Annotated in this window: 99 protein-coding genes, 1 tRNA gene and 13 pseudogenes (2 of these 113 cut by a window edge); 52 read left to right on the top strand and 61 right to left on the bottom strand. The window is 38.3% G+C overall.

What is annotated here, in order from left to right; genetic code table 11:
• The 6 genes and pseudogenes from ACLKL2_RS10270 to mutH form a co-directional block, all read right to left on the bottom strand.
• Positions 1 to 1,088 carry the 5' portion of a sugar transferase gene (locus tag ACLKL2_RS10270; RefSeq protein WP_413691534.1) on the bottom strand. Its footprint begins 142 nt before the window's first position, so the window shows 1,088 of its 1,230 coding nt (coding positions 1-1,088); it begins with the start codon at positions 1,086 to 1,088; its stop codon lies beyond the left edge, outside the window.
• Between the two features lie 75 nt (positions 1,089 to 1,163).
• A complete protein-coding gene (locus ACLKL2_RS10265; RefSeq protein WP_413691532.1) occupies positions 1,164 to 1,799 on the bottom strand; it encodes a lytic transglycosylase domain-containing protein in 636 nt (211 codons plus the stop codon).
• Position 1,800: 1 nt separating this feature from the next.
• On the bottom strand, positions 1,801 to 3,546 hold the full coding sequence (locus tag ACLKL2_RS10260; protein ID WP_413691531.1) for a PglL family O-oligosaccharyltransferase: 1,746 nt from the start codon (positions 3,544 to 3,546) through the stop codon (positions 1,801 to 1,803).
• A 51-nt stretch (positions 3,547 to 3,597) separates the two neighbouring features.
• Positions 3,598 to 6,431 (bottom strand): annotated as a pseudogene (gene uvrA, locus ACLKL2_RS10255) (excinuclease ABC subunit UvrA).
• A gap of 229 nt (positions 6,432 to 6,660) precedes the next feature.
• Positions 6,661 to 6,993, bottom strand: a complete 333-nt coding sequence (locus tag ACLKL2_RS10250; protein WP_113819279.1) for a hypothetical protein — start codon at positions 6,991 to 6,993, stop codon at positions 6,661 to 6,663.
• An 81-nt stretch (positions 6,994 to 7,074) separates the two neighbouring features.
• Positions 7,075 to 7,746: a DNA mismatch repair endonuclease MutH gene (mutH, locus tag ACLKL2_RS10245; RefSeq protein ID WP_413691530.1), complete on the bottom strand. Its 672-nt coding sequence runs from the start codon at positions 7,744 to 7,746 to the stop codon at positions 7,075 to 7,077.
• 651 nt (positions 7,747 to 8,397) lie between these two features.
• Here mutH and rppH point away from each other — a divergent pair.
• Positions 8,398 to 8,931 carry an RNA pyrophosphohydrolase gene (gene rppH, locus ACLKL2_RS10240; protein ID WP_113819281.1) on the top strand — a complete coding sequence of 178 codons (534 nt, stop codon included), beginning with the start codon at positions 8,398 to 8,400 and terminating at the stop codon, positions 8,929 to 8,931.
• A 32-nt stretch (positions 8,932 to 8,963) separates the two neighbouring features.
• Entirely contained in the window at positions 8,964 to 11,234 is a 2,271-nt protein-coding gene (gene ptsP, locus ACLKL2_RS10235; RefSeq protein ID WP_113819282.1) for a phosphoenolpyruvate--protein phosphotransferase, read from the top strand.
• 75 nt (positions 11,235 to 11,309) lie between these two features.
• Here the strand turns inward: ptsP and sstT are convergent, their stop codons facing one another.
• A complete protein-coding gene (sstT, locus tag ACLKL2_RS10230) occupies positions 11,310 to 12,542 on the bottom strand; it encodes a serine/threonine transporter SstT (RefSeq protein ID WP_113819283.1) in 1,233 nt (410 codons plus the stop codon).
• 353 nt (positions 12,543 to 12,895) lie between these two features.
• Here sstT and lgt point away from each other — a divergent pair, with 353 nt between their 5' ends.
• Together lgt and ACLKL2_RS10220 are read left to right on the top strand one after the other, a co-directional pair.
• Positions 12,896 to 13,735, top strand: a complete 840-nt coding sequence (gene lgt / locus ACLKL2_RS10225; RefSeq protein ID WP_413691529.1) for a prolipoprotein diacylglyceryl transferase — start codon at positions 12,896 to 12,898, stop codon at positions 13,733 to 13,735.
• Positions 13,732 to 14,583 (top strand): thymidylate synthase, encoded by an 852-nt coding sequence (locus ACLKL2_RS10220; protein ID WP_413691528.1) that lies wholly within the window; start codon positions 13,732 to 13,734, stop codon positions 14,581 to 14,583. The genes lgt and ACLKL2_RS10220 overlap by 4 nt, the downstream gene beginning before the upstream one ends.
• A gap of 81 nt (positions 14,584 to 14,664) precedes the next feature.
• Here the strand turns inward: ACLKL2_RS10220 and ACLKL2_RS10215 are convergent, their stop codons facing one another.
• The gene (locus ACLKL2_RS10215; RefSeq protein WP_413691527.1) at positions 14,665 to 14,901 is read right to left on the bottom strand and encodes a hypothetical protein; all 237 of its coding nucleotides are present in this window, start codon (positions 14,899 to 14,901) and stop codon (positions 14,665 to 14,667) included.
• Positions 14,902 to 15,186: 285 nt separating this feature from the next.
• Here ACLKL2_RS10215 and ACLKL2_RS10210 point away from each other — a divergent pair, with 285 nt between their 5' ends.
• From ACLKL2_RS10210 to ACLKL2_RS10195, 4 genes are all read left to right on the top strand, one after another.
• Positions 15,187 to 15,900, top strand: coding sequence for a FadR/GntR family transcriptional regulator (locus ACLKL2_RS10210; RefSeq protein WP_113819287.1), 714 nt, complete (start codon positions 15,187 to 15,189; stop codon positions 15,898 to 15,900).
• 87 nt (positions 15,901 to 15,987) lie between these two features.
• Positions 15,988 to 17,850 carry a putative nucleotidyltransferase substrate binding domain-containing protein gene (locus ACLKL2_RS10205; protein WP_413691526.1) on the top strand — a complete coding sequence of 621 codons (1,863 nt, stop codon included), beginning with the start codon at positions 15,988 to 15,990 and terminating at the stop codon, positions 17,848 to 17,850.
• 20 nt (positions 17,851 to 17,870) lie between these two features.
• Positions 17,871 to 18,308: an exonuclease domain-containing protein gene (locus ACLKL2_RS10200; protein ID WP_413691524.1), complete on the top strand. Its 438-nt coding sequence runs from the start codon at positions 17,871 to 17,873 to the stop codon at positions 18,306 to 18,308.
• A gap of 8 nt (positions 18,309 to 18,316) precedes the next feature.
• Complete coding sequence (locus tag ACLKL2_RS10195; RefSeq protein WP_413691522.1) at positions 18,317 to 18,595, top strand: hypothetical protein; 279 nt, start codon at positions 18,317 to 18,319, stop codon at positions 18,593 to 18,595.
• 221 nt (positions 18,596 to 18,816) lie between these two features.
• Here the strand turns inward: ACLKL2_RS10195 and ACLKL2_RS10190 are convergent, their stop codons facing one another.
• Positions 18,817 to 19,560, bottom strand: coding sequence for an oligogalacturonate-specific porin KdgM family protein (locus tag ACLKL2_RS10190; RefSeq protein ID WP_413691521.1), 744 nt, complete (start codon positions 19,558 to 19,560; stop codon positions 18,817 to 18,819).
• A 764-nt stretch (positions 19,561 to 20,324) separates the two neighbouring features.
• Between ACLKL2_RS10190 and ACLKL2_RS10185 the strand changes: the two genes are divergently transcribed.
• Positions 20,325 to 22,121: a sodium:solute symporter family transporter gene (locus tag ACLKL2_RS10185; RefSeq protein WP_113819291.1), complete on the top strand. Its 1,797-nt coding sequence runs from the start codon at positions 20,325 to 20,327 to the stop codon at positions 22,119 to 22,121.
• Between the two features lie 863 nt (positions 22,122 to 22,984).
• On the opposite strand, the pseudogene ACLKL2_RS10180 reads toward ACLKL2_RS10185, so the two are convergent.
• From ACLKL2_RS10180 to ACLKL2_RS10165, 4 genes and pseudogenes are all read right to left on the bottom strand, one after another.
• Positions 22,985 to 24,504: pseudogene (locus ACLKL2_RS10180) on the bottom strand (polysaccharide lyase family 7 protein).
• A 523-nt stretch (positions 24,505 to 25,027) separates the two neighbouring features.
• Positions 25,028 to 26,428: a hypothetical protein gene (locus tag ACLKL2_RS10175; protein ID WP_113817719.1), complete on the bottom strand. Its 1,401-nt coding sequence runs from the start codon at positions 26,426 to 26,428 to the stop codon at positions 25,028 to 25,030.
• A 710-nt stretch (positions 26,429 to 27,138) separates the two neighbouring features.
• Positions 27,139 to 28,503 carry a glutathione-disulfide reductase gene (gene gorA, locus ACLKL2_RS10170; RefSeq protein WP_413691519.1) on the bottom strand — a complete coding sequence of 455 codons (1,365 nt, stop codon included), beginning with the start codon at positions 28,501 to 28,503 and terminating at the stop codon, positions 27,139 to 27,141.
• Between the two features lie 346 nt (positions 28,504 to 28,849).
• Positions 28,850 to 29,974: a phosphoserine transaminase gene (locus ACLKL2_RS10165; protein WP_413691517.1), complete on the bottom strand. Its 1,125-nt coding sequence runs from the start codon at positions 29,972 to 29,974 to the stop codon at positions 28,850 to 28,852.
• A gap of 160 nt (positions 29,975 to 30,134) precedes the next feature.
• Here ACLKL2_RS10165 and ACLKL2_RS10160 point away from each other — a divergent pair, with 160 nt between their 5' ends.
• The 4 genes and pseudogenes from ACLKL2_RS10160 to ACLKL2_RS10145 all read left to right on the top strand — a co-directional run bounded on the left by ACLKL2_RS10160 (position 30,135) and on the right by ACLKL2_RS10145 (position 32,165).
• Entirely contained in the window at positions 30,135 to 30,665 is a 531-nt protein-coding gene (locus tag ACLKL2_RS10160) for a sigma-70 family RNA polymerase sigma factor (RefSeq protein WP_413691516.1), read from the top strand.
• A 73-nt stretch (positions 30,666 to 30,738) separates the two neighbouring features.
• Positions 30,739 to 31,717 (top strand): annotated as a pseudogene (locus tag ACLKL2_RS10155) (permease).
• Between the two features lie 11 nt (positions 31,718 to 31,728).
• Positions 31,729 to 31,962 carry a thioredoxin family protein gene (locus tag ACLKL2_RS10150; protein ID WP_413691515.1) on the top strand — a complete coding sequence of 78 codons (234 nt, stop codon included), beginning with the start codon at positions 31,729 to 31,731 and terminating at the stop codon, positions 31,960 to 31,962.
• A 127-nt stretch (positions 31,963 to 32,089) separates the two neighbouring features.
• A tRNA-Trp gene (locus tag ACLKL2_RS10145) sits at positions 32,090 to 32,165 on the top strand.
• Between the two features lie 516 nt (positions 32,166 to 32,681).
• On the opposite strand, the pseudogene ACLKL2_RS20260 reads toward ACLKL2_RS10145, so the two are convergent.
• A pseudogene (locus ACLKL2_RS20260) lies at positions 32,682 to 32,780 on the bottom strand (IS982 family transposase); the annotation flags it as partial.
• Between the two features lie 209 nt (positions 32,781 to 32,989).
• On the opposite strand from ACLKL2_RS20260, the pseudogene ACLKL2_RS10140 reads away from it, so the two are divergent.
• The 7 genes and pseudogenes from ACLKL2_RS10140 to ACLKL2_RS10110 all read left to right on the top strand — a co-directional run bounded on the left by ACLKL2_RS10140 (position 32,990) and on the right by ACLKL2_RS10110 (position 37,924).
• Positions 32,990 to 33,665 (top strand): annotated as a pseudogene (locus ACLKL2_RS10140) (response regulator transcription factor).
• A complete protein-coding gene (locus ACLKL2_RS10135; RefSeq protein ID WP_413691513.1) occupies positions 33,662 to 35,011 on the top strand; it encodes a sensor histidine kinase in 1,350 nt (449 codons plus the stop codon). The pseudogene ACLKL2_RS10140 and the gene ACLKL2_RS10135 overlap by 4 nt, the downstream one beginning before the upstream one ends.
• Positions 35,012 to 35,191: 180 nt before the next feature.
• A complete protein-coding gene (locus ACLKL2_RS10130) occupies positions 35,192 to 35,764 on the top strand; it encodes a glycosyltransferase family 2 protein (protein WP_413691511.1) in 573 nt (190 codons plus the stop codon).
• A 109-nt stretch (positions 35,765 to 35,873) separates the two neighbouring features.
• The gene (locus tag ACLKL2_RS10125) at positions 35,874 to 36,212 is read left to right on the top strand and encodes a hypothetical protein (RefSeq protein ID WP_413691510.1); all 339 of its coding nucleotides are present in this window, start codon (positions 35,874 to 35,876) and stop codon (positions 36,210 to 36,212) included.
• The gene (locus ACLKL2_RS10120) at positions 36,212 to 36,421 is read left to right on the top strand and encodes a hypothetical protein (RefSeq protein ID WP_413691509.1); all 210 of its coding nucleotides are present in this window, start codon (positions 36,212 to 36,214) and stop codon (positions 36,419 to 36,421) included. Before ACLKL2_RS10125 ends, ACLKL2_RS10120 begins: the two co-directional genes overlap by 1 nt.
• On the top strand, positions 36,406 to 37,605 hold the full coding sequence (locus ACLKL2_RS10115) for an ArnT family glycosyltransferase (RefSeq protein WP_413691508.1): 1,200 nt from the start codon (positions 36,406 to 36,408) through the stop codon (positions 37,603 to 37,605). The genes ACLKL2_RS10120 and ACLKL2_RS10115 overlap by 16 nt, the downstream gene beginning before the upstream one ends.
• Positions 37,598 to 37,924, top strand: coding sequence for a GtrA family protein (locus tag ACLKL2_RS10110; RefSeq protein ID WP_413691507.1), 327 nt, complete (start codon positions 37,598 to 37,600; stop codon positions 37,922 to 37,924). Before ACLKL2_RS10115 ends, ACLKL2_RS10110 begins: the two co-directional genes overlap by 8 nt.
• Before the next feature lie 236 nt (positions 37,925 to 38,160).
• Here ACLKL2_RS10110 and ACLKL2_RS10105 read toward each other — a convergent pair whose 3' ends face one another.
• The 3 genes from ACLKL2_RS10105 to ACLKL2_RS10095 all read right to left on the bottom strand — a co-directional run bounded on the left by ACLKL2_RS10105 (position 38,161) and on the right by ACLKL2_RS10095 (position 39,788).
• Positions 38,161 to 38,646, bottom strand: coding sequence for a hypothetical protein (locus tag ACLKL2_RS10105; protein WP_413691506.1), 486 nt, complete (start codon positions 38,644 to 38,646; stop codon positions 38,161 to 38,163).
• Positions 38,613 to 38,828, bottom strand: a complete 216-nt coding sequence (locus ACLKL2_RS10100; RefSeq protein ID WP_413691504.1) for a lipoprotein — start codon at positions 38,826 to 38,828, stop codon at positions 38,613 to 38,615. The genes ACLKL2_RS10105 and ACLKL2_RS10100 overlap by 34 nt, the downstream gene beginning before the upstream one ends.
• Positions 38,829 to 39,212: 384 nt before the next feature.
• Complete coding sequence (locus ACLKL2_RS10095) at positions 39,213 to 39,788, bottom strand: TetR/AcrR family transcriptional regulator (protein ID WP_413694298.1); 576 nt, start codon at positions 39,786 to 39,788, stop codon at positions 39,213 to 39,215.
• 512 nt (positions 39,789 to 40,300) lie between these two features.
• Between ACLKL2_RS10095 and xdhA the strand changes: the two genes are divergently transcribed.
• The 6 genes and pseudogenes from xdhA to ACLKL2_RS10065 all read left to right on the top strand — a co-directional run bounded on the left by xdhA (position 40,301) and on the right by ACLKL2_RS10065 (position 47,336).
• Positions 40,301 to 41,836, top strand: a complete 1,536-nt coding sequence (xdhA, locus tag ACLKL2_RS10090; protein ID WP_413691503.1) for a xanthine dehydrogenase small subunit — start codon at positions 40,301 to 40,303, stop codon at positions 41,834 to 41,836.
• Positions 41,823 to 44,189, top strand: a complete 2,367-nt coding sequence (gene xdhB / locus ACLKL2_RS10085; RefSeq protein ID WP_413691502.1) for a xanthine dehydrogenase molybdopterin binding subunit — start codon at positions 41,823 to 41,825, stop codon at positions 44,187 to 44,189. The genes xdhA and xdhB overlap by 14 nt, the downstream gene beginning before the upstream one ends.
• Positions 44,182 to 45,078, top strand: coding sequence for a xanthine dehydrogenase accessory protein XdhC (gene xdhC, locus ACLKL2_RS10080; RefSeq protein WP_413691501.1), 897 nt, complete (start codon positions 44,182 to 44,184; stop codon positions 45,076 to 45,078). The genes xdhB and xdhC overlap by 8 nt, the downstream gene beginning before the upstream one ends.
• A gap of 374 nt (positions 45,079 to 45,452) precedes the next feature.
• The gene (locus ACLKL2_RS10075) at positions 45,453 to 45,863 is read left to right on the top strand and encodes a 2-oxo-4-hydroxy-4-carboxy-5-ureidoimidazoline decarboxylase (RefSeq protein WP_413691499.1); all 411 of its coding nucleotides are present in this window, start codon (positions 45,453 to 45,455) and stop codon (positions 45,861 to 45,863) included.
• Entirely contained in the window at positions 45,860 to 46,222 is a 363-nt protein-coding gene (gene uraH, locus ACLKL2_RS10070) for a hydroxyisourate hydrolase (protein WP_113817733.1), read from the top strand. Before ACLKL2_RS10075 ends, uraH begins: the two co-directional genes overlap by 4 nt.
• A 206-nt stretch (positions 46,223 to 46,428) precedes the next feature.
• A pseudogene (locus ACLKL2_RS10065) lies at positions 46,429 to 47,336 on the top strand (homocysteine S-methyltransferase family protein).
• Between the two features lie 82 nt (positions 47,337 to 47,418).
• Here the strand turns inward: ACLKL2_RS10065 and ACLKL2_RS10060 are convergent.
• The 6 genes and pseudogenes from ACLKL2_RS10060 to ACLKL2_RS10035 all read right to left on the bottom strand — a co-directional run bounded on the left by ACLKL2_RS10060 (position 47,419) and on the right by ACLKL2_RS10035 (position 55,542).
• Complete coding sequence (locus ACLKL2_RS10060) at positions 47,419 to 48,384, bottom strand: ABC transporter permease (protein ID WP_113817735.1); 966 nt, start codon at positions 48,382 to 48,384, stop codon at positions 47,419 to 47,421.
• A gap of 3 nt (positions 48,385 to 48,387) precedes the next feature.
• Complete coding sequence (locus tag ACLKL2_RS10055) at positions 48,388 to 49,518, bottom strand: ABC transporter permease (protein ID WP_413691498.1); 1,131 nt, start codon at positions 49,516 to 49,518, stop codon at positions 48,388 to 48,390.
• Positions 49,515 to 51,098 (bottom strand): ABC transporter ATP-binding protein, encoded by a 1,584-nt coding sequence (locus ACLKL2_RS10050; protein WP_413691497.1) that lies wholly within the window; start codon positions 51,096 to 51,098, stop codon positions 49,515 to 49,517. The genes ACLKL2_RS10055 and ACLKL2_RS10050 overlap by 4 nt, the downstream gene beginning before the upstream one ends.
• A 97-nt stretch (positions 51,099 to 51,195) precedes the next feature.
• Positions 51,196 to 52,200: a BMP family lipoprotein gene (locus tag ACLKL2_RS10045; protein ID WP_113817738.1), complete on the bottom strand. Its 1,005-nt coding sequence runs from the start codon at positions 52,198 to 52,200 to the stop codon at positions 51,196 to 51,198.
• Between the two features lie 267 nt (positions 52,201 to 52,467).
• Positions 52,468 to 53,904 (bottom strand): uracil-xanthine permease family protein, encoded by a 1,437-nt coding sequence (locus ACLKL2_RS10040; protein ID WP_413691496.1) that lies wholly within the window; start codon positions 53,902 to 53,904, stop codon positions 52,468 to 52,470.
• 298 nt (positions 53,905 to 54,202) lie between these two features.
• A pseudogene (locus ACLKL2_RS10035) lies at positions 54,203 to 55,542 on the bottom strand (NCS1 family nucleobase:cation symporter-1).
• A gap of 377 nt (positions 55,543 to 55,919) precedes the next feature.
• On the opposite strand from ACLKL2_RS10035, the gene ACLKL2_RS10030 reads away from it, so the two are divergent.
• The 4 genes and pseudogenes from ACLKL2_RS10030 (at position 55,920) to puuE (ending at position 58,289) form a co-directional block, all read left to right on the top strand.
• Positions 55,920 to 56,081, top strand: coding sequence for a hypothetical protein (locus tag ACLKL2_RS10030; RefSeq protein ID WP_413691494.1), 162 nt, complete (start codon positions 55,920 to 55,922; stop codon positions 56,079 to 56,081).
• Positions 56,051 to 56,599, top strand: a complete 549-nt coding sequence (locus ACLKL2_RS10025; protein ID WP_413694297.1) for a GntR family transcriptional regulator — start codon at positions 56,051 to 56,053, stop codon at positions 56,597 to 56,599. The genes ACLKL2_RS10030 and ACLKL2_RS10025 overlap by 31 nt, the downstream gene beginning before the upstream one ends.
• 3 nt (positions 56,600 to 56,602) lie before the next feature.
• Positions 56,603 to 57,364, top strand: coding sequence for an aspartate/glutamate racemase family protein (locus ACLKL2_RS10020; RefSeq protein WP_413691493.1), 762 nt, complete (start codon positions 56,603 to 56,605; stop codon positions 57,362 to 57,364).
• Positions 57,361 to 58,289, top strand: a pseudogene (gene puuE / locus ACLKL2_RS10015) (allantoinase PuuE). Before ACLKL2_RS10020 ends, puuE begins: the two are co-directional and overlap by 4 nt.
• A 65-nt stretch (positions 58,290 to 58,354) precedes the next feature.
• On the opposite strand, the gene ACLKL2_RS10010 reads toward puuE, so the two are convergent.
• From ACLKL2_RS10010 to ACLKL2_RS09975, 8 genes and pseudogenes are all read right to left on the bottom strand, one after another.
• On the bottom strand, positions 58,355 to 59,587 hold the full coding sequence (locus ACLKL2_RS10010) for an allantoate amidohydrolase (protein WP_413691492.1): 1,233 nt from the start codon (positions 59,585 to 59,587) through the stop codon (positions 58,355 to 58,357).
• Between the two features lie 17 nt (positions 59,588 to 59,604).
• Complete coding sequence (locus ACLKL2_RS10005; RefSeq protein ID WP_413691491.1) at positions 59,605 to 60,837, bottom strand: pyridoxal-phosphate-dependent aminotransferase family protein; 1,233 nt, start codon at positions 60,835 to 60,837, stop codon at positions 59,605 to 59,607.
• The gene (locus ACLKL2_RS10000; protein WP_413691490.1) at positions 60,827 to 62,404 is read right to left on the bottom strand and encodes a gamma-glutamyltransferase family protein; all 1,578 of its coding nucleotides are present in this window, start codon (positions 62,402 to 62,404) and stop codon (positions 60,827 to 60,829) included. The genes ACLKL2_RS10005 and ACLKL2_RS10000 overlap by 11 nt, the downstream gene beginning before the upstream one ends.
• Positions 62,404 to 62,670: a hypothetical protein gene (locus tag ACLKL2_RS09995; protein WP_413691489.1), complete on the bottom strand. Its 267-nt coding sequence runs from the start codon at positions 62,668 to 62,670 to the stop codon at positions 62,404 to 62,406. Before ACLKL2_RS09995 ends, ACLKL2_RS10000 begins: the two co-directional genes overlap by 1 nt.
• 4 nt (positions 62,671 to 62,674) lie before the next feature.
• Positions 62,675 to 63,601, bottom strand: a complete 927-nt coding sequence (locus ACLKL2_RS09990) for an amidase family protein (protein WP_413691488.1) — start codon at positions 63,599 to 63,601, stop codon at positions 62,675 to 62,677.
• Positions 63,602 to 63,613: 12 nt separating this feature from the next.
• A pseudogene (locus tag ACLKL2_RS09985) lies at positions 63,614 to 64,565 on the bottom strand (bile acid:sodium symporter family protein).
• An 82-nt stretch (positions 64,566 to 64,647) separates the two neighbouring features.
• Positions 64,648 to 64,863 (bottom strand): hypothetical protein, encoded by a 216-nt coding sequence (locus tag ACLKL2_RS09980; RefSeq protein ID WP_413691487.1) that lies wholly within the window; start codon positions 64,861 to 64,863, stop codon positions 64,648 to 64,650.
• A complete protein-coding gene (locus ACLKL2_RS09975; RefSeq protein WP_413691486.1) occupies positions 64,860 to 65,465 on the bottom strand; it encodes a MurR/RpiR family transcriptional regulator in 606 nt (201 codons plus the stop codon). Before ACLKL2_RS09975 ends, ACLKL2_RS09980 begins: the two co-directional genes overlap by 4 nt.
• Before the next feature lie 460 nt (positions 65,466 to 65,925).
• Between ACLKL2_RS09975 and ACLKL2_RS09970 the strand changes: the two are divergent.
• A pseudogene (locus ACLKL2_RS09970) lies at positions 65,926 to 67,445 on the top strand (GNAT family N-acetyltransferase).
• Between the two features lie 656 nt (positions 67,446 to 68,101).
• On the top strand, positions 68,102 to 69,172 hold the full coding sequence (locus ACLKL2_RS09965) for an OmpA family protein (protein ID WP_413691485.1): 1,071 nt from the start codon (positions 68,102 to 68,104) through the stop codon (positions 69,170 to 69,172).
• A 57-nt stretch (positions 69,173 to 69,229) separates the two neighbouring features.
• On the opposite strand, the gene ACLKL2_RS09960 is transcribed toward ACLKL2_RS09965, so the two are convergent.
• The 3 genes from ACLKL2_RS09960 to hpxO all read right to left on the bottom strand — a co-directional run bounded on the left by ACLKL2_RS09960 (position 69,230) and on the right by hpxO (position 71,240).
• Complete coding sequence (locus tag ACLKL2_RS09960; protein ID WP_413691484.1) at positions 69,230 to 69,388, bottom strand: TetR family transcriptional regulator C-terminal domain-containing protein; 159 nt, start codon at positions 69,386 to 69,388, stop codon at positions 69,230 to 69,232.
• Entirely contained in the window at positions 69,327 to 69,863 is a 537-nt protein-coding gene (locus ACLKL2_RS09955) for a TetR family transcriptional regulator C-terminal domain-containing protein (protein ID WP_413691483.1), read from the bottom strand. Before ACLKL2_RS09955 ends, ACLKL2_RS09960 begins: the two co-directional genes overlap by 62 nt.
• Before the next feature lie 222 nt (positions 69,864 to 70,085).
• Complete coding sequence (gene hpxO / locus ACLKL2_RS09950) at positions 70,086 to 71,240, bottom strand: FAD-dependent urate hydroxylase HpxO (protein ID WP_413691482.1); 1,155 nt, start codon at positions 71,238 to 71,240, stop codon at positions 70,086 to 70,088.
• Positions 71,241 to 71,745: 505 nt separating this feature from the next.
• On the opposite strand from hpxO, the gene ACLKL2_RS09945 reads away from it, so the two are divergent.
• The 6 genes from ACLKL2_RS09945 to ACLKL2_RS09920 all read left to right on the top strand — a co-directional run bounded on the left by ACLKL2_RS09945 (position 71,746) and on the right by ACLKL2_RS09920 (position 79,869).
• The gene (locus tag ACLKL2_RS09945; protein WP_413694296.1) at positions 71,746 to 73,332 is read left to right on the top strand and encodes a CHASE domain-containing protein; all 1,587 of its coding nucleotides are present in this window, start codon (positions 71,746 to 71,748) and stop codon (positions 73,330 to 73,332) included.
• On the top strand, positions 73,329 to 73,637 hold the full coding sequence (locus ACLKL2_RS09940) for a sensor histidine kinase (protein WP_413691481.1): 309 nt from the start codon (positions 73,329 to 73,331) through the stop codon (positions 73,635 to 73,637). The genes ACLKL2_RS09945 and ACLKL2_RS09940 overlap by 4 nt, the downstream gene beginning before the upstream one ends.
• A gap of 28 nt (positions 73,638 to 73,665) precedes the next feature.
• On the top strand, positions 73,666 to 74,082 hold the full coding sequence (locus ACLKL2_RS09935) for a response regulator (RefSeq protein WP_413691479.1): 417 nt from the start codon (positions 73,666 to 73,668) through the stop codon (positions 74,080 to 74,082).
• Positions 74,083 to 74,207: 125 nt separating this feature from the next.
• On the top strand, positions 74,208 to 74,891 hold the full coding sequence (locus ACLKL2_RS09930; RefSeq protein ID WP_413691478.1) for a hypothetical protein: 684 nt from the start codon (positions 74,208 to 74,210) through the stop codon (positions 74,889 to 74,891).
• A 119-nt stretch (positions 74,892 to 75,010) separates the two neighbouring features.
• Positions 75,011 to 76,738 carry an EAL domain-containing protein gene (locus tag ACLKL2_RS09925; protein WP_413691476.1) on the top strand — a complete coding sequence of 576 codons (1,728 nt, stop codon included), beginning with the start codon at positions 75,011 to 75,013 and terminating at the stop codon, positions 76,736 to 76,738.
• A 71-nt stretch (positions 76,739 to 76,809) separates the two neighbouring features.
• Positions 76,810 to 79,869, top strand: a complete 3,060-nt coding sequence (locus ACLKL2_RS09920; RefSeq protein ID WP_413691474.1) for a chemotaxis protein CheB — start codon at positions 76,810 to 76,812, stop codon at positions 79,867 to 79,869.
• A gap of 75 nt (positions 79,870 to 79,944) precedes the next feature.
• Here the strand turns inward: ACLKL2_RS09920 and ACLKL2_RS09915 are convergent, their stop codons facing one another.
• The 4 genes from ACLKL2_RS09915 to ACLKL2_RS09900 form a co-directional block, all read right to left on the bottom strand.
• Positions 79,945 to 80,781: a putative bifunctional diguanylate cyclase/phosphodiesterase gene (locus ACLKL2_RS09915; RefSeq protein WP_413691472.1), complete on the bottom strand. Its 837-nt coding sequence runs from the start codon at positions 80,779 to 80,781 to the stop codon at positions 79,945 to 79,947.
• The gene (locus tag ACLKL2_RS09910; protein WP_413691471.1) at positions 80,742 to 81,116 is read right to left on the bottom strand and encodes a GGDEF domain-containing protein; all 375 of its coding nucleotides are present in this window, start codon (positions 81,114 to 81,116) and stop codon (positions 80,742 to 80,744) included. The genes ACLKL2_RS09915 and ACLKL2_RS09910 overlap by 40 nt, the downstream gene beginning before the upstream one ends.
• Positions 81,116 to 81,682 (bottom strand): GGDEF domain-containing protein, encoded by a 567-nt coding sequence (locus tag ACLKL2_RS09905; protein ID WP_413691470.1) that lies wholly within the window; start codon positions 81,680 to 81,682, stop codon positions 81,116 to 81,118. Before ACLKL2_RS09905 ends, ACLKL2_RS09910 begins: the two co-directional genes overlap by 1 nt.
• A gap of 92 nt (positions 81,683 to 81,774) precedes the next feature.
• Complete coding sequence (locus tag ACLKL2_RS09900) at positions 81,775 to 82,890, bottom strand: FIST signal transduction protein (RefSeq protein ID WP_413691469.1); 1,116 nt, start codon at positions 82,888 to 82,890, stop codon at positions 81,775 to 81,777.
• 407 nt (positions 82,891 to 83,297) lie between these two features.
• Here ACLKL2_RS09900 and ACLKL2_RS09895 point away from each other — a divergent pair, with 407 nt between their 5' ends.
• Positions 83,298 to 84,509: a potassium/proton antiporter gene (locus tag ACLKL2_RS09895; RefSeq protein ID WP_413691467.1), complete on the top strand. Its 1,212-nt coding sequence runs from the start codon at positions 83,298 to 83,300 to the stop codon at positions 84,507 to 84,509.
• A gap of 128 nt (positions 84,510 to 84,637) precedes the next feature.
• Here the strand turns inward: ACLKL2_RS09895 and ACLKL2_RS09890 are convergent.
• From ACLKL2_RS09890 to ACLKL2_RS09880, 3 genes and pseudogenes are all read right to left on the bottom strand, one after another.
• Positions 84,638 to 85,965, bottom strand: a pseudogene (locus tag ACLKL2_RS09890) (tripartite tricarboxylate transporter permease).
• A 167-nt stretch (positions 85,966 to 86,132) separates the two neighbouring features.
• Positions 86,133 to 86,579: a tripartite tricarboxylate transporter TctB family protein gene (locus ACLKL2_RS09885; protein WP_113817761.1), complete on the bottom strand. Its 447-nt coding sequence runs from the start codon at positions 86,577 to 86,579 to the stop codon at positions 86,133 to 86,135.
• A gap of 68 nt (positions 86,580 to 86,647) precedes the next feature.
• A complete protein-coding gene (locus tag ACLKL2_RS09880; protein ID WP_413691466.1) occupies positions 86,648 to 87,577 on the bottom strand; it encodes a tripartite tricarboxylate transporter substrate binding protein in 930 nt (309 codons plus the stop codon).
• 831 nt (positions 87,578 to 88,408) lie between these two features.
• Here ACLKL2_RS09880 and ACLKL2_RS09875 point away from each other — a divergent pair.
• A complete protein-coding gene (locus ACLKL2_RS09875) occupies positions 88,409 to 88,888 on the top strand; it encodes a cytochrome b562 (RefSeq protein WP_413691464.1) in 480 nt (159 codons plus the stop codon).
• Between the two features lie 42 nt (positions 88,889 to 88,930).
• Here the strand turns inward: ACLKL2_RS09875 and ACLKL2_RS09870 are convergent, their stop codons facing one another.
• The 3 genes from ACLKL2_RS09870 to rimK form a co-directional block, all read right to left on the bottom strand.
• Positions 88,931 to 89,365, bottom strand: coding sequence for an ATP-dependent zinc protease family protein (locus tag ACLKL2_RS09870; RefSeq protein WP_113817764.1), 435 nt, complete (start codon positions 89,363 to 89,365; stop codon positions 88,931 to 88,933).
• A gap of 1 nt (position 89,366) precedes the next feature.
• Positions 89,367 to 90,347: a succinylglutamate desuccinylase/aspartoacylase family protein gene (locus tag ACLKL2_RS09865; protein WP_413691462.1), complete on the bottom strand. Its 981-nt coding sequence runs from the start codon at positions 90,345 to 90,347 to the stop codon at positions 89,367 to 89,369.
• A 71-nt stretch (positions 90,348 to 90,418) separates the two neighbouring features.
• Complete coding sequence (gene rimK / locus ACLKL2_RS09860) at positions 90,419 to 91,324, bottom strand: 30S ribosomal protein S6--L-glutamate ligase (RefSeq protein WP_413691461.1); 906 nt, start codon at positions 91,322 to 91,324, stop codon at positions 90,419 to 90,421.
• Between the two features lie 203 nt (positions 91,325 to 91,527).
• On the opposite strand from rimK, the gene ACLKL2_RS09855 reads away from it, so the two are divergent.
• Positions 91,528 to 92,376, top strand: coding sequence for a LysR family transcriptional regulator (locus ACLKL2_RS09855; protein WP_113817767.1), 849 nt, complete (start codon positions 91,528 to 91,530; stop codon positions 92,374 to 92,376).
• Positions 92,377 to 92,429: 53 nt separating this feature from the next.
• On the opposite strand, the gene ACLKL2_RS09850 is transcribed toward ACLKL2_RS09855, so the two are convergent.
• The 3 genes from ACLKL2_RS09850 to ACLKL2_RS09840 all read right to left on the bottom strand — a co-directional run bounded on the left by ACLKL2_RS09850 (position 92,430) and on the right by ACLKL2_RS09840 (position 95,652).
• Positions 92,430 to 93,779, bottom strand: coding sequence for a magnesium transporter (locus tag ACLKL2_RS09850; protein WP_413691460.1), 1,350 nt, complete (start codon positions 93,777 to 93,779; stop codon positions 92,430 to 92,432).
• 46 nt (positions 93,780 to 93,825) lie between these two features.
• A complete protein-coding gene (locus tag ACLKL2_RS09845; protein ID WP_413691459.1) occupies positions 93,826 to 94,410 on the bottom strand; it encodes a mechanosensitive ion channel family protein in 585 nt (194 codons plus the stop codon).
• 381 nt (positions 94,411 to 94,791) lie between these two features.
• Complete coding sequence (locus tag ACLKL2_RS09840) at positions 94,792 to 95,652, bottom strand: mechanosensitive ion channel family protein (protein ID WP_413691458.1); 861 nt, start codon at positions 95,650 to 95,652, stop codon at positions 94,792 to 94,794.
• Between the two features lie 410 nt (positions 95,653 to 96,062).
• Between ACLKL2_RS09840 and ACLKL2_RS09835 the strand changes: the two genes are divergently transcribed.
• Entirely contained in the window at positions 96,063 to 96,893 is an 831-nt protein-coding gene (locus ACLKL2_RS09835; protein ID WP_413691457.1) for a magnesium transporter CorA family protein, read from the top strand.
• A 218-nt stretch (positions 96,894 to 97,111) separates the two neighbouring features.
• Here the strand turns inward: ACLKL2_RS09835 and ACLKL2_RS09830 are convergent, their stop codons facing one another.
• Positions 97,112 to 98,269: a cation:proton antiporter gene (locus ACLKL2_RS09830; RefSeq protein ID WP_413691456.1), complete on the bottom strand. Its 1,158-nt coding sequence runs from the start codon at positions 98,267 to 98,269 to the stop codon at positions 97,112 to 97,114.
• Between the two features lie 100 nt (positions 98,270 to 98,369).
• On the opposite strand from ACLKL2_RS09830, the gene ACLKL2_RS09825 reads away from it, so the two are divergent.
• Positions 98,370 to 99,278 (top strand): universal stress protein, encoded by a 909-nt coding sequence (locus tag ACLKL2_RS09825; protein WP_413691455.1) that lies wholly within the window; start codon positions 98,370 to 98,372, stop codon positions 99,276 to 99,278.
• A 55-nt stretch (positions 99,279 to 99,333) separates the two neighbouring features.
• Here the strand turns inward: ACLKL2_RS09825 and ACLKL2_RS09820 are convergent, their stop codons facing one another.
• On the bottom strand, positions 99,334 to 99,660 hold the full coding sequence (locus ACLKL2_RS09820) for a hypothetical protein (RefSeq protein ID WP_413691454.1): 327 nt from the start codon (positions 99,658 to 99,660) through the stop codon (positions 99,334 to 99,336).
• 207 nt (positions 99,661 to 99,867) lie between these two features.
• On the opposite strand from ACLKL2_RS09820, the pseudogene kduD reads away from it, so the two are divergent.
• Together kduD and ACLKL2_RS09810 are read left to right on the top strand one after the other, a co-directional pair.
• Positions 99,868 to 100,628: pseudogene (gene kduD / locus ACLKL2_RS09815) on the top strand (2-dehydro-3-deoxy-D-gluconate 5-dehydrogenase KduD).
• Between the two features lie 26 nt (positions 100,629 to 100,654).
• Complete coding sequence (locus ACLKL2_RS09810; protein ID WP_413691453.1) at positions 100,655 to 101,188, top strand: YgjV family protein; 534 nt, start codon at positions 100,655 to 100,657, stop codon at positions 101,186 to 101,188.
• A gap of 31 nt (positions 101,189 to 101,219) precedes the next feature.
• Here ACLKL2_RS09810 and ACLKL2_RS09805 read toward each other — a convergent pair whose 3' ends face one another.
• From ACLKL2_RS09805 to ACLKL2_RS09765, 9 genes are all read right to left on the bottom strand, one after another.
• Positions 101,220 to 102,143 carry an ABC transporter substrate-binding protein gene (locus tag ACLKL2_RS09805; RefSeq protein ID WP_413691451.1) on the bottom strand — a complete coding sequence of 308 codons (924 nt, stop codon included), beginning with the start codon at positions 102,141 to 102,143 and terminating at the stop codon, positions 101,220 to 101,222.
• A 14-nt stretch (positions 102,144 to 102,157) separates the two neighbouring features.
• Positions 102,158 to 102,280 (bottom strand): iron chelate uptake ABC transporter family permease subunit, encoded by a 123-nt coding sequence (locus ACLKL2_RS09800; RefSeq protein ID WP_413691450.1) that lies wholly within the window; start codon positions 102,278 to 102,280, stop codon positions 102,158 to 102,160.
• Positions 102,281 to 102,303: 23 nt separating this feature from the next.
• Positions 102,304 to 103,191, bottom strand: coding sequence for a FecCD family ABC transporter permease (locus ACLKL2_RS09795; RefSeq protein ID WP_413691449.1), 888 nt, complete (start codon positions 103,189 to 103,191; stop codon positions 102,304 to 102,306).
• Complete coding sequence (locus tag ACLKL2_RS09790; RefSeq protein WP_413694295.1) at positions 103,191 to 103,736, bottom strand: FecCD family ABC transporter permease; 546 nt, start codon at positions 103,734 to 103,736, stop codon at positions 103,191 to 103,193. Before ACLKL2_RS09790 ends, ACLKL2_RS09795 begins: the two co-directional genes overlap by 1 nt.
• Before the next feature lie 5 nt (positions 103,737 to 103,741).
• A complete protein-coding gene (locus tag ACLKL2_RS09785) occupies positions 103,742 to 104,188 on the bottom strand; it encodes an iron chelate uptake ABC transporter family permease subunit (protein ID WP_413691448.1) in 447 nt (148 codons plus the stop codon).
• Positions 104,185 to 105,012: an ABC transporter ATP-binding protein gene (locus tag ACLKL2_RS09780; RefSeq protein ID WP_413691446.1), complete on the bottom strand. Its 828-nt coding sequence runs from the start codon at positions 105,010 to 105,012 to the stop codon at positions 104,185 to 104,187. The genes ACLKL2_RS09785 and ACLKL2_RS09780 overlap by 4 nt, the downstream gene beginning before the upstream one ends.
• A gap of 10 nt (positions 105,013 to 105,022) precedes the next feature.
• On the bottom strand, positions 105,023 to 105,772 hold the full coding sequence (locus tag ACLKL2_RS09775; protein ID WP_413691445.1) for a siderophore ferric iron reductase: 750 nt from the start codon (positions 105,770 to 105,772) through the stop codon (positions 105,023 to 105,025).
• Positions 105,773 to 106,300: 528 nt separating this feature from the next.
• The gene (locus ACLKL2_RS09770) at positions 106,301 to 106,738 is read right to left on the bottom strand and encodes a hypothetical protein (RefSeq protein WP_413691444.1); all 438 of its coding nucleotides are present in this window, start codon (positions 106,736 to 106,738) and stop codon (positions 106,301 to 106,303) included.
• Positions 106,704 to 107,816, bottom strand: a complete 1,113-nt coding sequence (locus ACLKL2_RS09765) for a PLP-dependent aminotransferase family protein (RefSeq protein WP_413691443.1) — start codon at positions 107,814 to 107,816, stop codon at positions 106,704 to 106,706. The genes ACLKL2_RS09770 and ACLKL2_RS09765 overlap by 35 nt, the downstream gene beginning before the upstream one ends.
• A gap of 792 nt (positions 107,817 to 108,608) precedes the next feature.
• On the opposite strand from ACLKL2_RS09765, the gene ACLKL2_RS09760 reads away from it, so the two are divergent.
• The 7 genes from ACLKL2_RS09760 (at position 108,609) to ACLKL2_RS09730 (ending at position 112,969) form a co-directional block, all read left to right on the top strand.
• Entirely contained in the window at positions 108,609 to 109,610 is a 1,002-nt protein-coding gene (locus ACLKL2_RS09760) for a TRAP transporter substrate-binding protein (RefSeq protein WP_413691441.1), read from the top strand.
• A gap of 116 nt (positions 109,611 to 109,726) precedes the next feature.
• Positions 109,727 to 110,311 (top strand): TRAP transporter small permease, encoded by a 585-nt coding sequence (locus ACLKL2_RS09755; RefSeq protein ID WP_413691440.1) that lies wholly within the window; start codon positions 109,727 to 109,729, stop codon positions 110,309 to 110,311.
• Positions 110,312 to 110,314: 3 nt separating this feature from the next.
• Complete coding sequence (locus ACLKL2_RS09750; RefSeq protein ID WP_413691438.1) at positions 110,315 to 111,658, top strand: TRAP transporter large permease; 1,344 nt, start codon at positions 110,315 to 110,317, stop codon at positions 111,656 to 111,658.
• Between the two features lie 58 nt (positions 111,659 to 111,716).
• Positions 111,717 to 112,214 (top strand): universal stress protein, encoded by a 498-nt coding sequence (locus ACLKL2_RS09745; RefSeq protein ID WP_220149628.1) that lies wholly within the window; start codon positions 111,717 to 111,719, stop codon positions 112,212 to 112,214.
• 146 nt (positions 112,215 to 112,360) lie between these two features.
• Positions 112,361 to 112,690: a MarC family protein gene (locus ACLKL2_RS09740; RefSeq protein WP_413691437.1), complete on the top strand. Its 330-nt coding sequence runs from the start codon at positions 112,361 to 112,363 to the stop codon at positions 112,688 to 112,690.
• 20 nt (positions 112,691 to 112,710) lie between these two features.
• Positions 112,711 to 112,854, top strand: a complete 144-nt coding sequence (locus ACLKL2_RS09735) for a hypothetical protein (RefSeq protein ID WP_413694294.1) — start codon at positions 112,711 to 112,713, stop codon at positions 112,852 to 112,854.
• On the top strand, positions 112,826 to 112,969 hold the full coding sequence (locus tag ACLKL2_RS09730) for a MarC family protein (protein ID WP_413691436.1): 144 nt from the start codon (positions 112,826 to 112,828) through the stop codon (positions 112,967 to 112,969). The genes ACLKL2_RS09735 and ACLKL2_RS09730 overlap by 29 nt, the downstream gene beginning before the upstream one ends.
• 20 nt (positions 112,970 to 112,989) lie before the next feature.
• On the opposite strand, the gene ACLKL2_RS09725 is transcribed toward ACLKL2_RS09730, so the two are convergent.
• From ACLKL2_RS09725 to ACLKL2_RS09715, 3 genes and pseudogenes are all read right to left on the bottom strand, one after another.
• A complete protein-coding gene (locus ACLKL2_RS09725; protein ID WP_413691434.1) occupies positions 112,990 to 113,721 on the bottom strand; it encodes a DeoR/GlpR family DNA-binding transcription regulator in 732 nt (243 codons plus the stop codon).
• A gap of 11 nt (positions 113,722 to 113,732) precedes the next feature.
• The gene (locus ACLKL2_RS09720) at positions 113,733 to 114,440 is read right to left on the bottom strand and encodes a glycerophosphodiester phosphodiesterase family protein (RefSeq protein WP_113817788.1); all 708 of its coding nucleotides are present in this window, start codon (positions 114,438 to 114,440) and stop codon (positions 113,733 to 113,735) included.
• Between the two features lie 629 nt (positions 114,441 to 115,069).
• Positions 115,070 to 115,343, bottom strand: a pseudogene (locus ACLKL2_RS09715) (sulfite exporter TauE/SafE family protein) (its annotated part continues 347 nt past the right edge of the window); the annotation flags it as partial.

The raw sequence follows: 115,343 nt of genomic DNA, 5'->3' as shown, positions 1-115,343 counted from the left end.
TGTACGGTTTGCGCCCAGCCTGTGATACCTGGTTTTACCATGTGGCGATAGCCGTAAAACGGAATTTCCTGTTCGAAGGCTTTTACAAAGCTCTCTTGTTCCGGCCTTGGGCCGATCAGTGCCATGTCACCTTTTAGTACATTAACAAACTGTGGAATTTCATCGATGCGGGTTTTACGAATAAGGCGGCCAATATGGGTGACTCTGGCATACTCTTCCGTGGCGAATTTAGAATCTGCTTTAGGGCAACCCACTTCCATACTTCTTAACTTATAAATCTTGAAAGGCTTTCCACCTTGGCCGATACGCTTTTGTGTATAGAAAACCAGGCCTTTACTCTCTAGTTTTATCGCGATACTGACGAATAACATGATTGGGAGAAACACAGGTAAACTTAATAGAATTAAGACGGTTTCGATAACCCGCTTTATTAACCAATAGCTTGGGTTCGTGTTTAGGGCGTTGAGTGCATTTTCCGAGAGGTGAGTGGTTTGTACCTTACCTTCAATCATCTCTTTAATGGTTTCTGAGTGATACACCACTTTGTTGTTGATGCTGCAGTCGGCAATGAACTTTTCTTGCTCTGCAGTTAGTGGTTTGTGTAGGTTGACGACTAGTCCGTCTTTAATTTGCGCTAAATTATAAGGAGGGACAATGCTTTCTATGTCAATATGTTGATTATGATTGAAGGATGAAAGTGTAAAATTATCAATCGCTTGTAACTTTAAAATCGCTGCCTGGCGGTTAAATCGAGCACTAATAAGTAGCCAAATAAGGACGGTGCTGAACCCATAAATTAGGGTTGGACGAGAGTATTCGATACGACACAATACAATGGTGATGATAGCGAGACTATACAGTGACAACATCACCGGTAAAACATATAAGCTTTTATCAACCAGTAAAAACTTAGTGACTCTAGGTAAAATGATGACGCAGCTTGAATAAACGAGAAGCGTGATAATAAAGCTATTATAAACCGTGGTGTAGGAAAGTGGCATGAGCAGGTCAATAACGGCGTAAATTAGCCCTAAGCCAACTGCATAAGTGATGTATTTATTGGATAATAATGCTTGGGTTTTATACATGGTTAGTCATTACTTATATCAGGTGAAAATAGGTTATTGAAAACAGTGTATTAAGCTGAATTTAATCATATTAGGTTATAAATTGTGTTGATAATACTGGTAAAAAGTTAATACTTTTGACACATATTTTTGTGTTTCAGGGTAAGGTGGAATCTGACGTTTATAACGCCTTACTGCGCCTTCTCCTGCGTTATAAGCCGCTGCGGCTAATTCTCTGGTATTAAACTCTTTTAATAATATCTTTAAATATAAAGCACCGGCATTAATATTCTGGGTTGGGTCAAAGGGATCGGTCACTGAAAAGCGCTTTGCTGTTTCTGGCATTAATTGCATTAACCCTTGCGCTCCCGCTGAAGAGATTGCATTACTCTGGTAGGCTGACTCAGCGGTGATCACGGCATGCAGAAAGGCTGGATCTAGTTGATTCTTTTCTGCAGCTTTCAAAATAATGGGGTGATACTTTCTTTGTAAGGTTTTATCACGGGGAATAGAGATATTGGTGTAGCTTTTGGCTTTCCAGTTTCTAAAGCTGTGGGGCTTTTTATTGGTGTCACTACGCAATAACAGGGTGTAATTTTCATTTTCTTTGCGTTCAGAAAAATATTTATTGCCGTTTTTATCGGTATACATATAGATGTCAGCGTGACTACCAGCAAATAACCCACTTAGTATTAAAGCGACAAAGCCAAATAGCGAACGAAATACTCTCATACTAAGGCTGCGCCTCATTGCTATTTTGTGCCGATGAGACGCCTTGGCTGCTTGCCTGCGCAGCAGAAGTTGATTCTGAAGCACTCTCTTTTACTTTATCTGCATTACGTAAACCACTGTCTCCTTGGTATAGGTAACGTGCATAAGCAAGAGTGTCAGCCGCTTGCTCTGGTTGCTGGTGATGTTGGTAAGCAATATAAAGTAGGTGATAGAAAAACGGTTTAGGTGTGCTGACAACGGTTTTCTCTAAACCTAGAATGACCTTTTCAATTTCAGCTTGATTACCTGTGTTGATAGCATTGGTTAAGCGGAAATTATAGAGGTGAAAGGATAAATTATCTTCGAATACCAGTGGATTAACGATATTAATGATCTCTCTCAGATCACGGTGTTGGCTGCGTTCAAAGTGAGTAATAGCATGAATAGCAAATAGATTAGTGATCATAAAAATAGCAGTAAACAGGGGAATTAATGTCCCTGCAACGCGTAGAAAGAAAGTCGGGGTAAAGGTTTTTTCATTGTTTCTTTGAGACTCGGAATCCACATAAAAGACCAGTACCATTAATACTAACCAATGCAGTGCGGAGTGATATAAAGGGTATTCGGTTTGAGTATGCAAACCGATAGGAACCACTAAGGCCAGTAGCGCTAATGCTTTACTGAGCTTGAACGAACATAATCGATAAAAGAAAGTAAGCACGAGTAATAGCATGCCTAATATCGGCGCAATACCACCTTCAATTGCCCAAAATATCAGGTCGTTATGTGGGTGTGTTAATACCTGAGAAAACTTTTTAAGCTCACCATTGTGAACGCGTTCAGCATGACTGAGTAAGTATTCTTTTTCAAAGCTCCCGTAGCCATAACCTAATAATGGTTTTTCTTTGATCATATGCCAGCCGTGTTGATACATCTCAATACGAGCACCGCCTTCCTTCATTGCTTCAACATTACGTGCACCCAGTGCATCGCCTTTTAAAGAAGCGAAGCCAATGCCTAGTAATACGGCTAACACAAACAAGCTAAGACGTTTTTTATTACTTTGCCATGCCCAAGGAAGTAGCAGTAATAACCCAATCAAGGTGCCCAAATAGCCAGTACGAGACATCGCAACACTGATCACCCACATATTCAATAATGCCGTTAATAGTAAAAAGGCTTGTAGTCTTTTGTCGTTGATTTGTTGCAGTAAGTAGCCACTTAAAATAAGTGTGGTTGCCATGAAGCTGGCTAATACGTTGGGTTGTTGGAAGATGCCGTAAGGACGGCCATAACCGACACTATAACCAAAATAATTACGCGCGGGGAGTAAATAATCTTGCATCAAGCTATAACAGGCTTGAATAAAGCCTGCTAATACAATGAGTAATAAGAGTTTAATCACTTGTTCTCGGGTAAAGCTGAATTGCTGCAAGCTGAGAAAAAGCAATACCCCAGCAAAGAGCCCTAATAACCGGGTATAGCTTTGGTCTGCTAGGGCATTATTGGGGTAGGCTAGAGGCAGGAAGAACAAGCCTAAGGCAATAAATACCACTGCGGTGTACTTGGAGTAGATGATTTTTTGTTGGGCGGTAATACGCCACAAGCCTAAGCCAATTAATAAGGAGAAAAATATCCAAACTACATTGTTGACTGCAAGCTGTAATCCACTACCTCCTTGGTTATGTTGGAAGTAGTGGGCACCTAACCCCATTAGCAATGCAAAACTGATAAAGAAGGCACGTGTTAGCTTTTGTTGTAAGTCCATTTATCTCTCGTATTTATTATTATTCTTTTTTAATTAAAGCTGTATCTTGGCTTATGCTGAGGTACTTTTCGCTAAAATAGGTTTTAGGAATTGCCCAGTATAGCTGCCTTTTACTTTAACCACATCTTCTGGTGTGCCTGTGGCGATAATTTCTCCACCGCCATTACCTCCTTCAGGACCGAGATCGATGATCCAGTCTGCAGTTTTAATCACATCTAGGTTATGTTCGATGATCACCAAGGTATTACCTTTATCACGCAGTGTATGAATCACTTTTAATAGCTGGGCGATATCATGGAAATGCAACCCTGTGGTTGGCTCATCAAGAATATACAGAGTTTTACCTGTATCGCGCTTGGATAACTCTTTAGCTAATTTCACACGTTGTGCTTCACCACCTGACAGTGTCGTCGCCGCTTGTCCTAAACGGATGTAGGATAAACCAACATCCATTAATGTTTGTAGTTTTCTAGCAATAACCGGGACTGGCTCAAAGAATTTAAAGGCATCTTCCACTGTCATATCTAAGGTTTCATGAATATTCTTACCTTTGTATTTCACTGATAAGGTTTCACGGTTATAGCGCTGTCCTTTACATGAATCACAGGGTACATAAACATCCGGTAGGAAGTGCATCTCTACCTTGATCATACCGTCGCCTTGGCAGGCTTCACAGCGTCCACCTTTCACGTTGAAACTGAATCGACCTGGTTTGTAACCGCGAGAGCGTGATTCTGGTGTAGCGGCAAATAGCTCACGAATAGGGGTGAAAATCCCTGTGTAAGTCGCTGGGTTTGAACGTGGCGTTCGACCAATTGGGCTTTGATTGATATCTACCACTTTATCCAGTTGTGATAAACCTGTAATGCTCTTATGCGCGGCAGCTTGAATAGTCGTGGCTTTGTTCAGTTTAGTTTGTGCTAACGGAAAGAGCGTATCGTTAATCAAGGTTGACTTACCTGAACCCGATACGCCTGTAATACAGGTTAATACACCTAGTGGTAAGTCTAAATTGACTGATTTTAAGTTGTTGGCACTGGCTTCTTTTAACTTTACCCATTTGTCAGTTAATGGCGTACGTTGTGCGGGCACGGCAATCTCTTTGCGACCACTTAAATAATCTGCAGTTAATGAGTCTTTTGATTTTAAGATTTTTTTGTAATTACCTTCGGCAATAATTTCACCACCGTGAATACCTGCACCAGGACCGATATCGATAATATGGTCAGCTTGGCGAATAGCATCTTCATCATGCTCTACCACAATCACCGTATTACCTAAGTCGCGAAGGTGAGTCAGGGTTTTTAGTAAACGCTCGTTATCACGTTGATGTAACCCAATGGATGGCTCATCTAATACATACATCACGCCCATTAATCCTGCGCCAATTTGACTGGCTAAGCGGATACGTTGTGCCTCACCACCGGATAATGTTTCTGCACTACGTTCTAAACTTAAGTAGTTAAGACCTACATTCACTAGAAAGCTGAGTCGCTCTAGGATCTCTTTTAAGATCTTTTCTGCTATTTTGGCTTTTTGTCCAACCAATTTAATATTTTCGAAGAACTGCTCGGCATCGGCAATGGATAACGCAGAAACATGAGACAGGTTTACATCGTTAATAAACACATGACGAGAAGACTCTTTTAAACGAGAGCCGCCACAGCTAGAACATGGCTGACGATTCATATATTTGCTTAAATATTCGCGCATCGCTGGTGATTCCGTTTCTCGATAACGACGAGATCGATTTGGAATAACACCCTCAAAGGCATGCAAACGAGAGACTAAGTCACCTTTATCATTACTGTAAGTAAAAGCTATTTTTTCTGTTCCAGTACCTTGCAGCACATATTGCTGATGTTTTTTATTTAAGGACTTAAAAGGCTTTGTGAGTGAAAAACCATAATGCTCAGCAACAGCACGTAGAATTTGGTAATAATAATTAGATTTACTACTCCACCCATCAATTGCGCCATCGGCTAAGCTTAATGCTGGGTCAGTGACCACTAATGCTTCATCAAAATACTGTTCAACCCCTAAACCATCACAAGTTTCACAGGCACCGGCTGGGCTATTGAAAGAGAAGATACGCGGCTCTAATTCTGCAATGCTGTAACCACAATGTGGACAAGAGAAGTTCGCTGAAAAAGTTGTTCTGGTTGGCTGTCATCCATGTGCGCCAGAATGGCTGAGCCATTACTTAACTCTAGGGTGGTTTCAACTGATTCCGCTAAACGTTGTTTTAAATCTTCACGTACTTTAAAACGATCCACAACCACTTCAATGGTATGTTTTTTATGTAAGGCTAGTTTAGGTGGATCGCTTAAATCACAAACATCTCCATCAATGCGCGCGCGTAAAAAACCTTGTGCGGCTAAGCTTTCAAAGGTTTTAACATGTTCACCTTTACGGCCTTTGACAATTGGCGCTAGGAGCATCATTTTGCTGCCTTCAGGGTGTTCTAAAATGGCATCAACCATTTGGCTAACGGTTTGTGCATGCAATGTTACGCCGTGTGTTGGACAACGAGGATCGCCGATACGCGCAAACAGCAGACGTAAGTAATCGTAAATTTCAGTGATGGTTCCTACTGTAGAGCGCGGGTTATGCGATGTTGATTTTTGTTCGATAGAGATAGCAGGAGATAAACCTTCAATATGTTCAACATCGGGTTTTTCCATTAACGATAAAAATTGGCGTGCATAAGCAGATAACGACTCAACATAACGACGTTGACCTTCTGCATATAAAGTATCAAATGCTAATGAGGATTTGCCTGAGCCAGAAAGGCCAGTGATCACCACCAATTTATCACGCGGGATGGATAAGCTAATATTTTTTAAGTTATGCGTTTTTGCACCGCGGATATCAATATTGTTCATTATGTCTCACTCATTAATACATTTGATTGCTGAATAGGTTATCTGGAGCCTTTCTCTTGGGCTATATTACACTGTAAATTATTACAGTGGTAGTGTTGCTATATGAAGGGGATTTGAAGAATTAGGCATGTGTTTAATTCTGCTCATTACAAAGGGCATTTTTATAAACTGTATAGTAAAACACTATAAGTTAGTTGTTATGTTTTTACGTGGTTGCGGTGATTAAAGATCACGATTCGGCAAAAACAATCACTGCATTTTTACCACCATCATTCATGCCATTATCAACGTAACTATAAGCGTCGTCTGGTAATAAGGTGAAGGTTTCACCTGTTTCTGATGTTGCTTGGTAAATAAATTGGAAACCCTCTCGCTCTTCCATTGAGATATTCTCAGCTACTTTGAATTTACCATTTTTGAATTTTTTAAATTCAATAGGTTGCCATTCGTTATGCTCTGATAATAAGTTAATGCTAGTCGCGTTATTAGCCATCTCTTTACTGATTTCAAAGGTGACTTTTACAACGGGTTTATTTTTCAAGAACTGTTTTTTAATGCTCATATCTGCTCCTTAAACGATACCTATTTGATATTTAATTTACTGCAAACATTGTATGAATTCTAGTCAATTCTATTGATGTGTTTAATTTAAATGAAATTGTTGATTAATAATATCCTGAGTGAAGGCTTTTTTAAGGTAAAAACCACGAGGTCTGACTTTAATTAATTCACCTTCTTCTCCATAAGCATCTGTTACTACTTGGCCATTAGCCGCTTTAGGGCGAAGTTGTATGACTTGCCCATCCAGGGCACTGATCTGCTCGATCTTTCCGAGTGCGATCTTCTCCATTATCTCATCCCAATCTTGTTGCATTAATTGTTCTTGTTGGCGTGAGGCTGTCCATAAAAAACCATTGCCAACAATACGTTCTGCTAATGGGATTTTTCGCTCGCCTTGAACGGGTAACCACAATACCTTGCTGAGTTTGTTGCGGATATTGCTGTTTTCCCAAGTCAGGTGAGTAGTATTTAAAATAGGGGTGCTACACACAAAAGTGGTTTCGAGTACTTTACCATTGCTATCAATAGGGATAGTTTTTAATTCAATGCCTAGGTGTTTAAAATCTTGTTCCGGTTTACTGCCTGCCGATGCACCTAAGTGCCACTCAATGAGTTGTCCAACCCAGCCTTTATTTTTGCGTAAGTTTTCTGGTGTGTTAATACCCGCAATATCTGCTAATTCTGATAAAGAGTAACCAGCAATGGCTTCACAATAACTTAATAACTGAGACTCTGATTGAGGTGTAGACTGCATAGTAGCTCGCTTTAAAGACTAAAAAAGATTAACGCGTTTATTGTACGTGTTTTTTTATTGTTGGGTTATTCATAGTTTTAAAATGAACTTACACAGAGTTATGCACATTTTTAGTGGATAACTGAATAGATCGAAAGATCTTCATTTAGGCTCTATTATTTTTCTTTCAATTTAATAAAAATCTATTTTATATGCTTATTTTTTAAACAAAAAGAGACTTTTTAGGGCTGGTGTTTGTTTTTTGTACAACCAAGATATTCACATTCAATTGTGAATGAAACTTACTGGATCTAATTACAGTGATCATGGGTTAGTATTTGGGATATTTATTTAACATGCTGTTTTTTAATGTAATAATCGTTATTCAAATAAATATATAAAGATCTTGCGGTTTGTTGTAATTCTTGATCCTTTTATTTGTATTTAATTGTACACAAAGTTATGCACAGATTTAGTGGATACATTAATATTATTCATTTTTAGTAAACGTGACCTAGGTACTATCGTTTAACCTTTTTATAGTTTATGAGTTTGATGGTTAGGGGTTTCTGTGAAAGAATGCAACTATAATTATAATTTCATCTATTTTGTTTTGTCGTTGATTCACTTGTGTATAAATAAGAATAGATCTTTACCTGAGAAAGTTTTTTAATGATTGATGCTGACGGTTACCGTTCTAATGTAGGTATCATCATTTGTAATAAAAATGGTCAAGTTTTATGGGCTAAACGCTTCGGTCAACATTCATGGCAATTTCCACAAGGTGGAATAAAAGAGGGCGAAACCCCTGAAAAAGCGATGTATCGAGAATTATATGAAGAAGTTGGCTTAAAACCTGAGCATGTAAAAGTAGTGGCGAGCAGTCGTCAGTGGCTGCGCTATAAACTTCCTAAGCGTTTAGTGCGTTGGGAATCTCCCGCACCTATCTGCATTGGTCAAAAACAACGCTGGTTTTTATTACAATTGATTGCCAAAGAAGAGCAAATTGGATTTGATACTTGCGGACACCCTGAATTTGATGATTGGCGATGGGTTACTTACTGGTATCCAGTGCGTCAAGTAGTATCATTTAAACGTGATGTGTATAGAAGAGCATTGACTGAGTTTGCCCATGCTGCATTTTCTCTAATGCATAGAACGGATAAAAAACGAAATAAACGACCTCGCCGAGGTTCTTACAAATAAATATCTGCTTACCTTACTAATAGGAGCGTTTTATGTTCAGCCAACTTCGTCAAATTGTAGAGCAATTCGGTGAGGCCAGTACACTTTCTGATGCTATGAACTTATTAGTGCAGCAAACGAAAAGTACAATGATCCTAGATTGTTGTTCGATCTTTGTAACTAATCAAGAAACGCAAAAATTAACCCTAATGGCGAGTGAAGGGTTAGATAGCCAAGTGGTTGGCGCAACGCACTTTAATCTAGATGAAGGTATTGTTGGTTTGGTTTACCAAAAGGGTGAGCCAATCAATCTGGTTAATGTGTCTGAACATCCGCAGTTTAAATACCTCCCTTCCAGTAATGAAGAGCAGTTTAATTCGTTTTTAGGTGTGCCGATTATCCATAAACGCCAAGTATTAGGTGTTTTAGTGGCACAGCAGCGTACCCCACGTTTATATAATGAGCTTGAAGAATCTTTCTTAGTGACCTTAGCGGTGCATCTTGGCAGTGTATTGGGCGGTACATTATTAGACTTACCTGACGAAACTGAGTCTAAAAGTCGATCTTTGCATCTGCAAGGTAGCCCAGCAAGTTCTGGTATCTCTATTAATAAAGCGCATGTGTTACAAGCACACCTATTATTAAGTGATGTTGGGATCGAGTTAAGTGAAGATCCTGACAATGAGATGATCTCTTTCAGTAATGCAGTTCAATCTTGTGCAGATGAGTTTTCCAAGGTGTCTATCACCCTAAAAGAGCAGGTTTCTAAAGATGCATTCATGTTGTTTGATGTATATGGGCATCTATTACAAGATAAAGCCTTATTAAGTGCGATAGAAGTTCAGATTAGGCAAGAGAAGTTAACGGCTAAGAGCGCGGTTAAACGTGTTTCTGAGACGTATATAGAACAGTTTGAAAGTATGAGCGACCCTTACTTAAGAGAAAGGGCGGTTGAAATTAGAGATGTAGGCCAGCGTTTGTTATATCACCTTTCTAATCGTGATGATGAACAGCAAGATTTCCCTGATGAGATTATTTTAGTCGCCGAAGAGGTGACAATTTCGATGTTAGCTATGGTGCCGCCAGATAAGCTGAAAGGCATTGTCTCTGTGCGTGGAGGATTGAGCTCACATATCGCTATTTTATCGCGCACTTTAGGTATTCCTGCGGTATTAGGTGTGCCACTGAGATTGAAGAGCATTGCGCAAAAAAACATCATTATTAACGGTTACGCCGGCACCATTATTATCGAGCCAGAAGATTCATTAGTGGCTGAGTATCAAATTCTCTTAGATGAAGAGAACGAAATGAAGGCGCTGGTGGAGTTGGAAGCAAACCAAGCGGCAGTAACTAAAGACGGTTGTGAGGTTGAGCTGTTATTAAATACTGGTTTGAATTCAACCCCTGATGTGTTTTCTGAACATAACTTCTCAGGGATTGGTTTATACCGTAGTGAATTACCTTTCATGCTCAGTAATGCTTTCCCAACAGAGCAGGAGCAAGTCAGCACCTATAAATCATTGTTTGATCAGTACCAAAACTTGCCTGTCACTATGCGTACTTTGGATATTGGTGGTGATAAACAATTAAGTTACTTCCCTATTAATGAAGAAAACCCTTTCTTGGGCTGGCGTGGTATTCGTTTAACTTTAGATCATCCTGAAATATTCTTGATTCAAATACGAGCCATGTTACGTGCGAGTATCGAAACGCAAAACTTACGCATCATGTTACCCATGGTTGGGTCAGTGGGGGAAGTTGAAGAGTCTAAACGTTTAATCGAGCAAGCATGGCAAGAGGTTTGTTGGGAACAAGCATTATCACATGAGCAATTTCCACTGCCAGATATTGGTGTGATGATTGAAGTACCATCGGCGATTTTTATCATTGACCAATTAGCACCGCTGGTGGATTTTTTATCCATTGGTACTAATGATTTAACGCAGTACTTATTGGCTGTGGATCGTAATAACAGTCGTGTAGCTGACCTGTTTGATAGTTATCACCCTGCGGTATTACAAGCGATGCGTATGATTTTAGAGCAAAGCGAAAAGAACAATATAGAAGTAAGTATTTGTGGTGAATTAGCGGGTGACCCAATCGGTTTACTAATGTTATTAGGCCTGGGATATCGTAAATTAAGTATGAATGCCTTTAATATTAATAAGGTGAAGTACTTACTTAATAAAATTACCGTTTCAGAACTACAAGCTTGTACGGAAGTCGCTTTAAAAGGGCATGATGGTGCGTTTATTAAACAGACGTTTATTGATTATCTCGATGAAAAAGGCTTAGGCGGATTTGTTCGAGCAGGTAAAAAATAGCGAATAATGCCTGACACTTTTTCAAAAAACAAAAAACCGATCATTTGATCGGTTTTTTATTGCTACATTTCAGAATTAGCTGTTAGCCGCTAACTCTTTTGCTTCTTCAGCTCGACATGCGGCAGTGGTGAAGATAACGTCCGTAGAGCTGTTTAATGCTGTTTCTGCAGAATCTTGGACAACACCAATAATAAAGCCGATAGCAACAACTTGCATCGCTACTTCATTCGGAACACCAAACAAGCTACAAGCCAGTGGAATAAGTAGTAATGAACCACCTGCAACACCTGAAGCTCCACATGCAGAAACTGCTGCAACCACACTTAATAAAATAGCAGTAAAGATATCAAATTCAATGCCTAAGGTATGAACCGCTGCTAGTGTAAGTACAGTAATAGTAATCGCTGCACCCGCCATGTTAATGGTTGCACCTAACGGGATAGACACTGAGTAAGTATCTTTATGTAGATTTAATTTCTCACACAGTGCCATATTAACTGGGATATTTGCGGCTGAGCTGCGTGTAAAGAAGGCTGTGACACCTGATTCACGTAGACACTGTAAAATAAGCGGGTAAGGGTTTGAACCCAGTTTAATGTAAACAATAATTGGGTTAACAACTAGCGCAATGAATAACATTGAACCCACTAATACAGCCAATAAGTGTGAATAACCGATTAGAGAGTCAAAACCTGTCTCCGCAAAGGTTGTTGCTACTAGACCAAAAATACCGATAGGCGCTAAACGAATTACCAGTTGTACAATCTTTGAAACACCATTTGATAGGTCTTGTAGTAGTTTTTTGGTCGATTCATTACCGTGTTGCAGCGCTAAGCCTAAACCTACAGCCCAAGCTAAAATACCAATGAAGTTACCTGTTAATAGCGCATTAACTGGATTATCAACAATTTTAAATAACAAGGTATTTAATACTTCTAGAATACCTTCAGGTGGCGTTGTGGTGACATTGCTGGTAATTAATACCAGTTCAGTAGGGAATACATAGCTAAATAACACAGCAGTAATTGAAGCTAATAAAGTACCAATTAAGTATAAATGAATAACAGGTTTAAGGTTAGTGTGGCTGCCTTTTGCTTGGTTAGCAATAGAGGACATCACTAAGATAAAAACAAGAATTGGTGCAACCGCTTTTAATGCGCTAACGAAGAAACTACCAAGAAAAGAGACGGAAGTGGCAGTGCTTGGAGAAAAGCTTGCAAGGCAAACACCTGCAATAATACCGACAACAATTTGTAATACTAAGCTACCGCTCATCATACGTTGAATAAGAGTGGGGTTTGAACTCATTGAATATTCCTACTTTGTTATTTTTAGTGCATTAATAAAGGTGGTTTATCGATGCCATGATTAATTAGTTAACGCTTTATTTCGGAAAACGCTGTGACTACAAATGACTGAGTGATTGTAGTGAGTAATCTGTTATCAAAATTAATACAGATCATAATTTGGCGCAGAAAATAGCATAAATAGCGTGAAATTAATGCGGTAATTACTATTTTTTGCCATTTAATAAAAAATAATAGATAAGATGACTATTTATCGAAGTGAGTTAGTTTTTTCTTTGATAAAGAAATCTCTGATTATTTTCCTGTGAAATTACGATATGATACGCGCACTAAATTCCCCAATTAGAGTAAATTATGTCCTCATCTCATTATGTATTACCCCAGATCGATCCGATCGCTATTAGTCTTGGACCACTTGATATTCGTTGGTATGGATTGATGTATCTTGTTGGCTTTGCCTTTGCGTTTTGGATGGCAAACCGTGTTTGTGATAAATCCAATGGCGTATGGACACGCGAACAAGCCAGTGACCTGTTATTTGCAGGTTTTATGGGCGTTATCTTAGGTGGGCGTATTGGCTATGTGCTGTTTTATCAATTCCCAACCTTCATTGATAACCCGATGTACCTCTTTAGAATTTGGGAAGGCGGGATGTCGTTCCATGGCGGCGTATTAGGTGTGGTGACTGCGATTATTATTTACGCTAAACGTCATCAACGTTCAATTCTATCTGTTGGTGACTTTATTGTGCCATTACTGCCTGTTGGCTTAGGCGCGGGGCGTATCGGTAACTTCATTAACTCAGAGCTATGGGGACGTGTAACAGATTCTCCATTTGGTGTAGTTTTCTATAATGCTGGGCCATTACCGCGTCACCCTTCGCAATTATATGAATTTGCTCTAGAAGGTGTTGCACTGTTTATCATCTTATTTTTATTTATTCGCAAGCCAAAACCGGCTGGTTCAGTGGCTGGTTTATTCTTATTAGGTTACGGTACTTTCCGCTTTATTATTGAATTTGCACGTGAACCAGACGCACAATTAGGTTTGCTAACGTTTAATATGAGTATGGGGCAAATTTTATCATTGCCAATGATCATTATCGGTGCCATTTTGATGGTATATGCATATAAAAATAATCCTATTTCTGAGGTAAATGAAACGAGTAAAAAAGCAAAGGGTAAACAATCATGAAACAGTATTTAGCATTATGTCAGCGTATTATTGATCAAGGCACTTGGATTGAAAATGAGCGCACTGGTAAACGTTGTTTAACCGTGATTAACGCTGATTTAGAATATGATGTTGGTAATAATCAATTCCCAATGATCACTACACGTAAGAGCTTTTATAAGTCTGCGATTGCTGAATTTCTTGGTTATATTCGTGGTTACGATAATGCCGCTGACTTTCGTGCTTTAGGCACGAAAACTTGGGATGCTAATGCTAATTTAAATGATGCTTGGTTGAGCAATCAACACCGTAAAGGTGAAGATGATATGGGGCGAGTATACGGTGTACAAGGTCGCGCTTGGGCAAAACCTGACGGTACTACATTAGATCAGCTGAAAAAAATTGTCGATAATCTAAAAAACGGTATTGATGACCGCGCTGAGATCCTGACGTTTTATAATCCAGGTGAATTTGATATGGGTTGTTTACGTCCATGTATGCACACCCATACTTTTTCATTGTTGGGTGACACACTACATTTAACCAGTTATCAGCGCTCTTGTGATGTACCCCTTGGCCTAAATTTTAATCAAGTTCAAGTGTTTGCTTTTCTAGCGTTAATGGCACAAATCACCGGTAAAAAAGCGGGTAAGGCGTACCATAAAATTGTTAATGCACACATCTATGAAGATCAGTTAACCTTGATGCAAGATGTACAATTAAAGCGTGAACCTTTCCCGTCACCACAGCTGAAAATTAATCCTAAAATTACCTCATTGGAAGATCTAGAGACTTGGGTAACGATGGATGATTTTGAAGTGGTTGGCTATCAGTGTCACGAAGCGATTAAGTATCCCTTCTCTGTTTAATTGATTTGTGAATATATAATAAAAAGCCTAATAAATAGTGTTATTTATTAGGCTTTTTAGTTTTTATATTTAACTTAAAGGTTAATCTTCTGGTAATTCATCAAAGAGCTGCTGTTTATTAGCAAACCATGCTCTTTTCGCCTCAGTATCTTCCATTAATACTTTTACTTTACGCGCTGCTTCAATATGCTGTTCGTCCTGCTGCATCATCATTTCTACAATGTGGAGCTTATTTTGCTCTATTATTTCTTCTAATGTTTCGCCTTGAAAGGATTGCTCACAGGCACCTCCAAGTTGTCTACAGGTCATTGTTTTCATGGTCATCCTTAACTTTACATTATCTTCATGATAATAAACTAATCCTAATAGGTTATACCATTTTTGTGTTTTTTGTGAACAAAAACACCTCTAAATTGTTGGTTAAGGCACTTGTTATCACTAAGTTACTTGATTAAAAGGGAGAGTATTAGTTCACATATAATACAAAATAAGGCTTTTTTTACCCTATATAAATCACAGAAGACAAATAGGTTGGGTGACACTGATACCAAACAGTGTTTATTTGTATTACTATTAAGTGACTTTACTATAGGAAGGAATCTTATGCAGAATGCATTTGTAGAAATAGCAGGAGTAAAACGCAGCTTACATGTGCAGGTAGCGCGCGAAATTGCTCGTAAAATATTATCTGGAGAGGTTGCTCAAAATGAGATTATTCCTGGTGAAATGGCTTTATGTGAGCAATTTAAGGTAAGCAGAACGTCCTTAAGGGAAGCGATTAAATTGTTAACGTCAAAAGGGTTATTAGAATCCAAGCCAAAAGTCGGGACACGAGTAACTAGCCGTGAAAATTGGAATTTTCTTGATTCGCAATTATTAGATTGGTTAACAGGCTTGGGCGACAATGATGCCGTTTATCGAGATTTTTTATCCCTGCGAAATGCGTTAGAGCCAGAAGCTGCAGCGTTAGCTGCTGAAAATGCAACGGCTCAACAACGTATTTTGTTATCAGCGACTTTTCAGCAGATGGACGATATCTCTAAAGATTTTGATTTAGAGGCTTGGACTGATGCCGATATGGAGTTTCATCGTCTGATTTTTCTCTCAACGGGCAATAGTTTTTATCTGCCATTTGCGAATGTACTGTGCACCATGTTTAAAAGTTTCATTACTCACTCCTCAATACGAGGCAGCACTTGTATCAATGAGCATCGTGCAATCTACTCGGCAATCATGGCCGGTGATGCTGATAAAGCGAGACAAGCAAATATTGAGCTGTTAAATAAAAGTAAGCGTCGTTTACCCAGTACAGATTAAGATTCCATATAGACTTTTTACAAGCCATTCTTCATTAAGAAGCGTGGCTTTTCGCCTTAAAATGACAGTATTTTTAAAGGACGAGTTATGCCTCAAACACTAATACCTAATATCCATGACTTTCTTGCAACCATTGATCCCTTCGATAAATTGCCAAAAGAACTGCAACGCAAAATTGCCTGTTGTATTAAAATTACTTATCTCGCTAAGGGTGAGCAGATTCAGTTTGGTGGCGAGCATGAGTTACGCTATTTGTATGTCGTGCGAACAGGCTCTATGGAGCAACGTAAACACAATGGTATGCTCAGAGCAAAATTAGGATCAGAGGATCTATTTGGCTTTACTTTTCTTTCCGAGCAAAAAGAGTCGCAAGAAGATTACACGGCTGTCGCATTAGAAAATACGCTGTTATACCTAGTACCGCATTCCGATTTATTAAACCTGTTAGAAGAATATCCAGATTTTGCCGAGCATTTTGCCAGTAACGTACAAGTACGTTTGCACTCTGCCTTGGACGTAGTGTGGTCGGATAGTGAAAAAGGTATCTTTGTTAAAAAAGTCTCTGAAGTTGCCAGTGATAAAATTGTGGTTGCTGATTCAAGTACACCCATTAGACAGGTGGCAGAACAGATCATGGCGGTGTGCTCACCAACGGCAGTGATCACTGAAAATGGTCAAATAGTAGGTTTGGTAACGGACCGAGATATGACAAAAAGGGTGATTGTAGCAGGGTTAGATTACACTCGTCCTGTTAAAGAGATAATGACGCCCAACCCATTAACCGTTGCGCCAAATGATCTGGTATTGAAAGCCTCATCAATAATGATGCAGAATAATGTACGAAGCTTACCTGTTGTCGAAGGTAACAATGTATTAGGGGTATTAACGACAACGCACCTGGTTAGAAACAATAGGATCCAAGCTGTCTTTTTGATTGAAAAAATAAAATATGCCAAGACAGTGGGTGACCTAACAAAATTAACGCCAGAGCGCCAAGCTATCTTTGAAGCTTTAGTAGAAGGCAAGGTAAGTGGTGACATTATTGGCCATGTAATGACCTTGATTATGGATGCTTATAATCGTCGTTTATTACAGATTGCTGAGGAGCATTTTGGTAAACCTCCTTGTGAATTTGCTTGGATTGTTGCTGGATCACATGCGCGTAATGAGGTGCATATGTTATCGGATCAAGATAATGCAATTATCTTAGCTGATGATGCTACGGCAGCAGATCGCATTTATTTCCAAGGCTTAGCCATGTGGGTATGTAATGCCCTTGATGCTTGTGCATACCCTTTATGTAGCGGTAAATTTATGGCGGTGAACCCTAAATGGTGTATGCCTCTTAAAGTATGGAAAGCCTCCTACAGTAAATGGGTTGCTAATCCAGAATACGATAGTTTGTTGAATGCGACAGTGTTTTTAGAGACGCGTTGGCTATACGGCAATGAAAGCTTCAATAAAGAGTTACAAGCACATCTATTCAGCAGTATTCAATCTTCACACGTATTTTTATCTTCTATGGTACAAGATTCTGTTTCAGTGAACCCGCCTTTAGGAATTTTCAATTCCTTAGTATTAGAAAAAAGCGGTGAAAACTCTAAAACCTTAAATATTAAAAAGTTTGCGTTAAGTTTATTAGTCGATTTAGCGCGTATTTATGGCTTGTCCTCAGGCTCAGAAAAAGCCGAAACCATGGCGCGTTTTCAGCATGCCTATGATAATGATTTATTAAGTGAAGATATGCTAAAAAATGTACAGGGAGCATTTCAGTTTATTACTCAAGTACGTTTATCACATCAATTTACAGCGTTAAAAGAAGGGCGAGTGGCAGATAATCACATTGACCCGAATGCCTTTGGTAGTTTTGAAAGAAAGCATTTGAAAGATGCATTCAGGATTATTGCTGACTTACAGGAATATACAAAACTGAAATTCAATCGTCAGTAAACTGGTGAGAGACAAAAGTTATGCGTCGTATTTTTAATTATTTTCATCCACTTACTAAGTTACAGCGGGAACGTGAGCGATATTTGTCTACACATCAAGTGCCCGATAATATACGCCTATTATTAGAAGCACCATTACCAGACTTGGATGATGATATTTATTCATTGGATTACTTGTCACTGGATTTTGAAACATCAGGCTTTAACCCTAAAGCGGATTCATTACTGAGTGTGGGCTATTTACCTTTAATCAATCAACAATTGTTGTTATCTGAAGCAGTAGAAACCCTGATCCATACGGCTAAAAATGTCAAAGCTGAAACGGCAGTGATTAATCATATCGTTCCAGAAATGCTAGAAAAAGGCGAAGCGTGGCATGTGGTATTAGATGCAATGTTAGCTGAAGCGGTGGGCAAGGTACTTATTGTTCATGGGAGCATAGTAGAAAAGCGTTTTTAAATCATTATATGGCGAAGCGCTACCAGTTACCCCCTTTGCCGTTATTGTGGGTCGATACCTTACAGATGGAAAAGTCTTTGCATATTTATAAAGATAATAACGGTACTGATGATTTTCGCCTTGGTAGTGTGCGAGAGCGACACAATTTACCTGAATACTCTGCACATGGTGCATTAGTTGATTCATTGGCCACAGGGGAGCTTTATTTAGCGTTACTCAAACAACATTTTGAAGGGGCAGATTCCTCTGTGCGTTATATGAAATTTGATTGTACACGTGCGTTATAATTGTCGATGGTCAGTAAAATATTTACCGTGAGTAGCAGTAATGGTTGTTTATATCGTTGATAGAAATCGCTTTGTAGATTGTATTGGATAGCGATTAGCTATCTAGTACTTTAGCGATTGTAAGTTAACAACTTATGTTAAAATGAAAAAGCCACTTACTCAGTAAGTGGCTAGAAATGATCAGACTCAATTAATCATTTTAAACTTGTTTGCCCCTTATATTAGAAGCTGTATTTAATGCCGGCACGGTAACGAGCTTGACGTTTGCTAGAGCTAGAGCTTTCATCAACAGTCCATACTTCAGCAAATGGACGCCAATCACCAAATTGGTAACCTACAATGATACCTGCATCATATTCCCAATCTTTATTATCAAACTGTCTTACTTTATCCCACGATTTCACGTAGTTTGCTTCGTAGCTTAATTTTAGATTTGGTAGTGATTTAACTTTATATGAACCAGTTAACGTTACTTTAGATTTAGTTGGGCGATTAACCTTATTACCTGTTTCTACGTTAGTATCGCCATCAGTTGGATCTGAGTAGTTAGCGAATTCATGACGGTAACGTAGTGCAGTTTGTAAACCAAAGTCTGATTTATAAACAACACGAATTTGTGGTTTAAAGGTTCTTTTACGATCTGTTAACGCAATCGGCATACCTGGTTTGATTTGCCATTTACCAATGCGGTAAGTTAAGCCCATATCTAACTCAGTTTCAGTCAGGTAAGTGTCATCGAGCGTGTCTGTTTTATCGAAACTAGCGAACTTCATTTCTATACCAAGGTTAACTTTAAGATCTTTCATATCTTCTATAGGTCTAAAGTTGTTGCTTAGCTTAACTCGGCTTGCTTGTTGTTCGTTATCAGCCTTGTATTCATGGCGGAAATCGATAGTAGCAGCAGATGCTGCACCAGAGAGCATTGTAGTTGCAACAGCAAAAATTAACTTATTTTGTAGTTTCATGATTATCTTCCAGTTTGATGTAATATAAAGTTATTTATATTTTGAGTTTTATTGTTGCAGGTATGAACAGTGCAAAACTTATTTTTAAGAACCACAACAAACTTGTAATTCCGTAAATATTAAAACTTAAAATATTTATTAAATACCGTTTTAATTGGCATTTCATAATACAAATAGAATACATAATTTTTGGCTAATTGTTCTGTGAGTTCGCTCTAACTTTTTTTGTACTAAAATTATCCTTTTTAGTGAATTAATATAAATTGTTTTTTTATCAACAGCTTGTGGTTGATTTTTGGTTTTTTTAAATCATGGCTTTTCGCTAGGATAGAGAGCTGTGTAACACTTTTGTGACTAATTAATATGATGAATTAAGCTAGTTTTTATTTTTTGTTGCGCTGGATCACAGCAATAATTGAAATTATTTTTGATTTTTTAACGTTAAGCCATTTTGGCTCTGTTATTTTGAGGTTATTGAATAAGGCTAGTAATAGTAGGGCCTTGATTGGCCCTATTGATATTAGTTTTGAGCTGTTAACTTAATATAAGGGTTATTGGAATGACTAAATATTCAGGTTAGTGAATAAATTCATTCAGCCACTATATAGTGGCATCTTCTTAACTGAAACCTGATCTAGATTATATTCTTTGCTATACCTGCCTATTTAATATGATTTCAATCACATACTTTTATTATTGTAATACAATTAATCTTCTCTCTGGGATATGGTTTTGCTAATTATAAATAACTAAAGGGTCTCGATATGGATTTTAATATATTAGTAGTAGGGGTTTATTTCTTATTCCTTATTGCAATTGGATGGATGTTTAGAACGTTCACCACTAATACAAGCGATTACTTTCGAGGGGGCGGTAACATGCTCTGGTGGATGGTAGGTTCAACTGCCTTCATGACCCAATTCAGTGCTTGGACATTTACAGGTGCTGCAGGTAAAGCATACAACGATGGTTTTACTGTTGCGATTATCTTCATGGCCAATGCATTTGGTTACTTCATGAACTTCGCTTACTTCGCTCCTAAGTTCCGCCAATTACGTGTAGTAACGGTTATTCAAGCAGTACGCCAGCGTTTTGGTAGCAAAAATGAGCAAGTATTTACCTGGACTGGTATGCCAAACAGCGTTATTAACGCAGGTATTTGGCTGAATGGTCTGGCTATTATTGCTTCTGGTATTTTCGGTGTAGACATTGAAACGACCATTTGGGCAACCGGTATTGTTGTATTAGTTATGTCTGTAACGGGCGGTTCATGGGCAGTAATCGCATCTGACTTTATGCAGATGGTTATCATCATGGCGGTAACTATTACTTGTGCGATTGTAGCGCTTAATCAAGGTGGTGGTATCTCAAACATCATCGAAGGTTTTGAGCAAACGCGTGAAGTGACTTTCCTAATTGGTACAGAAATTAACTACTTTAGTATTTTTGCATTATGGTCATTCTTTATCTTTGTTAAGCAATTCAGTATTACTAATAATATGCTTAACTCTTACCGTTACCTTGCGGCAAAAGATTCAAAAAATGCACGTAAAGCAGCGCTTTTAGCTTGTGTACTTATGACGATGGGCCCATTAATTTGGTTCCTACCAAGTTGGTTCCTAGCATCTACAGGTGTTGATTTAACATCGATGTACCCAGATGCAGGTAAAAAAGCAGCCGATTACGCTTACCTGTACTTTGTAGATGAATACATGCCAGTAGGTATGGTAGGTTTACTTATTTCTGCAATGTTTGCTGCGACCATGTCTTCAATGGACTCGGGTCTAAACCGTAACTCTGGTATCTTTGTGAAAAACTTCTATCAAGTTGTTTTACGTCCGAAAGCGACAGAGAAAGAGTTGGTAACGTGTTCTAAAATTACATCAACGGTATTTGGTTTAATCATTATCCTAGTGGCGTTATTTATTAACTCGCTTAAAGGATTGAGCTTATTCGATACTATGATGTATGTAGGTGCATTAATCAGCTTCCCTATGACAGTACCAGCATTCTGTGGCTTCTTTATCCGTAGAACACCTGACTGGGCAGCATGGGCAACGTTAATTGTAGGTGCATGTGTATCTTACTACGTAGGTCTTGTTATCTCAGCAACGGATATCCAAAACTGGTTTAACTTAGATACAGCGTTAACGGGACGTGAATGGAAAGATCTTAAAGTAGGTCTGGGTCTGTTAGGTCACATTGTTATCACAGGTGGTTTCTTCTGTGCGACTATGTTCTTCTACAAACCATTATCTGCTGAGCGTGAGAAAGACGTTGATACTTTCTTTACGAATCTAGCAACGCCGCTTCATAATACGTCTGCTGCTCAAGCACACTTAGATAACAAGCAACGTCGTATGTTAGGTATGTTAATTGGTACTGCTGGTGTTGGTATCATGGCAATGTTCTTCTTACCAAACCCATTCATGGAGAGTCTAATCTTTGTATTATGTGGTGGTATCGTGTTCGCTGTTGGTCTACTACTTGTTAAAGCAGTTAGCCAAGTCAACGAAGATGATGACGATGGAGATAAAGACCGATTACCAGAAATGGACTAATCAGGTTAGCATCCATTAAATTCAAATAGCAAAAGCGGTTAGATTATCTAACCGCTTTTTTTTGCGTAAAATTTAGGTGGCATCATGAGTTTGTAGGTTAGTTATTTTAAGCGTGAGTATGAGATAAGGAAGTGATCAACTGGTTATGTGGTAGAAATGAGGGATGAAGGCAGTCTCGCGTTATGGAGGGTCTGAGCTTGTATATCCTAGTAGTTGTCGGTAGTGATAGTTTACACCCTATGAGCTTACTCAGCTCATTTTCTCATGTGATCACTCGTATACTGAAAGGCTGAACAAGATTGTGCTTGTGGCTAAGCGGTGGTTGAATAATGCTTCATGGTTTACTTCTAAGGTTAGATTATCGCTAATCACCTCACTTTATTTTCTTCTGAGTATTATACCAATCATAGTAAGTAACTGATCTATTTTACTTGTTAAAACAACTTATTTTTTCGTTGTAAGTTTCGTATAGGGAACAACCATTTACATCAACTTACGCCTCAAACTAAGCCATTTTTCCGGCGCAAAATTTAGATCAGTTATTTAATACAATTGGTATTACTGCAGACAAAGAGTGATAGCCTCTGTCCAATATCTTTCCAAACGCTAGAAACATAGAACACTCAACTATATATTTTATAATGATGTTGGATAGCAGCAAGCGACACAGAAGTTATTAAACAGACTAGTTGTGTTTTATTGATTGAAGTTAATTGATCAGTTGTCATACAAGAATAAGCAGTTGTATTAAGGTAGGGACGTTAAAGAAGGTTATGCAGAATAAAAATAACCCCTGGCAACAAGATAGCTTGTTGACCAGAGGTTATTAACATTTGTTTAGTTTAGGCTTTATGAGTTATTAATTAATGACGGTTGTTTAGGTAGTAGAAGGTTGCTTGTGCAGCTTCGTCATCTTCCCCTGAGTTATTTTGATTATAAGCACCGGCTTTGAAATACATGTACTGGCCTGTTTCATCATAGCCGCTATCGCTCATATCCCAGGTTTCAATTACATCATCTTTATCATCGCGCATGATGGTTACTGTTAATGTGTTACCCACCACTTTAATTTGATAGAAAAAAGGTTCATCTAAGGCAATACCATCGCTTGGATTACTGGCGTTATTATCACGACTGCCAATCATATCAACCCAAACTTCATCGCCATAACCATCGCGTGGCTCGTGTGCAAAGTAAATAGACCCTTTATCATTTCCGGCAGCTTACGGTAATAAAGGCGAACTGGCTCGTCATCATTAGCGTGTATTTGACCGATAATAACGCGACCAATTTGATAGCTTTCACCAGTAGTTGAAACCTGGTTAACGGCAACGGTTGCATCTAAAATACCATCAACACCGCCTGCTTTCTCTTGTTCGCTGGTGGGGGCTGATGAGAATACCCAGTTATTTTCATTAACCCCTTTTGTTGAAATACTTGTATCACCTTCACGTAACATTTCACGCAGTTCTGTACGTGTGTAAGAGGTATTTGTTGAGGTTTTATAACCGTCTACTTCAACATAAAACACCATGCCACCATCTTCTGTATCGGTATAAAAGTATTCAAAGTCTTCATAACCATCGCTTAAGTCATCTTCACTAATGGTATCTGCTGTTCCGCTATTGTCATCATCGGTTGGGATACTTAAATTCCAGTCATTAAGTTCAAAGTTATCAGAGGGCGCTGAAGAGGCATCTAGCTCTGCGCTTGGTAGTGTTGCTCCATTATAAGTGAGGCTTTTAAATTGTACCGTGCTGGTACCATCTTCATATTGATTATAAACACCGGCTTTAAAGTAACTGTATAGGTTATCCCAGTAGGTAATATCGATATTAACTTTTTCATCACCATCAACATTGATTATTAAGGTGCTATCACCTGCTTCAATTTCAAACTCTGTTGCATTACTTTCGTCGTAATCAGCTAAATAATAAAAATCATATGAATCAGGGCAGTTATCATTGTAGTTAGGGTTGCTATCGTCTTTACATTCGTAGGCATTGGTTTTGATGATTGCCCAATATGCATTACTGTAGGAATCTCCTGTATCATCATCTGTACGGCTTTCACCATCCCAAACAATACGCAGTAATGGATGAGATAAGACCGTGTCATCGGTTTCTCCATTTTCGCCTTTATTATGCACCTGCATTAATGTCATCTCTTGTCCATCACCACTGGCCGCAACAGATTGTTCAGGTGAAATAGGTAATATTTCTGCACTTAATGTCGATATTTCAGAGGTATTGGTTCTAAAGTTTTCAACAAAGCGCAATTCAGATCGTTTGCTATCCCCCGTCATCTCAAAGGTTAACCAGCCAGTGCTTGAGTCTACATAAAAGTAATCATTATCAAACCCATTATACTCACCAGCATCCACCACCTCGGAAGTTGAGGCGCTTGTTGATGGGTTGTTCTGCTGCAATTTGGCATTGTTAAGTGCATTGATATATTGCACATAGTCGTAAGGTACACCAGAGTATGAGCCTGTTGAACTTGCGTTATCTGAATTAGATGAATCTGTATCCGTTACGCTGTTGCTAGCACTACCGCCGCTACCACCACACGCACTAAGGAATACTGACAATATGGCACTACTTATTAATTTATATTTCACTGTATGACATCCATTTTCATAATAGTTAATAAAGATTCTCTGTTATTAATTCGCTTTGTATTGACTCGGTTTAACAATAGAATCTAATTATAATACAAATGAAATTTCTTCCTAAAAGCAACGTTCAAAATTGATAACTAGGCACTGAATATTGATGTAATAATGATGGTTTTCGGAGGTATGTTTGAGGTGCGATGGTTACTAATAAATAATATGACTCCCATAAAAAAGGCCGAACTTCTAAAAGTTCGGCCTTGATATAGTTTTATTAATTTTTTGTTACTTATTACTCTGGTTGTGCCGCTACAGTTGCTTCAGAGCTGTTAGAGTGATAAGCGCTATCTGTTACTTCATCAAGCACAGCACCAACCTCGTAGTCTTCAAAATCATCAGAAAAACTAACGGTTGTGCCTGAGTCACTGTAAAGCGTTAAATCATCTACATACAATACAAAATCAGTCGTTGCTGAACCACCTGCATAACGAATTTGAATATCCTTTGCACCCGTATCATCATTACCGTCAGTGCTGTAAGTATTCTCGTAAGTACCGATTTCTTGTTCATCAATTGTAATTGTAACATCAGCTGAAGATGTTCCATCTGTAGTCCAATTGATTTGTAAGTCTACCCATTCACCAGGTGTAAATGTTGAGATATCTCCATGGTTTCTTAGTGATACAGTCCCTTCGTCTAATTGTAAGTCTACGATATGCTCACTACTTGAAGTAGATGTTCCACCTGTAGAGAATACTGTAAGAGCTGCTGTTTGTGTTTCATTTTCATCGTATAAGAAAGATACGTTAACTTGTCCAACAGCGATACCATCTGAAATTTGGTATCTTAATTCACCAGTATCAGATGTAAGAGTATCAGCTATAGCTGCTACTTGAGTTGAATCTGTACTTGTATCTGTATCTGTATCCGTATCTGTGTCGTCAGATGCTTCACCACCAACAATGGCTGGTTGTGTTTCATCATTGTACGGGTCACCAGCGCCATCTAATAATTCGTCAACTACATAATCCTCATAATCATCAAAGAAGACTTCTGTTGTACCTGCTTCATCCGAGTAAATCGTAAAGTCATCTACTAAGAACTCTTCTGAATCTGTTAATGCATTATTACCTATTTTAAAGCCAACCGTATCAACACCTGTTGCTGCTGAATTATGGAAATCATAAGTACCGATCTCTGTGCCGTCCACTGTTACCGTATAAGTGCCGGCAGTGACATTCCAAGTGACGTTAACGTTAACCCATGTACCTGTCGTGAAAGTGCCTACAGTAGTAGAGTCTCCAGATCTGATTTTAATGTTGCCATCATCTAGTTGTACTTCACCTACTAGGCCGGCTGTATTTGTATCTGCATTGAACAATGATATATAGGCAGTTTCAGTTTCTGATGATGCATAAAATACGTTTACATCAACTTGCCCTTCAGTTAATTCAGCACCTTCAACGGCAGCAACATCGTAACGCAATTGACCACTAGAACCTGCTTCTATATTAGTTAATACAGCATACTGGCCTGCATCAGTTGAACCTGTATCTGTTTCACTTCCAGAATCAGTGTCATCTGTAGAACTCGTACTTTCTTTAAATTCAAGATCATCACAACCAAAAATTAGTGCTGCGCTTAAAGTGACGGCTGCAATTTTAGTGAGTTTCATTTTTTGTCCGTTTTTCATTTTTTTCCCTTTAAAGCTAAAAATAATTGGAGTTGATTTTGTTTACCTTTTTATTGTTCTGGAATCTGCTAAAAGGGGCAATTTTTCCATGCAAATATAATGATCTTGCTCTCATTAGGGCGTTATTTAGGTTCATAAAGTAGATCTGTACATCATTTTAAATGACAAATAGAAGGGTATTTGTATGTTTATTTGGGTGGGTTTTGATACTTTTAGTTTAATTTTTCGCCTAGGTTAGGTTGCTTTGTGTTGTTTTTATAAAAAGAAGACTTATCACGTAAACTGCTTAATTTTAAATTTAATTTATATAATTCAATTGCTTATAGTTTTGTTTGTTAGGTTCTTATTACTTTCAATTTCTTGCTTAATATTTTCAAGTAATTATTTTTATTTATAGTTTTGTATGAGTAATTGTGAGGGGGTTAAAATTTTTATGGATGTCGATTTCTCTCATGGCTAAACGTTTATACAAAATAATCAGTGCTTTTTGTTAACGTTAATTTGAGAAGAAAAGTGAATGCTCTTCTCTTTTCATAAAGCTGAACGGATCAAAACTCGCGACGCTAATTGTTGGTGGGAGATGTTGTTTTTTGAAATATAGCTTGTTCATTGGTAAACAATGGTGGTTCGAGAAAAGGTTAGAATAAAAGCGAAAAAGGCGCACGGCCAAATTAATGATAGTACGCCTTTAATATTATATTGAGCCGCGCTTAGCGCATTGTCACAAACTCTTCAGAGCCGGTTGGGTGAATTGCTACCACACTATCAAAATCAGCTTTGGTTGCGCCCATTTTTATGGCTACGCCAAAACCTTGAATCATTTCATCAACAGTAAAGCCGATACCGTGTAGGCCGACAACAACTTCATTATCCCCAGCGCAAATTAATTTCATTTTACATGGTTGGCGGTGTTTTGTTACGGCAGTATACATAGACGTGAAACCAGACTGATAAACCTTAACGTTTTTCTCGCCGTATTGTTCAATCGCTTCAGGCTCAGTTAAACCAATGGTACCAATGGGTGGGTGACTGAATACAACAGTTGGAATTAAGTTGTAATCCATTTTTGCTTCAGGTTTATTGTTAAATAAACGCTCAGATAACTGACGACCCGCTTTAACAGCTACAGGCGTTAGCTCTACACCGTTCTCCATAATATCGCCAACACAGTAAATGCCTGGGATATTGGTTTCTTGGTACTCATCAACCTTGATATAACCTGCATCGTTAGTTTCAACACCGGTTGCTGCTAAGTTGATCTGGTCTGTTGTTGGGTGACGACCAATTGCCCAAATTAACGTATCAACATTGTGGCTTTGACCATTTTCTAAGTGCAAAGTAATAGAGCCATCATCTTCTTTAGTCACTTCTTTGGGCGTAGAATGTGTATGTAAAGTTGGGCCTTCAGCTGCCATCACTTCTACTAAGGTTTCAACGATTAAAGGATCAAAGCTACGTAAAGGTGATTCTTTACGTACAAATAGGTGTGTTTCAGTACCTAATGCGCTTAACACACCTGCAATTTCTACAGCAATATAACCAGCACCGACGATAGCAACACGTTTTGGTTGCTCAACAATGTCGAAGAAACCATTCGAATCGATGCCTAATTCTGCTCCTGGAATATTAGGAATAGTAGGGCGGCCACCTGTTGCGATAGTGATGTGTTTTGCTGTGTATTGCTTTCCATCGACTTCAACGGTGTTTTTATCTACAAAGGTAGCAAAACCTTTGATGACTTCTACTTTATTGTTACCTAGTACGCGGTCATAAGACTCATGAATACGACCAATATAAGCTTGGCGGTTTTCAACCATTTTTGCCCAGCTAAAACCTTTTACATCTAAATCGAAACCGTAATCTTCAGAGTAAAGGTTAATTGCTTCAGCAACTTGTGCACCATGCCACATCACTTTTTTAGGCACACAGCCTACATTGACACAAGTACCACCTAAATCTTTAGCTTCGATAATGGCAACTTTTGCACCATGCATTGAAGCGCGATTTGCAGAAGCGATACCGCCACTACCACCACCGATACAGATGTAATCAAAATCAAATTGTTTGTCGCTCATGGAGACCTCATTTTTATTCTGGAAAATTAAACAGCTAATGCTCTGTTTTCTTAGTTGTTAAGTTACAGCATTGCTTGTACAAACCCTAGAGTTTGAATGGAGTTTTTTGATTGTTGTGGATAAATACAGTCACATCAATTCACCTACCATCTTACGCTATCAAGATAAGAATAGGATCGTTCTGCCTTGGAGATGATAAATTTTTAATGTGTTGAAACCAGATACGTTATCAAAAATCTATTTGTTATCAATGATATGTAGATTGTAAGAGGGAGGAGGAAAGGAGAGATAACAGCTATCAACCAGTCAGATTGATAGCTGTTTTTAAATTTTATTTAATTAAAGCCTATTGAGTCACTGTTTTATAAGCCCAAGTTAACCATGGCATTAATGCTTCTAAATCAGCTTGTTCAACTGTGCTACCACACCAAATACGTAAACCGCTTGGCGCATCTTTGTATGCGCCAATATCAAAGGCAACATTTTCAGATGCTAATAGTTTAATGAATTGTTTTAGCTGTTCGGCAGACAAATCAACAGATAGGCACACACTAGTATTAGAACGAATACTCTCTTTTTCTGCTAAGAAATTAATCCACTCATTGTTTTCAACAAACTCAGATAATACCGCTAAGTTTTGTTGTGATTTATTAATACAAGCCTCAACACCACCAATTGAACGTACCCAATCTAATGCATCTTGGTAATCCGCTACACATAACATTGACGGTGTATTAATGGTTGCGCCAGAGAAAATACCCTCTATTAATTTACTACCCGCGGTTAAACGGAATATTTTAGGTAACGGCCATGATGGAGTATAACTTTCTAAACGTTCAACCGCGCGAGGGCTTAAGATGATCACACCATGACCACCTTCACCACCTAATACTTTCTGCCAGCTAAACGTCGTGACATCTAACTTTTCCCATGGCATTGGCATAGCAAATACAGCTGAAGTTGCATCACAAATGGTTAAGCCTTCGCGGTCATCACTGATAAAATCTGCATTTTCTACTTTTACACCAGAAGTGGTGCCGTTCCATGTAAAGATACAATCATTTTTCGGGTCCACTAAACTCATGTCAGGTAGTTGGCCATAGTCAGCTTTAATCTCATTGACATTGTCTAGTTTTAATTGCTTAGTAATATCGGCAAACCAACCTTGACCAAATGACTCCCAGTAACAGATATCCACAGCGCGAGGCCCAAGCATTGACCACATGATCATCTCCATCGCACCCGTATCTGATGCTGGAACAATACCCACTCGGTAGCCTTCAGGTAGCTTTAAAATCTCAGCGGTATCATTAATCACTTTCTGCAACGCATTTTTACCTACATCGGAACGGTGAGAACGACCTAAGGTTGTTTGATTTAGGCTTGATAAATCATAACCAGGGCGTTTTGCACATGGCCCAGAAGAGAAGTTTGGAATAGTAGGTTTGTTGCTAGGTTGCTCGGTGGTCATTCGTTCAGGTCCTTTTAAAAAACAATTACTTGATATGGCGTAATAGCACGCTAAAAAATCAAGAGTATTATTAAGCTGATGTAGAACACAAAAAATAATGTTATTTCGCTATGCTGTACAGTCTTATTTTTATTTTTTCATATTGAAAAAGGGGGCAGAAGTGCGTTGTTTAATGGAAGCATGGAATAAAAACGAAGCGTTTATAAAAAATTGGTTAATTAAACAAACTGGGGATCCAGATAAAGCCAAAGATCTCCTTCAAGATCTATTTATAAAAGCGATGCAACATAAAACGACATTTTGCACCACGCAAGATGCTAAAAGTTGGTTATTCAAAGTAGCTAAAAATGCTTTGATTGATGATTATAGAAAATCCAAATGGCCGTTCACCGAATTACCCGATGAGATTGAAGATCCTACTAATACCGAGCTGGAAGTTCCATTAACGGATTTACAAAAATGTATGGTTCGAGTACTGATAGAGCTGAATACAGATGATAAAGAAATCATCGAATATTGCGATATACAAGGCATACCTCAGCAAGCATATGCTCAGTTAAAACAACTCTCTCTAAGTGCAACTAAATCTAGATTACAAAGAGCACGTAAAAAACTACGTCAGCAAATGGTAACCGCTTGTCAGGTTAAATTTAAAGATAACAAAGTCTGTTGTTTCACCCCTCGAAAATAAATGTTAAATAATATGCATCTTTTTGCTTCTCCTTACGTGTTAAAGGTATAGACACAAAAATTGGAGAAGCATTATGTTAGTTTGGTTCACTTATCTTGCAGATTGGGTTACCTATTCCTTGCTGGGATTTACCACTGATGCACCTTATACAGAAGGTGTACATTTCTTTATAGAAGACACCAGTAAAATTCTCGTGCTGTTATTGGTATTGATCTATCTTATCGCCATTATCAGAGCCACACTTAATCCAGAAAAGGTCCGTTATTACTTACAAGGAAAGAATCGTTTTATCGGTTATTTGCTGGGTTCTTTTTTGGTGCTGTAACACCTTTTTGTTCATGCAGTTCTATTCCGCTATTTATGGGCTTTGTTTCCGCGCGCATTCCGCTGGGTGTGACCATTACTTTTTTACTGACTTCCCCTTAATTAATGAAGTGGTTGTGATCATGCTGAGCTCACTTCTAGGGCTTAAATTTACGATTATTTATATTGGCATTGGTTTGTCTTTAGGGGTCTTAGCTGGATTTTTGATAGATCTCATCAAAGGTGAGCGTCTTCTGGTCGGCTTTCTTGCCAAACAATACTTACAACAGGATGTGAATGCGAAGGTTGAATACACAAATAAATCCATGACTTTAAAAGAACGTCATACCTTCGCAAAAACCGAAGCCTTAACTATTTTCAAACGTATTTGGAAGTGGGTGATTATTGGTGTAGGCACTGGCGCCTTAATCCATGGAGCCATTCCTGCAGAGTGGTTTGGTGAGCACTTAGGAGAAAAACAATGGTGGTCAGTGCCACTTGCTACCGTGTTAGCTATTCCAATGTACATCAATGCAACCGCCATCGTTCCTATTCTTGAGAGCTTGTTATTAAAAGGCGTGCCATTAGGAACAACATTGGCATTTTGTATGAGCTCTGTGGCGGTCAGTTTGCCAGAATTTATGATGCTCAAACAGGTAATGAGTAAACGTTTATTACTGCTCATTGCAGGTTATTTGTTGATAGCGCTGAGCTTATTAGGTTGGTCATTTAATGCGATTAATATTTAAAGGAGATGAAAATGAAAAAAGTTAATGTGTACGGTTCAGGTTGTAAAAATTGTACTAATACCATCGAGATAATCGAAAAAACAGCCAAAGCGCTGAACATAGAAGTAACGGTAGAGAAGATCACTGATCTGCAAGCGATGATGGAAGCAGGAGTGATGAGTACACCTGCTGTTTCTATTGATGGTCAATTAGTGCATGCTGGCTCAGTACCTGATGCTGAGGAGGTAGCGCGTTTATTGAGCTAAAATGCGCTATTTTGCTATCTAATCTAATAAGATCTTGTTTATTTGATTACTTTGCAATCAGTTGTTTGAGTTTGTTAAAAAAGCGCTTTACTTTAATTTTTGCTTAGGTATTATGCGTTTCGTCTGCAGGGGTGTAGTTCCAACGGCAGAACGACGGATTCCAAATCCGTATGTTGGGAGTTCGAATCTCTCCACCCCTGCCACATTTAGATGAAGCCTCAGCAATTTATTGTTGAGGCTTTGTTGTTTCTACTGCTATAAAAACTTTAATTACCTACGCCACCTCTACATTACTCTTTTTACTCTTTTGTGAGTTCAGTTTTCTTTCTATGCCTTGTTCTTTAGATTAAATATAAAAACGAATATTGATAATTTGAACTTTATTATACCTCTTCGGTTACTGGAGACCGTAAATTTACATAGTACTTAGGCTAGTAATAGTTGGGCTAAGTGGCTTTATGGCAGTTGCTAATATAGAGGGAGATAATGTTGTCATGCTCTTATTCTGGCAGGCTTTCGAGCTCATTGCGAGTTAGAAGGGATATCATGGTTCCTTATTTTTAAAGTCCGCTATGAGCCCATTGCGGACATTAAATAAGTTGGTGTTCTGGCTCGCTAAGGGGCACAAAGCGACTTAGAAAAATCATAACTTTCAGCTATAAATAGCAAAAGGCAAGACTTGACCTCATGCCTTTCGGTTATTTTAGCGTGTCGGTTTCTTTTTTAATGCCATCTGCAATCAGTTGCTCTTCCCGTTGTGGGCAAAATGGCATACAGAAGTCATCAACATCACGAAACATTTCTACTAAGTCACTCATATGCCCACCTAGTTGTGCTTTCAAATCGTTCTTAGTCGAAAGATCTGATCGTTAGGTGGGCATTCAGTTCAATTCTTATCCAGAATTCAGGTTAAATATTAAAATAAGGCTAAATTAAAAATTTAAATTTTCAATAAAGATAATTTTATTCAGTAAAACTTAAGAATTTTTGTTCATAATAAGATAATTAAATAGTGCAGGTAATTACAATGAAATTACTCTTAGTTGAAGACTCTGAATCACTTAGAAATAGCCTAAAAGTGGGCTTAGGAAATTTAGGTTTTACTGTTGATGCAACTGGTGATGGAGCTGAGGGGTTAACCATGGCGACAATGGGAAATTATGATCTTATGATTTTAGACCTTATGTTGCCTAGTGTTGATGGTTTAACGGTATTAAAAACAATTAGGCGTAAAAAAGTGAATTAAAAGTGCTTATTCTATCAGCTAAGGGCGAAACGGAAGATCGAATTGAAGGCTTAGTCTCTGGCGCTGATGATTATCTAGCGAAACCTTTCTCTTTTGATGAGTTGCACGTTCGTTTACAAACTCTATCTAGAAGGGGCGCTTTGCTAATAGATGAGAATATTATTGAGGTTAATGATTTTATTTTAAATACTCAATTATTTACTCTTTCATTCCATGGTAAAAATATTAATTTAACGCCAAATGAATATAAGTTAATTGAGTGTATTTTTAAGCAAAGAAAACTGGTTTTTCTCCAGAAAAATTGAGTGAGTACCTGGCTGGGCAATATGATTCTATATCTAAAAATACAATAGAGGCTCATTTATCCTCAGCGAGAAAAAAAGCAAAAGCAGCAGGAGGAATATTACCAATTATTAATAAACGTGGTTTTGGTTATATGGTTGATCAAACTTTATGATGTCTATCAGAAATAATTTAGTTAAAAGCCTATCGATTTCACTTTCGCTTGTTTTTGCTTTAGTGATGTTAATTATAGATGTCGTACTCGATAATTGGGTAGATAAAGAATTTGAACAGTCACTTATGAGTAAAGCTTCATTATTAGTTGCTTTAGTGTCAGAGGATGAGCGCGGTGTTGAGTTTGAATTTTCTGGTGAGTTTATGCCTGAGTTTGAGAGGCAAAATAACGCGGAATATTTTCAATTATGGATAGGTGATGAAGTCTATGAAAAATCAGATTCATTAGGTTTTCAATTAAATAATAGTTTGCCTTTTGTTCCTTTATTGGAAGGTAAAAAGAAAATTATTGAGACTCACTTACCCGATGGGCGGGACGGGTTAATTATTTATTACTCTTTTAAGGCACAAGTTGATACTGCCAAAAGATCTGGGTTTTACACACATTTAAAAGAGGATGGTGTAACTCAACCTATAATGCTCTTAGCTTATGCTTCTTCTACAGAAGATACTGAGGGGATACTAGTTTTTCTAGACTTTTTATTTGTTCTGGCGACGTTTATTGTTGTTTTTTTAGTTGTATATGTGGTGAGGAATAAGGTTGATCTAGGGTTAATTCCACTAAATGAATTAAATCATGAACTTAAAAAAATTAAAATAAGCGATGAAAATTTAAAGCTATCAAATAAAAACTTGTCGCTAGAATTAGTGCCTTTTATAGATAGTATTAATAGCTTTATTGATCAGAATAAAACGTTATATGAAAAAGAAAAGCGGTTAACTTCAGACATTGCACATGAATTAAAAACCCCTATTACAGAGTTGATTAACCTTACTGAAGTTGTTATTAAATTCCCTCAAGATAAAATATCCAAAGCTGATTACCCACAGCAAGTGTTAGGTATTTCTTGGCGCTTAAAAAATGTTATCTCAAATCTTTTATTGTTAAATAAGTTATCTGGTAATGGACTTCCTAAGGATGATATTTTTGATTATCAACAAATTATTCATGCACTTTATGCTTCTTATGAAAATCGCATCATTTTGAATTTTCAAACTGAGCTTCCTCCTTTAGAAAATAATTTATTTGCAGTAGAAACCGTTTTGAAAAACTTAATCAATAATGCTATTCAATATAGCCCTGAGGAGTCTGTGATATTGCTTACTTTAGAGTCAGTGGGCGAGTTACCTCATGTTTCAATCTCTAATGAAGTATCTGAAGTATCTGAAGTATTATCTGTTGAAGATTTAGAGAATATGTTTGAACCTATGTGGCAAAAAGATACTTCTCGTAGCTCTAGTGAAAATTTTGGCCTCGGGGTTGGCCATTGTTGCTTCTCTTTGTGATGCCATTGATGCAGACATTAAAGTTACATTAACTCAAAAAAAGATTACGTTTGATGTGTTATTTAACTAGCCACTAGATAGCGGTATTTTACTTATCTATATTAAACATTCAGTTTATATTAAGTGAACCTTAAGTCTTACATGAAATAGTGTTTCCTATCTTAACTTAGGAAACTTTATATGATCTTACATACCTCTAATGATACCAAGCAGAAAAATACAGGGGCTTGCTCTATTGTTGTCCCAATTTATAACGAAGAAAATGTAATTCCCCAATTCCATTCCAGATTAAATCGTGTTGTAAAGTTGTTGGATATGCAAGTCCATGTTATTTATGTGAATGATGGAAGCTATGATAACAGTACTCAAATTATTGAAAAATTAACCAATTTAGAATACGACTTTACATTAATTAATTTAAGTCGAAACTTTGGTAAAGAAGCTGCTATGTCAGCTGGGTTAAGTAAAGCAGATGGTGATTTCACTATTATTCTTGATGTAGATCTGCAAGATCCACCTGAGTTGATTCCTTCTATGACTGATAAATGGAGAGAGGGGGCGGATATTGTTTGCATGCAGCGTAATAAAAGATATGGGGAGTCATGGTTTAAAAAAGTATCTGCCTTTTTGTTTTATAAAATAATTAATCGTTTAGCTGATTGCGATATTCCAGAAAACGTTGGCGACTTTAGGTTGTTAGATAAAAAAGTAGTGAGGGAGTTAATTCAATTACGAGAAAAAATATATACATGAAAGGCTTATTAGCCTGGCGGGGTTTAATCAAGTTATTTTAAGTTTTGATAGAGATCAGCGGTTCAGCGGAGAGTCAAAATGGCCGTTACAGAAATTACTTGCTTTGGCGATGGATGGTATAACTTCGTTTAGTACAAAACCATTACAAATAGCGACCTACCTTGGGGCTGCAATTGCTAGTGGGTCATTCTTTTATGCTGTTTTTACTGTTTTAAAAACATTCATCTTAGGTGAAACGGTGACAGGGTTCCCTACCATTATTGTTGCTATTACTGGGTTAGGGGGAGTGCAGTTACTGTCGATTGGATTAATAGGTGCATATGTAGGGAGAATTTATAACGAGGTTAAGAATCGACCTCGATTTATTGTTGCGTCTGAAGTGAATAAAGCAGCAGCAGAAACGAGTAAGGTCATTTCAATCTCATGCTCTCGAAAGGAGGTCATATAATGCAGAAGTTACCTATCCGCATTACCATTTTTATCTCCGTTATCATGCTTATTCGATTAGTTTCACTCCAATTATATCCTTTAATGGATACCACAGAGGCCAGGTATGGCGAAATGGCTCGTTTGATGGTGGAAACCAATAATTGGATCACTCCTTTATTTAACTATGATGTGCCTTTTGGGGTAAGCCTCCTATGCAGACTTGGGTAAGTGCCTTATCAGGAAAAATATTAGGAATAAGTGAGTTTTCATTACGTTTTCCTCATTTTATCAGCGGCATATTAACCATCTTTATTGTTGGGTATTTTGCTTATAGAAAACGTATGTCACCATTACTGAGTATGTTTGTTTTACTTACTTGCGCTGGATTTTATATCGCAAGTGGTGCGATTATGACTGATTCATTGTTAACACTTTCAATGACCTTGTCTATGTTTGGTTTTTATTTTGGATGGCAAAACCATAGTAAAAAATATGCCTATTTAGGATTCGTTGGAATAGGTCTTGGGCTATTGATTAAAGGGCCACTTATTATTGTGTTGATTGGCCTATCTATTCTCCCTTGGATCATTATTAATTATGGAGTGTTAGAAGGTGCGAAACAATTTTGGTTGCGTATTCCCATTTTTTCAGGGTTATTACTATCGTTAATAATTGCTGGTCCATGGTATATAGTTGCAGAACAAATAACGCCAGGTTTTCTTCATTACTTCTTAGTTGGTGAGCATTGGTATCGATTTACTGTTAGTGGTTGGAATGGAGACCTTTATGGTAATGCACATGACGAGCCTAGAGGAATGATCTGGTTGTTTTGGCTATACACGGCATTTCCTTGGTCTTTGGTTCTCTTATATCGACTAATCAAAAGCTCAAAACAGAGAATGCTTTTTACAGATAGTGAAAGTAAAAACTGGCATACTTTTTTGCTCTGCTGGTTAATTTCTCCCATGTTACTATTTACATTTTCGGGCAATATTTTACCTATGTATGTATTACCTGGTTTACCTGCATTGGCTTTGTTATTAACTTCGAGAAAGCAAACATTGAGTAGAGGTGAAATATCCATTGGTTGTTTTGCACCTGTTGTTGTCGTCTGCTTACTAATATTTGGAAAACCAATCTTTGAAGCAAAAAGTGATGCTGTTTTAATAGAAGCAACAAATAAAAAATTACCAGTCTATTATATTAATAACTACAGTTTTTCTGGAAGATTTTACACCCAAGGACAAGCTAAAATCTGGAGGGAAGAGAATCAAAAAACTACGTTACCCTATTACATTGTGACAGCTGATAATCAAATCAAAAATAATATGAAAATATTAAATAACTGCAGTTTCAAAACTAAAAATAGAAAGCGCTCTCTGTATTTTTGTTCGAATAACCACAATGAATAAAAAACTCTGCTTTGTATTGATAGGCGGGGTGGCATTTTGTATTGATATCGGCGTATTTAGCATCTTATTTAGTTTATATGGAATTAATATTTATATTGCTCGTATTATAGCTTTTATTGTTGCTGTTTGTGTTACTTGGTATGGAAATCGTTGTTTTACCTTTAAAGGACGAAATGTGCTGCCCGTAGGCAAACAGATTAGTAGGGCCTTTTTTAGCGCCACGTTATCATTGCTTCCTAATATGATTGTTTTTATTTTGTTAACTATTATTCATATCTGCCTTTATCAACTCTTATCGCTTTTATTCTGGGGACGCTAGCAGGTACGGTAAGTAATTTTATATTAAGTGATAAATATATTTATAAATAACATTAAGAAAGCATCGGAACCTAGAAATATTATCTATGATACTTGTTAAGTATTTATTAATTCGTGTTAGTAGGGAGTTTCTAAAAGGGTGAGCCAGATATTGTTGTAATTGAATTTGGTGAATATAGTTTGCAGCTATCAAAACCTGCCATAGGCAGGTTTTGATAGCTGAGTAGTCATCGCTTTCTATAATTTGCTTAGCTTAAACTCATCAATACGGACTTCTGTTTGTTTACCAATATCACCTGATGGATCGATTTGTGATGGATCCGTAATATGCAGTTTTGCATAGATGGTGACAGAGACATTTGCGCCGGAATTAAAGTTAACCATGGTTTGTTTGAAGCGTTTTTTTACTGCACCTTGCGGGGCATTGGCTAACTCTGAAACGTGTACTGTTTTGCTAGCCAGTGAATTACCTGTCATGCCTTCTACACCAAATATTAACTCGCTGATTGAGTCATCGCCTTTTTTATCATTGTAATACAATGATAGTTGGTAATCGGTATTAGGTTGAAGTCCGTTCACTTGCTGAGTTAAACCAGGCTGTGCAGTAAAGTCATCGGTAGCATTAATGAAACGTAGACGTGATGAACCTTCAGCGTCAAATGCAGTATCTTTTGAGCTACCCGCATCGCCTAAGCCTGCATTTTTATTGGCGCTTTTTTCCATACATCACTCTTACCACTGTTACTTCTAAACTCAGTTAGCTGTGGGTCGGCAATGAGATTATCTCCAGATGCTACAGCGACTACAGTACTCGCATTATTTGATGCAGTTGAAGTCGTTTGTGCTGTATTGGCACAACCCGTTAATAGTGCCGCGATAGTTAATCCTAAGTATATCTTTTTCATATCTTACCCCTAAACCTATATTTATTAATGGTGTAGATACTTTATAGTGCTATTGTATTATTTTATGTGATTGTTTGAACATTTTGCTAATGGTGTGCATAAAAGCGCTTCTGGATTGTGCTTTCTGTGATATCGGTTGGTTGAAAGATTGTTAATAATAAATGCTAAACATTACTGTGCTAACACTATCTACCTATTAGGGAATGTAAAAATAATTTTTTATAGATAAGCTGATTATGCAAGATGAACTCATTCGTTTTAGTGTTGCTGTCGAAGGTAAGGACAACAATGAAGTACCTTTCAGTGCTGTGTATATTTTTGATTAGTAGAAATTAAGTTACTAAGGAATTATAAAGCCTTGGTAACTTAATTCGTGAAAGTCAGTTAAAGCTTCACGCCGCAGCCTTTCAAAATTACATGCGTGACTAATTCGATGCCTTTTTCAAAATCGTCATCTGATAGCTGTTCTTTTTTCATTAAAATACTAATTTGTAAACCATGATCAGCATAAGCTTGAGTACTGGACCAGAGCATAAATAACATATGCTCTGGATCTATTGGATCTAGCCAGCCTTTTTCTTGCCATGCTCGAAATACGTCACAGGTTTGTTCAAACTGATCTCTTAATTCGTTTTGCAATGGTTCTCGTAGGTAGTGTGCTCCATGCAGTACTTCCGCGGCAAAAATGCGAGAAGCATTGGGATGCTGTCGAGATTGGGTTATTTTGTTCACTATGTATTTAGGAAGTGCTTCACCTGGGTGTTGATCGGCACTCATTTCGTTCATGTGCTGCATCCATAATACTAATAAGCGGTTAATGACCTCTTTGTATAAACCTTCTTTGGTTTTAAAGTAATAAAGTACGTTGGCTTTCGGTAAATTAACCGCTTCAGCAATGCTAGCTACTGTTGTTCCACGATAACCACGTTCTGCAAATACATGTTCTGCTGCATCTAAAATTTGTTGTTCATTACCTTGGCGTATATCAGCTAATGATCCACGAGGCGACTGGCTTTTTTCATTACTTTTTTCATAAATAAAGCATACTCTTTTAGCAATTTATACGAGTGATAAAAGCAGACTAAATTGTCTAATTTATTGATAATTATATTGTAAATTTTGGTGCTTATTGTCCATAGGTTAACAGATAATTGTGTTGCTGTATTCATGATAAAACTAGGTTTAAAAGCACCTCTGTAAACAACACCTACTTTTGAATTTCCATTTACTTCAGCACATTGCCCATGACAGATTTAATATATTGGTGATAAATAGCTATATTAAAAGAAGCCATTGTATTTTAATAATCCTGCTTCATCATTATTTTTATGTTGAAAGTTAATCTTGGTACACAGTATGCAATAGTATAACTTGACCATATGGTCAAAACAGGCTTGAATAACAGTTAATAACATATCATTAACTTTTTAAGTCTTGATATACAAAGGATTGCAACATTAAGAGAGGTTTACGTGATTCAGTTTTTAGTTAATAACGAAATGGTTCAATTGACACAGTTTGCGCCAAATTTGAGCATTTTGGACTGGTTACGCACCAATATGGAGAAAGTAGGCAGCAAAGAAGGCTGTGCCTCAGGTGATTGTGGTGCTTGTACTGTGGTGATTGGGGATCTTATTGATGGTCAATGGCAGTATAAAAGCATTAACGCTTGTTTAATGTTAGTGGGTAATTTGCACGGAAAGCATTTAATTACCGTAGAAGCACTCACGGCTAAAGCTAACCCGAGCTTAGAAGAGTTGCACCCAGTACAAAGAGCGATGGTGGAATGCCATGGTTCTCAATGTGGTTTTTGTACTCCTGGCTTTATTATGAGTTTGTTTGCCTTATACATGAATTATGCAAGCTATCCTGGAAAAGAAGCGGTTATTCAAGCTTTGGGTGGGAATTTGTGTCGTTGTACTGGATACCAACCTATCCTAGCTGCTGCTGAGAAGTGTTTTACTTATACAGATGAGTCAACACAAAATATCAGTAATAAAGATCATCGCTTTAGCCAACAAGTGAAAGCACTCACTCTCTCTTTAGAAAAAGATTTAGCATTAAATAGCATTCCTGCTATTGAGCATGGTGAACAATATTTTTATTTACCACAAAATTTAACGCAACTTTGCGAATTAAAAGCGGAGCACCCTGACGCTAAATTTGTAGCAGGTGCAACAGACTTGTCTGTAGAGTTTAGTCAACATTTAGCCTACAGCGAACAACTGATATCCGTACGTTATTGCCCAGAGTTAATGCAATTTACTCAAGATGAAACGGGTATACATATTGGGGCAGCTTTACCTTATAGCGAATTTGTGGATAGTTTTTGTGAAGTATATCCTGAAGCGCATGAACTGTTTGAGCGTATTGGGTCGTTACAAATTAGAAATGCAGGTTCACTGGGTGGCAGTATTGCCAATGCATCACCGATTGGAGACCCTGCGCCATTATTGATCGCACTGGATGCAAGCATTGAACTTCAAAGCACCCGCGGTACACGCACTATTCCATTGGCAGAGTTCTTTGTTGATTACCGTAAAACACAGTTAGCTAACGATGAAGTGATCGTGGCGATTCATGTCCCTCAGCGTTTATCTAATCAACAATTGAGTTGTCATAAAATATCAAAACGCATTGAAGATGATATTTCAGCAGTCTGTTTAGTACTAAGTTATCAGTTAACCGATCACACCATGCACGCGGTTAAATGTGCAATGGGTGGAATGGCCTCTACACCTGCATTAGCTCACCATATTGCTGAAGCCTTAAATGGAAAACTATTTAGTTTAGAGAATCTTCAGGCAGCCGCTCAAAAAATGGAAGAAGATTTTCAACCGTTATCTGATGTGCGAGCCACATCAGCTTATCGATTGCAAGTTAGTAAGAATTTGTTCGACCGAATTTGGTACCAAAGTGCTGGCAACATGATATTGAGTGTAAGCAGCACTGATATGAATAAATCGGTACCCGCTATTAAGACAAGGATTAATCATGCGTCACTTTAAAACAGACAAACCAACAGGGCAGAAAGGTAATGCCATCGGCCAATCTTTTATCCATGAAAGTGCGATTAAGCAAGTGATTGGTAAAGCGGTGTATGTTGATGATAAAGCTGAAGAAGTAAATAGTTTACACGCCTATCCTGTGGTCTCGACTATTGCGCACGGTAACATTGTTTCTATTGATACTACTTCGGCTTTTGCCGTGCAAGGTGTCGTCGATATTTTCAGTACCAAAGATATTCCAGGGACAAATGATATTGGACCTGTATTTTCGGGTGATATTTTATTAACAGATGAGTTAATTGAGTATCATGGTCAGCCGATTTTATTAGTCGTTGCAACCAGTTATAAAGCAGCAAGAATCGCTGCACGTAAAGTGGTTATCGAGTATCAAACCTTGGAGCCAATGTTAGACATCAAACAGGCGATAAAAGAACAGCATTGGGTTCGCCCACCCCATGCTTTAAACCGAGGTGATGCGAAACAAGCGATTGACAATGCACAACACAAGATTTCAGGTGATTTAGATATTGGTGGCCAAGAGCATTTTTATTTGGAAGGACAAGTCAGTATTGCGACTCCCACTGAAGAAGGTGGTATGTTTATTCAATGTTCAAGCCAGCACCCTAGTGAAGTACAGCATTTAGTCGCAAAAGTATTAAAACAACCTTTCAATTATGTAACGGTAGAAATGCGCCGTATGGGTGGTGGGTTTGGTGGTAAAGAAACACAGGCTGCACCTTGGACATGTTTGGCTGCACTAGCGGCTTTCCATACAGGCAAAACAGTTAAAATTCGTTTAGCCCGAAGTGATGATTTTAAGAGTACGGGTAAGCGCCATCCATTTTACAATACCTATCAGGTTGGTTTTGATCAGCAGGGATTAATTGAAGGCGTTGATATTAATATCAATGGTTACTGTGGATATTCTCCTGATTTGTCCGATGCGATCGTTGATCGTGCATTATTCCATGCTGATAACGCATACTATTATCCTAATGCACACATTAACGGTAATCGTTGTAAAACTAATACCGTTAGTCATACCGCATTCCGTGGTTTTGGTGGCCCGCAAGGGATGATCATGGCCGAACAGCTGGTGGATGACATTGCTTATTACTTGAAAAAAGATCCGCTTGAAATTCGTAAACTTAATTTATATAAACCAGGTCGTGATTTAACGCCATATAAACAAAAAGTAGAGCAATTTATTTTAAAAGATATGATTGCGCAAATGGAAGAAGAGGGTGATTACTGGGCTCGTAAAGAAGCAATTGCTGCCTTTAATAAAACCTCTCCGATTATTAAAAAAGGGTTGTCATTAACACCGGTTAAATTTGGTATCTCTTTCACCGTTCAGCATTTAAATCAAGCTGGCGCATTATTGGTGATCTATTCCGACGGTTCCGTACATGTAAACCATGGTGGCACTGAGATGGGACAAGGGCTTAACACTAAAATAGCTCAAATTGTTGCGCAGGCTTTCTCAATTGATATGGCGCATATTTTAGTGAATGCAACACGTACCGATAAAGTACCTAACACCTCGCCGACAGCAGCATCAAGTGGCACAGATTTAAATGGGATGGCCGCGTTAAATGCAGCAAATACCATTAAACAACGTCTTTTTGAATTTGCGGCTCAGCATTTTGATGTCAGCTTAGAGCAAATGCAATTAAGCGATAATCAATTAGTGCATGAAAAAGGGCAGATTAGCTTTGCTGAATTGATTAATTTAGCCTATCTCAATCGTATTTCGCTTTCTACTACCGGTTATTACGCAACGCCTGAAATCTATTATGACCGTGAGAAAGCAGAAGGGCATCCTTTCTTTTATTACGCTTATGGCTTGGCATTAAGTGAAGTCGAAATTGATATTTTAACGGGCGAAAATACAGTGACACGTACTGATATTTTGCATGATGTGGGTAGTCCCATTAACCCTGCCTTAGATATCGGTCAAATAGAAGGAGCATTTATTCAGGGAATGGGGTGGTTAACCACTGAAGATTTAAGCTGGAATGAACAAGGAGCATTAGCGAGTAACGCGCCTGCAACCTATAAAATACCGGCGATCGGTGATACGCCTGCGGTGTTTAATGTGAAGTTATATAACTCTCAGAACCCTGCGACGACAGTTTTTAAATCGAAAGCTGTTGGGGAACCTCCATTTATGTTGGGCATTAGTGTATGGAGTGCGATTCGTAACGCATTAGCCAGCATTACTGATTATCAATATGCACCGAGTTTAAATCCACCTGCTACGCCAGAAGCGGTTTTGGAGGCAGTACAAGCAGCACAACAGTGGAATAAAACAACCATGCAAACGACAACGAAAGAGACAAGCCATGCTTAATCAATCTACGCAAGGGTTACATGCTCATACTTGGTTGGAAGCGGCTACGGAATTAGAAGCTAGCGCAGCGACTTACGTTATTGTTACGCTGTTAGGCGCTGCAGGGTCTACACCCCGCGCCAGCGGTACGAAAATGGTGATCAGTGACGATAATATCTATGCCACCATTGGTGGTGGCCATCTTGAATTTAAAGCGATTGAACATGCGCGTACTTTAATTCAGCGAGGTGAAAGCTGCCAAGAAGTTGAAAACTTTCAGCTTAGGGCAAGTTTAGGCCAGTGTTGTGGTGGCCAAGTATTGGTGTTATTTGAAGTGTTTGCCAGTGATAAACTGCATTTGGATGTTTATGGCGCAGGGCATGTTGCCCATGCTTTAATACCCATTTTAGCGCAGTTACCGATCCAGATACGTTGGATAGATAGTCGAGCGGAACTGTTTCCTGAACAGATTCCAGCAAGCGTAAAGAAAGTCATAGATGATGAACCCGTTGCACAGGTAAAAGCGGCGGCTAACAACACCGCAACGCTGATTTTAACGCATAATCATCAATTAGATTTTGCGCTCTGCCAAGCGGTATTGAAACGTGATCAATCATTGTGGTTAGGGGTGATTGGCTCAGACACTAAAGCTAAAAAATTCCAATACCGTTTAATGCAAAGAGGTTTCTCTGAGCAACAGATCGATAGCATGACGTGCCCCGTTGGACTAAGTGAAGTGAGTGGCAAATTACCTATGGAAGTGGCGGTTTCTATTGCAGGCCAATTAGTCGCTTTGTACCAAAGCTTACAAGATGATAAACCTAAACAAAAAGGTAAACAGTGGAAAGAGTTACAAGATAACTTAGTTCATTTAAGTCCTTTGCAGAGCAAAAAATCCAAAACTGGATAGTAATAGCGCAGACATTAAAAAAACCATCCAAATGGTCGGTTTTGGTATGATATTAGCTTTGTAACACCTTAATATTGAAATTTAATTTTTGATTGAGCTGGGGTGATGTTTTCATAATCATTTAAAGGTTTATTAAACAATTAGTTACATCGCTGTGGTAGGTTTAATTAATTTACTAAAGCCAAGATATGTTTTATCAATCATCACGTACTGCACTATCAAGGTGCTTTATATGGGCGGTTGACTTTTATCTCATTAAAAGTGAATCGTAAAAAAGGAACAGGAATGAGTTTAGATACAATTAATAATGCTAATACGGATAAAGGCTTCGATATTTTGAAAGTTGTTGTTGTGCACCAAACTGGATTAAAAAAATGATTCAGGCGACACCATTTGCTGATAAAGCCGCATTGTTAGCTGCCTCAGACAAGGCTTTCTCTGAATTAGACGAGCAAGATTATTTGATTGCCTTTCAAGGGCATCCACAAATTGGGGACCTCAATACACTCCATAAAAAATACGCTAATACATCGGGAACAGCGAGCCATGAGCAATCTGGAATGTCGGTAGCAGAAAGTGACGTATTAGAAGAGATGGTGGCATTAAATAAAGCTTACCTAGATAAATTTGGTTTTATCTTTATTGTTTGTGCTTCGGGTAAAAGTGCAGTTGAAATGTTGGCATTGATTAAAGCAAGAATAGACAATGATCGTGCTACTGAAGTTGGCATTGCGGGCCAAGAACAAGCCAAAATTACAGCCATTCGCTTGGAGAAATTATTATGAACCATAACCCTATTACAACGCATATTTTAGATTCTTCGCTAGGTAAACCAGCTGTGGGTGTCACTATAAAATTATTGGTTTTAAAAAACAATGAGTGGCAGTTATTGTCATCCGCTGTGACCAATAGCGATGGGCGAATTGATGGCTGGGAGCAAACTGATTGGTATCAGGATAAAGAGGTTGAAGCTCTTTTTGCAACCTACAAAATCTGTTTTGAGTTAGAAAGTTACTGGGAACAACAATCGCTTTCTGCGTTCTACCCGAGTGCTGAGATTTGCTTTAGATTACAAGATGATCGTCATCATCATATCCCTTTATTATTATCGCCTTATAGTTACTCAACTTACCGCGGTAGTTAATCGCCTTTATATTATCTCGCCACTTTATTATTTTGAGGTGGCTATGCTTTCTGCTTTACCTTTTCTCCAACTCTATTATTAATCCTCTCAACTATTTGTCATTTAAGTTGAATTTTGTTCATACTCATCCCGATCAAGTTTCATTATGATTTTTTGAAAATTATGGTTAAATACGCATATCTTATTTAGACGTATAGAAGTCCAAAATGAAAAAATTAACGATTTTAGATGGTGGTATGGGGCGAGAGCTTAAGCGCATTGGTGCACCATTCTCACAACCACTGTGGAGTGCGCAAGCTCTAATTGAAGCGCCGCACTATGTTACGCAAACGCATCAAAGCTTTGTTAATGCGGGTGCTGAGTTAATTACGGTTAATAGCTATGCTTGTGTGCCATTTCATTTGGGGAAACTCTATTTACAGAGCAAGGTGCTAAATTAGCAACACAAGCGGCTATCTTAGCCAAAGAGGTGGCTACGACTGCGCGGCATAAAGTGCAAGTGGTGGGTTCATTACCGCCTGCATTTGGTTCATATCGCCCAGATCTCTTTGATGCTGATAAAGCTTTTGATATTTTAAACACCTTGTTTATTGCGCAAGACCCTCATGTGGATGCTTGGTTAGGTGAAACTATTTCAAGTATTGCAGAAGCAAAGGTGATGTTAAAGGTGTTGGCTAACTCAACAAAACCTTGTCATTTCTCTTTTACATTAAGTGATGATTTAACGGGCGAGGCTAAATTACGATCCGGTGAATCAGTGGCTGACGCGATTGCAGTATTACTCGCAGAAGATATTACTGGTATTTTCTTTAACTGTTCCATCCCCGAAGTGATTGAGCAAGCACTTAAAGATACTGATCAAGTATTAGCTAAAACGGGTAAAACCCATTTAGATATTGGTGTATTTGCTAATAGCTTCACACCTATTCCTAAGGACTATAAAGCTAACGAACAGGTACAAGGTTACCGTGATTTATCACCACTTGATTACTTAGGGTATGCAAAACAGTGGTATGCACTAGGAGCGAATATTATTGGTGGTTGCTGTGGTATTAGACCTGACCATATTGAAGCGTTAGCTGAGTGGCAGCAAAGTCTATTAATGACTAAATAAGATAGTTGGTATAAAAAAGGCCTGAGATGAATTTACTTCATCTCAGGCCTTTTGCTTTTAGCGTTGCTTTACAGATTAATGCTTAACGTGATTTAACGTAAGGTACACCAATCGATTTTGGACCAACGGCGCGACCAATAAACCCAGCCAATAATAAAACTGTTAATACATAAGGTAGTATTTCAATCGCTTGCACTGGCACTTCACCAATAAACGGTAATTCAGCACCTTGTAGGCGAATTGCCATGGCATCCAAGAAACCAAACAGTAAACAACCAAATAACACTGGAACAGGTTTCCATTTACCAAAAATAAGCGCTGCTAATGCGATATAACCTTTACCTGCACTCATGTTCGGTACAAAACCAGCACTATGCGCGGTTGATAGGTAAGCACCCGCTATACCAGTTAATATACCTGCACAAATCAATGCACGGTAACGTAACCAAGCAACAGAGATACCTGCTGTATCTACTGCATGTGGATTCTCACCCGCAGCACGTAAACGTAAACCGAAGCGTGTTTTAAAGATAATCCACCAACAGACAGGCACTAAGGCTAAAGCTAGATAAACTAGAATGTTATGACCAGAAATTAACTCACTGTAGAGTAAGCCAATCACTGGTACATCAGCGACAGCATCAGCGCCAGGTAAGGTAATTGAAGTAAAACGCTCATCATTTGATAAAGGAGGTGTTTGACCACCTAAACCAAACCAGTAACGACCTAACGTTACGGTTAAACCTGCCGCCAACATATTGATAGCAACACCCGATACAATTTGATCGCCTCGGTGTGTGATACAGGCAAAGCCATGTAACAAAGAGAGTAAAGTAGAGGTCATCATCGCCGCTAACAACCCTAGCATAATAGAGCCTGTCACTGAGGTAGTGGCTGCCGCTGCAAATGCAGAGGATAAGATCTTACCCTCTAGGGCGATATTGACGATTCCAGAACGCTCTGAAAATAGACCGGCTAATGCCGCTAAAATCAGAGGAGCAGATACTCTTAATGTTGCATCGAGTATTAAAATTATATTCTCGTACATAATTTAAGCCTCCGCAGCGTTAGTGTTGTTAGACTTTTTCTTTTCGTCTAAATAAACAAATAATCGCTCAGTTGGTTTAACTAACATTAATGACAGCGCACCACTAAATAATACAACTAATGCTTGTACTACTTGGATCATTTCTCGGTCAATATTTGGGAAATCAAAAGATAGCTCTGCGCCACCTTGGTATAAAATCCCGAATAAAATACTGGCTAAAACAATACCAAAGGGATGATTTCGGCCAATCAAACACACGGCGATACCAGTGAAGCCATATCCTGCAACAAAGCCTAGTTTAAGCTGTTGTGCATAACCTTGTACTTCATTTAAGCTTAATAAGCCCGATAAAGCGCCAGAAATAAGCATCACAATAATGATTAAACGTTTACGGTTAATACCGCCGTATTCAGCAGCAGAAGGGCTTGAGCCCATCGCGCGGATTGCATAACCCCAACGTGTTCTCCACAGTAATAGCCACACTAAAACACAACAAAGTAGGGCGATTAAAAAGCTTAGGTTCATTGGCGATTCGGCAAAACCATAACCAAACCATCCAGCAATAGTGTGGAAACCAGGTAAACCCGCAGAGGCTTCAAAAACACGTGATACCGGTGCCATTTGGCCTTTTTGGTTAAGCACGTTTACCATTAAATACACCATCAATGATGAAGCAATAAAGTTAAACATGATGGTGGTAATAACAATATGGCTGCCACGGTAGGCTTGAAGGTAAGCAGGGATAAATGCCCATAATGCGCCAAATGCCATACTGGCGAACATAGTGATTGGTAACAGCGCCCAAAACGGTAGCGTATGATCTAAGCCTAAACAGACTAAGCCTACACCCAGTCCGCCAATGTAAGCTTGTCCCTCACCACCTATGTTAAATAGACCAGCAGAGAAGGCGACTGCTACTGCTAAACCAGTGAAGATAAAGTTGGTCGCATAATAAAAGGTATAACCAATCCCTTCTTGATAGCCAAAGGCCCCATTGATCATGGTTTGTGCGGCTTCGATTGGGTTGACATCAACGGCCAAAAATATAATGGCAGAAAAAGCAAAGGCAAACAGAATATTGATTAGTGGAAGAACAATAATGCTTACCCATGCTGGAATCTTTGAGTCATTCATAATTGCTCTCCAGAAGTTGTTGCTGTGGTTTGTTGTAGTTCATCTGGCATTATATTGGCCATCATCATACCGAGGATCTTTTCATTGGCTTGTTGTGCGCTGACTTCCCCTACGATATTGCCATCAAACATCACGATGATACGGTCCGATAAAGCCATGATTTCATCGAGCTCAACGGAAACCAATAGAATACCTTTGCCTTGGTCGCGTAATTCAATAATACGTTTATGAATTAACTCAATAGCACCGATATCAACACCACGTGTAGGCTGGCCAATTAATAGAATATTAGGGTCTTTATCGACTTCTCGGGCGATGATTAATTTTTGTTGGTTACCGCCAGAAAATAAAGAACTGCGTAATTTTGGATCACGTGGACGTACGTCCCAATCTTCCATTAAACGCGCGCATTCTTGGTTGATCACTTTAGGTTTGTTTAATAATTTTCCATTATAGGCATCGGAGTTTTGGTAGCCTAAAATAGCTGATTCTTCCGCAGTAAAAGATTTAATTAAGCCCATTACCAAGCGATCTTCTGGAATATGTCCAACACCTAAGTCTCGGACTTGGGCTGCTGAACTTGGACTTTGTGCATCAATACAGGTATCGCCAATATTAATTTGCCCAGAGTTTGGTTTGATTAATCCTGCAAGGGCACTCATTAATTCCGATTGCCCATTGCCCGATACGCCTGCAATGCCAACGACTTCACCGGCTTTAACAGAGATAGACACATTTTTTAGACGGTCAACACCGAGTTCATCGGTATAAGTTAGGTTGGAAGTAGAGAGCAGTTCTTGTTGTGCAACAGCCTCTGTTTTTTCTACTTTTAGACGTACTTTACGGCCAACCATTAATTCCGCTAACTCTTCTTTATCTGTGTCTGCAGTTTTACGGTGAGCAACCATTTCACCTTGACGCATCACAGATACATTATCGGTTGCCGCTAGAATTTCACGTAATTTATGGGTGATTAATAGGATCGTTACACCTTGATTGCGTAAGGCATCAAAGATTTTAAATAGGTGATCTGTTTCTTGTGGTGTTAACACGCCTGTGGGTTCATCTAAAATAAGGATTTTTGCACCACGATACAGTGCTTTTAGAATTTCAACTCGTTGTTGTAAGCCAACGGGAAGGTCTTCAATTAATGCATCTAATGGCACATTTAATTGGTACTCTTTTGCTAAACGTTCTAATTCTTTTCGTGCTTTTCGTAAGCTAGGTTTTAACAGGCCGCCTTCTTCTGCGCCTAAAATAACATTTTCTAATACACTAAAATTATCTACTAGCATGAAGTGTTGATGAACCATGCCAATACCATAACTAATTGCTTCTTTAGAGCTCGTTAACTTTCGGATTTCACCTGATATTTTAATATCGCCAGCGTCTGCAACATAAAACCCATAGATGATATTCATTAGGGTTGATTTCCCTGCGCCATTCTCTCCAATGATGCCATGGATCGTCCCTGCAGGTACTTTTAAATCGATATTGCAATTAGCGTGTACTGCACCGAATTTTTTATCGATGCCACAAAGCTCTAAAGCAATGTTCTCTTGATTGTGGGGTTGAGACATAAATTAAGTTTCTCTATTCTGTCCATTGATAAAGATCGGTAAAAAATGCTCCCTTACTAATGACAGCAAGGGAGCATCAATTTTCTCAGGGGAGATATTAGTAGTTACAAGTATTATCCATCATGTAATCGTGTACTTTGATTTCACCAGAAATAATTTTAGCTTTAATACCGGCAATTTTTCCTTCCATTTCAGGCGTCACTAAATCACGGTTATATTCGTCTAATGCCCAATCTACACCGTTCTCTTTTAAGCCAAGGCTTTGGATACCTGCTGTAAATGTACCTGCTTCAGCTGCTTTGAAAGCATCTACTGTTGCAACACCTACACGCTTAACCATAGATGTCAGCATGACGCCTGGGTGAATGTAGTTTTGGTTTGAGTCTACGCCAATAGCATATTTACCTTCATCAGCCGCTGCTTGGTAAACCCCTACGCCAGTACCACCTGCCGCAGCAAATACGACATCAGCACCTTTACTGAATTGGCTTTTAGCCAGTTCTGCACCACGAGCTGGATCTGACCATGCTGCGTTAGTAGAACCTGTCATATTTTGGAAAACTTCTGCATCTTTATTAACGTATTTAGCACCTTGCTCATAACCACAAGCAAATTTACGGATTAATGAAATATCCATGCCACCAACGAAACCCACTTTATTGGTTTCAGATTTCATAGCAGCCATTGCACCAACAAGGAAAGAACCTTCATGCTCTTTGAATAAGATTGATTTTACATTTGGTAAATCAACCACCGCATCGATGATTACGAATTGGCTATCAGGGTATTTTGCTGCGATTTTTTGTAGTGGTGTTGCATATAAGAAACCAACAACAAGAATAGGGCTAAAACCTTTACGCGCAAGACGCTCAAGGCCTTGTTCACGTTGAGCATCACTTGAAGGTACTAATTCACGTACTTTAGTATCAGATTGCTCCATGAATTTAATCACACCGTTTTCAGCCACCGCTTGCCCGAAAGACTTATCAAACTTACCTGTTGAATCATAAGCAACAGCAGGTTTGAAGTCTGCAGCTTGTGCGACAAATGAACAAAGCGCAATTGACACTGCTGCCGCTGTGGTGGTTAATATCTTCTTCATAAATTGTCCTTAATTTTGATTGGTTGTAAAATATATCGTTATTTTTGTATGAAAACTGTTACCTACTTAAATATTCTTAGTGATATATAAAGTATAGATAACATTACAGTTATTTATGTAATTCACTGAACTTATTGTGATTACCTAAATAGATAAGGCGCTTTCCTAGGTAGCTATCTTTAGGAAAGCGCCATGTCAGTTTTATTATTTAAAACTGTTTTTTCACATCAAGTGGATTAAGCCATAAAGCACTTGATGAATGAAACGCTAGCTTTTAACTTTCTCTGAATGTTCCTCATCCAGTGGGAAATCTTGAATAATAGGGTTGTACTCTTCAGGGTACTCGCCTAAAAATAGTGTTAATACGATGACGCTTAAACCACTAGCCGTGATAGGTGAACCAAAGATACTTTTAACAATCGCACCTAAATCACCACCAATATTTGCAGATACGGTGTTGACCACTTCTGGTACTAGTAACACGCCTAGGCCCATGCCAAATGAAACGGCTAAGGTCAGCATATTTTTTCTGTTTAATTCAACGTGAGTTAAAATTTTCACACCGGCTGTTGCAACAGTGGCAAACATAATGATAGTTGCGCCACCTAATACCGAGTTTGGTACTGCACGAAATAGGGCGCCAATGTGTGGGAATAAGCCCATGACGATTAAAATACCACCAATCCATACACCTATGTAACGACTTGCAATACCTGTTAATTGAATAACACCGTTGTTTTGACTGAACGTTGTGTTAGGGAAGGTATTAAATAATCCAGCAATTAATGAATTAACACCATCGCCTAAAATACCTTGTTGAATACGTTTTATATATGACTTACCTGCAATTGGTTGCTTCGAAACCATACAGTTTGCAGTGATATCACCTGATGTTTCAATGGCTGTAATTAAGTAGATTAAAGCGATTGGGATAAAAGCGGCAATATCAAAAGAGAAACCATATTTAAAAGGAACAGGTAAGCTGATGATAGATTCCACTTGATTAATGGCGCTGAAATTAACTTTACCCATTAATATTGCTGCAATCATACCGATGATCATGCCGATAATAATCGATGATAATCGTACCCATTGATTACCGTATTTATGAGCTGTAATAATTGAAGCCATCACTAGGCCGCCCAAAAATAGGTTATCAAAACTAGCAAATAACTCTGGTTTGTTAGTGAGTAACCACTGACCACCGGCTAAGTCGGTGAAGCCTACTTTGATTAAACTAATACCAATAACAGTAATAACAGTACCTGTTACAACCGGCGTAATGACTCGCTTTAATTTATCTAAAAATTGACTGACGGCTATTTCTACAAAAGCACCTAATACACACACACCAAAAATAAGTGATAGGATTTGGTCTGGACCACCTCCATTCGCTTTAGCAATGAAACCTGCTGCTAATACTGAGCTTAAAAAAGCAAAGCTAGTGCCTTGAACACAAATCATCCCTGCACCAATGCCCATTGGTCGTTTGGCTTGTATGATAGTGCCAACACCGGACACCATTAAAGCCATTGAAATAAGGTAAGGGATTTCCTCTCCTAAACCTAATACACCACCAATAATTAGCGTTGGTGTAATAATGCCGATAAAACTCGCTAATACATGCTGTATTGCTGCAAAAAAAGATTCTTTATTTGAAGGGTTATCATCGAGTTTATAAATTAGCTCTGACTCTTCACTCATGGGACTTCCTTATTGAATTTTTGGAACGATCGTGACGATTGTTTATATTTTTGCAACGATCGTGCCATTATTATTTAAAAGAGAAATCCATATATAAAACATAAGTTTAATGAACATTTAAAGTATATTAATAAAAGATGAATTTAAAACAGAGGCGTTATTAGTGCAGTACTTGCACTTTAAATGGGCGAGTTATCAATACAATGTAGCGGTAAATCAGGGGGAAGGTTTGGTAGGTGAGGAATAAGCAAAGCCGCGTTATGCGAGCTTTGCTTATTATGTCGAATAAAATAACTGCTTACTTAACTAAACCAGCTTGCATTTGCTGTGTACTAGTACGCTCTTTAGACATTAATGTTCTATAGGTAATAGCAGCAATAAATCCACCAATAAAGATCGCATAGTTAGCTAAACCATCAATAAAGAAAGTCGCATAGACAGCGATCAGACCTGCAATGACTAATGCGCAAACACTCTTCATATTAACCCCATTTTGATACCAATAGATACCGCTAGGCGATTCGGTATACAAAGAGTCGATATCAATATGACCTTTCTTGATGAAGTAATAATCAACAATAATAATCCCATATAACGGGCCAATCATTGCGGCTAATACATCAACGGTGTAATGGATGACTTCTGGATTATTAAACAAGTTCCAAGGCGTTAATAGAACAGACCCAAATGCCGCAATAAACCCACCTGTTTTAAAGCTAATTTTTTGTGGTGATACATTAGAAAAATCGAAGGCGGGAGCAACAAAGTTAGCAACAATATTGATGCCCACAGTGGCGAAGATAAAGGTTAATGCGCCAAGAATAGTGATCATTCCTGAATCCAGTCTTTTTACTGTTTCAACCGGGTCAGTAATCATTTCGCCAAACACAGGAATAGATGCTGATACAATCAAGACACTAAATAGAGAGAAGATAATGAAGTTAACGGGTAAACCTAAGACATTACCGATTTTTAATTGATTATAACTGGTGCAATACCGAGAGAAATCACTAAAATTTAATGTCGGACCTGCAAAATAACCTGCTACTAAACAGGCCGCAATAAACATTTGAATAATAGCATCCCAGCCAACCAACTCTTCAGAGCTCAGGTTAAAGCTAATATTTTCCCAGCCTGCTAAGTTAACTAAGTAAACACATAATGCAAACATGGCGATATAGATTGCCGGACCTGACCAGTCAATCACCTTACGTATCATATCCATACCGAACATAAAGATAATGGCTTGTAAGATCCACATCGATGTAAAGCCAACCCAGCCTAAGTAGGATAACCCGAGGAATTCACTGTTAGCTAAGCTTTCTGCACTAGGGAAAAAGTACAGAATCAAAATAATAAATGCACTAGAAGCAAGGTAAGTTTGAATTCCGTACCACACCACGGCAATCAAGCCTCGAATGACCGCTGGAATATTTGCACCAAATACGCCAAATGACATACGTGCCACCACAGGAAAGGGGCACCACATTTTTGTCCTGGTTTCCCCATCAAGTTGGCAAATAACAAAACAATAGAAATACCTACCAATAAGCTGATAAATACTTGAATACCATTTAATCCCAGCGCAAATAAACTCGCTGCGAATACATATCCTCCGACACTATGTACATCCGACATCCAAAAAGCAAAGATACTGTACCATCCCCACTTTTGTTGTTTCTCTGGTAATAGATCCTCATTACTAAGGCGTGGACTAATTGCTAATTTATCTGACATGCTAACCTCCGATGTTTATTTATTGTATACAATGTTTGTTAGCAATTACTGATCCAATATTGAAATATTCAAGGAATACAGCCTATTAAGTACTTTAATCGATTTTATCTCAGTGAAATAAAGACTTTTTTGCACTTTATTTAAACAAATGTGATCATTTTGGTGCGTTAGCTCACTTGAAATCCTCTCTTTCAAGGATAATATTAAGTAAGGATATAAATAAAGTTGTATACATTTGATTGGGTTTTGTTGTATACAATAAATAAGAGGGATTAGTAGTGAATAAAATGTTGAGTGATGAAGCCATCTATAAAAAAATATTGAAGTCGATTGTTGAGCATCAATTACCACCAGGGCACGATTACCTGAAGATAAGTTATCAGAAGCCTTTGGTCGAAGTCGCACCAGTATTCGAAAAGTACTACAGCGTTTGGCCTTAGAGCGAATTGTCACCATTGAGCCTAATAAAGGAGCACATGTAAATCGTCCTAGTGAACAAGAAGCACAAGAGATCTTAGATAGTCGCATCATGCTAGAGCCATTATTAATCCCTGAAATAATGAAATATTGGTCTAAAGCTAATTCCAAATATTTTCGCGCTATGCTCAAGGAAGAGAAACAAGCTGAAGCAAATGAAGATCAGGCTGCGTTAATTCAATTAACTGCGCAGTTTCATTATGAGTTAGCTGCATTATCAGATAACTCTGTGATGGCTGACTTTATTCAACAGCTATGTTATCGCTCATCATTAATCATTGCAGTTTTTGGCTCTCGCCATAGTGTGAGCTGTGATTGCGGTGACCATTTAGAGTTGATTGAGTTAATGGATAATGAACAAAATAACCAGGCGCAGGATTGGATGAAACAACACTTAATTCATATTAAGTCATCTTTGAAATTAGGTGTAAGCGACGGCCAAAAAATCAATTTTCAACAACTGTTTGCTAATTCGGAGTGATCAATGAAAATCAACTTAATTAACCCTAATACCTGTATCGGTATGACAGAGAAAATAGCCGCTTCTGCACGATCAGCTGCACTGTCCAGTACTGATATTATTGCATCTATGCCAACACATGGCCCCGAAAGCATTGAAAGTGCTTTTGATGAGGTGATTGCCTCAGCGGCTTTGTTAGATGTTATTAAACAGGGAGAGGAGAATCAAGTTGATGCACATATCATCGCCTGTTTTGGTGACCCCGCTTTAGATGCGGCTAGAGAGATTGCCACCGTGCCTGTGATTGGCATAGCTGGTGCTGCTTTTCAGCTCGCTAGTTTAGTGGCTTATCGATTTGGTGTAGTAACAACCATGACACGTACTTTACCAGCCAGTGAACATTTGCTGCAGCGTTACGGTTATCAACATTTATGCAGTGGTGTGAGAGCCACGGATATTGCTGTATTAGATCTTGAAAATGTCGCCGATGATGTTTATCGTGAATTAAAAGCAGAATGTGAAAGAGCCTTATTTGAAGATGGTGCAGAGGCATTAGTATTAGGCTGTGCGGGTATGTCTGATTTAACTGAGAAACTGTCAGCAGATCTTAAGGTGCCAATCATTGATGGTGTTTGTGCAGCCGTTAAGTTAGCGGAATCATTACACCAATTAGGATTAAAGACCTGCAAGATAGGGCAGTATGGTTCACCTTTAGAGAAAGCCTTTGATGGGCGTTATCAACACTGGAATAGTAATAAAAATATAACAAAGGAGCGTTACATATGAGTAAAGATAATCCTCGTGATTATAGAGGTTACGGTAGGCATGATGTGCCCGATGCAAATTGGCCGAATAAAGCAAAAATTGCGGTGCAATTTGTTTTAAATTTTGAAGAAGGAGGGAAAACTGCGTATTACATGGTGATACCCACTCAGAAACGTTTCTATCTGAAATTGCTGGTGCAGAAGCTTATCCTGAACGTCATATGAGCATGGAATCTTTATATGAATATGGCTCAAGGGCCGGTGTATGGCGTATTTTAAATGAGTTTAAAGCGCGCAATTTACCCCTAACTATTTTTGGTATTGCCACTGCATTACAACGTAACCCAGACGTTACACAAGCCATTATCGAAGATGGGCATGAGATTGCCTGCCATGGTTTAAAGTGGATTCATTACCAGCATATGTCTATCGAAGAAGAGCGAGAGCATATGGTGAAGGCGTTAGACATTATAGAAAATTTAACCGGGAACCGCCCAATGGGGTGGTATACAGGTCGCGATTCACCAAACACTCGTGGGTTAGTGGCTGAACAACAAGGTTTGCTTTATGACTCTGATTATTACGGCGATGATTTACCCTTTTGGATGCAAGTACCTAGTTCAGAAGCAGGTAAAACACGTCCTCATTTAGTGATCCCTTATACACTTGATAATAATGATATGCGTTTCTCATCACCATACGGCTTTAGTCATGGGGAAGAGTTCTTTCAATATCTAAAAGATAGTTTTGACTGTTTATATGCAGAAGGTAATGAGAAACCAAAAATGATGTCGATTGGTTTACATTGTCGTGTGATTGGTAAACCTGGTCGTTTTGTGGCATTGAAAAAATTCTTAGATTATGTTCAATCTCATGATGATGTGTGGATTGCGCGTCGTGATGAAATCGCCAAGCATTGGATAGAGAATCATCCTTGCCCTGAATAATTTTCACTATCAATAAAAAAGGCGCTAGTTTATTTAAGCGCCTTTTTTATAATGGACTCTATTTGTTATCCCGCAAGTTTTTTGATCATATCTGTTAAACAGTCCAAAGCGACTACAACATCGGATTCAATCACTTGCTCTCTTGGATTATGGCTAATCCCTTTTTCACAACGTACAAATAACATCGCGATATTAGTAATGTTTGTCATTACCATGGCATCATGTCCTGCACCACTCGCAAGGAAGCACGGTGTTTTTTGAGTATGTTGCTGGACGATTTCACCCCATTGTTTTTGCAAGGTGTCATCACATAATACTGCTTCTGCTTGATAGAGCTTTTCATGGCTGAGTTGTAATTGACGCTGTTCAGAAATATGCGCTAAGTCTTTCAACAGCTGTTCACAGCAACGCTCTAAAGTTGACTGAGACTGACTACGAATATCGACGGTAAAGTGTACTTCGCCAGCAATAACGTTCACTGCTGATGGAAATACATCACAACGCCCTACAGTCGCTACAATTTGGTTCTCAAAGGCAAACTGTTCAATATGCGAAATCATTTGAGCTGCACCTGACATAGCATCTTTACGAAGTGCTAACGGCACTGTACCAGCATGTCCTGCCATTCCTTTAAGCTTAAATTGGTAACGTTTTGCACCAGCGATACCGGTCACCACACCAACGGGTAAATCTTGATCTTCTAGTACAGGGCCTTGTTCAATATGCACTTCTAAATACGCCAATGTATCCTCTGTATTTTTTTGGTCTTTACCTGCTAGTTCAGGGTCTAAACCAAAGTCACGCATTGCTTGCGCCATGCTGATACCTTGTGCATCTTCAATTGCTAACCAATCAGATTGGAAACAACCTGCAACAGCACTTGAGCCAATTAATGTTGTGTTAAATCGTGTACCTTCTTCATCGGCAAAAGCCACAATATCAACGTGGAAGGGTAATGTTTCACCCTGTAGTTGATACATGGCTTCCAGTGCGAGTAATACACCAAGGTTACCGTCATATTTACCCGCATTTGCTACGGTATCACTGTGTGAACCGATTAAGAGAGTTGGCATGGTTGGGTTAGGGGAGACTTTACGTCCCCATTGATTCCCCACACTGTCTTCCCAAGTGGTTAGGCCTGCTTGCTCCATCCACTCTGCTAGTTGTTGATGCGCTAACTTATGCTCAGGCGTTAAGTAAGCTCTTAATAAACCGTCAGGCATCGCACTAAAGCTGGCTAACTTATCTGCCCATTGCATGATTTTTGCAGCACTTTGCTGAGTATTGTTTATTGACATAAATGCTCCTACTACCGTTAGACGCTAAAGTATTGCATAGCCGTGGTGACTGCTTGGCCTGGATTAATTTTCACTTTATGTTTGAGTAATACAGACTCCAATGCTGCAAGCGTAGTGAGCACACACTCTTGTCTTGCGTTAAAGCCCATGGTACCGATACGCCAAATTTTACCGTGTAACGGACCAAATGAAGTGCCGATTTCAATACCAAAGCAGAGGAGTAATTCTTGACGTACTTTATCGCCGTCTAACCCTTCAGGAATGTAAACGCCTACTACATTATTCATTTTGTAAGCTTGGTTACCAAACAAGGTTAATCCCATTGCTTGTAAACCTTTTGCCATTGCATCACCTGCTTGCTTATGACGAGCAACAACATTGCCACTGCCTTCTTCTAAGAAGATGCGTGCACATTCGCGAGCCGCATATAACATGCTGGTCGCTTCAGTGTGGTGGTTTAAACGCTCTGGTCCCCAGTAGTCCATTATCATGGCTAGGTCGAAATAGTTAGACTGGATAATGGCATCACTGCCTGCTGTATGATGGTCTGCGCGGATACCTGCTTCAATATGCTTGCGTCGTGTGATCACCTCTGCACATTTATCACTTAGTGTGATAGGTGCGCTACCTGATGGACCACCTAGACATTTTTGTAACCCTGCTGATACTGCATCTAATTTCCACTCATCTATTTTCAGTTCATTACCGGCGATTGAAGCGGTAGCATCACAATAAAACAACACATCATAACGATCACAAATCTCACCGATTTCTGCTAATGGTTGGTTCATGGTCGTTGATGTGTCACCTTGTACCGTTGCTAGCATTTTAGGGCCAAACTCTTTAATCGCTTTTTCTACTAATTCTGGCGGGCACACTTCACCCCACTCGATATCAATGGTTTTAACCACGGCGCCAACACGTTGCGCAATTTCACACAATAGATGGCCAAAACGCCCCATTACTGGTATCAGTACCTTATCGCCTGGTTGAAGTACTGACACTAATACTGCTTCGATGCCTGCGCGTGCAGTACCATCGACTAACATTGTCTGTTTATTTTGTGTTTCAAATACGTCTCGGTATAACGATTGCACCTGGTTCATGTAACCTGTCATCACTGGATCGTATTGACCAATTAATGCTGATGAAATCGCTTGATGCACACGTGGGTAGGCATTGATTGGACCTGGCCCCATTAATAGACGAACAGGTGGATTTAGCGTTTCAAATAAAGTGTTAGTTGTCATGATTGTCTCCAAGTAAGCTTTGCCCATCACTGCGCGGATCGCTAGTCGCCTGCGCTTTACCGTGTTTATCGAGCATAATGGCACCAGCGTGCCCCATTAATTCATTGTTATCGGCAACGGCTGTAACGTCATGCCCTAAGGCTTTGAGTGTTGCGCCATATTGCTTATAAAGTTGGTTTTCTAAACGTAGATTGTTGGTTGTATCGCCCCAAGTCCTGCCTAATAGCCAACGTGGTTTCGCCACGGCACTGGATAGACTTTTACCCTGATAAAGGTAACGGCTAAAGAGGCAAGCTTGCGTTTGTGGTTGGCCTTCACCACCCATCGAGCCATAGACAATACGTCTACCATCATGCAATTCTGCATAGGCAGGATTCAGGGTATGAAAAGGCTTTTTACCCTGGGCTAACACATTATGGTGATTAGCGTCTAGGGTGAAACTTTTGCCTCGGATGTTCCAAGTAATACCTGAGTTAGGTAAGACAACACCTGAACCAAATTCCCAGTAAATACTTTGTATAAAGCTGACCATAGTGCCGTATTGATCACAGGCACCCATCCAGACGGTATCACCTGGTTTTGCTATGTGTGGCCAAGGTAATGCTTTGTCTAAAGCGATGTTATTAACACATTGATCGATCACTGAGTCTTTTAACCAATCTTGTAATGGTTGATTTAAGCAATCTGGGTCGGTAATTTTCTGGTCACGAATAATAAAAGCTTGTTTTGTTGCTTCAACTAGCAAATGAATATGTTCAACTTCGCTACTAATTTTATCTGCTAATCGGTCGTATATGGCTAAAATCAATAAAGAGGCTAAGCCTTGTGTTGGGGCATCTAAATTGTATAAATGTCCTTTTGAAATATCCGTGGTTAAAGGTGTTATCACTTTAGCTTGATGTTGATTAAAATCGACTAAGGTGATTGGACTACCTGCTGCTTTTAAGTCTGCTGCCATTTGTTCAGCTAATTGACCGCGATAAAAGTCTTCTAAGCCGGCATCTGCTAAGTGTTTAAAAGTGTTAGCTAAAGCTGGATTGGTAATCATATCACCGATTTTTAAAGTCTTACCTTGCTTTAAATAAGTTGCTGCAAAGGTTTCTAGTTGCTGTAGTCTCCCCAGTGTTTTTTCACTGGCATCCACTAGACTTTGTGTTACTTCGATGCCTTGTTGTGCTGCATCAATTGCAGGTTGTAATAATCTACTCAGTGGGAAATTACCGCCGTTCAGCTTTAAGGCAGTTTGCCAACCAGAGATAGTGCCAGCCATGGTTAGCGCTGCTGAACCACCGCTCTCTGGGAGCTCATCAGCTTGTTGACGATAACTATCAACATCAATATTAACAGCGGCTGCACCACAGGCATCAATGGCAACAGGTTTCTCGCCGGCTTTACTGATTAACCAGAAACCGTCACCGCCGATACTGTTCATGTGCGGGTATTGCACTGACACCATTGCTGCTGCAGCAACCATAGCTTCGCTGGCTGTTCCGCCTGCGTCGAGTATTGCTTGTCCAGCTGCTGCTGCTTTATGATGAGGAGCGGTAAAAGAGGTTTGATAAGTCATCAGTTCACTTCTCCTTGTGCTAACTGTAAACCAGTTGTGATTAAGTCCGTTTCTGTATTGGCTAAGCCCATTAATGAGAAACCACAAGGGCCTTCTTCTAAACCTGCCATTGGCAAGTGCAATTGTGGTAAACCGCTTAAACCTGCAATACTGGTTAATCCCATTAATTGCGAGCGATAATCAGCCAATTTTTCACCAGTAAGGGTTAAAGAAGGAGCACCTGAAGGAGTTGTCGGTAGTACAAGTAGCCCATTCAGTTGCTGCAAATAATCAGTCACTTTTGTAGTGAAATCTTGTTGTTGTTACTTTCGCTTGCTTATATTCTTCTGTGGTGATGGTACGAGCCCACTCAACACGTAACATGATAGAAGGATCTAAGGACTCACCGTATTGGGTTAACCATTGGTTGTGTTCTTGAATGATTTCATAACCTTGAATGGTACGAAATAATAGGCTCAAGTCATCCAGTGTGATGGCTAATTCAGTTAACAAATTACAGCTGAGTAACTTAATAGACGATTTTTTACACCAAGCTTGTAATCTATTTAAACGCTCTTCACTGAGTGACTTAGCTAAGGTGTCATCGAGGAAAATATGAGAAGCTACTTGTCCTGTGTTGCTATCTTCTGAAAGTGTTTTAAATACTGCTTGTAGCAGTGATAAATCTCGACTGAAAATCCCGGCAGTATCAAAGCTTGTTGATAAAGTAAATGCGTTGCTTAAATCCAACTTACCCAGCGTTGGACGTAATCCAAATAATCCACAGTAACTTGCAGGTACGCGCACAGAGCCACCTGTGTCAGTGCCAATGGAAAAGTCTGCATGTTTACTTGCTACAGCTACTGCGCTGCCACTAGATGAACCACCAGGCAGACAGTTTGGCGCAGCCGGATTAGTCGGAGTGCCGTAGTGAATATTTTGTCCATTTAAGCTATAAGCAAGCTCATCGGTCTGAACGCGACCAACACAATCAGCTCCCTGTGCTAACAGCTTGTCGATTAAAGGTGATGTTTTAGCTGCTTTGTCATGGCTACTTAACCAAGCTGGGTTACCAGCTCCGGTAACATAACCAGCAACATCAAATAGATCTTTAAATACGAAGCTTTTACCGGTTAACTTCCCTTGTGTGGTAGCGGCTAGAAATTCAGGGCCTTGTAGGCAATAAACGCTACTATCTCTTGTTATGTTGTTACTCATGTCCAGATCCTTCTACAGTGAGGAGTTAGTTGCTGGTTCAGCTTGTGCGGCATAACGACTGGCTAAAATGGCACAGTAAAAAATCTGAATTGGGTGATACAGCATGATTGGCAATAGGATCATGCCAAGCTTAGGGTCACTGCCAAAGATAACGGTGGCCATCGGAATACCTGCTGCTAAGGTTTTTTTAGTACCACAAAAAACGGCGGCCACTTCATCGGCTAAGGCAAACTGGCTACGACGCGCACCCCACTGAATCAGGTGAACCATGATCAGCAAGATAGCGACACATAGCACAAATGAAGTGATGAGCATTTCTAGTGAGAATGAACTCCAAATACCATTAACAATTGAGTTACAGAAGGCGTTATACACAATTAATAAAATCACATATTTATCGACTTTATTAACAACGGCTTTATGTCTCTCGGCAAACTTCAATAATAGTGGACGTGCTAACTGACCTAAAATCATAGGGAGAAGCAACAGTTTTGAGATGGAAATAATAGACGCCATTAAGTCCAGTTCAACCCCTTCAAATCCCATAAATAATTGAATTAAAAGTGGGGTAATAAAGATGCCTAATATGCTTGATAATGACGCATTAAAAATAGCCCCGGACATTACCTTTACCCACACTAGTCATAGCCACTGAAGAAGAGATAGTACTTGGTAAAACAAACAGATAACAAAAACCAAAAGCGAGTGCCGCTGGCATGTACGCTAAGAATAGATCTCCGAATACGACCCACAATAAAGGGTAAGCAACAAAGGTCGCCACCTGAATGTAGATGTGCATGCGCCAGTTACTTATTCCGGCCTTAATAGCAGCAGGTGATAACCCTAAACCATGTAGAAAGAAGACAATCGCGACACCGATTCCTGTCAGTTTGTCGAGATGAATAACGCCCCCACTTTTACCAATATCGGCACTGACTGTCGCGAGTGCTATCGCGATCACCATACCAACTAAAAACCATTCTTTTTTAAGCTTATTTATAATATTCATATTAATTTTAACGACCTTGTTTTTATCATGTTATTAATTACTCTAATTCATTGAGATTAGCGTAATTGGCACTTATTTTACTGCTTACTTTAGTAGCGTTTCCTTTTAAAAGTTGGTAAGTATTATTCACTAGATGAGCGATTAAACTACTCGGTACAGCATAGCTATCTAGGGGTGTTTCGTTATTCATGTGGCACACTAAAAGGTGCGTTGCTTGTTCGGCGTATTTTTGTCCGGATTGATCTGTGATCAATAGCACTTTATTGTGCTGTAATTGTTCAAGTAATTTAGAGAATTTTTTACTCGACGACGAATGCCGATTATGACCACGAAGTCATCTTCATCGATAGACGCTAAATCTTCCCCTATTGTCTGCCCAGGGACTGGTAATAGTTCTACATGTCCTCTGCATTGCATCAGTTGCTGGCGAAAATGCATGGCTAATGGATAACTATTGCGGTAGCCAATTACTTTTATGCGCGGGGCTGTGGCAAGTAGTGTTGTAATAGGTTGTAAAGAGGTACTTTCTAACTGCTTTTTTAGTTGTTGTAGTCCTTGGATATCTTGATGAAAATCACAATCCTCTTGAATCGCTGTCAAAACAGGCTCACCACTTTCTCGCACTTCTAATAACTCATTACGCAAAGATAAATGGTCTGCATAACCTAAACGTCTGATAAAACGGCTTACACTGGTCTTTGAGACTGCGCAAGATTCCGCTATTTCATTAGTAGACATAATCAATACTTTTTCTGGGTTAAGTAGCAAGTAATCGGCTAAGCGACGACTATTCGCTGTTAACTCAGCGTAATGGCGATTAATACGATCTGTGAGAGAGTGGTTATTGTTTGTCATTGATTACCTTACAGCTGCAAGAAAGCGTGTTAATGCTTCCGTTTGTGGGGCTGCGAACATTTTATTTCGATATTTATACGAAATATTGTATGAAACGATCGAACCATTTTTATTTATATTGCAACGATTGTGCCATTTGATGCGGCGTTTTAAAAGATCTTTTAAAACATTAACTTAGTTTCTTCGCGCTTAAAAAATAAATAAATAGTTATCAATACCTCTTAATCTGGTGCAATCGTTGCACTGTTTAAGGGCAATATATGGCGGTTATTTGAGCGCTATTATGATTTTTGAAGAGAGGCTATATAAGGTGTGTTTATTAATGTATTTCAATAGTATATTGAAGTTTATCTGTCGATTTAAGTTATAAAATAAGTGCTCTTCATGGCGTTTTTATATTCACTGCATATGTCAGTTGAGCAAATTCGAATTAAGTATTTATATTCAAGTAGGTCTTACGATGCAAAATATAGAAAATATTGAATTGTCACTATTAAGCCTTGATGATTATCAAGAGCTTAAACAAATTATGATTGAAGCTTATACCACATTAGATGATCCCTACCGAGAAGAGCATCAAATTAAATTTTTAATTGATAAGTTTCCTGAAGGGCAAGTTGTTATAAAAGTGAATGAACAGATTGCCGGATGCGCTCTGTCGATCAAGGTCGATTATGCGGCCTTTGATGATAGCCATACTTATAACGAAATCACTGGAAACGATACTTTTAATACTCATCGTAGTTATGGTGATACTTTATACGGTGTTGATGTGTTTATTAAACCTGAGTTTAGAGGATTAAGATTAGGTAGGCGTTTATATGATTACCGAAAAGAGTTATGTGAAAGAGCAAACTTGAAAGGCATCACTTTTGGTGGACGTATCCCTAACTATCATAAGTATTCTGAACAGATTTCACCGAAAGAATACATTGAGAAAGTAAAACGTAAAGAGATCCATGATCCAGTATTAAACTTCCAGATTTCTAATGATTTTTATCCTGCCAGAATTATTAAGGGTTACTTAGAAGGGGACAAAGGTTCCAATGATTACGCGGTATTGTTGAAATGGAGCAATATTTATTATGAGAAACCAAATAAACAAACCATTCCAACTAAAAAGTTAGTGCGTCTTGGATTAATTCAATGGCAAATGCGTCCTTATAAAGACTTTGATGAGTTGATGGAGCAAGCAGAGTACTTTGTTGATGCCGTTGCTAGTTATCATTCTGATTTTGCATTATTCCCTGAATTTTTTAATGCGCCGTTAATGGCTGAAAATAATCATATTAGTGAGCCTCAGGCGATTCGCGAGTTGGCGAAGTATACTGAAACGATTGTGCAGAAATTTACTGACTTAGCCATTAGTTACAATATTAATATTATTACCGGCAGTATGCCTGAGATTGTTGATGATCGACTTTATAATGTGGGCTACTTATGTCGTCGAGATGGGACTAAAGAGCGCTTTGAAAAACTGCATGTAACACCTGATGAAACAAAAGTATGGGGTATGGAAGGGGGCATCAGCTTAAAGCCTTTGATACCGACTGCGGTAAAATCGGGATATTAGTTTGTTATGACTCAGAGTTTCCGGAATTAAGCCGAATATTAGCCGATGAAGGGATGGATATTCTATTTGTGCCATTTTTAACGGATACGCAAAACGGATACTCTCGTGTGAGAGCTTGCTCTCAAGCCCGTGCTATTGAGAATGAGTGTTATGTTGCTATTGCTGGTGGAGTGGGGAATTTACCTAAAGTACATAATATGGATATTCAGTATGCTCAATCAGCCGTATTCACGCCATGTGACTTCGCTTTTCCTGCTAATGGTATCAAGGCAGAAGCGACACCAAATACAGAAATGATTTTAATTGCAGATGTAGATCTTTATTTATTAAGGGAACTCCATCAGTTTGGTAGTGTCAAAAACTTGAAAGATAGGCGTACCGACCTATTTAATTTAGAAAAACGTTAAGTCATTAGACTGCTTATTATTAACAGACGCGTATAAATCAGTTCATAACTGGCTTATGGACTGATTTATTTTATACTTTATTTCAGCAAACGATCATAAAGGCTAACAAAAAAGGTCGTTATGTTTTGATGAAATATAGAAGTTAATTACGTATATGTTTATTTTTAAGGTATTAGTGATCTAACTGGTATGTTGGTACGTATCTTTTCTGGGTTAGTTTTTTATATTACTCAAAGTCGTTCAAATATTATATAAAGTATTATGACTTTAAAGACTTTACTTTTATAATAGGTTGTTCTCGTAAAACAGTGCTTAGCTAACAGTTATGTTTTTGTTTATCATTCAGTTTTTTGGCGAAAATAGATGATATTTATTACCTATATTAGGTTGGTTTTGTGTTGTTTTATTAATATATTTTTTATTTTATAAAAGGGCATTCTTTAATAGACCCTGTAGAATATTAAAACATATGGAATAGTTTTAAAGAATCTTTGAGAAGCGTTATTCGCTTAACCTTCCCAGATATTAATTTGCAAAGAATTATACAACATGATATTTTTTGTTAAATTTTTTATTTTTTTGTTGTGCTTATAATCACATTTAATTAACTATTTAAATGCTTTATCGGACAATTAACTAATCAAATGGATATAGAAATGATGAAACATAAAACCTCTCTTCTTGTTAGCACGCTTTTACTTACTCAATTCAGCGCGGTTAATGCTGCAGACCAACCAGATGCAGATACTTTAGTAGGTAACTACTACGGTGGTATTCATGGTGCATACATGAAAGCTGATAATGACCGTTTAGATCCTTCAGATAATCAATTTACACGTTCTGGTGGTCTTGGTGTTGAATTAGGTTACCGTTTATCTGCACCTGTAGAGCTTCGTTTATCTTACACTCGTTTCGCTGCTGAACTTCATGAAGGCGATAACATTCAAGGTATTAATAAATATAACTTAGATGCGCTTTACTTCCCAACAGAGCAAAACATCTACGTACTTGGTGGTGTTAACGCGTTTGATTTTAATACAGATACGGAAGCTGCAGTTAATGCCGGTCTTGGTTACCGTCAATACTTTACTGACCAGTTTGCTGGTTACTTAGAAGGTAAAGCAAATTACCAATTCGAAGATAAACAAACAGATGCTATCGCACAAGTTGGTTTAGTTTATTTCTTTAGCACTAACGATAAAGTTGTTGCTGTTGAGCCTGAGCCAGCACCATACGTAGCACCTGCTCCAGTAGTTGTTGATACAGATAAAGATGGCGTTGCAGATGGTGTTGACCAATGTCCTGCTACACCGACGACAGATAAAGTAGACGAAGTAGGTTGTACTGTATTTGAACAAGAAAGATTGTCTTACCGTCTAGCAGTTAACTTCGACAACAATAAAGCGGTTGTTAAACCAGAGTACTACTCAGAGCTTGCTGACGTTGCGACTTTCCTTAAGCAGTACCCACACGTAGACATCACTGTTGATGGTTACACTTCTGTAGTAGGTAAAGCGAGCTACAACCAACAGTTATCAGAAAAACGAGCTACTGCCGTTGCTGAACTATTAACATCTGAGTTTGGTATTGCTTCATCTCGTGTAACTCCAGTTGGTCACGGTGAAACAAACCTAATCGATACAAGCAACACTGCTGACGCTCATAAAATGAACCGTCGTATCGAAATCAACATTAACGAAACACGTAAAGTTGCTGTTGAACGTTAATTTGACTTAGTCATTATGTTATTGAAGCCCTCTCTTGTAGAGGGCTTTTTTTGCCTGCTAATTAGTGTGGTCGCTTAAGCCACAGCCGGATAACACCATAGCGCATAAAAACTCACTAATTTCAGCGATATCCTTTTGCTGATATTGCTTTTTATCAGTAATTATTAACAGTTCTGCTTGGTAGGTCGCATAGTGCTGTGTGCTTGACCAAATCAAAAAGATTAACTTTTTCAGGATCAACTTTTTTCATCTTGCCTTGTGCAATCCAGCTCTCTATTATTTTACAGCTGTTCTTTAACCATGTTCTTGTTTCTAATTGTAAATACTCTTTAAGGTTAGGTGCGCCTTGAATTATTTCAGTAGCAAATATTTTTGAGGCATTAGGGTACTGAATAGCTTGCTGGACTTTACTGTGAATGTAGTTCTCTAATGTTTTTTTAGGATCATCCTGCTCAGTGATCTCGGTAAACGCTTGATTCCAAATTGAGATTATATTTTTTAGTAGGGCGGCATAAAGATTTTCTTTACTTGAAAAATAATATAAAAGGTTCGCTTTAGGTACACCAGCAGCATCAGATATCGCTTGAATACTTGTGCCTCTATATCCGTGTTTAACAAACTCTATTTCAGCGGCTTGTAATATTATTTGTGTCTTTTCAGCTCTTATTCTGCCTTTATTACTTTTCCTCATTGTTTTCCTTTTTAAATGAGTAGATGTGAACGACCAATATCCGTTTGATTATATTATATTTGTTCTACAACTGCTTATGCTTACTTATTAATTCAAGTAAGTTAAAAGCGTCGATTAATTGGAGTAAATATGAGAGGTTTTACATAACGACAATAATTGATTGTTAATCATTGCCGTTAGATAAAGTAAATGCTTGTTGAGGCTGGTTTTGATCGTAATCGTTTAACCTAGCGGACCACCTATAATGGTTTCCTTGAGACCTGCCATAATATTATCACCAGTCTCTTGCTTAAGTTCTTTATACCAGTCTTGAGTTATTTGCATATCTTCACCATGAGTCACTTCACAACGTTTACGTGCTTTTAATACTAAACCTTTCGCACGTTGATTACGTTGAGATTCATAATCAGATAAAGCAGCATGGATATCTTTTGTTGCTGAGAAGGCTTGCCCAAGTACCACAGCATCTTCCATTGCCGAGCAACCACCTTGACCAATATCTGGTGTAGTAGGATGCGCAGAGTCGCCTAATAGCGCAATACGTCTATCAACATAGGTTGTGAATGGATCGGCATCATGGATCTCAACGCGATTGGTGGTGGATGGATCAATTGCTTTAATCAATTTTTGTATTGGCTCAGCCCAATCGGTGAAATATCGAGTTAGATCTTCAGTTACTGTGCTACGATCTTGTGGTAAACCTGAAGGTAAAGGAACATCAAAAAAGAAATAGAAGCGATTATCGGAGATTGGCATTAACGAAATACGTTTTCCATCTCCTACAAAGGTTGTCCATTGATCAATGGGAGCGATTGATGGGTCTGTGTCAATTAAACCATTCCAGTTAACATAACCTGCATAGCGACGCTCTACCTTACGTCCTAATACAAAAGAGCGTGCGACAGAGTTTGCACCGTCGGCAGCAATCATAAAATCACCATGTGCTAAGCTACCATCAGTGAAGTAAGCGCTAACACCTTTCTCATCTTGTGCGATGCGCTCAATACGTTTATCGAATTGTATTTTTTCTTTGCCCCAGTAATCGATCATCATTGATTGCAAATCTGCACGAGAAACTGGGCATGGACGTTCACCTACTGCTTCAATTAACGGAGCTAGACTAAACTGAGTGAGTACTTCAGCCGTTTTACCATCTTGGTAAGCCATATTTAGCATTGGCCCACCGAGTTTGTCCATAATATGCCCCATGCCGAGGTGATTCATACATTTCACACCATTTGACCAAACAGAGATAGCAGCGCCTACTGGCTTGATCTCTTTTACAGCTTCAAATATTTCACACTCAATACCTTGTTTTTTTAATGATACAGCAGCTGAAACGCCGCCAATTCCTGCACCTATTATTAATGCTTTCATCTTATTTCCCTTTGTCAATGCGTTGCTATCGTCAACGATTAATACTGAGTAATTACCATATTTGGCTATTTAAAATGCCTTATCAGGCTGTCGATATAATAAGTACTGCAACGCTCATGCCAATTAGTAAGTTGTTCTAAACCATTTACTTACCAAGTGGTTAGTTTTTGGTTGTGGTATTCTTAGGGATTTTTGCCTCAATATAGTGCGGTTTGCGCTATATTTGTGCGCTTTGATAATAGTTAAACAGGGTGATTAGTAGAACTCAAACAAGCACGCTTTTTATAGGCTCCGTATCAGCTAATGCTTTATAAATTTGTGATATGTGTATTTAAAACTTAGGTGAAAATAAACTTATACTATAAAATAGGTATAATTTTTAGTGCTATACTTTTAATTGATTAACCAAGTGGAACTTACTTTTGAGGTGACGTTGGTATTACTTTCCTCTTATGTTTATGCGTTAATTCCCTCTCCCTTATAAAAGGATTTTTAATTGAAAAAGATGTCTATTAAATCGTTTGTGGTGGCTGTAGTCGTCAGCTTGATCGGTGTTTTAAGTACTTACTCTGTTTCTTTGAAAGTAGCGAATCAATTAAAATCTGAAAACTCTTTAAAAATTGAGAACACTGCAAAACAAGTTTCCATTTATCTTCAAGACTCAATAGATAAGTCCCTTAATGAGCTGCGTGGTTTGCAAGCCTTTTATAGTGTGGAGAGAGAAGAGTTATCGCAAGTTGAATTCAATCGTTACATGGATATTTTAGATATTAAAAGTCGTAACTATATCCAAGCCTTAAGTTGGGTCCCTTTAATTAAAGCGGATGAAAAGGAGGAATACTTAGCGCGTCTAAGAAGAGAACATCCTACTTTTAATATTGTAAAAAGAGATGAAAATAACCAATTAATTATCAGTCCAGATAAAGATGAATATACACCGGTGACTTACTTTAGCTCTATCCAATTAAATAAAAAAGCATTGGGTTTTGACTTAAGCAGTAATGATACCCGTCGTAAAACACTGGAGCTCGCTCGTAATAGTGGCAAGATGGCAACGACAGGGAAAATAAATTTGGTGCAGCAAGCGAAAAATTTAACGGGGGCATTAATTATTGCGCCTGTTTACAACAAAGGCTTAGCAACAGATTCTGTAGCAGAGCGTATCAACGCCTTGCGTGGTTATGTAACTGGTGTGTTTAAAATCAATGTTTTGATGGAAAATGCTGAAAGATATGCTGACATGAAAGGGTTACAACTGACCCTATTAGATATTGAAGAGAATAAAATTGATTTGCTTTATGGCTCTGATATTACTTCTAACACCTTAAGCTTTGATCTAGCTGTTCCAGAACGTCAATGGCAGTTACATGTTACCTTAAATACTGCGCTGTTAGAGAGTATCGAGTCTCCTTCTGTGATTAAATGGATTCTTGCTGGTGGTATTGTTATTAGCTTATTATTGGGCATTGCCATTTATAGTTTACTAGTCTCTATTGTCCGCGCTAAAAATATCAGTCTCCTAAGTGAAGAATTACAAACTCAAAATAGCAGGTTAGAGGAAAAAGTTGATCAAAGAACCCAATCTTTAGCAGATAAAAATTCACAACTGAAAGAAAATGTTGAAATATTAGAAAAGCAAAGAGGCCTACTTTCAAGGTTAATGACCGAAGCTGAACAAGCTAAAATGGAAGCTCAATCGCGTGCAGTAGAGTTATCTAGATCCAATAAAGAGCTAGATGAGTTTGCTTATGTTGCATCGCATGATTTGAAAGCTCCATTACGTGGTATCGATCAGTTAGCCACTTGGGTGATAGAAGATATCGAAGAGGGAGAGTTAGAGGAGATCCCAGAACACCTTAAGATGATGAGAAGTAGAATTGGTCGCTTAGAAAGTTTACTTAATGATTTATTGGAATATTCTCAAGTTAACCATCGCTCTGATAGCCTCTCTATGATTGATAGTAAAGTTGTTATAAATGAACTTTTTGTCTTAGTTTCACCTCTTAATAGTTTTACTTTGATCTGTGATGGTGAAATGCCTGTTTTTCATCATTTAGAGCGCCTTTTGAACAAGTCGTTAGAAACTTATTGAGCAATGCGATTAAACATCACCACCAGAAGCAAGGAACGATTAACGTTCGCTGTGAAGATTTGGGTGAGTTTTATCAATTTAGTGTTGAAGATGATGGACCAGGCATTTCAAAAAAATATCAGGAAGAAATTTTTAAAATGTTTAAAACGCTTAAACCACGTGATGAAACAGAAGGAAGTGGTATGGGCTTGGCTTTAATTAAAAAAATAGTTGAGTACTATAACGGAGAAGTAAATATTCAGTCTCAAGAGGGAGAAGGCTGCACCTTTTACTTTACTTGGCCTAAACAAGTTATCGATAAGTAACCCTTATATAAACACAGGACGAATTTTTATGGATTATAGTGAAGTAAGTATCTTATTGGTTGAAGATGATGATATTGATGCTAAAGCAGTAGAACGAGGCTTTAAAAAGTTAAAATTTGCTAATCCTATTATTAGAGCAAAAAATGGGCTTGATGCATTAGCAATATTACGAGATACAAGTACTTTACCACGCCCTTATCTGATTTTATTAGATTTAAATATGCCAATCATGGGGGTAGAATTTCTTAAGGAGATACGTCAAGATAGTAAGTTAAGAGATTCAATTATCTTTGTATTAACCACCTCCTCAGCAGATCAAGATGTCGTGGCGGCTTATAATGAGAATATAGCTGGGTATATTGTTAAATCAGATGTAAAAGCTGGGTTCGATAAGGTGATTAAGTTATTGGATTGTTATTGGCGTGTAGTGATGTTGCCAAAGTAGCGATAATTAAAAAATGAGCTTTTACATAATAAGGCTCTTTTTAATAACTAACATTAAGCTAAAAAGAGGTTTTGTTGAAATTACAGCAAATTACGAAATCCAATAATTATATATTGGAACATTGTGTGGAAAAACTCGCTAGGATTAATCAATCTGATTATGCCCTAGGTTTTTTGGTTGCTAATGAACTAGGTATGCATAACATTAGTCTAGAATCTCGTATAGTGATTGCACCCGACATGCTATTTGAGCCCATTAAAAATGAGTTAACCAAAGACCTTACTGACTACTTTTTAGATAAAGATTGCATGGCAACCCCTACTTTTATGAAAAAAATAGAGCAAGTGAGTGATGGTTTATTGGATAATAAGTATATTGATAACTTACGCTATATCCCAATAGGTGAAGGCGATAACATTTACGCGATTATCGTACTCGTTAATATAGAGTTGTCAGTACGTTCTAAAGATGTCATTGATGTCACCCCTTTTTTATTAGCGACTATTACATTACTGAAAAACCAAAAACAACGTTTAAAATCATCCTCTACTCCGCCTGTTGAGAACAAACTTACTAATAATCCAGATAAACATAGCCAACATCTTCTAGAGTCGTTACTAAAAAACACATTTCATCCTGCTTTTCTTTTTAATGATGAGTTTAAAGTGTTGCTTTCTAACTCTTCTGCACAAAGTTTGTTCAATGCTAACCTCGAACGTGGCTGGCCCTCTATTGAAAAATTAATCAATAGAACTTTGCCAAGCATTGCTTTTCGATTGTTGACGTCTATTAGTAAATTCTTTTTTTAGGGCATTTAGAGAAACAGCAGTGGTCTGATATTGAACTTGTGTTAAGTGAACACCAGACAGTTTTTGTCGATATTCACTTGTTTGATGTTAACTTTTTAAATAGTCATTGTTTTGGGTTAATGATCAATGAAAAAACGGAAGTGAGCGTTAACCAAGATATTTATAATGCCAGTGTGCAACGTTTTAATGCACTAACAAGTGTTGTTCCTATGGCGATATTACAAACCGACAAAGATTTTAAGTGTTCATATGTAAATCAAACATGGGCTAAATATACTGGACAAAGCGAAGAACAGTCACTACAACGAGGTTGGTTGTCTGCGATCAAAAATATTGATACTAATGAGTTACTATTAGCAATCATACATGCCATTTCCCATGCTAATAACTTTAAAGGTGAACTTGAGTTAATTTCAATGGCAGGGAGAAAGCTATGGGCATCCATTAATGTTGTTGGGCTATTTAATGATCGTTTTGAGGTAACGGGCTTTATTTTTACCATGATGGATATATCAGCAGAGCGATCGCATTCAAAAAAATTACAAAAAATGGCTAATTATGATCATTTAACTGGGTTGTCTAATCGTGCATTCTTTACGGATAGACTAACATTAGCACTTGCTCGGGTTCCTCGACACGGCATTAGTGCTTTGATGTTTTTAGACTTGGATAGGTTTAAAAACATTAATGATACGTTAGGGCACCATGTTGGCGATTTAGTTATTCAAGAGGTGGCTAAACGGCTAAAATCAGTGGTTCGAGATGAAGACTCAATTGCACGATTAGGCGGTGATGAATTTGCGATTATTTTTACCGATTTAACCACTGAAAGTGTGATTGCGCCTATTGCGAATAAAATCGTTAGCGCGGTGAACCTACCCTTTAAGGTAGAAGGCAAGTCTATGGTGCTTTCCTGTAGTGTTGGAGTTGCTATCGCTACTGAACATAATGTTGAACCGAGTGATATTTTAAGAAAAGCGGATTTAGCGTTATACGAAGCAAAAGGAGCTGGTAGAAACCAGTTTTGTTTCTATGAGGCGGCGCTAGAAAAAGATTTATCATTATTAAATTACTTAACTGCTGATTTGAATAATCTTAACCACTCTGGTTTCTCATTTGTTTTTCAGCCTTTAATACACGCTAACACTAACAATATAATGGGTTTTGAGGTCCTAGCTCGGTGGTCAAACTTAGATTTAGGACCGGTCGGACCAGATACTTTTATCCTGACCATGGAAGAAAATGGCCTCATTCAAGCTTTTTCTGAATGGTTATTTGCTGAGGTTATAGCCCAAGCTAAATTGTGGATACAACAACAGCTATTAGTTTCCCCACAAAAAATTAATATTAATTTATCGGTTAAACAATTACATCTTAGTGAGTTTGCTGACTCGATGATTGAATTGTTTAAAAAAGAGAAAATCGATCCAAGCTGGTTTACTCTAGAAGTCACTGAAACTGCTTTTATACAGGACCCTACCCTTGCAGGGCAAAACTTAAGAAAATTAAAAAAAGCAGGGTTTTTAATTGCGCTTGATGATTTTGGTACTGGTTATTCCTCATTAGGGCTATTACGTCAAATGCCACTGAACTATCTCAAGATAGATAAAAGCTTTGTGATGGATATTTTACGAGATAATGAAGCGGAAAAAATAGTTCTCGCTATCATTGGGTTAGGAAAAATGTTGGGGCTAGGTTTGGTTGCAGAAGGGGTTGAGGATATCCAAACTAAGGATTGGTTAGTCGAGCAAGGTTGTTTATGCCATCAAGGGTATTATTTTCATAAGCCGCTGACTCAAGTCCATGCGAGTGAATTATTGAAAAAAATAAAGATATCGAAATGTTAGACAATTAATAGTAAAGTCTAGTATTAACAATTAGTTATAATTAATTTATATACATAAATAGTGAGAAACACGTGACTGAATCGGAAAATACACAAAATACACAACCATCGCATGTTGTTGGTATTGGCACTTCAGCGGGCGGGTTAGAGGCATTACAGGATTTTTTTGGTAATTTACCAGGTGATACGGGTGCAACGTATATTGTTGTTCAGCATCTTTCACCTGATTATAAAAGCATGATGTCTGAGTTGCTTACCAAACACACGGATATGCCTATTTTTGAGGTTTCAGATAGCATTACGATAGAAGCCAATGCAATTTATTTGATGCCACCTCGAAAGAACATGTTGATTACTGAAGGTAAGTTACTTTTATCGGATCAAATGCCTGATCGCCTACCGCACTTGTCTATTGATGTATTTTTACGCTCTCTAGCAGAAGATCAGCAACATAAAGCCATTGGTATTATTTTATCTGGTACAGGCACTGACGGTACTCGCGGTATTAGAGCGATGAAAGAAGCGGGCGGGTTAGTGGTAGTACAGAAGCCTGATTCAGCGAAGTTTGATGGTATGCCGACTAATGCCTACCAAACAGGTTTAGCTGACATGGTATTATTACCAAGCGAAATGGGGAAAAGCTTAGTCGATTTTATTAATCATCCTTCGATTAAAGGTGATGCGCCAGTGAGCTCGTTTACCGCATCAGATGGTGATAGCAAAGTATTAGAAGATATTTTTGATATCTTAAAAAAACAGTCTTCAATTAACTTTGCACAATACAAGTCATCTACAGTATCTCGCCGTATTGAAAGACGTTTAGGAATTAACCAATTAAAAACTCTTGATGCTTATTTACGTTTGTTAAAAGAATCATCAAGAGAAGTGTCTATTTTGAGTAAAGAGCTGCTAATTAATGTGACGCGTTTTTTCCGTGATGATGAAGCCTTCGAGAAGCTAACCACGGTTGCTGTACATAAAGTACTGACTTCTGGTAATGGTAAAGATCCTATTCGTTTATGGATTGCTGGTTGTTCTTCAGGTGAAGAAGCTTACTCAATTGCTATCTTGTTTGATGAAGCGAAAGAGAAGTATCAAATAGACCGTAGAGTTAAAATATTCGCTACGGATGTTGATGAAGACGCTATCGCGGAGGCAAGTACTGGCGTTTATGCCGCTGAAATAGTACAAGATATATCTAAAAGTCGATTAAAACGTTACTTTGAACCGACGGGGAATGCTTATGTCGTTTCTGCCAAGTTACGAAAAATGGTTATCTTTGCTCAACATAATATGATCGAAGATCCACCTTTCTCTAATATTAATCTATTAAGCTGTAGAAACGCCTTAATTTATTTCCAACAAAATGCCCAACAGAAAGTCTTTTTATCTTTCTACTTTGCGTTACAGCAGCATGGCTACTTATTCTTAGGCAACTCTGAGTCCTTAGGTGATATGGCGGCACATTTTGAGACGGTTGATGAACGTACTCGAATTTTCCAAAAAGTTAGTGCGGCACGTTTACCGTTAAAACAACCAAGTTCATTGAAACAAAATATCACTGCGCCAGTGGTATCACCTATCTCTAACAGTAATGTACACCAGTCTCGTATGGTGATTAATAATAAATACAATACCGTCATGGAGCGCCTAATTGAGCACTATGCACCTGATTGTGTGGTATTAAATGATAATTTTGATGCAGTACATGTTTATGGTGATATGACTCGCTATACTAAAGGTTTGGGCCGCGGTAAGGTGAGTTTAAATATCAAGGATATGATTTGTGATGATTTAGCGATTGCTGTTTCCACTGCCTTATACCGTAGTGAGAAAAACGAAGAGGATGTTTTCTATAGTGACGTGGCTTGTATTTTAGATGGTGAAGCTAGTTATATTGATTTAGCTGTGTTTATGGTGAAACAGAGTGATCATCAAAGTTCACCTCGCTCATATATCTTACAGTTTATTGTTCATGAGCATGACAATGTTGTTAGAAAATCACCTAAGTCGATTACTTTTGATGGTGGTGAACAGTCATTACAACGTATTCATGACTTAGAACAGGAGTTGGTTAAAAAACAAGAACATTTACAGGTCACCATTGAAGAGTTAGAAACCACCAATGAGGAACTACAGTCGGCTAATGAAGAGTTAATGTCTTCTAATGAAGAGCTGCAAAGTACCAATGAAGAACTACAATCAGTGAATGAAGAGTTATATACGGTTAATAGCGAATATCAAGAGAAAATTTCGCAGTTAACAGAAGCTAATACGGACTTAGATAATGTCATAAATTCAACGGATTTAGGGATTATTTTCCTTGATGAAAACCTAACAATCCGTAAATATACACCGCATTCAGCGAACTATATTAATCTACGCGCATCGGATATAGGTCGTCCTATTCATCATATTTCTCATGAATTAGATTACAGCGACTTCCTAGCTCAGATAGGCAATGTAAGCACTAAAGGTGAAGTAGTTGAACAGGATATCCTCACTAAAACGGGACAAACTGCCTTACTACGCATGGCTCCTTATGCGGTTAATGATGATATCAGCACCGCAGCACAACACGGTGTGCTAATCACTATTACCAATATATCAAGGTTGAAATTTGTAGAGAATGCATTGGTACAAGCACAGGAGCAGTTTAAAACGCTATTGATTAATCGCTCTAAACGATTACATCATCGTATTGAAGTTAACCAACATGTAACAGTGATGGTGGTAGATGATGATGCTGTCGATCGTTTACGCGTACAAAGATTTTTCAAAGAATCAGAAGAACGTTCTTATACTATTGTGGAAGCTAAAACATTAGAAGAAGCAATCGAGCTCGCAGGCCGTATGAACGTTGACGTATGTTTGTTAGATTATCAATTAGGCGCAAATACAGCAGAAGATTTTGTGAAAGCGATGAAGATCAAGAATATCGATACCCCAATTATTTTGCTTTCTGGACAAAAAGAGTCTGTGATGGACAAGGCGTTTCTTTCTAATGAAGTGATTGATGTGATTAATAAAGATGATCTTTCTAAACCTCTGCTGGTTCGTAGTATTGACTATGTCCTAGAGCGTAAAGAGATTAAAGATATTGTACAAAAGTTTGAAGTAGCTGAGCGATAATCAACTCACTGACCTGGCTAATAAGCGATTAAGTTATTTCTTAATCGCTTATTTTATGGCAATGAGAGTAGAAGGTTAATGTTTAAATTTTAATAAGTCGTTGAAAGTGATGGGGCGACTGAAGTAGTAGCCTTGGAATTGATAGCAGCCTAATTCAATTAAACAATTCACCTCTTGTTCTTGCTCTACACCCTCTGCAATTACCTCCATATTAACGCTTTTGGCTAGCTGGATAATCATACTGATAATCGCTTTATTACTTTGATCTAGGTGTATGTCTGTCACAAAAGAACGATCTATTTTAAGTAAACTAGCAGGTATACGTTTTAAGTAAGCTAAGGAAGAATAACCCGTTCCAAAGTCATCAATAGCGCAGGTTACACCAAATTTTAATAAGGTATTTAACCCATCGATAGAGCGCTCCAAATTACCCATCATGATACTTTCTGTTATCTCTATTTTTAGCGATGAAGGCGGGATTTGGTATTTATTAACCATACCGATAACGTTACTAACAAAGTCGCGTTTAGCAAGCTGTTTAGCACTAATATTAATAGATATTTGTTGGAAAAATGCAGGCAAAGTGCGTTGCCTTAAACGCTTTATATCACGACAGGCTTGTTCTAGAACATAGTTACCAATATCGATAATTAAGTCACTTTCCTCGGCAATGGGAATATATACCGCTGGCGACTCATAACCACGAGTAGGGTGGTTCCAACGTAATAATGCCTCTGCCCCGACCATATTATATAAATGGTCGAATTGTGGCTGGTAATGCAATTCAAAGTCATTATTGATTAAGGCTTGTTTGATCTCTTTGGTATAACGAATATGGTCGTTGAGTTGCTCAGACATGATTGATTTATAGGCTAAGGCTTTATCTTTAGACTTTTTAAATGCTTCATACATTGCGATGCTGGCATTTTTAATAATATCTTGAGCGTTTTTTTGTTATCGGTAAATCGTTCATAACCAATAAAACAAGATAAAGAAAAGCTACCTTCAGATAGTTCAAAAGGGCGCTCAATGGTATGTATTATCTCGGCAATGATGTCACCGATGATAAGTTGAGATTTCATTTTATTAGCAGGCAAATGGTCAATAATTAAAATGAATTCATGACCGTTAAAGATAGCAATCGTGGTTTTTTTATCTGTGGATTTTTTGATTCTATCGGCCACTTGTCGTAATACTTTGTCACCAACATGGTAACCAATGGCATCATTGATATTTTTAAAGTTCATTAAGTTGATAGATAATACATAACCGGTTTTTTCTCTGTTACTGTACCTTCTATGGCCTTGGTTAGACAGCGCTGTACTTCCATTCTGTTATAAAGACCGGTTAAGTCATCATGCGTTGCTTGGTAACGAATCTGCTCTTCTACCTCTTTACGCATGTTAATTTCAAATAACATAGTGCGGTAATTAATAGAAGCAATACAGCTATTGGTTAGTTTATTAATGACCGGAGACAGAGAGCTTTGGATTTCGCGACTAAGTGCGCTCTTGCGTTCTATAATAAACACACCGAAATGACCTAGTTTAAATACATAATATAATCCGCTGCTTTGTTCTATTATTCCCGATGTAGCGTCGCTGTCAAAAAATTGATTGGCTAGCAGCTCTAAGTTTTGATAAAGCAGTGTATTGATGCCATCTCTTCTACTTGGAAAGCTAAGGAAGTGCTGTAAGCTGTCTTCTTCGGTTAATTGGTAAACAGGTGTATTTTGTTGATCTTGCATGATGAAAAAATGGCTATTAGTCGCATTTAAGCATTGCCCAGCTAGGTGCAAGAATTGATAGATCATTTTTTTAAATCAGTCTCTTCACCAATCGCTAAGACGAGTTGGTGCTGAATAGACATGATGTTCATCGCGGTATTCATGTTTGATTTCAATCCTTAAAATACGCCAAGTACAGTTGACTTATTGAGTAAGCGAATCATTCCATTGTCAGTGTTAGCTATTTCACCTAATACCATCGCTCCTATTAACGGGGTTTCTGATAAAGTATTTTGTATAATTGCCAGTTCATGATCACTATCTGACTCAAGAAATAAATCACGGCTTATGCAATTAAATAATAGTAGGTTATTAAAAGGGCGTTGTTGTGCAATATTGTTGGCAACTTGCTGACTGGAGGCGAACATTTTATCTTTATCGCTGCTCAGTAAGTAGACCATGGAGTTATCCAGTATGTTGCCAACACATTCGAGGTAAGAAAAATTAGTTTGGATAGGATCTCGCACTAAGATTTCACCATCAATGGAAACGATACCAAGCGGATATTGTTTAGCGTATTGATTAAAGAACTTGCCATCAAGTGTTGTATTCACTTTGTTTTGAATGACTTCTTTGTAGAAAGTATAGGTAGATTGATAGTTTAAAGAGTGCACATAGTGCCCCTCTGCAGCGGTCACTAAATAAGGGCCATCAGCAATATCCCAACCATGGCCAATGTCGTTTATTAAGGGGCAAGGCAAAGCAATAACCTGGGTTAAGTCCCCTTTGATACCTTGATTAGTAAATATTACTGGGCGAGATACAAAATCTAAAGAACCAGCTCCTCCTCCGATACTAGTGACACCTGATCCTATAAAGTTATAAAAGTGATCAACGAAGTCTTCACTGACTTTACACATGGCATCACTGATAATGATAAAGCTTTTATGGCGTTGGATAGGTTGGCTATTATTTTCGATATAGTCGCTTAACTGGTCATCTATTTGACTCAGAGCTTCATAATTTACAATATCTGGTTTAACCTTTAAGCCAACAATAATCGCCCCATGCTGATAATTTTTTCCCTTGTATATAATTTTAGGGAACATGCCACCACAGATAGGTAACTGACAATCAAATAATATTTTATTGAGCTGAGTTTCTAGGTAGTTATTTTCAACACAGGCTATTAATAGCACGCCTTGAATATTTTCTTGGCAAAGACCTTTAATTGCTGTATTTAAATCTTGTAGAGAGGAACTGTCCGTAAATCGAACAATAGAGGCCTCTGCCATAACACCTTCTCCTCATTTAAAATTATTTAATATGGGGTGCTTCAATGACTAAATAATGGTTATCTGAAATAAAAATATAGCTTAGTTTTTGTAATATACCTAAGTGTTTTATAATCAATCTGTTACTTTGTGATTAGTTACACTTTGTTAAGTGGATAAACTCAACTTTATTTAGATTTTTGCTTGCTCGTATTTTTCTCTGGGAGGATTAAACTTTGTGGTGTTTACTAGGTCACACTGTTGGGCCGTCTTATTGCCAATAAAGGAATAATATTTGCATTCTTTTAATATGATTATCCAGTACAATAAAGCTATCAAAAAATAACTGAAAGACAGCATTCGACTGTTGCTCAACAAGCCTGCACCTCAATTATCATTTATTACAATAGAAGGAAATAAATTAGCTAATGTCATACCAACTTATCCTGATCTGTATTGCGGCCTTAATTGGAATTGGTATTCTCCTCCATCATCCATCGCGTACCTTTGGTATTCCATCTTTACTTATTTTTATGGGAGTGGGATTATTATTTGGTAATGGCGAATTTGATTTTGTCTACGATAATTTTGCCTTAACCTCAGTAGTTGGCAATATTGCTCTTAATATTATTGTATTTGTTGGGGGATTAAATACCTCCAAAAGAAGCGTGCGCGTTGCTTATCGTGAAGGGAGTGTGCTATCTACCTTAGGGGTACTACTAACGACGTTATTTTTCTCATTGATTCTTTGGTGGGTGTTAGACTTTTCTTTTATTCTCTGTCTTTTATTTGCAGCGATTGTTTCTTCGACGGATGCCGCTGCAGTATTCTCTATCTTACAATCTAAAAAACTTAAACTAAAAGAGCAAACCGATACGGTATTAGAGTTTGAATCTGCTACCAATGACCCTATTGCATTAATTCTAGTCGTTTTATTAACAGAGGTGGCATTAACACCTGAAAACGCAATTTCAGTGGCGGAAATCAGTTTAGAACTCGTGACACAAATATTTAGTGCCTTGTTTATTGCTCTGTGTGTTGGCCGGGCATGTGTTTGGTTGTTGAACCATATCAAGCTGGAAGAGTATGGACTTATCCCTGTCTTTGTTTTAGTCAGTTTTGTATTGGCTACCTATGGCAGTGAATTAGCTGGTGGAAATATCTTATTAGCGTCTTATGTCGTTGGTGTGGTTATTGGAAATGGCTTAAAGCGTGGTAGGGAAATAAGTAAACACTTTTTTAATAGCCTATCTTGGCTAGCGCAAGCGCTTATGTTTATAGCACTTGGGTTACAGATTTTTCCACATCAATTATTTGAAGTGTTATATCAATCGATTCTTCCCGCCTTGTTATTAATATTAATTGCTCGGCCATTAGCGGTACAGATATGTTATCTGTTTTTCCCAAAAACGACTTGGAAAAAACGTTTATTTATCTCCTCGATTGGTTTAAAAGGGGCTACACCGATAGTATTTGCTTTGATCCCTGCGGCTGCAGGTGTTGAATCCTCGTTAATTATGGTTGATATGGTTTTCTTTATTGTTTTAATTTCTGTGTTTTTACAGGGGGCTGCCATTGAACCTTTAGCGAAAAAACTGCAGCTTAATATTGAAAAACCTAAGCCTGAGATCACTGGCTAAATTGTCTAAACATTTAACTCGCTGATGTTAAGTAAGGCCTTGTTTCCCTTTTACTAGGATTTAGCTAGGACTTAACTAAGCAGCTAAAGTAAACCAATAGCATGGTGCTTTAGCTGCTAAACCTGATTTTATTTCTGTGCGTTTGTTTCGCGTTTTTTCAGCTTCACAGTGGAGTATACTGAGAAAATAGCAAATAAAATAAACGCTAATGCAATAGGTCTATCGTATATAAACGACCAGCTTCCTTCATATAAAATTAATGATTTCCTTAAGTTTGTCTCCGCCATCGGTCCTAAAATAATCGCTAATAGAATCGGTGAAGACGGGATATCTAATTTATTTAAAATAAAGCCTAATAAACCAAAAGTAATGGCAATACCTACATCAAACATAGAATTATTAATCGCATAAGCACCAATCACCGATAGGAAGATAATAATAGGAATCATCATTATCTTAGGCACTTCAATAATGCGGCAGAAAAAGCGTATACCTAAAAATCCTACAATCAACATCACAATATTCGCGACAATCATAGAGCTAAAAATACCGTAAACAATTTCTGGGTTTTGCGTAAATAATAATGGGCCAGGTGTTAAACCTTGGACTATTAATGCGCCTAATAAAACTGCTGATACTGCATCCCCAGGCACACCTAAAGTGAGTAGCGGTACTAATGAACCACCCGTTACGCCATTATTGCCTGATTCAGCAGCTGCTAAACCATGCATTGAGCCATTACCAAATTCCTCTGGATTTTTGCTACACGCTTGGCTTCGTTATAACAAGCAAAGGCTGATATGTCAGCGCCAGCACCGGGAACAGAACCAATAGAAGTACCAATTAATGCACTTTTAACGCTGGTGGGTAAAATCTTTTTAAAGTCAGAGAAACTTAAAAATTTATAACTAAACTTTGGCGGGATATCTTGCTTATCTGACGCTATTTTTTCCAGTTGATTTAAACCTTCGGCAATCGCGAATAAACCAATGAGTACAGGGATAATATTGATGCCGCTGTATAGGTCTAACACACCAAAAGTAAAACGTGGAACACTGCTGATTGGGTCTAATCCAACCATTGAAATTAATAAGCCTATGGTGCCGGCTAATAACCCTTTCATAATGTTTTTAGCAGAAACACTGGCAATGATGGTTAATCCGAATAAAGCTAAAGCAAAGTATTCAGGCGCATTAAAGCGTAAAGCAAAGTCTGCCAACATAGGCGCAACACCAATCAATACCACAGTACTGATCAAACCGCCAATAAATGACGCAACCGCAGCAATACTTAATGCCTTAGCTGCAAGTCCTTTGATCGCCATTGTGTGGCCATCTAATACAGTAGCGGCAGATGCGGGTGTACCTGGGGTTTTCAGTAATATGGCGGCAATTGAACCACCATAAATACCACCAATATAGACACCAATTAACATCACTAAAGCGGGTGTTGGCATCATTGAAAAAGTAAAAGGGAGTAATATAGCAACGCCCATGGTTGCTGTTAATCCGGAAGTGCACCTAAAATCACACCACCTAACACACCTAATACTAATACTGGGAAAACCTCCATGCTAAATGCAGAAGCAAACCCACTGAGTAAATATTCCATCATAATAATAACCTAGAAAAAGAGTAAGCCTTCAGGCAGGGAGATAATAAACACGTCCGAAAATAGATAGTAAATAGCTAAAACAAATAGCCAAGCCACTACGTAATAGCGTGGTTTTTTAACTCGGTAATAAATTAAATAATAAGTAAAACCCACTAAACTTGCTGGTAGATAACCCACTAGGGTAATTAAAGCTGCATAACCGACTAACAAGGTAAAACCAAAAATAGAGTGTTTAGATAAAAGTGGTTGTTCCTGCTCGACCTGCTTTTTTCGCTGATGTTGAATGATCAACACACAACATATTAATATTTGAATTATCACAACAACGGTAGGAAAGAATCCTGCTCCAACGGGAGAGGCTTGATATAGAGGCTCTGGGAATTGAGTGATAAAGCCTAATATTATCAGACTTAACACAATGATTATGCTGGGTAATACTAGGTGTCGATTGAGCATTATAGCTTCCATTATTGTTGATTAAAAAATGGGTTAAGAGGCCTCTTAACCCATACTCATTTTTACTTTTATTTCTTAATAAACTGGCTAAGTACTTTTGTATCTTCTTTTACAAAGTCAGTGAACTCTTGCGCTTTTAAAGGGTGAATAGTCATTGCACCTTTAGCCATGAACTCTTTAAATTGCTCAGAAGCCATTGCTTGGTCAAAAGCGTTACCTAAGATTTCAATAATCTCATCAGGTGTTCCTTTAGGAGCACCAATACCACGCCATGTACCCGTTGTAACATCTAAGCCTTGCTCTTTTAATGTTGGTACATCTGGAATGTAAGAAATACGTTCTTCTGACATTACGCCTAGTGCTTTTAACTGACCTGAGCGAAGTTGAGCAATTGCTTCACTCGGTGTTACCATTGTCACTTGTGTATGGTGACCTAGTACTGAAGGAATCGCTTCAGCCGAACCGTTATAAGGTACTGCATTTAGTTTAATATCCTGGTCTTGTTCTAAAGCCATTAAGTAAAAATTAGGCGCAGCGGTAGAAGCAAATTTAATTTTACCAGGTGTTTTTTTCGCTTCTGCTACTAGGTCATTCACTGTATTAAATGGGCTATCAGCCGGTACTAAAATAACAGCAGGGTCTAAGTTAACCATGCGAATTAATTCAAAATCATCAGCGCTATGCTGCATTAATCCCATTTGTGGCAACGAAGCAATTTCACGGGTGACCACAGTTAAGGTATATCCATCGGGTCTTTGTTGTGCACCAAAGCTCATACCTACTGCACCTGCACCGCCGGTTCTATTCATGACAGAAATACTGGTACCTAAAATATCTTTTGCACTATTTGCTAGAGTACGACCAACGGCATCTGTACCACCACCTGCGCCAAATGGCACAATTAGTCGTATATTTTTAGCTGGATAATCTGCAGCAAATGTACTTGCTGACATAATTAATCCTGCGCTGATTAGTGCTGTTTTAAGTAGTTTTCTCATCGTTTCATTCCTTGTATGGATAAAATGGCTTCTTTCTTAATCACTATTTTTAACGTTTGGTTTAATCTTTAACAAAACCGGTCTATTTGTTACCTATATACAAAAGCTGACTCAAGTAATTCAATAAAACAATATTTGTTTGTTAAAACCTTGTAACGGAAGAGTAAAGGAAGAATATTATTTTAGTATTGCATGGGTCACGAAAGTGACGGACAAAAAGTGTTCTTTGTTAGGAAATGAGATCTTTCCTTGATTTTTGAATTTTTTTGCCACTAAATTTAGCTTTTTTGGGCCATTTATTATTTTTATAAGTATGACTTAATGTGGTTTTTCTCTTGTTGAGCGATTTGGTTTCTGCTATTTAAATGGCAGGGTTGACGAATTTAAATAGATAAATAAGCTGTTATTTATCTATTTATAGGTGTTTTTATTTTTGTGTTTTAAGTGAAAAATAACTTTTTTGTGCTGATTTTAAAGGGCTATGGGAAGCGTTAGGTGATGAGTTGCCTATGTTTCTTATTTATTATGTAAGAAGTCGTTATATTAATTGAATTCGTTGGCACCAGTTTCGGATAATTGTTTAGGTGGTTTTATTTTGTAATATTATAAACCTACTATGTTGATTTGTTTTTTCTGTTAGTTAACCCTTAATAATTTCGCTGTAAATCGATATAACCCTCTACTTTGAGGAATGTTAGTGCAGTGATTTCATAGCAAGTAGTACTGTTTCCGCACAAGGTTTATCAACAGTTTAAATAATATAGAGCCTAGTGTTATTTTGGTAAGCCTAGTATATTCCTTACTCCCCTCCATTTTGAAAAGGATATTACGATGAGTATTATCAAGAGCAAATTAGCTTTTACTTTGTTAGGTGCATTACTTTTTACTCAACCTACCAGTTTAGTGTTTGCACATGCAGACCATTGTGGCATTAAAGAAACGACACTGGGCGATACGATGAAGTATATTAAAAGTGAATTACGTGCTTACAATAAAGGCTTGAAGGCCGATGATAAAGCTGAAATGCAAGAGCACATTAATGAATTGATTATGTTAAGTGGCAAAGCTGAAGCATTAATACCTGTAGTGATTGAAGATATGGATGGAGAGCACGGTCAAGCATCCAGTAAATTGACTGAACAACAAAAACAGCAATATGCACAATACCAACAGCAAATAAGTGAGATGACGAATACCTTTAAAAAGATCCAAGCAAGTTCAGACTCTGCAGAGATCAGTGCATTACTAGAGAAGGTGAATCAGCAGAAAAAGCAAGGGCATAAAGCCTTCCGTCAAAATTGCAGTAAATAGGAAACTGATTAACGCAACACAGCGGTGCTGCGTTAATAAAAACTAACGGTTAGCTAAAAAGACTTTCGAAGGATCAACTAACAAGCGTTTACCAATCGCTTCTCGCCCAAATAGCATCAAATAGTTCATATCAGCACGGTCAGTTAAGGTGATTTCAATGGGCCAGGTTTCACTGCCTAAGGTCATTGGCGTTTCAATCACATAACGTTCTTCAGAAGTCCCATTTGACGATTTAATCTTACGAATATCGCTGATTAAAGCGCTACAAGCAATCAACCTTTTGACATTGTGAATATCTGGATGAATATCAAACTTAACCCAAGGTTGGCCTTTTTCCATATATTTGACAATATTATCAACATGTAGCGATGACGTTTTTGCACCAGTATCAACACGCACTTGCATCTCTTTAATACCTAGCTCAGGTAAATCAATAGATTCAAGTCGACCAATAATCATTTTATCTTTAGATTGCATGCTATTTGTTTCCTGTACTGCTCGTTCTATTCAAATCATCTTCAGGGCGTAAGAAGTCTTGCACTGATTCAATATGTTCAACGATTGCTTCATCATCTTCTTTAAAATATGCAATATGGAACATGGCTTCACCTTCTTGTACTAATGGGATGTTTTGTTGCCCAATTAGAATCCCTGAACGAGTGGCTTTCACAACTCCTAATATCTCACCGTAAGGGCTACCGATCTCAGCGAGTTTATCACCACTAGTAACGCGATCACCTAGCTCTACTAAATGTTTAACCACGCCGCTCGCATTAGCACGTAACCAGCCACTGCTATTGGCAATATAAGGTTCTTTTAACTTACGTTTAGAGGTTATTTGGCGCATCATTTTTAAGTGACGTAATACATTCTCAATACCTTTGATTCCTGCATTAATTGAGAAATCATCAAAACGTAACGCTTCACCTGCTTCATATAACAGTACTTTAGTATCATTGGCTACGGCAGATTCACGTAATGAACCATCCACTACATTCGAATGTAAAACCACAGGGCTAGCGAAAATTTTAGCTAATGCTTTAGTTTCAGGATCATTCATATCACCGCGAATTTGCGGTAGGTTTGAACGATGAATCGCCCCTGTATGTAAGTCAATACCATAATCACAATGTTGCACTATTTGCGTTAAAAATATATGTGCAACACGTGCTGCTAAAGAGCCTTTTGCTGAGCCTGGAAAGCAGCGGTTTAAATCACGACGATCCGGCATATAGCGGCTTTGATTCACGACACCATAAACATTGACCATAGGTACTGCGATCACAGTGCCACGGATAATTTTAAAATTAGGTTTGTTAATTAAACGACGAATAATTTCAATACCGTTTAATTCATCACCGTGTACTGCGGCACTAATAAAAATAGTCGGGCCTTCCTTTGCACCGCGAATGATTTGAACAGGTAATGAGAACCTCTGCATCTGTATATAATTTAGCAACAGGTAACTCTATTTTGCACTGTGTTCCTGGTAAAATATCAAACTCGCCAATGCGTAATGCTTTCATCTAATTAACCTCTACCACGTGTTTTATTGGTTGCTGTTTTTGGGCTTTTTTCAAGAAAATCGAAAACCATGCCAGCTATATTCATGCCCGTTGCTTTTTCAATGCCTTCTAAACCTGGGGATGAGTTAACCTCCATCACCATTGGTCCATTTTCAGAGCGTAATAAGTCTACACCACAGAAATTTAGCCCCATTATTTTAGCGGCATTCACCGCAGTTTCACGCTCTTCTTTAGATAGTTTAACCACAACTGCTGATCCCCCTCGATGTAAGTTGGAGCGAAATTCTCCCTCGGCACCTTGGCGCTTCATTGCTGCAACAACACGCCCACCTATCACTAAACAACGGATATCTGCACCACCGGCTTCTTTGATAAACTCTTGCACTAAAATATTAGCCTTAAGTCCCATGAATGCTTCGATGATACTTTCCGCTGCTTTTGCTGTATCAGCTAATACAACGCCTATTCCCTGTGTGCCTTCAAGTAGTTTAATGACTACTGGAGCACCGCCGACGTTTTTAATTAAATCTTTAATATTATCTGGTTTGTTAGCAAAGCCTGTACGTGGCATGCCAATCCCTTTTCTTGATAATAATTGCATTGAACGCAATTTGTCACGAGAACGGCTGATCGCCACTGACTCATTAATATTAAAAGTCCCCATCATTTCAAATTGGCGTGCTACTGCCGTTCCGTAAAAAGTAACAGAGGCACCAATGCGTGGAATAATCGCATCATAATGTGGTAATTCTTCACCGTGGTAACGTACTGTTGGACGGCTACTAGTAATGTCCATGTAGCAGTGTAATGTATCAATAATATCAACTTGGTGACCCTGTGCTTCCCAGGCTTCTTTTAAACGACGAGTAGAGTATAGGTTTGGGTTTCTAGATAAAATGGCAATTTTCATGAGTTAATTCCTATGTGACTATTCACAAATTATGTCGCGATATGTTTCGCATAAAAGGTTAATAATCTGAGTCAAATAGGAAACTTAGGGCCTGTTTAATGGAGGACTCAGATTAAGTGCGTGGAGTGTATAAACAAAACGCTATATAATAAAATTAATTGTTTTGTGGTCTTTGATTAAAATTTTTGATTGGTGGTGGGTATATGAAGATAGAGTTATTAAAAACATTTTTAGAGGTTAGTCGCTCATTACATTTTCGTATCGCATCAGAAAACCTATTTATTACGCAATCCGCTGTTAGTGCCAGAATTAAGTTATTAGAAGATGATTTAGGCGTGCTGCTATTCGACCGCAGTAATAGAAATTTAAAGCTAACCCCAGAAGGGCATCGTTTGATTAAGCATGCCAATGAATTGATTTTAATGTGGCAAAAAACTAAGCAAGATGTAGGGATCAGCGCGCAACACTCAATGCAGTTAGTGGTTGGGGCTAAAAGCACTATCTGGGATATTGTATTGCAGAATTGGCTACAAAAAATTCATTCTAATGTTGATGAAGTGAGCTTATTAACCAGTACCTATAGTGCTCCTGAATTGCGTAAAAGTTTATTAAATAGGGTGGTGGATATTGGGTTCTTGTTTGAACCAACTTTTGTTGGCGAAATTATTTCGGAAAAGGTCGCGACGGTGCCACTGCATTTAGTGACCACTAACCCTGATTATGTGTTTAATCATGAACAGCTACAGGACTTCATTATGGTGGATTATGGAGAGTCTATTGCAGCTCAGTATTTAAGAGAGTTCCCTGACACACCGGAAGCTAAACACTTTATGAGTCAACCTAGGATTGCCTTAAACTTTATTTTAGAAGCGGGTGGGGCTGCTTATTTGCCAAGACAAATTACCTTTGAATACTTAAAGAGTAATCAACTGTATTTAGTGGATGATGCGCCTGTGTTCCGTCGTGATATTTATGCTAATTATTTAGCGAATAATCAAAAGATAGAGATGATAGAGCAGGTATTACAGTTATTTCCGCATGTAAGAACATAGCTATATAAACGGCTCTAAAAAAGAGGCATTAAGGTTAATGCCTCTTGATAAGATTAGAGTAATAACAGGCTTCCTAAACCTAGGAACACAATAAATCCAAAAATATCTGTGACTGTGGTTAATACCACAGAGCCTGATAACGCTGGGTCGATATTGAATTTATTTAATATCCAAGGCACCCACACACCAGATAAAGACGCAATCACGATATTACCCAAGATAGAGATGAAAATGGTTAATGATAACAATGGATTATCAAACCATACAAAGGTAATTGCTCCGATTACGATAGCCCACAACACCCCATTAATGGCGCCGACTTTAAGCTCTTTAGCAATAATACTTTTCTTATTAGCATCATTAATTTGCCCTAAAGCTAAACCGCGAATAATCAAGGTGATGGTTTGACTGCCAGAAATACCGCCCATAGAAGCGACCACAGGCATTAATACCGCGAGTGCGACAACCTGTTGAATCGTTGCTTCAAATAAACCAATAAACCAAGAGGCTAAAAAGGCGGTGACTAAGTTAATGCCTAACCAAACTGCACGGTTTTTTGAGCTTTGCCATACGTTACCAAATAGATCTTCCTCTTCCACTAAACCACCAGATTGATTTAATTGCGCTTCTAATATCTGTTCTTTGTAACGATAAGCAGTAGGCAAATCTAAACGGCCTGTTAAGCAACGATTTTCGTCAATTACGGGTAATGCTGAACGGTCTAAATCAATCAGTTTTTCCGAGGCGTCGGCAATATATTCATTACTCAATAAGTACTCAACATCAGTGTCGATTGAGTCTTGGTATTCTTGGTCACTTTCCGCTTTGAAGATTGCGTTTACAGCAATTTCCCCGACTAATTTGGCATCATCATCAACGATGTAAATTACTTCGGTAAAGGTCGGCAGTTTTTTACTACAGACTTTTTTTACTGCTGATAATTTTAGGCGTTGTGGCAGTTGAATATCGGTAAAGTTTTGCCAATGACCCACTTCATCTAAGGCATAATCGCATGACTTTTTGTATAAACTACGCTGTTTTGCATTCATGTTACTAACTGCGTAATCAATAAAGCGATCGTTTAAACTTTCAGATAGTTCTAAAAGATGGAAGGCATCCAGCTTGGTTAATAGCGGAAAACATTGCTCATCTTCTAAGGTGCTGAGTAACAGTTCTCTCGACTCATGCTTCATCACGATAAAGATGTTTTGCTGCGCCTCATCGCTCAGCGCTTGCCATAAATTAAGTCTTAACTTTAATGGGAATGACTCTAATAAAATTGCAATTTGATCATCAGATACCTGCTCATAGATCTCTGTTACCAGTGCTTGTATATCTTGTTCAGCATCAAAATGTTGGTTAATTTTATCGATATAATCAGGTAATAAATCTAATGACATCATACCTCCTTCTTATTATTGAGGTTCTTGTGTGCGGTATAAAATAGCGTTATTGGCTACTATCACTTTTATTCATTTGTTGTTGCTCAAACCACAGCTTCATGAAATCAGCTGTTAAGGATTGTTCAATCTCTAATGCGCGTTCAGTAGGGCAAAAAATGGTAAAGATAAGTTGGGTATCACCAATGTCTGAGGTGGCTACCTGGATGTGCGGCTCAGGTCCTGCAATATGTACATCCAAACGGTTTTCGATCAGTTGGTTATAGCGGATTGCAACATCTTTAAAGTCGGCACAATAATCATGTGCTTTCTCGTATAACTCGTCTAAGAAAACAAACGGGTTTACACTGCCATCTCTGGTGATGGTAAAATGGTGCATTGCGTAACGCTTTAAAAAGTTTAAGTTTTTAATAGAAGAAGTAATTAATTTACTATTAGGTACATACAGGGTTTTACCCGTGTACTCATAGGAATCGCTATTCACCTCTAATAGGGTTAATTTTGCCCAATCAATAGAGTGTACTTCGCCGTAATAATCACCTACTTGTATCCAATCTCCAATTCGAAATGGACGGCTCGAAACAATATACAGAAAGCCAATAAAGCACTGAATAAACTCTCTGGTTGCGATCACAATCGCTACCACAAATGCGGCAATAGAGATGGCAAACTTATGGAACTCTTCTGCCCAAATATTAAAGATACCGACAAAAATCAGTATGGTAATGGTGTTGTTTACAATATTGATTTTCAGACGTTTATTATTTTTTCCTTTTTTTCTACTACCTTTAAAAGATAAACTTTACAGCTCATTAATAGTAAAATTAAGATAATAGTAAGCACAGTATTATTATTCATTAATGCTTGAAAAAAGTGTTGTTTGAGAGGTCGATTGAACGTAATTTTTCAAACATATAAGTTGTACCTGTGTTGATAATTTTTGTATTTTATTAAACGTAATAATAACTTATTTCATGCCCATTTATTAATACTAATTAATGGGCTATCTAGCTGTTTATTCTCGATTAATGGTTAATGAACCATCAATATGTAAATCGCGTTGCGGATAAGCGACACAAATATTGTGCTCTTCAAAGAGTTCCTCTAAACGGAATCGGATATTACTGCGCATCACACGTAAACCACCTTCCGCACTAGAGTCTAACCAAAACGTTACTTCAAACATTAAGGCATTATCACCGAAGTCTTCAAAGGTAACGACGGGCGCAGGGTGAGCAACGATCTTGGTTTGCTCCGTGGTAGCTTGTGCAATTAAGTCGGCGACTTTTCTTGCTGGTGAACCATAGGCAACACCGACCCTTACCGAGGATCTCACTAAGCTATCAATTAAGGTCCAATTGACCACGGTATTTTCTAATAGTTTACTGTTAGGGATCAGTAGATGAACACCGTCAACACGCTTAATACGTGTTGAGCGAGTATTGATCTCTTCTACTACGCCTTTTGCATCTTCAACTTCTAAAAAATCTCCGATACGAATAGGGCGTTCCCACATTAATATCCAACCACTGATGAAGTTGTTAATAATATTTTGTGCACCAAAGCCAACACCGATGGCAATAGCACCGGAAAGAAAGGCAAAAGCGGTGATTGGTACATTAATCAATTCCAAGGTCGTCACTAATAAAATCGCCATGGCAATGACATAAAAAACACGCAACAATAAGTGTATGACATTGGGATCAACTTTTTTATTAATCAACCGCTTAGTGATTAATTTGGCGATCCAACGGGTTAATACAATACCAATTAATACAACCGCAGGAATTAATAACAAATGGGTAACTGTGATCGCTTGTCCAGAGACGGTGATTAATTTATAAGATAAAATTTCGTTAATATGTGATAAGTCCATTTAATGCCCCTTTAGGCTTTTTTGTTACGTTTAACCGAATCTGATTTAGTCTTGTTAGTTTAGTTCATTTACAACTTAAGGTATTGATATTGTATTAAAATACTGGCTTATTTTTTTAGTCCTGTAAGAGGCGCCGCGTTTTTTATGATAAGCAGGCCAGGTAAATATGCTGAGTCTCTATGGAGGTTCATAGAATATTAAAAGGTGACTAAAAGCAAAACCTAGCTTAACCTCAACTTTGTTAGGATCAAATCATCTATAAAGAGAAATATTATGATCAGATGTATGTTATTAAAATCAGATAAGTCGTGCACTTACGGCGATCAGTCTTTAATTGAGTTATGGCAACAAAATCCAAGCTACCAAATCTGGATAGACTTTGATAGTCACGATCAGGCTCAAGAAAAAGTTTGTTGAAAGAGTTAGGCTGTCATTCTTTGGCCATTACCGATGCACAACGAGATCGTCATCCGCCTAAAATAGAGTTATTTGATAACTATATTTTTATGTTGTATCGAGGTATCTACCATCCTGGTGATGACTTAGTGTTTGATCATTTGCAAATCAGCATGTTTGTGGGCACTAATATTGTGATCACTTCTCATCGTAAAACATCGATGTCCATCGACAAGTTATTTAGTGAAGAAGGGCAGAAGTATTTATCAAAAAGTCCTATTACCTTAGCCTTACGTATCTTCCATTATAGCTGTGGTATTTATCTGCAAAAACTCTTTGAGTTTGAAGAAAAGCTAGAGTCCATTGAAGATAAGTTTCAAATGGGTGGCGACGATAAAATGATGCAAGAGATCACTCTCTATCAGTCGCGCTTAACTAAGTTAAAACGTACCTTTAATTACCACAGCAACATAGGTAGTGAATTAAAGATATTAGTCACTGATGAAACGCCTATTATCAATCAGGCTGACCTGCATACGGTGACCGATGTGCATGAACGTATTGAACGTTTATTAAGTTTATCGCAAATGCACTACGATATTTGCAGTGACTTAGTCAATGGTTATTTATCTGTTACTTCACATCAACTGAATGCCACGATGCGAGTGTTAACCGTGATCACCGCTATCTTTATCCCGTTGGGATTTTTAGCTGGTTTGTATGGGATGAATTTTGAATATATTCCAGAGTTAAAGCTGGCTAATGGTTACTTTTATTTATTGGGGGTGATGGGCTTTATTTCAGTCAGCTTAATATTGTTATTTAAGAAAAAGCGCTGGTTGTAAGTATTTGTAAATAAGACTAGGGGCTGTTGAACCCGAAGGGCTGCATTTGTGACTATTTCTACTGTATTTTCGTTTATTTATGTAGAATAACTACACTACATAAGCTCAGCCTTGTATGAATAGCTGCAAAAACAAACTCGAAAGATCAACAGCCCCTAGATGCTCACTGCTATTATGCTGCAAGCATCTAGTGCTTTATATCTTGTTTACCATAAGCGTTAAGCCTTGTAATTAATCATTTTTTTACAAGACGTTAACCAAAGTGGGCTAATTAATAACGAGAGGGCAATAACACAAATTGCCAGCTGATAACCGTAGCCATTAATAATATTTGATTGTTTACCAACTGCTGCTAATACAAAACTGAACTCACCTATTTGTGATAACAGCGCACCGGTATAAATACTCTCTTTCCATGAAAAATCAGACATCTTTAAGATACCTGCATTGATAAAGGTGTTAATTAACAAAGCTGCGATCACCAAGGAAACAACTTGTAACCAGTTAGCCATTAAGAAATCCAAGTCTAGCATCATGCCTACAGAGATAAAAAACAGCGCAACAAACAAGACTTTTAATGAGTTTAAGTTATGGTGAACCCATTGGGTCTCTTTCGCTGCGCCAATTAGCATTCCGCCTAAGAACGCTCCGAGAGCGGTAGATAGCTCAAACCAAGCCGTTAACATAGACAACCCAAAACATATTCCCAAACCAGCAAATAGCTGTAACTCATGGTCATGCTTTAACCATTTTGCCAGCGGAATATGGACCTCTTTTTTAATGATAATAAAGGCCAGCAATGCTGCGGCAGCAATGGAACCAATCACTTGTCTGCCTACGTGTGTATTTTCAACAACATCGGTTTGATATAACCCAATAATAATCAACATTGGGATGATTGCTAAATCCTGCGCTAATAGAATCGCTAATGCACCTTGCCCTACTTTAGAGTCTAGAGTATTGCTGTCTTGCAATAGCTTGATCACAATCGCTGTACTACTTAAGCTGATCACAAAACCAATCAGAATCACTCGTTCAATTCCCCAATGGAAAAACAAGCCTAGTATCCAAACAAAGGTGACACTTAAAATAATTTGAAATAGGGTGCCAAAAATAGCCAGTTTCCAATTCTCTACTAACTTTTTGGGATCGGTTTCCATGCCGACAAAAAACAATAGGAAGACCACACCTGCAGCGCCTAAGCGGGCGATGGTGTCGGTGTCGGTGATCAGTGAAAGCCCCCAAGGGCCAATAACAATGCCAACGATTAAGTAAGCAATAACATGTGGTTGATGAAATAACTTTAGAATAAAACCTAAAGCCAACACAATAAAAATGATACTAACCATTTGTGGCATAAAAGGATCTAAGTGCATAACAACTCTTTATTCATGTTTAGGCGCTATCCCTACTCTTTGAACAGCCTTGCTATGGCTGAAATAAGTGCTTTAGGTTTTGTATAACGCGCAAATTGTAATGGTGAGAATAGTACAATATACTCGATTAACCCCTTATTCATGTGAACTCACAAATGATTACACAACAATTTATTTGGTTTATCGACAGTCGCTTTTTTATCAAACCACGTCATTAGATAAGATGATCCACCTTATCCAACCCAACCAAAAAACACTGCAAATTATCATCGATGCAAGTGCACAACTAAAGGGGCGCGGATATTGGCATTTATTTTCAAATAAAGAAATATTATCTGATGAAATAATGACAAAAATAGAGTTAAAAAAAGCAAAACTACTTAAATACTTTGCAATGAATGCTATTGATGTCGAAATTAGCATTAATCAATCTTCTGATTACCTCTCGGTTTTAAATGCCGAGGTCGCGAATGACCCACAAAGTGTCGTTGTTATTGAAGATAATGCAGTCGCTCAGCGACACTCTATTTTTCAGCGTTTAACTGCGATTAAAGCGCCTTTACTATTGTTAAGTAAGCGGGCTTGGCAACAACCTTTGAGTATTGTTGCTGCTGTAGACCCTCTCCATGAGTATGCTCGAACTGGAGGATTAGATACGAATATTGTTGCATTGACTGAACGTTGGGCTAAGCCATTAAAAGCAACTTGGGTGGTGACACATTGCTATTATGTTACCTCGGTATTAAGCCAATATAAAAATAAGGTGTTGTCTCAGCATAAACAAGGGTTGATGGAGTTTGCTAAAAAACAACGAATTGCTGCAAACCAATGTGTCTTATTAGAAGGTATTCCTGAGGAGGCATTAGCTTCCTATATTAAGAAAAATAACAGTCATATTTTAGTGATGGGGTTAGTGGCACGTAACAAGTTAGCGCAATTGTGGGTTGGCAGTACTACAACGGCGATCTTAAATGACTTACCTTGCGATCTCTTATTATTGAAAAAATAATGGCCGATTAATGATACCAAAGGACACAAGAGGCACTTTGGTATCATTGTGTTTATTAACGGTTTCTTACTCGGTAAATATCCAGCAGCGCAATTACCCATACTGCCAACATAAGGTAAGTATAGAAATCTAGGGGTTGCATACTCCCTCCTGTACTGGTTAGGGCATTTGAAATGGACGAAACATCCATCCCTACTTGACCATGTTCAATTTGCGCCACAACTTGGTTCGCTTTTTCCATTATCTGCTTGAACAGCAAAATCATAGGGATAGAGAAGCTAATAATAAAGACAGCAGCAGATAGATAACGCTTTAATGAAAGGTGGCCAAAACCTGGATAGATAAGTGCTGAAAGTAGAGCAGCTTTTAATGATTTGTTCATGAATAAAAACCCGATGATACTTTATAAAAGTATATTGTGAAAAACGATAGCGAACACTTTATGAGTGTGATTACAGCGTGTTGATGTTAACGTGGAGTCATCATATATCAATTATATTGTTTCTGATCTTTTCATCCTTGAAAAATATTAATGATATTGTTCAGTGAAGTCGATTTATCGTATCACGCTAATAATAGGGGGCATAACATGATACTCGATTCCTTCAAATTAACTGGCAAAGTGGCTGTGGTTACTGGCTGTAATACTGGGTTAGGGCAAGCAATTGCGATTGCGCTCGCGGAAGCGGGTTGTCATGTTGTGGGCATTAATCGTAGTGCGCCTGACGGCACCATTAATAAAATGAAAGAGGGGGATATCGTTTTCTTGACCTGCGTGCCGATCTGTTAAATCAAACTCAAATCCCTAATTTAATTAAACAGGCCATAGATGAATTTGGACGAATTGATATTTTGGTGAATAACGCAGGTATTATTCGTCGAGAGGATGCTATCGATTTTGCTGAGCAAGACTGGGACGATGTAATGGATGTTAATGCCAAAACAGCCTTCTTTATGTCGCAGGCGGTAGCTAAGCAGTTGATTAAGCAAGGTGAGGGTGGAAAGATTATTAATATTGCCTCTATGCTGTCCTTTCAAGGTGGGATAAGAGTGCCATCTTACACTGCTTCTAAAAGTGCGTTAATGGGGTTAACTCGTGCCATGGCTAATGAATGGGCCATACATAATATCAATGTAAATAGTATTGCTCCGGGTTATATGGAAACTAACAATACCGCTGCACTCAGAGAAGATGCTGAGCGTAATCAAGCTATTTTAGCGCGTATACCAGCGCAACGTTGGGGGAAGCCAGTTGATGTGGCTGGACCTTGTGTTTTCTTAGCCTCAGAAGCGGCTAGTTATATGAACGGTTATACGATTGCTGTGGATGGTGGCTGGTTAGCCAGGTAATTAAGTTTAATGAGAGTATTCAATCTATGATGGACCAGCTGTTTTTTGCGCAACTAATTGGCTTTATGAGTTTTATATTAGGTATTTGTACCTTCTTTCAAAAGGATGATAAAAAGTTAAAAATCATGATGGTGATATTTAACTTAAATCACCTTGTACATTATCTATTATTAGGCTCGATAGTATCAGCACTGAGTGCCTTGTTATCAGCTTTTAGAACCGTCACCGCTATTTATATATCTTCGTTAGCAGTTGCTTTAGTGTTTATTGGAGTTGGTTTGAGCAGTGCCATCTATTTTTCTGAGAGCATTTGGGATCTGTGGTCTATGCTAGGCATGAGTATTGGCACTTATGCTGTGTTTGTTTTAAAAGGTATTAAAATGCGCATTGCCTTTTTAATCGGTGCGGTATGTTGGTTAATCAATAATATTTTAGTAGGGTCGATTGGCGGTACCTTGTTAGAAGCTACATTAATAACGGTGAACCTCAGTACCATCATACGGATAGTAAGAGATAATCGAAAAATGCCTAAGGTTGAAGAGAGTGTCATTGGGCATTAGTTAAAAGTACTTATGCCCAGTTAAAGCTTCTTTAAGGTGCTGTTACTTTGGATAATTCAGGTACCATTTCATCTATCAGGTATTGAATTGATAAATAGCTAAAGAAGGAGAACGCGCCACCAACAAGGTCGCCGGTAAAGTACTCTTTATGGTTTTTGTAGAAAGGCATACGTTGACGGAAGATAGCTGTACTGGCACTTTCAATCGCTTGTTCAGAGCCTAACCACACCACAATATCATTGTTTAAAATATCTAATCGCTCTTCGCTGAATGAAGCATAAAAGGCATCACCTGCTATCTGGTCAATTTCTGCTGGAATAACAAACCCTAAGCTAATTAAAAACTGTGAGCGTAGGTCTTTACTGGCATAAGCACCTGGTTGTTTATTATAGTAAAACGCCACTGCAGCGGTTTTTCCTTCAAACTCTGGGTGTTGCGTTTTTATTGTTTGTAATTTTTGCTTTAAGGTTGCTACCTGTTGTTGTGCGAGGTCACTGTAGCCAAGTGCTTCACCAATCATTAAATGACGTACATCCCAAGGAATGGTCCATTTTTCATAATTAGTAGGGCCGGCCAGTGTCGGCGCAATCGCATTTAGCTTTTGGTACTCTTTTTCATCCATGGCGGCCGAAACGCCAATAATCAGATCTGGTTTTAATGCTGCGATTGCTTCGTAATCTATAATTCTAGGATCGAGTAATACCGGTTTGGCATCACCTAAAGCTGACTGTGCCCATGGCCACACACCGTAAGGTTGGTTGCCATACCAATCACGTATTGCGATTGGTTTAACGCCAAAAGATAAAATATCATCGTGGTCAACCTGACCCACAGACACTACCTTTAATGGTTTTTTATCAATGGTTAATGTGCCATATTGATGTGTGATAGTGACCGGAAAAGCAAATACACTGATACTCAGACATAAGCCGATTAATCCTGCGATCCATTTCATAATTATCCCTTACCTTAGGTTTTTTTGGTGATTAATAAATAAGCGAACAAAGGGGCGCCTATTAATGCTGTGACAGAGCCTGCCGCTAGTTGTGTCGGAGCAAATACACTTCGCCCAATAAGATCAGCAATCAGCACTAGCAAAGCCCCCACTAATGCGGTTAAAAAAGATGGTTAGCTGGTCCAGAGCGCACTAATTTGCGAGCTAAATGTGGAGCGAGCAAACCAATAAAGCCTAATGGCCCTACAACTGCAGTGGCGATTGCTGCTGCCGTAACGGAGATAGACAGTTGCATTAACATAATGGCTTTTAAGTTGATGCCTAAGCCAATGGCCACTTCATCCCCTAAACTGATCACCGACATCATTCTTGCTTGATAGAGGGTTAAGCTGATGATCAGCATAAAAGCCAGTGCGAGTACCTGTACATCGTGCCAATTACTATTATGCGTACTTCCCGCTAGCCAAGATAAAGCTGCCATTGCTGAGGGTAAGTCACCATAGGTTAATAAACTGGAGATAATGGCGCTAATAAAAGCAGCAACCCCAACCCCCAATAAAATAAATTTAAGTGGGTGACCGTTACCACGTAATAATTGGATCACAATGGCAATGGTCACTGCGCCAATAAAAGCCGCAATCTCACGCCAATTATCAATATAACTGGGAAATAAAATGGTTAAGGTAACCACAGCTAACGCTGCACCTTGACTGATCCCAACCAAGCTAGGATCAGACAAAGGATTCCGTGTCATATTTTGTAATAACGCGCCAGAGAGGGCAAATAAGGCACCGCTTAATAGAGCGACTAAACTCCTTGGTAAACGAAACTCCCATATAATAACGTTGGCTTGTGGATCGAGTATCGCTTGTTGTTGTCTTAGCAAACTCATCACACTGTCATGTAAAGAGAGTGGATAACTACCCTCTGTTATCGCATATAAAAAAGTACCAAACAGCACGGCGGTTAGCAGTGCCGTATATAATAGTGCATGACTATTAAAACGTAATGAGACAGCTTGTTTACATAAACGCAGGGTATAGTGCATTAACGAACCCTCACTTTAACTAACCAGATAAATAATGGTGCACCGATTAAAATAGTGATCAAGCCTGTCGCAATTTCATGTGGTTGAATTAACCAACGAGCCAGAGAGTCAACAAATAATAGATATGCCGCACCGAGTAACATCGAGTAGGGAACAATCCAACGGTAATCTGCCCCAACCCAAAAGCGTACAACATGCGGAATAACCAAGCCGATAAATCCAAGTGGTCCGGCTAACGCGACAGATGCAGAAGTTAGCATCACCACACAAACTAGTAATTGCCACTTTCGACGGGCGATATTAATCCCTAATCCTGTGGCAACCTCTTCACCCATGGATAACGCGGTAACACTGGGGGCGAGTACAATCGCAGCCACCAAGCCAATGATGATCCATGGTAAGCACCAATATAAGGTGGTTAAATTGCTCGCTAATAAGGAGCCAACTAACCAGGTACGCATCTCTTCAAAGGTTTGTTGATCTAACAAGTGATGGATGGCTAATAATGCGCCAGTGAATGCAGTAAATGCTGATCCTGATAAAATTAAACTTAAGGGGTAATACCGCCGGCTACCCTAGATGCAATACTCCAAACAATCACAGCGCTGACTAATGCACCTAAAGCCGCCACTAAGGGTAACCATATTAAGGATGCACTGCTTACAAAGGTTGACCAATAGACAACTGCTAAGGCTCCGCCGGTAAGCATACCTAATAAACCTGGATCAGCCAGTGGGTTGCGGGTAACTCCCTGCATTAATGCACCAGAAACTGCTAAACAAGCGCCGACACAGATCGCGATAATCGCTCTTGGTAAGCGTAATTCTTGGATAATAAGGTGATTAAAGTTATCTTCATTGTAGGCGTAAAAGGATTGCATCAGTTCATTGATTGCAATGGTTTTTGTGCCAATGGATAGGTGCCAAATTAATGCGATAAATAATAATCCAAGCATCACCACTATGCCTGACCAACTTAACCATCTTGAGTGAGTCATGAAACTACCTGAGCTGGTTGTTGAGTGCTTGGAATACAAACTAAAGCACGGCTATCAGGATCTTTTATTATTTTGGCATTTAAGCCAAATACTGCTTGTAGATTATCTGCGTTGAAAACCTGTTCGGGCGTACCTTGTGCATATATATTGCCATCTTTCATCATGATTAGATGGTCGGCATAGGTCGCGGCTAAATTAAGCTCGTGCAATACAATCACCAGAGTGCGTTGATGCTGGTGGGCTAACTCACTAAGTAAGTTTAATAGGTCAACTTGTACCTTTAAATCTAAGTAGGTGGTAGGTTCATCCAATAAGATAATATCTGTCTGTTGTGCTAATACCATCGCAATCCAACAGCGTTGCCGTTGCCCACCGGAAAGGTCAGCAATGGAGCGATCTGCTAACATCTCAACATTTGCCTGCTGCATCGCTTGATTGACTGCTTGCTCGTCCTCTTTACTCCATTGTTTTAAAAAGCTTTGGTGTGGATAACGCCCCTGTGATACTAACTCTTTAACCGGCAAACCTTCCGGAGCGATTGGACCTTGGGGTAATAGCGCCATCATTTTAGCTACTTGTTTAGCTGGCTGTTGATGAACCGCTTTGCCATTTAACAAAACTTGACCACTGATAGGAGGCAATACACGTGCTAAACATTTTAATAATGTAGATTTACCACAGCCATTAGAGCCAATTAATATACTCATTTTGCCGGGTTGAATATTTAAGTTAACTCCTTTCACGATTGGGCTATCATAACCGACGACTAAATTATCCGTGGTCAGACTAATGGTGGAAGCAGAGGCTTGATTGTTTGGAGTCATGATTGGGTGCTTATTGTTTATTTTTATGTACTTTAGGGCAGTTTGCACAAAGCTCTTCATCTATTTTATCAGCCAAGCAGCAACTGCTTCTGACAAACTCGATACTATTGTCTGGATTACTTGTGAGTGTCTCTAATAACTTTTGCGGTAATCCCATTGCTTCTACCCAAAGAGTTGCATGAGATAAAATATCTTGGCCACTAAAGTCGCTGACTAATGCTTTGACCTTAAGTAAATTACCAAAAATTAAGTCGGCAACAAAACGGTCTGCATAACCAGGGCGACAACGTTCAACGTTATCTAGCTGGACTCGATAATGCTCAATTAACGGGGCTAAATGTGATTTTGTTTGTGCGATTAGTTGCTGTGGAGTGCCGCTAAACATCTGCTTACTTTGAAAAGTGAAGCCGATAATCGCATTGTGCTGACGTTGTTGTTTAAATTGAGAAAAGTCAGGCAGCCTTTGTAAGCCATAGATACTGATAAAGGCAATATAGATAGGTTGCCAACATAGCAGATGCCACACTCGCGCTTGATAGTACGCTTCACCCGCCTCAGGGAACAGTCTTTTTAAATCATTTTGTAACGCCATAATGGTAGCTTGATCATAATGATTTCCTTGTAACCATTGATCATTTTTCACTGTGTCTAAAAATAATGAGTCTAGCGCCTCAAATTTACCATCCAAATAGGGGATAACTTGTCTACATAAGTTAAACATGGAGGTTAATGAATCTGTTTGTAGGGTTCGATTAGACATAATGGGTTAAGGGGCGAAAGCGCCTATTAAATAATATAGGTGATAGAATTAAGCGTACGGTTAGGTATGCCTCAAGTATAGGGTTATTAATTTTTTGATAATAGTTATCGTTATCTTGTTGGATGATATATGAGCTATTTTTTGATTGCAACAATCGGTAAATGTAAACAAGGTGGAAATGCGCACTATATATTGCTCGGTAATATAATCAGAGAGTAATACCAATTGCATTAAATAAGTGATCTCAATTTTGCGCAGGAAAAATGGCTTAGTTTAAGGCGTAATTTAAGCCTCTCGACGATTAACTTCGTTAATAGTCTGACGGAGAATTAAGCAAAAGATGTTAATTCTTTAATAGTGGTTCAATTGGCGAAAATGACAACGAAGGAGTCAGTTATTTTAACAAGCAAAATAGATTAGTTACTTAGTGTGATTGGTATAAATAGGCAGTTAAACCAACCCCCTCACTGGGTGATTGGTTGTATCTTTTGCTTTTTATGAGGAAAGTTTACATTTAGGTTGTTTGCTTTAGACAACACGTTTTTGCAAAGGCTCGGTAAAGCCATGGCTTAGTTCAGTGATGAGGGAACCTAATATTTCTAAACCGGGTAAAATTTTATCGCTATTCATGGCAGAGAAACCTAAACGAATATAATTCTTAGGAGCGTCTTTTTGCATGAATAACGTATCGCCCGATTCAATTAATATGCCATGCTGCGCGGCTTTATCACGTAAATCATGGCTAGCTACATTAATAGGCAAGGCAATCCAAAAGCAAAAACTGCCTGGAGTTGCATGTATTTTGCAGGAGCTGAGATATTTCTTAACACCTTGCTCCATCAATAACCATCGTTTTTCAAAGGTACGACGCATACGTCTAACATGACTATCGTAATAACCTTGGCTAATAAATAGCGCGACAATACGTTGGTTATTTGAAGGTGGGTGACGGTAATGTAAAAGCACGCAGTTTACGTAACTCGGTGATTAAAGAGCTATCTGCCACTAGATAACCAATACGAATGCCTGGCGTTAAAGATTTAGATAAACTGCCTACATAAATAACACGGCCATCTTGGTCAAAGCTTTTTAATGCAGGTAATGGTTGTTCAATGAAATTAACTTCACTCTCGTAATCATCTTCGATAACGATAAAGTCATCTTTACAAGCTTGCTCTAATAATCCTTTACGACGTTCTACATTCATGGTCACTGTGGTTGGATACTGATGGCTTGGTGTAGTGAAAACATAATCACAGTCTTTTAACTGCTTACCTAATTTTAAACCTGCATTATCAATATCCAGTGGTTTAACTGGGCTATCACATAAAGAGATAATATGACGTAAGTTTGCATAGCCTGGATTTTCAACACCAAAGGTTACCGACTGATCGGCTAACAGGTTGGTCAATAAAAACAGTGAATTTTGTGTGCCTAAAGTAATGAGGATCTCTTCAGGCTTGGCTGTGATACCTCGTTTTGACAGAATTTGCTGACGAATTTGCGAGACCAGTTGTGGGTCATCCATATCGATATAACCCTCTACCCATTCATGTAACTTACCTTTACTTTCAGCAATACGTGAACACTCTCGCCATTGATAGAGCGGAAATTCACTGACATCAATGTGCCCATAAATAAATGGATATGGATATTTTAACCAATTTTCATCTTTATTTAAGGTGGATAATTGACTTGGTTGCTTCAACATTCGTTTCGACCAGTCCGGTTGGCGAGTCGTACGATGTACCCCTTCAGGGTCTGCTTGCACTGAATTGGTGAGACGTTGCACCATAAGTAGATCAGGGTGAACGAAGAAACCACTGCGCTTACGTGCAACTAAATACCCTTCATCGACTAAGCTTTCATACACCAGCACTACCGTATTACGTGATACTTTTAATAGCTGTGCCATCTTTCTACCTGATGGTAAGGCTTTGTCACCAAAGGTATCTTGCTCAATAAGCTCGACTAATTTTTCACGGATCTGTTGCTGATAAGTACTATTTTGATGCAATTCAATATTTATTAAAAAATCAACCATTACGTCACCTGTATAAATTTCGAGCAAATTATGTGGTGAAATATGTTGCTTGTTTTCAATGCAACTCACCACCTTATAGATAGGCAATTTTTAAGCCAATTTTTTTAAAGTGATGAGGCCAAAATTTAACTTGTGGCCCATTAATTTCAAAAATTGGCTCTGTTACTTATTTTGTTCAAGTGTAGTTTAAATAAGGAAAGCGCATCACGCAGATACAATAAAAATAATAAAAAGTGATTTATGAGTGTGCTAGAGCAGGAAAAATATTTTAGCAAGTAATAATAAACGCCTGTTTTACCTAAATTCAATAGAGATGTCGTTAATGACACTAACAATAAAAAAATAATGGGTGAAAAAACTATATCTACATTCTCTTTTATACTCTTTTAATGGTCTGCTATTGTTTAATAGACCATGCAATGACTCAGCTGGGGATTTATAAATCATATTTTGACAATAAAAAGTGGTGTTTAGCAAACTATTATGTTGCAAGTCATTAGGTAATTTAAGGAAAACAAAAGAATAATCGTATCACGATTAAATAGTTTATTAACTGGTTGTTTTTATTATTGGTTTTTGTTTGTTAATCTGTTTTATGATTAACCAGCGTACTCCAATAATAACAATTGGGTAATGAGAATGTTGGCATAACAGGTTATGCCATGAAAGTAAGTATGTTAGCTCGTATGCTGCATATGAATCTGGAAAATTCTTTTTAGATTCAATTAGGATTCTCGCTCTTATATTTATTATTTGTGCGAAAAAATCATCATAAAAAATGAGGTAATGGAAATGCAAAAAACGAAACTTATTAAAGCCCTTTCACTGACTGCAGGTCTAGTGTTATCAACGAGTGCGTTATCAGCAACATGGAAAATGGCTGTTGGTGATGGCGGTGGCAGTGCTCAAGAGGCATTAGGTATTAAGTTTTCAGAAGTACTTGCTGAAAAGACCAATGACAAAATAACATCAACATTATTTGTTAATGGGCAGCTAGGTTCTGAACAAGCAACAGTGAATGACGTGGCATTAGGCACATTAGATATGTCAATCATCGCCGCTAACAACTTAGCACCTTTTAGTCCTTCTGTTGGTCTACTTTCTTTGCCATATATTTTTGAAAATATTGACCAAGCAGAAAAAGTGATTAACAGTGATATCGAAAAACGCCTAACTGAAACCACATTACAGCAAGCAAATGTACGTATCGTTGCTTGGAGCTATTCTGGTTTCCGTATGTTAACTAACTCAAAACGCCCTGTGAAAAATCTAGATGATTTGAAAGGCCTGTTTATTCGAGTGCCAAAAAGTGACCTGATCATTAAAACATATCAATCTTTTGGCGTTAACCCAACACCAGTTGCATGGTCTGAAACATTCACTGCACTACAGCAGCAAGTTGTTGATGGTCAAGAAACACCTTATGCAGCGATTTACTCAATGAAATTTGCTGAAATCCAAAAATACCTAACAGAGACACACTATTTATTTGCTCTTGAGCCGTTAATTATGTCTGAATCTCTTTTCCAGGACCAATCTAAAGAAGTACAACAAGCTATCTTAGAAGCAGGTAAAGAAGCGACTGAGTACAGTCTTTCTTGGATTAAAGAAAAAGAAAGCAGCATCAAAGAAGAGCTAGTGTCTAAATACGGCATGGAAATCGACCAGTTAGAAGATGAAGCTGAGTGGGTTAAAAAAGCACAAGCAGGTGTATGGCCTGAATTTTATGAGCAAGTAGGCGGTAAAGATAAAATTAATGAATTACTGAGCCTATTAGGTCGTGAAAAGATTTAAAAGGTAGTTTGAAAAGGAGTGGAAACACTCCTTTTTATTAGTGCAGATGACATTAGCATAACCACCTATTTTAAGAGCAAGGTGCTGCTCTCTCTCAAGGGAACAGGGACACAACAATGAAAATAATTTTAAAAATATTTGATAACTTAGAAAGCTATCTATGTAGGGCATTACTAGTAACTTTTGTTACTCTGCTTTTTGCTCAAATTCTCTCCCGCGAACTATTTGGTCATTCCATTACTTGGAGTGAAGAACTATCGGTTTATCTCTTCGTATGGTTTGTTTTTCTTGGTTCAAGTTACGCGGCAAAATTATCAGCACATAACCGTGTTACTTTTCACTACAAATGGTTACCACAGAAGCTTCGTACTTTTTGTGAGTTAGCTTCAGACCTATTATGGGTAAGCTTTAACAGCTACTTTATTTACCTAAGCTATGATTTTGTTTTTAACAGAATGAACTTGTTCTGGAAATCTCAAACGCTGGGTATCCCAATGAAATATATCTACTTAATTCTACCGATCGCCTTTGTGTTAATGACGATCCGTATCTTACAAGTTAACTACTTAAAATATATTAAAGGTGTTGAGGTGATTGACCCTGAATCACAAGAGATGAATGAGTTAATGAACCACGACATGCAAGAAGAATCTGCAATTGATGATGCACAGCAGAAAACTAATACAAGGAAGGGAGAATAACCTATGAGTGAAGCATCCATAGTAATGGTCCTATTTGGATCCTTCTTAGCCTTATTGATTTTGGGCGCACCGGTCATGGTGTCATTAGGTATTGCTGCTTTAGCATCATTTTTCTACCTAGATGAAAACCCAATTAAATTTGTACAAATCGCTTTTAACTCAGTGGGTTCTTTTCCACTAATGGCTTTACCTGCGTTTATATTAGCAGGTGCGTTGATGGAAGCTTCTGGCATATCCAAGCGATTAGTGACGCTAGCTGAAAGCTTTGCTGGCCCTGTAACAGGCGGTATGTCTGCGGCAGCTATCTTAGCGTGTATGTTCTTTGGCGCGATTTCAGGATCAGGTCCTGCGACAACTGCTGCGGTAGGAATGTTAATGATCCCTGCCATGGTAAACCGTGGTTACGACAAAGGTTATGCCTCAGCGGTGACAGCGTCATCAGGTGGTTTAGGGATTGTAATTCCACCTTCTATCCCTATGGTTATTTTCGGTATTTCAGCGTTGGGGTTAGCGGTGCCACTAGATGCGATCGCCAAACACGGTGAGTTCCAAAGCATCTCAATTCCAAAAATGTTTATTGCTGGTTTCTTACCTGGTGTGGTGATGTCTGTAGGTTTAATGACCTTAAACTACATTCAATGTCGTCGTTATGGCTTTAAAGGTAGCGGTGAAGGTTGGTCTGTTGCACAGATTGGTAAAGCAGCTCGAGACGGTATTTGGTCTATTTTAGCGCCATTAGTGATTCTAGGTGGTATTTACTCTGGTTTCTTTACCCCAACTGAGTCAGCTATTATTGCTATTTTCTATACTTTATTTGTAGGTATCTTTATCCATAAAGAGTTGAAAATAAAAGATCTGGTTCACTCGTTAGAAACAACAACTTGGTTATCTGGCCGCGTGTTATTAATCCTGTTCACTGCTACCGCTTTTGGTCGGATCTTAGTTGAAAATCAAATCCCAGGTATTGTGGCTGAATCAATGTTAAGTTTAACTGATAACCTATACTTAATTTGGTTATTGATTATTGCTTTCCTATTGTTTGTGGGTATGTTCATGGAAACTCTGGCGGCAATTATGATTTTAACGCCAGTATTGTTACCTGTTGCTTACACATTAGGCATTGACCCAGTACACTTTGGGATCGTGATGGTATGTAGCTTATCGATTGGTTTCTCAACACCACCATTGGGTGAGAACTTATTTGTTGCTTCAGGTATATCTGATACGCCTCTGGAAGAGGTAACGGCAAAAGCATTACCATTTGCATTAGTGTCTACGATTATGGTGATTATTATTGCCTACATACCGCAAATAGCCTTGACTATGCCAAGACTACTCGGATATTAAGTTGTTTAGTAGCCTGCTTTAGGTCAACTAAAGTAGGCTGACAATAAAGGGATAGATTATGTTTCAATTTGATAAAATTCTATACTGTACAGACTTATCGCAGGGCTCTAATGAGTGCTTTAAATACGCTGCGTTTTTAGCCAAAAAAACCGGGGCTGAAATACACGTATTACATGTTGTAGAAAAACTCTCTAGTGATGCAAGAATGGCGCTGGAAAGTTATGTGATGAATTCAGAACAACGTGCTGAAATGTTAGGATCGCGTAAGCGTCAAGCTAAAGCTAAGTTGGAAACTAAACAGGAAGATTTTTGGGCGCAAGTTTCTGATCCCGAAGATTTGGCGGTAAGAAAGCAGATAAAATCGATAAATATTATTGAATCTTTTCCTATGGAAGCGATTTTAAAAAATTCACGAGAGCGTGAAGTGGACTTAATTGTTATGGGGACGCATGAAAAAGGTTTTGTTGAAACCTTTTTAGGGAGTGTTGCAAGGAATGTTCTAGCACGTTCTCGTATCCCAGTGTTAGTCGTACCACTGAAAGAACGTAAACGATAACCTACCATTTCACTTCAAGCCAAGTTAATCAATTAACTTGGCTTTTTTATTTCTACCTTGCCGCCAACTTTTAAAAAATATAATGCCCATAGGAATACCAATCACTCTCATTTTTAGATCTATTTTACCAGGTAAGGTGTCAGTTCATGGAATCTTCATTCTCAATATTTTCAACGGCTATTTTATTGTTTTTTATACTGGATCCATTTGGTAGTGTGCCTTTGCTATTAAGTATCTTAAAAAACATAGATAAAAAACGACACTCTAAAATCATTATTCGTGAAATGTTGATTGGTTTGGCTATCTTGATCATATTCCTATTTTTTGGTGAGCAATTCTTAAGCCTGTTTCACTTAGAAACTCCTGCGATTAGTCTTGCTGGTGGTATTATTTTCTTTGTAATCGCTTTAAAAATGATTTTTCCTAGTCCTGGTGGGGGGACCTATTTGCTACTAGTAAAGGTGATGAGCCATTAGTGGTACCGATTGCTATACCGATGATCGCTGGCCCTGAGTGCTTTAGCTACTTTATTGGTATTAGCCAAAACAAATGCAGAGCATACAGGTGGTTTATTTACCGCTTTATTATTAGCTTGGGTATTAGCGGTACTGGTGTTGCTATGTTCACCACAGCTTTATAAAATATTAAAAGACAAAGGTTTAAAAGCCTTAGAGCGTTTAATGGGCATGCTGCTATTAATGATGTCGGTACAAATGTTCATCGATGCTACACGTGTCTTATTGCCGACTTTTTAAATTAATCTAACTTGTCTTATTTAGCCCTTAAATACTTGATCAAAGTTGGTCAAGGGCGCAACTTTGCTACAGGCTTGTTGGTGCCATTTGTTTTCATGTGCCACTAACCAAGTTTGTAAACTGTTATTAATAATAGCTTGGCTAACTTTTGCTTCCTGCAACTCATGATCTAAACACCATTCAATAGTCTTTTTTGACGTTTCTACACTCTGTAAAGGGGTGACCGCCGCGCAACTGATAATGCCAATATCGGCAATAAATTGTTGAAAAAGGTCATCACTACTTTCTCCAATGATATCGCGATCATTATGGCGTAAACGACCACCTGCAATCCAAGTTTCGATATGATCATAGTGTGACAAAATAGCCGCTGCTTCAAAGTTATTAGTGACGATACGTAATTGTTGATGTTGTCCAAGTTGTTCAGCGATCGCGGAAATGGTAGTGCCAATACCTAAAAAGACTGTACTGCCGTTGGGGATCTGTTGTGCTACTTGTGTAGCAATCTTATGTTTAACGTCGCTAAAGGAGGCTTTACGGGTTAGATAGTTACTGTTCTCCAAAGATGCTGGCACACTGACTCCACCATTTTGACGACGTGCTAAGCCGAGGTCACATAGTGCATTAATATCACGCGTGACAGTTTGTTTAGTGATTGAAAAGTCACTGGAAAGCTGATCTATAGAGCAATAATCCTGTTGAGTTAATCGCGTTAAAATATGATGTTGTCTATTGGATAGGTCAATATTCATATCCATTCCCCTTAGAAGCGTTGTGGCCAGTCGGTAATAATATTATCGACATGTAAAGGTCTAAGTGGTTCAATAAATAATGGGTCATTGACGGTATAACAATGTAGTTGGTAGCCAGCTTGTTTGATTATTAGTGCTTGTTCTTGTCTTAAAAAACGGTAATCACAATTGACGCTAAAAGCATAAATATCATCTAACATTTGTAGTGCGTTATCGGGTATTTTCTCCCATAACTGAGAGCGACGAATACTGGGTTTTAGGCGTTTTAATAATAATAAAGCTTGATGCTCAAAGCTCGAAAAAACTAATTGTCCTGTGGTGATTTTGCTGGCCTCTATGACCTCTACAACCTGTTTACAGAGGGCTAAAATATGTGCTTCATTTTGCACTTTTAATTCTATATTCAGGGTAATGCCATTTTGTCTAATCAATATCAGTACTTCGGCTAAAGTAGGGATCTTCTCATTTTCAAACTCATCGGAAAACCATAAACCGGCATCTAACTTCGCTAGTTCACTGTACTCAATATCTTGCACTAGACCTTGCCCATTAGTGCATCGATTAACATTAAAATCATGGAACACAATGGGCACACCATCTTTGCTGATCTGTACATCTATCTCTATTGACTTGGCACCTAATTCAATGGCTTTTTGAATGGCAGCTAAGGTATTTTCTGGGGCTACGCTAGACAAGCCTCGGTGTGCAGTAATTAACATAATTTTTATCCCCATCCTAAGTGTTAATACCAACCATACTTATTAACTGGGCTATTTTATTTATCAAAATAACTTATTCTTTTGCTGTGATTTTTATTAAGGAAACAATTCCTTAATAAAAATTCCGCCTTAAACTAAGCCATTTTTATTACGTAAAATTTACAGCACTTATTTAATAAAATTGATAAATACAGCTTCTCAAATAAGTATGACAAGGATGTGTCATCAAATGATCAATCTTTTTTAGCTTGAACTTTTTAACCTTCGAACAAAGTGACTGTTTTTAATGCTTAAAAAACTGGTGTAGCGCATTTATTAATTTGTATCCAAGTAAAGCAGGAGCTAAAGCTTTGGTTGTTTTAGGGAGCAGGTAGAGAGCCATCTTTAAGGTAGTTGTAGTGATCGACTCTGCAGAAGTTGGTGTGAGCAATTTGCTAAATTGTATTGATTGCATAGGGTGGTAAGTGAAGAGCCAATTTAAAGTGACTAAAAGCTTTGTCCGCGTAGCCAATATGTATAACTAATTACACTACTTTAGATCCAGGTAGAGAATACTTTGTCAGCTAGTTAATTACCTGTTACAAACCCTGCATAAACCAAGTTTACGATGGGCTTGTAACCTTAAATCATTAAGCGGTCAAACTAACAAAACTATTCGCCATACCTAACAATGCAACTACGACCATGACAGGTAAAGCAAAGCTTTTTAATGAAGCTGGTGGTTTTTTATTAAACAGGTATTGACCGTATTTTACCGCGACGAGTGCTGGTAAAATTAAGATTAATATTGCCATTGGTAAGGTGCTATCAGTTAATCCTCCAGCGATCAGAGAGAGTACGGTAAGGCCTTCACTTGCAATAAAAAAGAGAATCATGGTGGCACGTTGAGTACTAGTGCTTAGT

This window comes from Psychromonas sp. KJ10-2 (assembly GCF_047323255.1).
Taxonomy (GTDB): Bacteria; Pseudomonadota; Gammaproteobacteria; order Enterobacterales; family Psychromonadaceae; genus Psychromonas.
The sequence above is the reverse complement of the archived record's forward strand: the minus strand, read 5'-3'. Positions and strand labels throughout refer to the sequence as shown.

Bases quoted from the DNA above. Each gene is read 5' to 3' on its own strand.
- ACLKL2_RS09955 (WP_413691483.1), bottom strand. From the start codon at position 69,863: ATGAGGAAAAGTAATAAAGGCAGAATAAGAGCTGAAAAGACACAAATA.
- ACLKL2_RS09735 (WP_413694294.1), top strand. From the start codon at position 112,711: ATGATCGCTGGCCCTGAGTGCTTTAGCTACTTTATTGGTATTAGCCAA.
- ACLKL2_RS10190 (WP_413691521.1), bottom strand. From the start codon at position 19,560: ATGAAACTACAAAATAAGTTAATTTTTGCTGTTGCAACTACAATGCTC.
- ACLKL2_RS09810 (WP_413691453.1), top strand. From the start codon at position 100,655: ATGATGGACCAGCTGTTTTTTGCGCAACTAATTGGCTTTATGAGTTTT.
- ACLKL2_RS10200 (WP_413691524.1), top strand. From the start codon at position 17,871: ATGCGTCGTATTTTTAATTATTTTCATCCACTTACTAAGTTACAGCGG.
- ACLKL2_RS10005 (WP_413691491.1), bottom strand. From the start codon at position 60,837: ATGACAACTAACACTTTATTTGAAACGCTAAATCCACCTGTTCGTCTA.
- ACLKL2_RS09725 (WP_413691434.1), bottom strand. From the start codon at position 113,721: ATGAATATTGACCTATCCAATAGACAACATCATATTTTAACGCGATTA.
- ACLKL2_RS09755 (WP_413691440.1), top strand. From the start codon at position 109,727: ATGAAAATAATTTTAAAAATATTTGATAACTTAGAAAGCTATCTATGT.
- ACLKL2_RS09880 (WP_413691466.1), bottom strand. From the start codon at position 87,577: ATGAGAAAACTACTTAAAACAGCACTAATCAGCGCAGGATTAATTATG.
- ACLKL2_RS10205 (WP_413691526.1), top strand. From the start codon at position 15,988: ATGCCTCAAACACTAATACCTAATATCCATGACTTTCTTGCAACCATT.
- ACLKL2_RS09925 (WP_413691476.1), top strand. From the start codon at position 75,011: ATGATCAATGAAAAAACGGAAGTGAGCGTTAACCAAGATATTTATAAT.
- ACLKL2_RS10195 (WP_413691522.1), top strand. From the start codon at position 18,317: ATGGCGAAGCGCTACCAGTTACCCCCTTTGCCGTTATTGTGGGTCGAT.
- ACLKL2_RS10040 (WP_413691496.1), bottom strand. From the start codon at position 53,904: ATGAGTGAAGAGTCAGAGCTAATTTATAAACTCGATGATAACCCTTCA.
- ACLKL2_RS10120 (WP_413691509.1), top strand. From the start codon at position 36,212: ATGCAGAAGTTACCTATCCGCATTACCATTTTTATCTCCGTTATCATG.
- ptsP (WP_113819282.1), top strand. From the start codon at position 8,964: ATGTTCAGCCAACTTCGTCAAATTGTAGAGCAATTCGGTGAGGCCAGT.
- ACLKL2_RS10075 (WP_413691499.1), top strand. From the start codon at position 45,453: ATGATTCAGGCGACACCATTTGCTGATAAAGCCGCATTGTTAGCTGCC.
- ACLKL2_RS10115 (WP_413691508.1), top strand. From the start codon at position 36,406: ATGCAGACTTGGGTAAGTGCCTTATCAGGAAAAATATTAGGAATAAGT.
- ACLKL2_RS09825 (WP_413691455.1), top strand. From the start codon at position 98,370: ATGGTGAGAATAGTACAATATACTCGATTAACCCCTTATTCATGTGAA.
- ACLKL2_RS09785 (WP_413691448.1), bottom strand. From the start codon at position 104,188: ATGACTCACTCAAGATGGTTAAGTTGGTCAGGCATAGTGGTGATGCTT.
- ACLKL2_RS10000 (WP_413691490.1), bottom strand. From the start codon at position 62,404: ATGACTTATCAAACCTCTTTTACCGCTCCTCATCATAAAGCAGCAGCA.
- ACLKL2_RS09720 (WP_113817788.1), bottom strand. From the start codon at position 114,440: ATGTTAATTACTGCACACCGAGGCTTGTCTAGCGTAGCCCCAGAAAAT.
- ACLKL2_RS09900 (WP_413691469.1), bottom strand. From the start codon at position 82,890: ATGGCAGAGGCCTCTATTGTTCGATTTACGGACAGTTCCTCTCTACAA.
- ACLKL2_RS10050 (WP_413691497.1), bottom strand. From the start codon at position 51,098: ATGTCTCAACCCCACAATCAAGAGAACATTGCTTTAGAGCTTTGTGGC.
- ACLKL2_RS10220 (WP_413691528.1), top strand. From the start codon at position 13,732: ATGAAACAGTATTTAGCATTATGTCAGCGTATTATTGATCAAGGCACT.
- ACLKL2_RS10020 (WP_413691493.1), top strand. From the start codon at position 56,603: ATGAAAATCAACTTAATTAACCCTAATACCTGTATCGGTATGACAGAG.
- ACLKL2_RS09875 (WP_413691464.1), top strand. From the start codon at position 88,409: ATGAGTATTATCAAGAGCAAATTAGCTTTTACTTTGTTAGGTGCATTA.
- ACLKL2_RS09905 (WP_413691470.1), bottom strand. From the start codon at position 81,682: ATGATCTATCAATTCTTGCACCTAGCTGGGCAATGCTTAAATGCGACT.
- ACLKL2_RS09855 (WP_113817767.1), top strand. From the start codon at position 91,528: ATGAAGATAGAGTTATTAAAAACATTTTTAGAGGTTAGTCGCTCATTA.
- ACLKL2_RS09840 (WP_413691458.1), bottom strand. From the start codon at position 95,652: ATGGACTTATCACATATTAACGAAATTTTATCTTATAAATTAATCACC.
- ACLKL2_RS09850 (WP_413691460.1), bottom strand. From the start codon at position 93,779: ATGATGTCATTAGATTTATTACCTGATTATATCGATAAAATTAACCAA.
- ACLKL2_RS09910 (WP_413691471.1), bottom strand. From the start codon at position 81,116: ATGAACTTTAAAAATATCAATGATGCCATTGGTTACCATGTTGGTGAC.
- ACLKL2_RS09885 (WP_113817761.1), bottom strand. From the start codon at position 86,579: ATGCTCAATCGACACCTAGTATTACCCAGCATAATCATTGTGTTAAGT.
- mutH (WP_413691530.1), bottom strand. From the start codon at position 7,746: ATGCAGTCTACACCTCAATCAGAGTCTCAGTTATTAAGTTATTGTGAA.
- ACLKL2_RS10250 (WP_113819279.1), bottom strand. From the start codon at position 6,993: ATGAGCATTAAAAAACAGTTCTTGAAAAATAAACCCGTTGTAAAAGTC.
- gorA (WP_413691519.1), bottom strand. From the start codon at position 28,503: ATGAGCGACAAACAATTTGATTTTGATTACATCTGTATCGGTGGTGGT.
- ACLKL2_RS09775 (WP_413691445.1), bottom strand. From the start codon at position 105,772: ATGTCTAATCGAACCCTACAAACAGATTCATTAACCTCCATGTTTAAC.
- xdhB (WP_413691502.1), top strand. From the start codon at position 41,823: ATGCGTCACTTTAAAACAGACAAACCAACAGGGCAGAAAGGTAATGCC.
- ACLKL2_RS09990 (WP_413691488.1), bottom strand. From the start codon at position 63,601: ATGAGTAACAACATAACAAGAGATAGTAGCGTTTATTGCCTACAAGGC.
- ACLKL2_RS10110 (WP_413691507.1), top strand. From the start codon at position 37,598: ATGAATAAAAAACTCTGCTTTGTATTGATAGGCGGGGTGGCATTTTGT.
- ACLKL2_RS09740 (WP_413691437.1), top strand. From the start codon at position 112,361: ATGGAATCTTCATTCTCAATATTTTCAACGGCTATTTTATTGTTTTTT.
- ACLKL2_RS09830 (WP_413691456.1), bottom strand. From the start codon at position 98,269: ATGCACTTAGATCCTTTTATGCCACAAATGGTTAGTATCATTTTTATT.
- ACLKL2_RS10010 (WP_413691492.1), bottom strand. From the start codon at position 59,587: ATGTCAATAAACAATACTCAGCAAAGTGCTGCAAAAATCATGCAATGG.
- ACLKL2_RS09750 (WP_413691438.1), top strand. From the start codon at position 110,315: ATGAGTGAAGCATCCATAGTAATGGTCCTATTTGGATCCTTCTTAGCC.
- ACLKL2_RS09805 (WP_413691451.1), bottom strand. From the start codon at position 102,143: ATGAAATGGATCGCAGGATTAATCGGCTTATGTCTGAGTATCAGTGTA.
- ACLKL2_RS10045 (WP_113817738.1), bottom strand. From the start codon at position 52,200: ATGAAGAAGATATTAACCACCACAGCGGCAGCAGTGTCAATTGCGCTT.
- xdhC (WP_413691501.1), top strand. From the start codon at position 44,182: ATGCTTAATCAATCTACGCAAGGGTTACATGCTCATACTTGGTTGGAA.
- ACLKL2_RS10265 (WP_413691532.1), bottom strand. From the start codon at position 1,799: ATGAGAGTATTTCGTTCGCTATTTGGCTTTGTCGCTTTAATACTAAGT.
- ACLKL2_RS09745 (WP_220149628.1), top strand. From the start codon at position 111,717: ATGTTTCAATTTGATAAAATTCTATACTGTACAGACTTATCGCAGGGC.
- ACLKL2_RS10215 (WP_413691527.1), bottom strand. From the start codon at position 14,901: ATGAAAACAATGACCTGTAGACAACTTGGAGGTGCCTGTGAGCAATCC.
- ACLKL2_RS10105 (WP_413691506.1), bottom strand. From the start codon at position 38,646: ATGGAAAAAAGCGCCAATAAAAATGCAGGCTTAGGCGATGCGGGTAGC.
- sstT (WP_113819283.1), bottom strand. From the start codon at position 12,542: ATGAGTTCAAACCCCACTCTTATTCAACGTATGATGAGCGGTAGCTTA.
- ACLKL2_RS09870 (WP_113817764.1), bottom strand. From the start codon at position 89,365: ATGCAATCTAAAGATAAAATGATTATTGGTCGACTTGAATCTATTGAT.
- ACLKL2_RS09945 (WP_413694296.1), top strand. From the start codon at position 71,746: ATGTCTATTAAATCGTTTGTGGTGGCTGTAGTCGTCAGCTTGATCGGT.
- rppH (WP_113819281.1), top strand. From the start codon at position 8,398: ATGATTGATGCTGACGGTTACCGTTCTAATGTAGGTATCATCATTTGT.
- ACLKL2_RS10060 (WP_113817735.1), bottom strand. From the start codon at position 48,384: ATGTACGAGAATATAATTTTAATACTCGATGCAACATTAAGAGTATCT.
- ACLKL2_RS09795 (WP_413691449.1), bottom strand. From the start codon at position 103,191: ATGCACTATACCCTGCGTTTATGTAAACAAGCTGTCTCATTACGTTTT.
- ACLKL2_RS10175 (WP_113817719.1), bottom strand. From the start codon at position 26,428: ATGAAAAACGGACAAAAAATGAAACTCACTAAAATTGCAGCCGTCACT.
- uraH (WP_113817733.1), top strand. From the start codon at position 45,860: ATGAACCATAACCCTATTACAACGCATATTTTAGATTCTTCGCTAGGT.
- ACLKL2_RS09935 (WP_413691479.1), top strand. From the start codon at position 73,666: ATGGATTATAGTGAAGTAAGTATCTTATTGGTTGAAGATGATGATATT.
- ACLKL2_RS10055 (WP_413691498.1), bottom strand. From the start codon at position 49,518: ATGAATGACTCAAAGATTCCAGCATGGGTAAGCATTATTGTTCTTCCA.
- ACLKL2_RS10260 (WP_413691531.1), bottom strand. From the start codon at position 3,546: ATGGACTTACAACAAAAGCTAACACGTGCCTTCTTTATCAGTTTTGCA.
- ACLKL2_RS09895 (WP_413691467.1), top strand. From the start codon at position 83,298: ATGTCATACCAACTTATCCTGATCTGTATTGCGGCCTTAATTGGAATT.
- ACLKL2_RS09765 (WP_413691443.1), bottom strand. From the start codon at position 107,816: ATGGTTGATTTTTTAATAAATATTGAATTGCATCAAAATAGTACTTAT.
- ACLKL2_RS09760 (WP_413691441.1), top strand. From the start codon at position 108,609: ATGCAAAAAACGAAACTTATTAAAGCCCTTTCACTGACTGCAGGTCTA.
- ACLKL2_RS10125 (WP_413691510.1), top strand. From the start codon at position 35,874: ATGGATGGTATAACTTCGTTTAGTACAAAACCATTACAAATAGCGACC.
- ACLKL2_RS09915 (WP_413691472.1), bottom strand. From the start codon at position 80,781: ATGTATGAAGCATTTAAAAAGTCTAAAGATAAAGCCTTAGCCTATAAA.
- rimK (WP_413691461.1), bottom strand. From the start codon at position 91,324: ATGAAAATTGCCATTTTATCTAGAAACCCAAACCTATACTCTACTCGT.
- ACLKL2_RS10185 (WP_113819291.1), top strand. From the start codon at position 20,325: ATGGATTTTAATATATTAGTAGTAGGGGTTTATTTCTTATTCCTTATT.
- ACLKL2_RS10135 (WP_413691513.1), top strand. From the start codon at position 33,662: ATGATGTCTATCAGAAATAATTTAGTTAAAAGCCTATCGATTTCACTT.
- ACLKL2_RS09975 (WP_413691486.1), bottom strand. From the start codon at position 65,465: ATGACAAACAATAACCACTCTCTCACAGATCGTATTAATCGCCATTAC.
- ACLKL2_RS10150 (WP_413691515.1), top strand. From the start codon at position 31,729: ATGAAAAAAGTTAATGTGTACGGTTCAGGTTGTAAAAATTGTACTAAT.
- lgt (WP_413691529.1), top strand. From the start codon at position 12,896: ATGTCCTCATCTCATTATGTATTACCCCAGATCGATCCGATCGCTATT.
- ACLKL2_RS10100 (WP_413691504.1), bottom strand. From the start codon at position 38,828: ATGAAAAAGATATACTTAGGATTAACTATCGCGGCACTATTAACGGGT.
- ACLKL2_RS09820 (WP_413691454.1), bottom strand. From the start codon at position 99,660: ATGAACAAATCATTAAAAGCTGCTCTACTTTCAGCACTTATCTATCCA.
- hpxO (WP_413691482.1), bottom strand. From the start codon at position 71,240: ATGAAAGCATTAATAATAGGTGCAGGAATTGGCGGCGTTTCAGCTGCT.
- ACLKL2_RS09965 (WP_413691485.1), top strand. From the start codon at position 68,102: ATGATGAAACATAAAACCTCTCTTCTTGTTAGCACGCTTTTACTTACT.
- ACLKL2_RS10165 (WP_413691517.1), bottom strand. From the start codon at position 29,974: ATGACCACCGAGCAACCTAGCAACAAACCTACTATTCCAAACTTCTCT.
- ACLKL2_RS10210 (WP_113819287.1), top strand. From the start codon at position 15,187: ATGCAGAATGCATTTGTAGAAATAGCAGGAGTAAAACGCAGCTTACAT.
- ACLKL2_RS10130 (WP_413691511.1), top strand. From the start codon at position 35,192: ATGATCTTACATACCTCTAATGATACCAAGCAGAAAAATACAGGGGCT.
- ACLKL2_RS09780 (WP_413691446.1), bottom strand. From the start codon at position 105,012: ATGACTCCAAACAATCAAGCCTCTGCTTCCACCATTAGTCTGACCACG.